98 protein-coding genes and 1 riboswitch (2 of these 99 only partly in view) are annotated in these 113,129 nt (G+C 71.9%); of the genes, 56 read left to right on the forward strand and 42 right to left on the reverse strand.

Annotation, left to right across the window (positions count from 1 at the left end; translation table 11 throughout):
* Positions 1–329, reverse strand: partial view of an ABC transporter substrate-binding protein gene (locus ACE101_RS08915; RefSeq protein WP_379128093.1) — the start only. Its footprint begins 739 nt before the window's first position; 329 of the gene's 1,068 nt are visible here — the first part of the coding sequence; it begins with the start codon at positions 327–329; the stop codon falls past the left edge of the window.
* A gap of 345 nt (positions 330–674) precedes the next feature.
* Between ACE101_RS08915 and ACE101_RS08920 the strand changes: the two genes are divergently transcribed.
* Entirely contained in the window at positions 675–1,250 is a 576-nt protein-coding gene (locus ACE101_RS08920) for a PadR family transcriptional regulator (RefSeq protein WP_379128096.1), read from the forward strand.
* A 31-nt stretch (positions 1,251–1,281) separates the two neighbouring features.
* Here ACE101_RS08920 and ACE101_RS08925 read toward each other — a convergent pair whose 3' ends face one another.
* A complete protein-coding gene (locus ACE101_RS08925; protein WP_379128098.1) occupies positions 1,282–1,752 on the reverse strand; it encodes a DUF3237 domain-containing protein in 471 nt (156 codons plus the stop codon).
* Between the two features lie 446 nt (positions 1,753–2,198).
* On the opposite strand from ACE101_RS08925, the gene ACE101_RS08930 reads away from it, so the two are divergent.
* Positions 2,199–3,263, forward strand: a complete 1,065-nt coding sequence (locus ACE101_RS08930; RefSeq protein WP_502361932.1) for an NAD(P)H-dependent flavin oxidoreductase — start codon at positions 2,199–2,201, stop codon at positions 3,261–3,263.
* Between the two features lie 124 nt (positions 3,264–3,387).
* Positions 3,388–4,404: an alpha/beta fold hydrolase gene (locus ACE101_RS08935; protein WP_379128104.1), complete on the forward strand. Its 1,017-nt coding sequence runs from the start codon at positions 3,388–3,390 to the stop codon at positions 4,402–4,404.
* Positions 4,405–4,599: 195 nt separating this feature from the next.
* Here ACE101_RS08935 and ACE101_RS08940 read toward each other — a convergent pair whose 3' ends face one another.
* Complete coding sequence (locus tag ACE101_RS08940; protein ID WP_379128107.1) at positions 4,600–5,607, reverse strand: inorganic phosphate transporter; 1,008 nt, start codon at positions 5,605–5,607, stop codon at positions 4,600–4,602.
* A gap of 8 nt (positions 5,608–5,615) precedes the next feature.
* A complete protein-coding gene (locus ACE101_RS08945; RefSeq protein ID WP_379128110.1) occupies positions 5,616–6,260 on the reverse strand; it encodes a DUF47 domain-containing protein in 645 nt (214 codons plus the stop codon).
* A 118-nt stretch (positions 6,261–6,378) separates the two neighbouring features.
* Between ACE101_RS08945 and ACE101_RS08950 the strand changes: the two genes are divergently transcribed.
* Complete coding sequence (locus ACE101_RS08950; protein ID WP_379128112.1) at positions 6,379–7,056, forward strand: MgtC/SapB family protein; 678 nt, start codon at positions 6,379–6,381, stop codon at positions 7,054–7,056.
* A 154-nt stretch (positions 7,057–7,210) separates the two neighbouring features.
* On the opposite strand, the gene ACE101_RS08955 is transcribed toward ACE101_RS08950, so the two are convergent.
* From ACE101_RS08955 to pdxR, 9 genes are all read right to left on the reverse strand, one after another.
* The gene (locus ACE101_RS08955; protein WP_379128115.1) at positions 7,211–8,449 is read right to left on the reverse strand and encodes an MFS transporter; all 1,239 of its coding nucleotides are present in this window, start codon (positions 8,447–8,449) and stop codon (positions 7,211–7,213) included.
* A gap of 131 nt (positions 8,450–8,580) precedes the next feature.
* Positions 8,581–9,507, reverse strand: coding sequence for a DMT family transporter (locus ACE101_RS08960; RefSeq protein WP_379128118.1), 927 nt, complete (start codon positions 9,505–9,507; stop codon positions 8,581–8,583).
* A gap of 138 nt (positions 9,508–9,645) precedes the next feature.
* Positions 9,646–9,927, reverse strand: coding sequence for a hypothetical protein (locus ACE101_RS08965; RefSeq protein ID WP_379128120.1), 282 nt, complete (start codon positions 9,925–9,927; stop codon positions 9,646–9,648).
* A 68-nt stretch (positions 9,928–9,995) separates the two neighbouring features.
* On the reverse strand, positions 9,996–11,879 hold the full coding sequence (locus ACE101_RS08970; RefSeq protein ID WP_379128122.1) for a CHASE2 domain-containing protein: 1,884 nt from the start codon (positions 11,877–11,879) through the stop codon (positions 9,996–9,998).
* A gap of 9 nt (positions 11,880–11,888) precedes the next feature.
* The gene (locus ACE101_RS08975) at positions 11,889–12,392 is read right to left on the reverse strand and encodes a FecR domain-containing protein (protein ID WP_379138564.1); all 504 of its coding nucleotides are present in this window, start codon (positions 12,390–12,392) and stop codon (positions 11,889–11,891) included.
* A 257-nt stretch (positions 12,393–12,649) separates the two neighbouring features.
* Positions 12,650–14,308 carry an FAD-dependent oxidoreductase gene (locus ACE101_RS08980; RefSeq protein WP_379128124.1) on the reverse strand — a complete coding sequence of 553 codons (1,659 nt, stop codon included), beginning with the start codon at positions 14,306–14,308 and terminating at the stop codon, positions 12,650–12,652.
* Between the two features lie 44 nt (positions 14,309–14,352).
* Positions 14,353–15,339: a cytochrome d ubiquinol oxidase subunit II gene (gene cydB, locus ACE101_RS08985; protein ID WP_379138567.1), complete on the reverse strand. Its 987-nt coding sequence runs from the start codon at positions 15,337–15,339 to the stop codon at positions 14,353–14,355.
* 2 nt (positions 15,340–15,341) lie between these two features.
* Positions 15,342–16,754, reverse strand: a complete 1,413-nt coding sequence (locus ACE101_RS08990) for a cytochrome ubiquinol oxidase subunit I (RefSeq protein ID WP_379128127.1) — start codon at positions 16,752–16,754, stop codon at positions 15,342–15,344.
* 296 nt (positions 16,755–17,050) lie between these two features.
* Complete coding sequence (pdxR, locus tag ACE101_RS08995) at positions 17,051–18,484, reverse strand: MocR-like pyridoxine biosynthesis transcription factor PdxR (RefSeq protein WP_379128129.1); 1,434 nt, start codon at positions 18,482–18,484, stop codon at positions 17,051–17,053.
* Positions 18,485–18,559: 75 nt separating this feature from the next.
* On the opposite strand from pdxR, the gene ACE101_RS09000 reads away from it, so the two are divergent.
* The 3 genes from ACE101_RS09000 (at position 18,560) to gabD (ending at position 22,514) form a co-directional block, all read left to right on the forward strand.
* A complete protein-coding gene (locus ACE101_RS09000; RefSeq protein ID WP_379128131.1) occupies positions 18,560–19,183 on the forward strand; it encodes an FMN-binding negative transcriptional regulator in 624 nt (207 codons plus the stop codon).
* 149 nt (positions 19,184–19,332) lie between these two features.
* On the forward strand, positions 19,333–21,036 hold the full coding sequence (locus ACE101_RS09005) for an acetolactate synthase large subunit (RefSeq protein WP_379128133.1): 1,704 nt from the start codon (positions 19,333–19,335) through the stop codon (positions 21,034–21,036).
* Positions 21,033–22,514, forward strand: coding sequence for an NADP-dependent succinate-semialdehyde dehydrogenase (gene gabD / locus ACE101_RS09010; RefSeq protein WP_379128136.1), 1,482 nt, complete (start codon positions 21,033–21,035; stop codon positions 22,512–22,514). The genes ACE101_RS09005 and gabD overlap by 4 nt, the downstream gene beginning before the upstream one ends.
* Positions 22,515–22,803: 289 nt before the next feature.
* Here the strand turns inward: gabD and ACE101_RS09015 are convergent, their stop codons facing one another.
* Entirely contained in the window at positions 22,804–23,760 is a 957-nt protein-coding gene (locus ACE101_RS09015; RefSeq protein WP_379128139.1) for a hydroxymethylglutaryl-CoA lyase, read from the reverse strand.
* A complete protein-coding gene (locus ACE101_RS09020) occupies positions 23,757–24,950 on the reverse strand; it encodes a CaiB/BaiF CoA transferase family protein (protein WP_379128142.1) in 1,194 nt (397 codons plus the stop codon). The genes ACE101_RS09015 and ACE101_RS09020 overlap by 4 nt, the downstream gene beginning before the upstream one ends.
* Before the next feature lie 410 nt (positions 24,951–25,360).
* Here ACE101_RS09020 and ACE101_RS09025 point away from each other — a divergent pair, with 410 nt between their 5' ends.
* The 4 genes from ACE101_RS09025 (at position 25,361) to ACE101_RS09040 (ending at position 31,930) form a co-directional block, all read left to right on the forward strand.
* Positions 25,361–25,621: a PepSY domain-containing protein gene (locus ACE101_RS09025; protein WP_379128145.1), complete on the forward strand. Its 261-nt coding sequence runs from the start codon at positions 25,361–25,363 to the stop codon at positions 25,619–25,621.
* Between the two features lie 85 nt (positions 25,622–25,706).
* On the forward strand, positions 25,707–29,048 hold the full coding sequence (locus tag ACE101_RS09030; protein ID WP_379128148.1) for a molybdopterin-dependent oxidoreductase: 3,342 nt from the start codon (positions 25,707–25,709) through the stop codon (positions 29,046–29,048).
* 197 nt (positions 29,049–29,245) lie between these two features.
* Complete coding sequence (gene solA, locus ACE101_RS09035; protein WP_379128151.1) at positions 29,246–30,427, forward strand: N-methyl-L-tryptophan oxidase; 1,182 nt, start codon at positions 29,246–29,248, stop codon at positions 30,425–30,427.
* A 336-nt stretch (positions 30,428–30,763) separates the two neighbouring features.
* The gene (locus tag ACE101_RS09040; RefSeq protein ID WP_379128154.1) at positions 30,764–31,930 is read left to right on the forward strand and encodes a GlxA family transcriptional regulator; all 1,167 of its coding nucleotides are present in this window, start codon (positions 30,764–30,766) and stop codon (positions 31,928–31,930) included.
* Positions 31,931–32,189: 259 nt separating this feature from the next.
* Here ACE101_RS09040 and ACE101_RS09045 read toward each other — a convergent pair whose 3' ends face one another.
* A complete protein-coding gene (locus tag ACE101_RS09045) occupies positions 32,190–32,783 on the reverse strand; it encodes a helix-turn-helix domain-containing protein (protein WP_379128156.1) in 594 nt (197 codons plus the stop codon).
* Between the two features lie 132 nt (positions 32,784–32,915).
* On the opposite strand from ACE101_RS09045, the gene ACE101_RS09050 reads away from it, so the two are divergent.
* From ACE101_RS09050 to ACE101_RS09090, 9 genes are read left to right on the forward strand one after another with little or no spacing between them, the layout of a single operon-like run.
* Entirely contained in the window at positions 32,916–34,934 is a 2,019-nt protein-coding gene (locus ACE101_RS09050) for a hydantoinase/oxoprolinase family protein (protein ID WP_379128160.1), read from the forward strand.
* A complete protein-coding gene (locus ACE101_RS09055) occupies positions 34,931–36,604 on the forward strand; it encodes a hydantoinase B/oxoprolinase family protein (protein WP_379128163.1) in 1,674 nt (557 codons plus the stop codon). The genes ACE101_RS09050 and ACE101_RS09055 overlap by 4 nt, the downstream gene beginning before the upstream one ends.
* A 10-nt stretch (positions 36,605–36,614) precedes the next feature.
* Positions 36,615–37,907, forward strand: a complete 1,293-nt coding sequence (locus ACE101_RS09060; protein WP_379128166.1) for an NAD(P)/FAD-dependent oxidoreductase — start codon at positions 36,615–36,617, stop codon at positions 37,905–37,907.
* Positions 37,904–39,061, forward strand: a complete 1,158-nt coding sequence (locus ACE101_RS09065) for an NADH:flavin oxidoreductase/NADH oxidase (RefSeq protein WP_379128168.1) — start codon at positions 37,904–37,906, stop codon at positions 39,059–39,061. The genes ACE101_RS09060 and ACE101_RS09065 overlap by 4 nt, the downstream gene beginning before the upstream one ends.
* Positions 39,061–40,275 carry an ABC transporter substrate-binding protein gene (locus ACE101_RS09070; RefSeq protein ID WP_379128170.1) on the forward strand — a complete coding sequence of 405 codons (1,215 nt, stop codon included), beginning with the start codon at positions 39,061–39,063 and terminating at the stop codon, positions 40,273–40,275. Before ACE101_RS09065 ends, ACE101_RS09070 begins: the two co-directional genes overlap by 1 nt.
* Before the next feature lie 35 nt (positions 40,276–40,310).
* Positions 40,311–41,174, forward strand: a complete 864-nt coding sequence (locus ACE101_RS09075) for a branched-chain amino acid ABC transporter permease (protein ID WP_379128173.1) — start codon at positions 40,311–40,313, stop codon at positions 41,172–41,174.
* The gene (locus ACE101_RS09080) at positions 41,174–42,127 is read left to right on the forward strand and encodes a branched-chain amino acid ABC transporter permease (RefSeq protein WP_379128175.1); all 954 of its coding nucleotides are present in this window, start codon (positions 41,174–41,176) and stop codon (positions 42,125–42,127) included. The genes ACE101_RS09075 and ACE101_RS09080 overlap by 1 nt, the downstream gene beginning before the upstream one ends.
* Complete coding sequence (locus ACE101_RS09085; RefSeq protein WP_379128177.1) at positions 42,120–42,872, forward strand: ABC transporter ATP-binding protein; 753 nt, start codon at positions 42,120–42,122, stop codon at positions 42,870–42,872. The genes ACE101_RS09080 and ACE101_RS09085 overlap by 8 nt, the downstream gene beginning before the upstream one ends.
* Positions 42,869–43,582 carry an ABC transporter ATP-binding protein gene (locus ACE101_RS09090; protein ID WP_379128179.1) on the forward strand — a complete coding sequence of 238 codons (714 nt, stop codon included), beginning with the start codon at positions 42,869–42,871 and terminating at the stop codon, positions 43,580–43,582. The genes ACE101_RS09085 and ACE101_RS09090 overlap by 4 nt, the downstream gene beginning before the upstream one ends.
* Before the next feature lie 27 nt (positions 43,583–43,609).
* Here ACE101_RS09090 and ACE101_RS09095 read toward each other — a convergent pair whose 3' ends face one another.
* Positions 43,610–44,506 (reverse strand): LysR family transcriptional regulator, encoded by an 897-nt coding sequence (locus ACE101_RS09095; protein WP_379128181.1) that lies wholly within the window; start codon positions 44,504–44,506, stop codon positions 43,610–43,612.
* 136 nt (positions 44,507–44,642) lie between these two features.
* On the opposite strand from ACE101_RS09095, the gene ACE101_RS09100 reads away from it, so the two are divergent.
* Positions 44,643–44,825 (forward strand): hypothetical protein, encoded by a 183-nt coding sequence (locus ACE101_RS09100; protein WP_379128183.1) that lies wholly within the window; start codon positions 44,643–44,645, stop codon positions 44,823–44,825.
* Positions 44,826–44,942: 117 nt separating this feature from the next.
* Complete coding sequence (locus ACE101_RS09105) at positions 44,943–45,542, forward strand: FMN-dependent NADH-azoreductase (protein WP_379128186.1); 600 nt, start codon at positions 44,943–44,945, stop codon at positions 45,540–45,542.
* Between the two features lie 331 nt (positions 45,543–45,873).
* Here the strand turns inward: ACE101_RS09105 and ACE101_RS09110 are convergent, their stop codons facing one another.
* From ACE101_RS09110 to ACE101_RS09135, 6 genes are read right to left on the reverse strand one after another with little or no spacing between them, the layout of a single operon-like run.
* Positions 45,874–46,641: an SDR family oxidoreductase gene (locus ACE101_RS09110; protein ID WP_379128189.1), complete on the reverse strand. Its 768-nt coding sequence runs from the start codon at positions 46,639–46,641 to the stop codon at positions 45,874–45,876.
* Positions 46,638–47,699 carry an ABC transporter substrate-binding protein gene (locus ACE101_RS09115; protein ID WP_379128191.1) on the reverse strand — a complete coding sequence of 354 codons (1,062 nt, stop codon included), beginning with the start codon at positions 47,697–47,699 and terminating at the stop codon, positions 46,638–46,640. Before ACE101_RS09115 ends, ACE101_RS09110 begins: the two co-directional genes overlap by 4 nt.
* Before the next feature lie 3 nt (positions 47,700–47,702).
* A complete protein-coding gene (locus ACE101_RS09120; protein ID WP_379128193.1) occupies positions 47,703–48,452 on the reverse strand; it encodes an ABC transporter permease in 750 nt (249 codons plus the stop codon).
* Positions 48,449–49,231 (reverse strand): ABC transporter ATP-binding protein, encoded by a 783-nt coding sequence (locus ACE101_RS09125; RefSeq protein ID WP_379128196.1) that lies wholly within the window; start codon positions 49,229–49,231, stop codon positions 48,449–48,451. Before ACE101_RS09125 ends, ACE101_RS09120 begins: the two co-directional genes overlap by 4 nt.
* Positions 49,221–50,669 carry an acyl-CoA reductase gene (locus tag ACE101_RS09130; RefSeq protein WP_379128199.1) on the reverse strand — a complete coding sequence of 483 codons (1,449 nt, stop codon included), beginning with the start codon at positions 50,667–50,669 and terminating at the stop codon, positions 49,221–49,223. The genes ACE101_RS09125 and ACE101_RS09130 overlap by 11 nt, the downstream gene beginning before the upstream one ends.
* Positions 50,670–50,673: 4 nt before the next feature.
* Positions 50,674–51,765: a LuxE/PaaK family acyltransferase gene (locus tag ACE101_RS09135; protein WP_379128202.1), complete on the reverse strand. Its 1,092-nt coding sequence runs from the start codon at positions 51,763–51,765 to the stop codon at positions 50,674–50,676.
* Between the two features lie 91 nt (positions 51,766–51,856).
* A riboswitch (TPP riboswitch) is annotated at positions 51,857–51,983 on the reverse strand.
* A gap of 250 nt (positions 51,984–52,233) precedes the next feature.
* Between ACE101_RS09135 and ACE101_RS09140 the strand changes: the two genes are divergently transcribed.
* Positions 52,234–53,427 (forward strand): MFS transporter, encoded by a 1,194-nt coding sequence (locus ACE101_RS09140; RefSeq protein WP_379128205.1) that lies wholly within the window; start codon positions 52,234–52,236, stop codon positions 53,425–53,427.
* Between the two features lie 152 nt (positions 53,428–53,579).
* Here the strand turns inward: ACE101_RS09140 and putA are convergent, their stop codons facing one another.
* Positions 53,580–57,251 (reverse strand): trifunctional transcriptional regulator/proline dehydrogenase/L-glutamate gamma-semialdehyde dehydrogenase, encoded by a 3,672-nt coding sequence (gene putA / locus ACE101_RS09145; RefSeq protein ID WP_379128207.1) that lies wholly within the window; start codon positions 57,249–57,251, stop codon positions 53,580–53,582.
* Between the two features lie 167 nt (positions 57,252–57,418).
* Between putA and ACE101_RS09150 the strand changes: the two genes are divergently transcribed.
* Positions 57,419–57,874, forward strand: a complete 456-nt coding sequence (locus ACE101_RS09150) for an Lrp/AsnC ligand binding domain-containing protein (protein ID WP_379128210.1) — start codon at positions 57,419–57,421, stop codon at positions 57,872–57,874.
* Positions 57,875–58,101: 227 nt separating this feature from the next.
* Entirely contained in the window at positions 58,102–59,124 is a 1,023-nt protein-coding gene (locus ACE101_RS09155; protein ID WP_379128213.1) for an ABC transporter substrate-binding protein, read from the forward strand.
* Between the two features lie 15 nt (positions 59,125–59,139).
* Here the strand turns inward: ACE101_RS09155 and ACE101_RS09160 are convergent, their stop codons facing one another.
* The 3 genes from ACE101_RS09160 to mtoX form a co-directional block, all read right to left on the reverse strand.
* Entirely contained in the window at positions 59,140–60,882 is a 1,743-nt protein-coding gene (locus ACE101_RS09160) for a cache domain-containing protein (protein WP_379138569.1), read from the reverse strand.
* A gap of 115 nt (positions 60,883–60,997) precedes the next feature.
* On the reverse strand, positions 60,998–61,672 hold the full coding sequence (locus ACE101_RS09165) for an SCO family protein (RefSeq protein WP_379128215.1): 675 nt from the start codon (positions 61,670–61,672) through the stop codon (positions 60,998–61,000).
* A 5-nt stretch (positions 61,673–61,677) separates the two neighbouring features.
* Positions 61,678–62,997, reverse strand: a complete 1,320-nt coding sequence (mtoX, locus tag ACE101_RS09170; protein ID WP_379128218.1) for a methanethiol oxidase — start codon at positions 62,995–62,997, stop codon at positions 61,678–61,680.
* Between the two features lie 255 nt (positions 62,998–63,252).
* Here mtoX and ACE101_RS09175 point away from each other — a divergent pair, with 255 nt between their 5' ends.
* Positions 63,253–64,395 (forward strand): ISAs1 family transposase, encoded by a 1,143-nt coding sequence (locus ACE101_RS09175; RefSeq protein WP_379128221.1) that lies wholly within the window; start codon positions 63,253–63,255, stop codon positions 64,393–64,395.
* Positions 64,396–64,575: 180 nt separating this feature from the next.
* Here the strand turns inward: ACE101_RS09175 and ACE101_RS09180 are convergent, their stop codons facing one another.
* The 3 genes from ACE101_RS09180 to ACE101_RS09190 all read right to left on the reverse strand — a co-directional run bounded on the left by ACE101_RS09180 (position 64,576) and on the right by ACE101_RS09190 (position 68,562).
* Positions 64,576–66,864 carry an FdhF/YdeP family oxidoreductase gene (locus ACE101_RS09180; RefSeq protein WP_379128223.1) on the reverse strand — a complete coding sequence of 763 codons (2,289 nt, stop codon included), beginning with the start codon at positions 66,862–66,864 and terminating at the stop codon, positions 64,576–64,578.
* Between the two features lie 32 nt (positions 66,865–66,896).
* Entirely contained in the window at positions 66,897–68,141 is a 1,245-nt protein-coding gene (locus ACE101_RS09185; RefSeq protein WP_379128225.1) for a cupin domain-containing protein, read from the reverse strand.
* Between the two features lie 91 nt (positions 68,142–68,232).
* Positions 68,233–68,562, reverse strand: a complete 330-nt coding sequence (locus ACE101_RS09190; protein WP_379128227.1) for a hypothetical protein — start codon at positions 68,560–68,562, stop codon at positions 68,233–68,235.
* A gap of 836 nt (positions 68,563–69,398) precedes the next feature.
* On the opposite strand from ACE101_RS09190, the gene ACE101_RS09195 reads away from it, so the two are divergent.
* The 4 genes from ACE101_RS09195 (at position 69,399) to ACE101_RS09210 (ending at position 72,027) form a co-directional block, all read left to right on the forward strand.
* Complete coding sequence (locus ACE101_RS09195; protein ID WP_379128230.1) at positions 69,399–69,698, forward strand: hypothetical protein; 300 nt, start codon at positions 69,399–69,401, stop codon at positions 69,696–69,698.
* Between the two features lie 113 nt (positions 69,699–69,811).
* The gene (locus ACE101_RS09200) at positions 69,812–70,852 is read left to right on the forward strand and encodes an FUSC family protein (RefSeq protein ID WP_379128233.1); all 1,041 of its coding nucleotides are present in this window, start codon (positions 69,812–69,814) and stop codon (positions 70,850–70,852) included.
* A complete protein-coding gene (locus tag ACE101_RS09205) occupies positions 70,849–71,061 on the forward strand; it encodes a DUF1656 domain-containing protein (protein WP_379128236.1) in 213 nt (70 codons plus the stop codon). Before ACE101_RS09200 ends, ACE101_RS09205 begins: the two co-directional genes overlap by 4 nt.
* A gap of 3 nt (positions 71,062–71,064) precedes the next feature.
* Complete coding sequence (locus ACE101_RS09210) at positions 71,065–72,027, forward strand: efflux RND transporter periplasmic adaptor subunit (protein ID WP_379128239.1); 963 nt, start codon at positions 71,065–71,067, stop codon at positions 72,025–72,027.
* A gap of 13 nt (positions 72,028–72,040) precedes the next feature.
* Here the strand turns inward: ACE101_RS09210 and ACE101_RS09215 are convergent, their stop codons facing one another.
* The 5 genes from ACE101_RS09215 to ACE101_RS09235 form a co-directional block, all read right to left on the reverse strand.
* Positions 72,041–72,844: a YoaK family protein gene (locus ACE101_RS09215; protein ID WP_379128241.1), complete on the reverse strand. Its 804-nt coding sequence runs from the start codon at positions 72,842–72,844 to the stop codon at positions 72,041–72,043.
* A 240-nt stretch (positions 72,845–73,084) separates the two neighbouring features.
* Complete coding sequence (locus ACE101_RS09220; protein ID WP_379128244.1) at positions 73,085–74,299, reverse strand: acyl-CoA dehydrogenase family protein; 1,215 nt, start codon at positions 74,297–74,299, stop codon at positions 73,085–73,087.
* Positions 74,300–74,371: 72 nt separating this feature from the next.
* Positions 74,372–75,703 carry an LLM class flavin-dependent oxidoreductase gene (locus ACE101_RS09225; protein ID WP_379128246.1) on the reverse strand — a complete coding sequence of 444 codons (1,332 nt, stop codon included), beginning with the start codon at positions 75,701–75,703 and terminating at the stop codon, positions 74,372–74,374.
* Between the two features lie 121 nt (positions 75,704–75,824).
* On the reverse strand, positions 75,825–76,292 hold the full coding sequence (locus ACE101_RS09230; RefSeq protein ID WP_379128249.1) for a DUF6691 family protein: 468 nt from the start codon (positions 76,290–76,292) through the stop codon (positions 75,825–75,827).
* The gene (locus ACE101_RS09235; protein WP_379128251.1) at positions 76,289–76,711 is read right to left on the reverse strand and encodes a YeeE/YedE family protein; all 423 of its coding nucleotides are present in this window, start codon (positions 76,709–76,711) and stop codon (positions 76,289–76,291) included. The genes ACE101_RS09230 and ACE101_RS09235 overlap by 4 nt, the downstream gene beginning before the upstream one ends.
* 374 nt (positions 76,712–77,085) lie before the next feature.
* Between ACE101_RS09235 and ACE101_RS09240 the strand changes: the two genes are divergently transcribed.
* The 4 genes from ACE101_RS09240 to ACE101_RS09255 all read left to right on the forward strand — a co-directional run bounded on the left by ACE101_RS09240 (position 77,086) and on the right by ACE101_RS09255 (position 81,523).
* Positions 77,086–77,259 carry a hypothetical protein gene (locus tag ACE101_RS09240; protein WP_379128254.1) on the forward strand — a complete coding sequence of 58 codons (174 nt, stop codon included), beginning with the start codon at positions 77,086–77,088 and terminating at the stop codon, positions 77,257–77,259.
* A gap of 3 nt (positions 77,260–77,262) precedes the next feature.
* The gene (gene cysE / locus ACE101_RS09245) at positions 77,263–78,105 is read left to right on the forward strand and encodes a serine O-acetyltransferase (RefSeq protein ID WP_379128257.1); all 843 of its coding nucleotides are present in this window, start codon (positions 77,263–77,265) and stop codon (positions 78,103–78,105) included.
* A gap of 402 nt (positions 78,106–78,507) precedes the next feature.
* Entirely contained in the window at positions 78,508–79,896 is a 1,389-nt protein-coding gene (locus tag ACE101_RS09250) for a family 2B encapsulin nanocompartment shell protein (RefSeq protein ID WP_379128260.1), read from the forward strand.
* On the forward strand, positions 79,883–81,523 hold the full coding sequence (locus ACE101_RS09255; RefSeq protein WP_379128263.1) for a SufS family cysteine desulfurase: 1,641 nt from the start codon (positions 79,883–79,885) through the stop codon (positions 81,521–81,523). Before ACE101_RS09250 ends, ACE101_RS09255 begins: the two co-directional genes overlap by 14 nt.
* Positions 81,524–81,576: 53 nt before the next feature.
* On the opposite strand, the gene metB is transcribed toward ACE101_RS09255, so the two are convergent.
* Complete coding sequence (gene metB, locus ACE101_RS09260) at positions 81,577–82,740, reverse strand: cystathionine gamma-synthase (RefSeq protein WP_379128265.1); 1,164 nt, start codon at positions 82,738–82,740, stop codon at positions 81,577–81,579.
* Positions 82,741–83,112: 372 nt separating this feature from the next.
* Between metB and ACE101_RS09265 the strand changes: the two genes are divergently transcribed.
* The 4 genes from ACE101_RS09265 (at position 83,113) to ACE101_RS09280 (ending at position 87,165) form a co-directional block, all read left to right on the forward strand.
* The gene (locus ACE101_RS09265; RefSeq protein WP_379128268.1) at positions 83,113–84,456 is read left to right on the forward strand and encodes an LLM class flavin-dependent oxidoreductase; all 1,344 of its coding nucleotides are present in this window, start codon (positions 83,113–83,115) and stop codon (positions 84,454–84,456) included.
* A 170-nt stretch (positions 84,457–84,626) separates the two neighbouring features.
* Complete coding sequence (locus ACE101_RS09270) at positions 84,627–85,667, forward strand: ABC transporter substrate-binding protein (RefSeq protein WP_379128271.1); 1,041 nt, start codon at positions 84,627–84,629, stop codon at positions 85,665–85,667.
* Positions 85,664–86,419 (forward strand): ABC transporter permease, encoded by a 756-nt coding sequence (locus tag ACE101_RS09275; RefSeq protein ID WP_379128273.1) that lies wholly within the window; start codon positions 85,664–85,666, stop codon positions 86,417–86,419. The genes ACE101_RS09270 and ACE101_RS09275 overlap by 4 nt, the downstream gene beginning before the upstream one ends.
* Complete coding sequence (locus ACE101_RS09280) at positions 86,407–87,165, forward strand: ABC transporter ATP-binding protein (protein ID WP_379128276.1); 759 nt, start codon at positions 86,407–86,409, stop codon at positions 87,163–87,165. Before ACE101_RS09275 ends, ACE101_RS09280 begins: the two co-directional genes overlap by 13 nt.
* Positions 87,166–87,172: 7 nt before the next feature.
* Here ACE101_RS09280 and ACE101_RS09285 read toward each other — a convergent pair whose 3' ends face one another.
* From ACE101_RS09285 to ACE101_RS09295, 3 genes are all read right to left on the reverse strand, one after another.
* A complete protein-coding gene (locus ACE101_RS09285; protein WP_379128279.1) occupies positions 87,173–88,915 on the reverse strand; it encodes a 2-hydroxyacyl-CoA lyase in 1,743 nt (580 codons plus the stop codon).
* A gap of 138 nt (positions 88,916–89,053) precedes the next feature.
* Positions 89,054–90,616 (reverse strand): class I adenylate-forming enzyme family protein, encoded by a 1,563-nt coding sequence (locus tag ACE101_RS09290; RefSeq protein WP_379128282.1) that lies wholly within the window; start codon positions 90,614–90,616, stop codon positions 89,054–89,056.
* A gap of 86 nt (positions 90,617–90,702) precedes the next feature.
* Positions 90,703–91,728: a TRAP transporter substrate-binding protein gene (locus ACE101_RS09295; RefSeq protein ID WP_379128285.1), complete on the reverse strand. Its 1,026-nt coding sequence runs from the start codon at positions 91,726–91,728 to the stop codon at positions 90,703–90,705.
* A gap of 249 nt (positions 91,729–91,977) precedes the next feature.
* On the opposite strand from ACE101_RS09295, the gene ACE101_RS09300 reads away from it, so the two are divergent.
* On the forward strand, positions 91,978–92,691 hold the full coding sequence (locus tag ACE101_RS09300; protein ID WP_379128288.1) for a GntR family transcriptional regulator: 714 nt from the start codon (positions 91,978–91,980) through the stop codon (positions 92,689–92,691).
* 151 nt (positions 92,692–92,842) lie between these two features.
* A complete protein-coding gene (locus ACE101_RS09305) occupies positions 92,843–93,280 on the forward strand; it encodes a Ros/MucR family transcriptional regulator (protein ID WP_379128290.1) in 438 nt (145 codons plus the stop codon).
* Positions 93,281–93,349: 69 nt separating this feature from the next.
* Here ACE101_RS09305 and ACE101_RS09310 read toward each other — a convergent pair whose 3' ends face one another.
* The gene (locus ACE101_RS09310) at positions 93,350–93,625 is read right to left on the reverse strand and encodes a hypothetical protein (protein ID WP_379128292.1); all 276 of its coding nucleotides are present in this window, start codon (positions 93,623–93,625) and stop codon (positions 93,350–93,352) included.
* A gap of 507 nt (positions 93,626–94,132) precedes the next feature.
* Between ACE101_RS09310 and ACE101_RS09315 the strand changes: the two genes are divergently transcribed.
* The 3 genes from ACE101_RS09315 (at position 94,133) to ACE101_RS09325 (ending at position 97,409) form a co-directional block, all read left to right on the forward strand.
* Positions 94,133–96,439, forward strand: coding sequence for an FdhF/YdeP family oxidoreductase (locus tag ACE101_RS09315; RefSeq protein WP_379128295.1), 2,307 nt, complete (start codon positions 94,133–94,135; stop codon positions 96,437–96,439).
* Positions 96,436–96,741, forward strand: a complete 306-nt coding sequence (locus ACE101_RS09320) for a hypothetical protein (RefSeq protein WP_379128298.1) — start codon at positions 96,436–96,438, stop codon at positions 96,739–96,741. The genes ACE101_RS09315 and ACE101_RS09320 overlap by 4 nt, the downstream gene beginning before the upstream one ends.
* 275 nt (positions 96,742–97,016) lie before the next feature.
* A complete protein-coding gene (locus ACE101_RS09325; RefSeq protein ID WP_379128301.1) occupies positions 97,017–97,409 on the forward strand; it encodes a DUF6894 family protein in 393 nt (130 codons plus the stop codon).
* Positions 97,410–97,537: 128 nt separating this feature from the next.
* On the opposite strand, the gene ACE101_RS09330 is transcribed toward ACE101_RS09325, so the two are convergent.
* Complete coding sequence (locus ACE101_RS09330; protein WP_379128304.1) at positions 97,538–100,732, reverse strand: efflux RND transporter permease subunit; 3,195 nt, start codon at positions 100,730–100,732, stop codon at positions 97,538–97,540.
* Between the two features lie 243 nt (positions 100,733–100,975).
* Positions 100,976–102,226 (reverse strand): efflux RND transporter periplasmic adaptor subunit, encoded by a 1,251-nt coding sequence (locus ACE101_RS09335; RefSeq protein ID WP_379128306.1) that lies wholly within the window; start codon positions 102,224–102,226, stop codon positions 100,976–100,978.
* Between the two features lie 88 nt (positions 102,227–102,314).
* Here ACE101_RS09335 and ACE101_RS09340 point away from each other — a divergent pair, with 88 nt between their 5' ends.
* The 13 genes from ACE101_RS09340 to ACE101_RS09400 form a co-directional block, all read left to right on the forward strand.
* The gene (locus ACE101_RS09340; RefSeq protein WP_379128308.1) at positions 102,315–102,932 is read left to right on the forward strand and encodes a TetR/AcrR family transcriptional regulator; all 618 of its coding nucleotides are present in this window, start codon (positions 102,315–102,317) and stop codon (positions 102,930–102,932) included.
* Between the two features lie 570 nt (positions 102,933–103,502).
* Positions 103,503–104,936 (forward strand): sensor histidine kinase, encoded by a 1,434-nt coding sequence (locus ACE101_RS09345; protein WP_379128311.1) that lies wholly within the window; start codon positions 103,503–103,505, stop codon positions 104,934–104,936.
* Between the two features lie 144 nt (positions 104,937–105,080).
* A complete protein-coding gene (locus tag ACE101_RS09350; RefSeq protein ID WP_379128314.1) occupies positions 105,081–106,139 on the forward strand; it encodes a catalase family peroxidase in 1,059 nt (352 codons plus the stop codon).
* A gap of 5 nt (positions 106,140–106,144) precedes the next feature.
* The gene (locus ACE101_RS09355; protein WP_379128317.1) at positions 106,145–106,705 is read left to right on the forward strand and encodes a cytochrome b; all 561 of its coding nucleotides are present in this window, start codon (positions 106,145–106,147) and stop codon (positions 106,703–106,705) included.
* 481 nt (positions 106,706–107,186) lie between these two features.
* The gene (locus ACE101_RS09360) at positions 107,187–107,696 is read left to right on the forward strand and encodes a helix-turn-helix transcriptional regulator (RefSeq protein ID WP_379128320.1); all 510 of its coding nucleotides are present in this window, start codon (positions 107,187–107,189) and stop codon (positions 107,694–107,696) included.
* Positions 107,697–107,790: 94 nt separating this feature from the next.
* Positions 107,791–107,985: a hypothetical protein gene (locus ACE101_RS09365; RefSeq protein WP_379128322.1), complete on the forward strand. Its 195-nt coding sequence runs from the start codon at positions 107,791–107,793 to the stop codon at positions 107,983–107,985.
* 32 nt (positions 107,986–108,017) lie between these two features.
* On the forward strand, positions 108,018–108,419 hold the full coding sequence (locus ACE101_RS09370) for a DUF4186 domain-containing protein (RefSeq protein WP_379128324.1): 402 nt from the start codon (positions 108,018–108,020) through the stop codon (positions 108,417–108,419).
* A gap of 63 nt (positions 108,420–108,482) precedes the next feature.
* On the forward strand, positions 108,483–108,887 hold the full coding sequence (locus tag ACE101_RS09375; protein WP_379128326.1) for a carboxymuconolactone decarboxylase family protein: 405 nt from the start codon (positions 108,483–108,485) through the stop codon (positions 108,885–108,887).
* 252 nt (positions 108,888–109,139) lie between these two features.
* Positions 109,140–109,697 carry a 2,4'-dihydroxyacetophenone dioxygenase family protein gene (locus ACE101_RS09380; RefSeq protein ID WP_379128329.1) on the forward strand — a complete coding sequence of 186 codons (558 nt, stop codon included), beginning with the start codon at positions 109,140–109,142 and terminating at the stop codon, positions 109,695–109,697.
* Positions 109,697–110,422, forward strand: coding sequence for an SDR family NAD(P)-dependent oxidoreductase (locus ACE101_RS09385; protein WP_379128332.1), 726 nt, complete (start codon positions 109,697–109,699; stop codon positions 110,420–110,422). The genes ACE101_RS09380 and ACE101_RS09385 overlap by 1 nt, the downstream gene beginning before the upstream one ends.
* Before the next feature lie 148 nt (positions 110,423–110,570).
* Positions 110,571–111,872, forward strand: a complete 1,302-nt coding sequence (locus ACE101_RS09390) for an MFS transporter (protein WP_379128335.1) — start codon at positions 110,571–110,573, stop codon at positions 111,870–111,872.
* Positions 111,869–112,606: an SDR family NAD(P)-dependent oxidoreductase gene (locus tag ACE101_RS09395; protein ID WP_379128338.1), complete on the forward strand. Its 738-nt coding sequence runs from the start codon at positions 111,869–111,871 to the stop codon at positions 112,604–112,606. The genes ACE101_RS09390 and ACE101_RS09395 overlap by 4 nt, the downstream gene beginning before the upstream one ends.
* Before the next feature lie 140 nt (positions 112,607–112,746).
* A protein-coding gene (locus tag ACE101_RS09400) for an IclR family transcriptional regulator (protein ID WP_379128341.1) crosses the window boundary here: on the forward strand, positions 112,747–113,129 show its 5' portion. Its footprint extends 412 nt past the window's final position; the window shows 383 of its 795 coding nt (coding positions 1–383); the start codon lies at positions 112,747–112,749; the stop codon falls past the right edge of the window.

Here is a 113,129-nt window from a genome sequence, read left to right on the forward strand (position 1 = left end):
TCGAGCGGCACCAGGGCGCCCGCCTCCTCCAGCATCAGGTTGCCGTCGTTGCCGGTGTCGATGCAGTCGATCTCGACCTGCCCGGCTTTGTACATGGCGAGCAGCTTGCCGAGCGTGCTCGGGACGGGGACGATCTCGATCCCGGTCTCCTTCAGGAACGGGTCGTAGACGGTCCGGCGCTTGATCTCGTCGAAGGCGCCGCCCGGAGTTCTCACGCGAAGCTGCGTGGCGCTCCGCGCCGGGTTCGTGATGACGGCCGGCGCCGCGAGGAACGCCGCGCCTCCGGCGACGAAACCGCGTCGCGTCGATGTCGTGAACAGCTTCGTCATCGCGGGCTCCGTCAGCAGGTGGTCGAAGCTTAACCGTTCCGGTTTCGGCTTGGCCAGTCGAAACGATGTGCATCCACGACATCATTTGCGGCGTCGTGCTTACGAGGCGGCTCTTCCTCCGGCCCTGATTGGTCGGAAGCCGGTGATACCGGCCGGCTCTCCAGTCTGCCCCGGGTGAAGGGCCGCCGATAGACGCTGAAACGCATCCCGATCACCCGCGGTGTTCATGCATCGTCATCGTGCATCGCCACCGGAAGCCGGGGCCCCGGACGTGCCGCCGCACGCGTGACGTCCGAATCGCGATATATCTTGATACCCGATATATCGTGACTTATATCCGACGGCATGACGCACAGAGACCACGGCAGGCCAGACGGCCTGCATGACCCGGCGGGCGCCGTCGAGCACCGCCACCCTCATCATCACGGCCGGCACCACCCCCACCGGCGCGGCCGGCCCGGCGGACGCCTGTTCGATTACGGCGAATTGCGCCTGCTGGTCCTCGCGATGATCGCCGAGCAGCCGCGCCACGGCTACGAGCTGATGCGGGCGCTCGATGAGCGGACGGGCGGCAGCTACAGCCCCAGCCCCGGGGTCATCTACCCGACCCTCGCGTGGCTGGACGACATGGGCTACGCCTCCGTCGAGACCGAAGGCGGCACCCGCAAGTCCTACCGCATCACGCCCGAAGGCGAAGCCTTCCAGGCCGCCAACCGCGCGGCGATCGACGACCTGTTCGCCCGCATCGACGCCACCGGCGGCGGGCGCCACGAGGGCGTCCCGGCCCCGGTGCTGCGCGGGATGGAGAACCTCAAGCTCGCGCTCCGCCTGCGCCTCCGGAACGGGCCGATCGACCGCACGACGGCCGAGACCATCGCCGCCGCGCTCGATGCCGCGGCCCAGGCCGTGGAGCGCAGTTGACGACCGCGACCTGAGGGCGCGCGAACCCGCCCTACAGGATCGCGTAGATGTCGTAGACCGGCCCGGTCGGCGGGCGCTGCCCCACGCCGACCGCGAGCAGGCGGTTGAGCCACGCGAACTCGGCCGCGCCGGTCTCGAACCGCACCGCCGTGCGGAAGTAATACGCCGCCGGGTCCACCGTCCCGCCCTGGGCGAGACGCTGCATCACCTCGGCCGAGCCGGCGCGCAGGCCGGTATACTGGCAGAAGATCAGCCCGCCCGCGCGCTCCCGCAATGTCAGGCGGACGTCGAGATGCGTCGTGCCGTCGGGCTCCACCCGCAGCCAGTCGCCCGCGCCGCCCCCGAGCACCTCGCCCCTCAGGCGCGGGCCCTCGAAGGTCCCGCCCGTGACGGGCACGATGCGCAGGGCGCCGCTGCGGGTCGGGCCGACCAGCTGCGGCTCGCCGACCGACAGGCTCAGGCGGAGCAGGAACTCGGTTCTCAGCGGAAGGGGCGCGTCCATGACGGATCTCCGGGCCGCCCGGCATCGCGCCGGACCGGAACCATAAAGGGGGCGCGAGCGTGCTCGCGACCAGGGGCGCCACGCTCGCGCCGATGTCGCTGCCGCCGAGGCCGCCTCTCCGCCGGCCTCGACAGCCCCGAGGACGAGGGGCGTCGCGGCCCAGCTCAGCGTTCCGCGCGTCGGTGGGCGAAGGCTTGCACCCGCACCGTCCCGGGTCGCCGGGTCGTCCCGCAGGGCATCGTCGGCCGGCTCCTTCTCCCGGCCCGCCAAGCGGGCCCGAGCCGCTCCGGATCGTCCATGGTAGAGGACGACGCACCGGCCCGGGAGTCCAGCCGCGCCACCCGCGCGGCCTTCATGCGCCGGGCGGAAGGCTGACTGCCGGGGAATGCGTCTTCGCGCGCGCCGCCCGGTGGCGTACCCGATGGGCACCGGCCGCCCGAGAGGACATGGTCATGACCGCTTCCACCGACACCCGCATCCTCGACCTGTTCGGCATCGACCTCCCGATCATCCAGGCGCCGATGGCGGGCGCCACCACGCCCGAGATGGTCGTCGCGGTGAGCGAGGCCGGGGGGCTCGGATCCCTGCCGGCGGCCCAGTACACCGCCGCGGAGTTCCGCGCGGCGGTCGAGACCGTGCGGGCCGGCACCGCCAAGCCTTTCAATCTCAACTTCTTCTGCCACGCCGTTCCGGCGCCCGACCCGGCGCGGCAGGCGGCATGGCTCGCCCGGCTCGCGCCCTATTACGAGGCGGCGGGCCTCGATCCGGCCGAGGCCGGCGCCGGCAGCGGCCGGGCGCCCTTCGACGACGCGTTCTGCCGGATCGTCGAGGAGGTCCGGCCCGCGGTGGTGAGCTTCCATTTCGGGCTGCCGGACGCGGCGCTCCTCGCCCGCGTGAAGGCGTGCGGCGCGCGCGTGATCTCGTCCGCGACCACCGTGGCGGAGGCGCGCTGGCTCGCCGAGCGGGGGGTGGACGCGGTCATCGCCATGGGCCTCGAAGCGGGGGGCCATCGCGGCAACTTCCTGACCCACGACATGGCGAGCCAAGTCGGCACGATGGCGCTGGTGCCGCAGGTGGTCGACGCGGTCGGCGTGCCGGTGATCGCGGCCGGCGGGATCGCCGACGCGCGGGGCGTGCGCGCGGCCTTCATGCTCGGCGCGGCGGCGGTGCAGGTCGGGACGGCCTACCTGTTCACGCCGGAGGCCGGGATCTCGTCCTTGCACCGCGCCGCCCTCGGCCGCGCGGCGGAGGAGGGCACCGCCCTCACCAATCTCTTCACGGGCCGTCCGGCCCGCGGCGTGATGAACCGCCTGATGCGCGAGGCGGGCCCCCTGTCGGACGCGGCCCCCGCCTTCCCGACGGCCGGCGGCGCCCTCGCGCCGCTGCGCCGGCACGCCGAGGGCCTGGGCCGCGACGACTTCACCAACCTGTGGTCGGGGCAGGCCGCCCCCCTCGCCGAGCCGATGGGGGCGGCGGACCTGACCCGCCGCCTCGCCCAGACCGCGGCCTGAAGGGGGCGCACCGTCCGGCCGCCCAGGGACGATCCGATCTTGCGAAAGCCTCATCGCCGATGGGCTCGCCGACCGGCGCGGTTCCGTGGGATGCTGGCTCGGCACCGCAGGGGAGGACGCCGCGATGGTCACGAGGCCGACGACATCCGCCCTCGCCGTCATCGGAGCGCTGGTCGCCTCCGCGGCCGCCGCGCAGCCGTCCCCGCCGCAGGCCGCCGGAACCGAGATGGGGCGGCGGATCGGGACGGAGACGGCAGCGATGGCGCAGGTTTCGTATCGGACCGTCGCGGTCGACGGCCTCACCGTCTTCTACCGCGAGGCCGGCCCGCGCGACGCGCCGATTCTCCTGCTCCTGCACGGGTTCCCGTCCTCGTCCCGCATGTACGAGCCCTTGCTGCGGCGGATGGCCAGGTCGCACCGGCTGATCGCGCCCGACTTCATCGGCTTCGGCCACAGCAGCGCCCCCGATCCCCGGTCCTTCGCCTACACCTTCGACCGGCTGGCCGAGGTGGTCGACGGCTTCACCGCCGCGCTCGGCCTGCGGCGCTACAGCCTCTATCTGCAGGATTACGGGGGACCGGTGGGCTTCCGGCTCGCGCTGGCCCACCCCGAGCGGGTGGAGGCCATCGTCGTGCAGAACGCCGTCGCCCACGAGGACGGCCTCGGCCCGCTCTGGGCGACGCGGCGCGCCTTCTGGGCGGACCGGGCGGCGCACGAGGCGGCGTTGCGGGAGAACTTCCTGTCGCTCGCGGCGACCCGGTTGCGGCACGTGGGGACCGATCCGGACACGGCCGCCTACGACCCCGACCTGTGGACGGACGAGTTCGCCTTTCTCAGCCGGCCCGGTCAGGGCGACATCCAGGCCGATCTGTTCTACGATTACCGGACCAACGTCGCGCGCTATCCGGTCTGGCAGGATTGGCTCCGCCGCCGCAAGCCGCCGCTCCTCGTGCTGTGGGGCCGCTACGATCCGTCGTTCCAGACCGCCGAAGCCGAGGCCTACCGCCGCGACCTACCTGACGCGGAGGTCCATATTCTCGATGCCGGCCACTTCGCGCTCGATGTCAGGGCGGACGAGATCGCAGCCCTCACCACGGCGTTCCTGTCACGCCATGCGGGCCCCGCGCCGCGGAGGGACTGATCCGCTCCGATCGATCATACGGTTTCCGGATGATCGCTTCGCGATGCGGAAACCGGCCTCGCTCAGGCGCCGCGCGGGCTCGTGATACGGTTTCCGAAAGTGATCTTCCGGAAACCGTATCACACCCCCCTTTCCCGGGGGAGCGTGATCGGAGTCCGCTGCGTTTCCCCGCCTCGGCACGCCCGCGGAACCGGCTCAGCGCAGCAGGGCGATGAGCGCGTAGGCGCCGGCGGCGATCGCGGCGGCCGCCGGCAGGGTGATCACCCACGCCACCACAATGTTGCCCGCCACGCCCCAGCGCACGGCGGAGGTGCGCCGGGCGGCGCCCACCCCGATGATCGCCCCGGTGATCGTGTGCGTGGTCGAGACCGGCACGCCGAGCCAGGTGGCGGCGAACAGCGTCAGGGCGCCGCCCGTCTCGGCGCAGAAGCCCTGCATCGGCGTCAGCCGCGTGATGCGCGAGCCCATCGTGTGCACGATGCGCCAGCCGCCGAGCAGCGTGCCCGCCGCCATCGCGGCCTGGCAGGCCAGCACCACCCAGAGCGGCACGTGGAAGTCGCCCCCGAGATGGCCCTGGCTGTAGAGGAGCACGGCGATGATCCCCATGGTCTTCTGGGCATCGTTGCCCCCGTGCCCGAGCGAGTAGAGCGAGGCGGACACGAATTGCAGCGTGCGGAAGGTGCTGTCGACCGCGAAGGGCGTCGCCCGCACGAACAGCCAGGACACGATCAGCACCAGCAGCAGGGCGAGGAAGAAGCCGAGGAGGGGCGAGAGCACGATGGCGGCGGCGGTCTTGCCGAGCCCGCCCCAGACCACCGCCTGCCAGCCCGCCTTGGCGAGACCCGCCCCGACGAGGCCGCCCACCAGCGCGTGCGAGCTGCTCGACGGCAGCCCCAGCATCCAAGTGAGCACGTTCCAGACGATCGCCCCCACCAGCGCCCCGAAGATCACCTGCGCGTCGACGAGGCTCGCGTCGATGATGCCGGTGCCGAGCGTCTGGGCCACGTGCAGGCCGAAGAACAGGAAGGCGATGAAGTTGAAGAACGCCGCCCAGAACACGGCGTATTGGGGCCGCAGCACCCGGGTCGAGACGATGGTGGCGATCGAGTTCGCCGCGTCGTGCAGGCCGTTGAGGAAATCGAACAGCAGCGCGACGGCGATGAGGCCGGCGAGGACCGGGAGCGCGAGGGCGGCGTCTGACATCTCCGCTCCTACACGTTCTCGATCATGATGCCGCTGATCTCGTTGGCGACATCCTCGAAGCGGTCGACCGCGTCCTCCAGATGGCCGAGGATCTCGCTGCCGATGATGTAGGCCATGGGATCGCTGCGCCCGTGCGTCTGGTAGAGGGCCTTGAGGCCCTGCTCGTGCAGCACGTCGGAGCGGCCCTCCACCCGCACCATCTGCTCGGTGAGGGCCGAGAGGCGGGCCGCGTGCGGACCCACCTTGTTGAGCAGCGGCACCGCCTCGGCCGTGAGCTGGGCGGCTTCGAGGATCGTGTCCCCCATGTCGCGCATGATCGGGTCGAAGGAGCGCAGCTCGAACAGGGCGATCGTCTTGGCCGTGCGGTGCATCTGGTCGATCGCATCGTCCATCGACTGGATCAGGTCCTTGATGTCGCTGCGGTCGAAGGGGGTGATGAAGCTGCGGCGCACCGCGAGCAGCACCTCGCGGGAGATCTCGTCGGCGTCGTGCTCCCGCTCGGCGATGATCTGGCAGTAATGGGGCACCGCCTCGCCCCCCTTGAGCAGTTCCTGCAAGGCCTCCGCGCCCGCCACCAGGGTATGGGAATGGCGCTCGAAGAGATCGAAGAAGCGATCTTCCCTCGGCATCAGGGCCCGGAACCAGTTCAACATCCTGTGACACGCCTCATCGGATCGCGCGTAGGCGATAGCATGAAAGCCGGCTAACTTCTCAAGCGGCGTCGCGTTCGCACCGGAATCGAATTGGCGGCCGCCCGCAGGAGGATGGCCCGTGCTGAGCAACGTCGAGATCATCGCCCGCCTCGCCCTCTCGGCCCTGCTGGGGAGTCTCGTCGGGCTGGAGCGGGAGCGCCTGTTGTGGGCGGCGGGCCTGCGCACGCACATGCTGGTCTGCGTCGGCGCCTGCCTGATCATGATCGTGTCGGCCTTTGGCTTCTCCGATATCCTCGGCGCCAAGAACGTGGTGCTGGATCCCTCGCGCGTCGCCGCCCAGGTCGTTTCCGGCATCGGATTCCTCGGTGCCGGCACGATCCTGCTCCGGGGAGAGGTGGTGCGGGGGCTCACCACCGCCGCGAGCCTGTGGGCGGTGGCCGCGGTCGGGCTGGCGATCGGGGGCGGCCTCTACGTGGCGGCGGTCGCCGCGACCCTGATCGTGCTCATCATCCTGGCCGGCGTGAAGCCGATCGAGGAGCATTACCGCGAGCGGATGCGGACGCGCCCGCTGCGGCTCGTCGCCCGCGCGGGCGAGATGTCGATCGACGTGCTTCAGGAGGTCTCGGGCGAGCGCTCGTCGCGCATCAAGCAGTTCGTGGTGCGCCAGTCCGGTTCGGACGGGCTGGACGAGGTGACGGTCACCTTCGTGCGCCTGTCCCAGCGCAGCGTCGAGGCGATCGCCGAGCGCCTGCGGCGCCATCCCGGGATCGTCAGCGTCGAGACCGATGCCGGCTGATGGGCCCTCCGCTCGGGCGAAGCCCCAATCCGCCATCCGGCGGCGATTGCGGCTTCGGCGATTGCGGCTTCGGCACGAGACCGCCCGCAACCTCATCCGACGACCCGCTCCAAGCAGACCTGCGGCGGCACGCCGCCGCTGACGCGAACCATGCTCAGGCGCCCGCTTGCCGCAGGGCGCGACGCGCGACCGCCAGCGATAGGAGGACGTTCAGCACGGCGATGCCGAGCATCAGGCCCAAGACGGCGTCGAGGCCGAGCCATTCCGTGATGGAGCCGCAGGCGAGGGGCGTCACCGCCTGCCCGAGGAGCGGCAGGCGCGCGAGGCGGCCCATCACGGTCGCGTAGTCGTGCCGGCCGTAGAGGGCGAGCGGCAGGGTTCCGCGGACGACGGTGCGCATCCCGTTGCCGGCGCCGTAGAGGACGATGGCGAGCCACGCGACGCCCGGCGCGAGCGCCAGGAGCAGGAGGCCGGCCGCGACGCTCCCGCTCGACACCAGGAGGGCCCAGATCGGATGGGCGTTGCGCCCGAAGGCGAGTTCGAGGATGCGGGCGCCGACCTGCGATGGACCGATCAGCGCGCTCAGCGCGACGGCCGTCGCCGCCGGCACGCCCTGCGCCTGGAGGAGCAGGAGCAGTTGCACGGAGACGGCCGTCATCAGGATCGCCGCCGTGGTGAAGGTGGCGGCGAGGAGCGGCTCGCCCGGCAGCCGGGCCCGCTCGGCCGGCCGGGCCGCACCGGCTCCCGCGGCGGGCGGCGGGACGATCGCCGCTCCGGCGGACCGGTCGTGGCGGGGCAGCGCCCAGGCGTAGAGCGGGGCCACGATTCCGGCCGACAGCGCCGCGTAGACGAGGCAGGTCCCGCGCCAGCCGACCTGATCCACGAGGACGCTCGTGGCCGGCCAGCACAGGGTGATGGCGAAGCCCGAGGCGATCGCGATCTGGGTCATCGCCCCGCGGGCGGCCGTCCCGTAGGCTTGGCCGATCGCCGCGAACAGCGGATCGTACAGCGCTCCGGCCATGCCGATGCCGATGACGACCCAAGCGAGGAGAAAGACGGGCAGGCTCGGCGACAGGGCCATCAGCACCTGGCCCGCCGCGATCACCAGGGAGCCGGCGACGAGGACGGACCGGCCGCCATGGCGCCGGATCATCCGGCCGATCCAGGGAGAGAGCAGGCCCGACACGAGGATCGCCAGCGACAGGGCCCCGACGACGACGCCCTGCGGCCAGCCCGTCGACCGGACGATCGGGCCGGCCACCACGGCGGTCAGGAAGAACGAGCCGCCCCACAGGACGATCTGCGTGAAGCCGAGCGCCGCGTTGCCGCCGATCGTGGGAATGCCGGAGCCTCCCGACGGGACCGTGCGGCGCTCGGGAGGAATTCGGGACAAGGCGTTGCTCCGCAGGTGGACGGCCGGCGCTCGCCGGCTCGCGGCCGGAATAGTCGGGCGCGTCCGGTTCCGGGAGCGACGCCGGCTCAAACCCGCCCTGCAGCCGACGCCGCCTCAGGGTTGCCGGCGCCTCAGGCCGCACCCGGCTCGCCCGGCCGGGCGGGGCGGCGCTCGTGGGAGAGCAGGGAGAGGCCCGAGGCCGCCACCACCGCGCCGCCGATCAGGGTCCAGCGGTCGGGCAGGTCGCCGAAGACGACGAATCCGAGGAGGATGGCCCAGAGCAGATGCGCATAGGCGAAGGGCGCCAGGGTCGAGGCCGGAGCACGCCGGTGGGCCAGGATCAACAGCCAGTGCCCGAAGGCGCCGAAGAAGCCGATCGTCCCGATTCCGAGCCACAGCCAGGGATCGGACGGCGTCTCCCAGACGAAGGGCAGGACCGGGAGCATCAGCAGGGAGCCGACAAGGCTGGTGTACAGCATCGTCGTCTCGGGCGGGTCGTGGCTGGCGAGGAGCCGCGTCACCGCGATGTAGAGGCCGTTGACGCAGGCCGTCACCACGGCGAGGCCGGCGGCCGGATGCATGCCGCCGAGGCCGGGACGGCTGACGATGAGGACGCCGCAGAACCCCACGAGCACCGCCGCCGCGCGGCGCCAGCCGACCGTCTCGCCGAGCAGGGGCCCGGCGATCAGCGCCACCACCAGCGGGGAGGCGAAGGTGATCGAGGTCACCTGCGCCAGCGGCAGGTAGCGCAGGGCGACGACGGTGCAGAGCGTCGCGATGACGAGGCAGAGCGAGCGCAGCACCTGGAGCAGCGGCCGGCGGGTCCGCAGCAGCCCGGCATCGGCCCGCGGCGCGAGCACGGCCGCGACCACGACGAGACTGCCGACATAGCGGATCGCCACGATCAGGGGCGGGTCCATCACGCGGTTGAGGAATTTGGCCGACGTGTCGATGCAGGCGAAGCCCGCGACGGCGCCGATCATCAAGGCAATCCCGATCAGCGTGTTCCGCTGGCCCGTCCCGCGCATCCCTGGCTCCCGGCTGCCGACGATGCGCATCTAAGCAGAATTGCGGGAGACGATACGGTTCGGCTTCCTGTTTCCCATCGGGTCCGCAGGCCGGACCGGTGATCGCTTCGGCGGCCGCTCCGACCGGTGAGGACCGGAGCGGCCGTCCAAGCGGGTTCGCGCAACCCGTCAGGGATAGTAGCAGAAGCGCGGATGGCCCCATCCGTAGCCGCACCAGTCGGGATACCCGCCGAAGCGGACGAACCGATGGTGGCCATGGTGGTGGAAGCCGCCGTGGAAACCGCCACGGTGGAACCCACCGCCATGGAAGCCGCCCCCGTGGAAGCCCCCGCCGTGGAAACCGCCTCCGCGGAATCCTCCCCCGCCGAAGCCGCGGGCTTCCGCGGAGCCGGCCAGCGAGACGATGGCGACGCCGGCGACGATGGCCGCACTGAGAACCGATCTGATCATTGCCTGCTCCTGTCTGTTCGAGGCAGGGTCAGGATGAAGGCTCGGGAGCGCGGCTTCTGTGATGCCCATCACACTCGGCCGGCCGTGGTCCGGGCCCAGCGATAGGCCACGGTGAGCGTCCGCGCCCGGCCCCGGATCGTCACCACGCGGCGTCCCTCGAAGCCGGCGGCGGCCACCGCCGGCTCGCCCGCCGCGCGGAGGAGATCCTCGCTGACGGTCAGCGCCGCGCCGAGCGTCTTGCCGACCTCCATCAGGCGGCTCGCGGTGTTCACGCTGTCGCCCGTGGCGGTGATGTGCTGGTGCTCCGCCGAGCCGAGGCGCGACACGACGATCTCCCCGTGATGCACGCCCACCCGCAGGTCGATCCCGTGCGCGCGCCCCGCCGATCCGGCGAGCCAGCTCCGGACGGCCGGGATGAGGGCGAGCGCCGCGGCGAGGGCGTGCCGCGCGTCGTCCGCTCCGGGTTCGGCCAGGCCGAACACGCACATCGCGCCGTCGCCCATGAAGCTCATGACGAGACCGTCGTGGCGGCCGATGCGGTCCTCGACGAGGGCGTGGAAGTCCTTGAGGAACGCCTGGGTCGCGCGCGCGCCGAGCCGCTCGCTCAGGCCGGTGAAGCCGGACAGGTCGAGGAACAGGATCGCCGCGTCCTGCACCAGCGGCTCGGCGAGGAACTGCGGCTCGTGCGCGATGCGCGCGGCCAGGCGCGGCGGGTGGAAGGCGCGCAGCGCCCGCTCCGCCCGGGCCAGGGCCCGCGCGTCGCGCCGGTCGAGGAGGAGCCGGCCGCCGAGGCCGAACGCGACGACCGGCGCCAGAGCCGCGAGCGGGAGGGCGGCCGCGAACCAGTAGCCGGCCGCGAAGGCCGCCGTGGTCGCCGCGAGCCAGCCCGCGGCCGCCAGGACGATCAGGCCCGCGGCGAGAGCGGGCGGCGTCAGCACCAGGAGCAGCAGGGCCGCGCCGAGGCCGAACCCGGCCACCACGCCCGCATCGAGACGCCGGACGGCAGCATCGCGCATGAGGCCGTCGCCGGCGGTGAGATGGGCGAGGCCGGTCGCGAGCACCTCGACCCCGGGCAGGATGGGATCGTACGGGGTGGCGAAGGTGTCCGCCGCCCCGGGCGCGGTGGCACCGACGAGGACGATGCACCCGCTCAGCGCCTGCGGGTCGGTCTCGTTCCGGAGCAGGGCGGCGGCGCTGACGGTGCGCAGGCTCCCGCGCGGGCCGTAGAAGCGCAGCGGCAGGCTGAAACCGAGATCGAGCCGTGAGGTCACCGTCCCGACCGTGAGGGTCTGCGCGTCGAGCACGGGCTCGCCCCCGGCGGCCCTGGCGGCGAGGCGCAGCACCAGGGCGGGCAGCAGCGTGCCGCCATCGGCGATCAGCAGGGGCAGGTGGCGCGGCGTGCCGTTGCGGTCGCTCGCGACGTTGACGAGGCCGAAGCCCGTGCCGGACCCGAAACGGTCGAGCGGCCGCAGCACGCGTTCGGCGACGGGGATGCCGGCCGGCCCCTCCCGTGCGGGCTCCTCGCGCGCGGCCTGGGACGGAACGCGCGCGAACACGGCCGCCCCCGCCAGCACCGTCCCGGTCTCGCGCAGGGCCGCTTCGAGCACGGCATCGGCCTCCTCCCGCCCCCGGTCGAGGAGGAGAACGTCGAGGCCGATCGCGCGCGGATGCTGCCCGGCGATCGCCCGCACGAGGCGCGCGAGCTCGGCGCGCGGCAGCGGATAGGTCCCGGCCTCGCGGATCGCCTCGTCGTCGAGCGCCACGACGACGACGTCCCGGGGCGCCGGCCGGGGCCCGACGAGCAGGAAGCGCGCGTCGAGGAGAGGGACCTCGAGGCGGTCGAACACGACCTCGCGGCCGTCGAGATGCCAGGCCGCCAGGAGACCGGACCAGAGGGCCGCCAGCCCCAGCAGCAGACCGGTATGGACCGCCCTCGCCGTGAGCGACGGCATCCGCACGCGTCAGCGGCCGAAGCGGGCCAGGAGCGCCGCCGCGCGGGCCGGCGCCCAGCGCACGACCCTGAGCGGCCCCGTGCCGCGCTTCACGTCGACGCCGTCGCCCTCCGCGAGCAGCACCGCCGGGCCGCCGGGCCGGCGCACCGCGACGCGTCCCCGCTCGACGAAGACGGAGGTCTGCCCGGCCGAGACATCGACCGCCCAGATCGTCCCGCGCACGGCGGCGATCGCGTGCGGCGTCAGAACCTGGAATCCGCCCTGGCCGGGCGGCAGCGCGATCAGCGCGCCCTTGGCCCTGAGCCTGGCGCCCTCGGGCCGCCCGTCCCGGTTGCGGTCGATCAGGCCGAGCGCGGTCCCCGGCTCGGTGCGGATCGTGAGCCCGCCGCCGCAGGTCAGCACCTGCCCGGGCGGGTCGGACCGGGCCTCGATCGTGCATCCGGCGGTCTGCGCCCCGGCCGGTGCCGCGAGGCCGGCCGTGAGCGCCGCGGCCAAGGCCAATCGGACGCGCATCGGCCGGCCGCGCGCCACGGCCCGCAGCACCCCGCGGCCGAGACCGGCGAAGACGGGATCGGCGGCCAAGAGCCTCGCGGGTTGCACGGGTTCGGACATCGCGGCACCTCCGGCCTCGGCGTAGGCATGCACCCGCAACGGCGTCTGTGATCCAGGACACATCCCGGGAGCGATCCTGCCGGGAGCGATCCTGCCGGGAGCGATCCTGCCCGCGACGATTACCGCTCCGTCCATCGCGCCGCGCCTCGCCGCTGCCCTCACGCGACGCCGGGATGCAGGAAGCCGTGGATCGCCTGGACGACCACCGAGCCTTCCCCGACGCCCGAGGCGACCCGCTTCACCGATCCGGCCCGCACGTCGCCCACCGCGTAGACGCCCGCCGTCGTGGTGGCGAAGGGCGACGAGAGGGCCTGCCCCGCCGCGTCGCGGCCCGTCGTCACGAAGCCCTTCGGGTCGAGCGGCAGGCAGCCGGACAGCCATTCCGTGTTCGGCGCCGCCCCGATCATCACGAACAGGGCGCCGATCTCCCGGGTCTCGGCCGTGCCGGTCCGGCCGTCGCGCCAGGAGACCGTGCGCAGGAAGGTGTCGCCGTCGAGCCCCGTCACCTCGGTGAAGGGATGCACGGTGATCCGCGCCGCCGTCGTGATCCGCTGCACGAGGTAGTCCGACATCGTGGCCGCCAAGCCCGGTCCGCGCACCAGGATGTGGACGTGGCGGGCCGTGGCGGAGAGGAACATCGCCGCCTGCCCGGCGGAATTGCCGCCGCCCACCACGACGACCTCCTGGCTCTCGCAGAGCTGCGCCTCCATGCCGGTGGCGGCGTAGTAGATGCCCTGGCCCTCGAACCGGTCGTAATGCGCGACGTCGAGCTTGCGGTAGCGCGCGCCCGTGGCCACCACCACGACGCGCGCCCGCACCGTGCGGCCGTCCTCCAGGGCGACGCCGAACGGCCGCTCCCGGCAATCGAGCCCGCAGGCCGCCCGGGAGATGGCCAGATGGGCGCCGAACTTCTGCGCCTGCGCCTGGGCGCGTCCGGCGAGCGCCTGACCCGAGATGCCGGTCGGGAAGCCGAGATAGTTCTCGATCTTGGAGGAGGTGCCGGCCTGGCCGCCGGGCGCCTCCTGCTCGACCACGATGGTGGAGAGCCCCTCGGAGGCGGCATAGACCGCGGCGGCGAGCCCCGCCGGCCCCGCCCCCACCACGGCGACGTCGAACACACGATCCGCATCCAGGGGCTCGGTGAGGCCGATGCGGTCCGCCAGCTCCCAGTTCGACGGGTTGCGCAGGATCACCGGACCCGGCGCGACCACCGCCGGCAGGTCGTCCGCGCCGAGGCCGAAGCGGCGCATCGTCTCGTCCGCGTCCGGATCGAGGTCGGTGTCGACGACCCGGTGCGGATAGGCGTTGCGGGTCATGAAGCGTTGCAGGCGCAGCGTGTCCGCGCCGTGGCTGCTCCCCACCAGCGTGACCCCGCCGTGCCTGTGGCGGAGAAAGCCCACGCGGCGCAGGATGAAGGCGCGCATGACGATCTCGGACAGGTCGGGCTCGGCGGCCAGCAGGCGGCGGAAATCGGCTCTCGCGATCCGGACCACCCGGGTGTCCCGGCAGGCCTGACTGCTCACCAGGGATTCGCGGCCGTTGAGGAAGTTGGTCTCGCCCGTGAACTGTCCGGCGCGGTGGACCGTGAAGACGTGGCGCTCGCCCTCCGGCCCCTCGTCGAAGGTCTCCACCTCGCCGTCGAGGACGACGAAGAAATCGGCGCCGCGGTCGCCCCGGCGGTAGAGGAACCGGCCGGCCGGGATGGTCTCCTCGGCTCCGTAGGCGCGGATGCGCGCGATCACCGCGGCGTCGAGGTGCGGGAAGGTCTGGGCTTCGCGCTGGTAGGGGTCGGTCGGGTCGAGGGCGGACGGGACCATGCACGGCTCCTCGGGACGGCGGTATGGCTCACGGTGCGGACGGCTCACGGATACTCGCCGTCCGCCCGCACCTTGCCGCGGAAGATGAAGTAGACCGCGCCCGTATAGGCGAGGGTGAGGGGCAGCACGAACACGCCCGCGCCCCAGAACAGGAAGCGCAGGGACGTCTCGGGAGCGGCGGCCGCCGCGATCGTGACCGTGAACGGCACGATGTAGGGCAGGAACGAGACCGCGAGCGTCGCGAAGGCCGCGGCGAAGATGGCCGCCCCGGCGGGAAACAGCAGCCGCTCGTCGCCGCGGCGCAGGCCCAGCGCCATCACCGCGAAGGCGAGGAGCCCGATCAGCGGAAACAGGACGAGGACCGGCCGCTCGACCCAGCGCCGGAGCACGGGCAGGTCGAGGATGGCCGCATGCGCGAAGACGGCGACGAGGAAGACGACCAGCGCCGCCATCAGTCCGGGCAGCACCCTCAGGCTGAAGCGGCGGATGTCGGGCGCCCCCTTGCCGGCGAGCCAGCAGGCGCCGATCAGCGCGTAGCCGATGCAGAGGCCGAAGCCGCACAGGAGCGCGAAGGGCGAGGCCCAGGCGAAGGGGCCGCCCGCATAGCGCCCGTTCTCGACCGCGAGCCCCTCGACGACGGCGCCGACCGCGGTGCCCTGGATGAAGCCGGCCGCGTAGGAACCCGCGACGAAGCCCGCGTCCCAGAGCGGCCGCAGCCGTCCACCCTTGTCGCGGAACTCGAACGCCACCCCGCGCAGGATCAGGCCGGCCAGCATCACGAGGAGCGGCAGGTAGAAGGCCGAGAGCAGGAGCGCGTAGACGAGGGGGAAGGCCCCGAACAGGATCGCGGCGGCGACCACGAGCCAGGTCTCGTTGCCGTCCCAGACCGGGGCGATCGCCGCCAGCATCTGCCGCCGGCCGGCCTCGCCCGGCGCGAAGGGGAACAGCATGCCGACCCCGAGGTCGAAGCCGTCGAGCAGGACGTAGAGGAGGATCGCGAGGGCGAGCGCCCCGGCCCAGAAATCCACCAGGGTCATTCGCCGGCCTCCAGGGTTGCGGGCGCGCCGGGGCTCGATCCGGAGAGGGACAGCGGGCGCTTCGGGTTGGTGGCGTGGCCCGCCGGATCGGGGGCCGGGTTCGGCCCGGCCCGGAGCTGGCGGTAGATGTAGAAGGTGCCGAAGCTGAAGATCAGCGCGTAGACGGCCGCGAACACCGCGAGGCTGGTGGCGACCTGGGGCGAGGTCAGCAGGGGCGTGACCGCATCGGCGGTGCGCAGCTGCCCGTAGACCACCCAGGGCTGCCGGCCCACCTCCGCGGTGAACCAGCCGGTGAGGGTGGCGACGAAGCCGAGCGGGAAGGACAGGAACGTCGCCCACAGGAACAGGCGGGCCTGTCCGAGGCGCGCGCCCAGGCTCAGCCACGCGCCGGCCCAGGCGATCCCCAGCATCAGGAGGCCGCAGCCGACCATCACCCGGAAGGCGAGGAACGGGATGAGGACCGGCGGGCGCTGATCGGGCGGGAAGCTCTTGAGGCCGACCTCCTTCGAGGTCAGGCTCATCGAGCCGATGAGGCTGCCGAGATAGGGGATCGCCACCGCGAATCGGTTCGCCTCCGCGGCCTCGTCCGGCCACGCGATCAGGATCTCGGAGGCCGGCTGCTCGTCCTCCCAGCGCCCCTCGATGGCGGCGAACTTCGCCGGCTGCTTGTCGTGGACGTAGTCGCCGACGAGGTGGCCGAAGCCGATCTGGAGCGGCACCAGGATCGCGGCGAGGCGCAGCGCCATGGCGAGCATCACCCGGCCCTCGTCGGCGCCGTTTCCGCGCAGCATGTACCACGCCCCGGTGGCCGCGACGCAGAAGGCGGAGGTGACGTAGGCGGCGAGGATCATGTGCGGGAAGCGCACCCACACGACCTCGTTCATCACGATGGCCCACCAATCCACCGGGACGAAGACGCCGTCCTCACCCATCGCGAAGCCGGTCGGCCACTGCATCCAGGTGTTGTTGACCAGGATCCAGAACGCCGAGAGGCTGGTGCCGAGCGTCACCATCAGGCAGGCGACGAAGTACACGGCGCGCGGGACCCGGTCGCGGCCGAACATCAGCACGCCGAAGAAGGCCGCTTCGAGGGCGAAGGCCGTGAAGCTCTCGTAGCCGAGGAGCGGGCCCTGGATCGGCCCGGTGCGGCGCGACAGCTCGCTCCAGTTGGTGCCGAACTGAAACGCCATCACGATCCCCGAGACCACCCCGAGGCCGAAGGCGACCGCGAAGATCCTGAGCCAGAAATCGGACAGGCGGCGGTAGATGGGCCGGCCGGTGACCAGCCCGCAGCCCTCCAGGAAGGTGAGCCACGCCGCCAGGCCGATCGTGAAGGCCGGGAAGATGATGTGGAACGAGATCGTGAAGGCGAACTGGATGCGCGACAGCATCAGCGGCGAGACGTCCATGGCCCGGCCTTTCGCTGGAAGAGGGGAGGGGCGGCGTCCCGCCGGTTCGTCATCGCGCCGCGGCGGACCGGGCCGTCATGCGCCGCCCCATCCGCCGGAGCCTTGAGGCGGATCGCGCGGTTTTGATGATCGCGCCGGCCCGGTTTCCTGTCGGCATCGTCTCGCTCCCGCTCAGCATCGGGTCCGCCGGATGGCAGCCGGACCGGATCTACGTCACGGGCGGGCGAGGGACTTGAAGGATCGCGCCGGGACTTGGACGAATCCTCGGCCGTGGCTCCGGCAGGGGGCTCGCGCGGTCAGGGAGCGGGGAACCCTGCGAGCATCTGCCCGAGAACCTGGACGCCCCTCCGGATGGCGCCGGCGTCGAGGCCCGCATAGCCGAGCACCAGGCCGGCCATCGGCGGGCGGGGGCCGGCCGGGTCGTAGAGCGGCGCGATCGGGTAGGTTCCGACGCCCGCCGCCCGGGCGGCGGCGATGACGGCGCCCTCCCGGCCGGCCGCCACGCGGTCGAGCCACGCGACGAGATGCAGGCCCGCCTCGGCCCCCGCGACCGTGACCGCGCCGGCGCAATCCGCCGCGAGCGCCGCCAGCAGCGCCGCGCGGCGCTCGCCGTTCCGCCGCCGCGTGGTGCGGACGTGCCTTTCGTAGGCGCCGCTCGCCAGGAGATCGGCCAGGGCCTCCTGCTCCGGCAGGGAGGTGTGACGGTCGGTCAGGCGCTTCGCCTCGGCGAAGGGCCGGCAGAAGGCCTCCGGGACCACGAGGTAGCCGAGCCGCAGGGTCGGCGAGAGGGTCTTCGAGACCGTGCCGACATAGATCACCTGCTCCGGCCCGAGGGTCTGGAGCGGCGGGATCGGCGCGATGTCGTAGCGGTACTCGCCATCGTAATCGTCCTCGATCACGGTGGCGCCGGTCCGCGCCGCCCAGGCGAGGAGCGCCCGGCGCCGCGACGCCGACAGGACGCTCCCGAGCGGGAACTGATGCGAGGGCGTGACGTAGGCGAGCCGCGCATCGGGCAGGGCATCCACCCGCATCCCCTCGCCGTCGACCGGCGTGGGGACGGCCTCGCCGCCCGCCGCCAGCAAGGCGCGCCGCGCCAGGGCGTAGCCGGGATTCTCGATGACGAAGCGGTCGCCGGGATCGAGGAGCAGCCGCGCGCACAGGTCGAGCCCCTGCTGCGAGCCGTTCACGACGACGATCTGGTCCGGGCCGCAGCGGATGCCGCGCGCCCGCCACAGGTAGCCCTGGAGGGCGAGGCGCAGCGCCGAGGCGCCCTGCGGCTCGCCGTAGCGCAGCCGCCCCGACCGCCGCAGGCTCGCCGCCCCGATCGCCCGGCGCCACGCGAGCGCGGGGAAATCCGCCGCACTGAGATCGCCGTAGCGGAAATCAGCGATCCGGCCCGGCTCCTCGCCCGTGCCGGCGGGCAGGTCGAGGATGCGCCGGCCGAAGGCCGAGAGGCGGGGCGGGGCCGCCGCCGCGGCGGGCGCCTGCGGCGCCGGGTCCCGGATGCCCGCGGCGACGATCGCGCGCGCGCCCTGGTGCGTCTCCAGGTAGCCCTCGGCGATGAGCTGCCCGTAGGCGGCTGTCACGGTGGTGCGCGACACGCCCCATTCCGCCGCGAGGGCCCGCGTCGAGGGCAGGCGGTCGCCCGGCCCGTAGGCGCCGTCGTGGATCTGCGCCTTGATCGACGCCACGATGCGCCGCGTGATCCCCTCCTGCGCCAACTGGTCCATCGCGATCGCCCGGAACTGGTCATTCCCGCAGGGCCAGAGTGCGGGCATCGATGGCGGCGCACAAGGAGAGACGCCGTGTACACGCCGCCCGCCTTCAAGGACGAGGACACCGCCCGCATCCGCGCGACGATGCGCGAGGCGCGGCTGGCGACCCTCGTCACCGCGACGCAGGACGGCCCCTTCGCCACCCCGCTCCCCCTGTTCCTCGACGAGAGCGAGGGCGAGCACGGCGTCCTCTACGGGCACCTCGCCAAGGCGAACCCGCACTGGCGCGCCGCGCCCTTCGGCGAGAGCCTCGCCATCTTCATGGGGCCCGACGCCTACGTGACGCCGAGCTGGTACGCGACCAAGGCGGAGACCGGGAAGGTCGTGCCGACCTGGAACTACGTCGCCGTGCACGCCCACGGGCCGGTCGAGTTCTTCCACGACGCCGACCGGCTCCTCGAGGTGGTCACGCGGCTGACGGACCGGCACGAGCGGCCGCGAGCGGCCCCCTGGGCGGTGAGCGACGCACCACCCGACTTCGTCGCGGCGCAGCTGCGCGGCATCGTCGGCCTGCGCCTGCCGATCACCCGCCTCGACGCCAAGCGGAAGATGAGCCAGAATCGGACCCTGACCGACCGTCAGGGCGTCGCCGCCGGCCTGTCGCGGAGCGAGCGCGCCACGGACCGCACCGTGGCCACCCTCATCCCGGAATAGGGCGGAGCGCCTCGACATCGCGGATCCGGCCCCTAGAAATGATCATCCGAGCGCCTGAGCAACAGGCCCGGCCGGTCCGGCGACACGGCGAGCCTCCCGATGGGCTGCCCCTGCCTTCGCTTCCGGCGCGACACGGGGAGGATGGTCTCATGCAGAAGGGATCCGACCTTCTGGTCCAGGCGCTCGAGAACGAAGGCGTCGAGCGGATCTTCGGCATCCCGGGCGAGGAGAATCTCGACGTCGTCGAGAGCCTGCGCACCTCCCGCATCGAACTCGTGCTCACGCGCCACGAGCAGGCCGCCGCCTTCATGGCCGCCACCCACGGGCGCCTCACCGGCCGGCCGGGCGTCTGCCTCTCCACCCTCGGGCCCGGCGCCCTCAACTTCACCACCGGGGCGGCCTACGCCCATCTCGGCGCCATGCCGATGCTGATGATCACCGGCCAGAAGCCGATCCTCAGCGCCCGCCAAGCCCGGTTCCAGATCGTCGACATCATCGGGACGATGCGCCCGCTCACCAAGATGACCCGCCAGATCGTCTCGGCGGCCTCGATCCCGACGCTGGTGCGCGACGCCTTCCGGGTCGCCACCGAGGAACGTCCCGGCCCGGTCCATCTCGAACTGCCCGAGGACATCGCGGCCGAGATGGCCGACGTCGCCCTGGTGCCCTCGCACCCGATCGATCGGCCGGTGGCCGCCCCCGCCGCCATCGAGCGCGCCGCCGCGCTGATCCTGGCCGCGAAGCGCCCGCTGATCATGATCGGCGCGGCGGGCAACCGGCCGCGGCTGGTCGAGCCGCTCTCCGCCTTCGTGCGGCGGACCCGAATCCCGTTCTTCAACACGCAGATGGGCAAGGGCGCGGTCACGGGCGGCTCGAAATTCTATCTCGGCACCGCCGCCCTGTCCGAGCGCGACTACGTCCATCAGGCGATCGACAAGGCGGACCTGATCATCTCGATCGGCCACGACACGGTGGAGAAGCCCCCCTTCCTGATGGGACAGGTCGCGGGCGGCCCCAAGGTCATCCACATCGGCTACGTGTCGGCGAGCGTCGAGCAGGTCTTCCACCCGGATGCCGAGGTGGTGGGGGATATCGGCGCCACCGTGACGGCACTCGCCGACCGCCTCGGCGGCCGGCTCGATCCCGATCCCGGCCTGCTCGACCTGCGCCGCACGATCCTGGAGCACGTCAACGCGCGGTCCGACGCGGAGACCTTCCCGGTGACGCCGCAGCGCCTCGTCGCCGACGTGCGGGCGGTGATGCCGGAGGACGGCATCGTCTGCCTCGACAACGGCATGTACAAGATCTGGTTCGCCCGCAACTACCGCACGCATGTGGCGAACACGCTGCTGCTCGACAACGCGCTCGCGACGATGGGCGCGGGCCTGCCCTCCGCCATGACGGCCAAGCTGCTCAACCCCGGCCGGCGCGTGCTGGCGGTGTGCGGCGACGGCGGCTTCATGATGAACTCGCAGGAGCTGGAGACCGCGGTCCGGCTCGGCCTCGATCTCGTGGTGGTGATCCTGGAGGATTCGGCCTACGGCATGATCCGCTGGAAGCAGGCGGTGGACGCCTTCCCGGATTACGGTATGACCTTTGGTAACCCGGATTTCGTCGCCTATGCCAAGTCCTACGGCGCCAGCGGGCACCGGATCGGCGCGGTGGCGGATCTGGTCCCGACCCTGGAAGCCGCCTTCGCGGCGGGCGGGGTCCATCTGGTGGCCGTCCCGATCGACTATTCCGAGAACACCCGCGTCCTCATCGAAGAGCTTCAGCACGGGATCGGCGGTCCCGAGCCCACCGAACAGCCCGCGTCCCTGGCGCGGCGCGACAGCCCTGGAGACATCCCATGACCGTGATGACCGTTGAGGATCGCTCGCTCTCCCTGCGCCGGACCGATCTCCTGCGCCAGCAGGCCTATATCGACGGGGCCTTCGTGGATGCCGATGGCGGCGGGACCATCGCGGTCGACAACCCGGCGACGGGCCGCACCCTCGGCACGGTCCCGAAGATGGGCGCCGCCGAGACCGAGCGCGCCATCGCGGCCGCCGAGGCGGCGCTCCCCGGCTGGCGGGCGCGCACCGCGAAGGAGCGCGCCGGCATCCTGCGCCGCTGGTTCACCCTGATCATGGAGAACCAGGAGGATCTCGCGGCGATCATGACCGCCGAGCAGGGCAAGCCGCTCGCCGAGAGCCGCGGCGAGATCGCCTATGCGGCCTCCTTCATCGAGTGGTTCGGCGAGGAGGCCAAGCGCGTCTACGGCGACGTGATCCCCGGCCACGGCCCCGACAAGCGCATCGTCGTCCTCAAGCAGCCGATCGGCGTCTGCGCGGCGATCACGCCCTGGAACTTCCCGGCCGCGATGATCACCCGCAAGGCGGGCCCGGCCCTCGCCGCCGGCTGCACCATGGTGCTCAAGCCCGCGAGCCAGACGCCGTTCTCGGCGCTCGCGCTCTGCGTGCTCGCCGAGGAGGCCGGGATCCCGAAGGGCGTGCTCTCCTGCGTCACCGGCTCGGCCCAGGCGATCGGCGGGGCGATGACCGGCAGCCCGATCGTGCGCAAGCTCTCCTTCACGGGCTCGACCGAGATCGGCCGCGAACTGCTCGCGCAATGCGCCCGGACCGTCAAGAAGACCTCGATGGAACTCGGCGGGAACGCGCCCTTCATCGTCTTCGACGACGCGGACCTCGATCTGGCGGTGAAGGGCGCGATCGCCTCGAAATACCGCAACGCCGGCCAGACCTGCGTCTGCGCCAACCGCATCCTGGTGCAGGACGGGGTCTACGACGCCTTCGCGGAGCGCCTCGCCCGGGCCGTGCAGGCCATGGCGGTGGGCGACGGCTTCGCGGAGGGCACGGTGATCGGCCCGCTGATCGACGCCAAGGCGGTGGCCAAGGTCGAGGAGCACGTCTCCGACGCGGTCGAGAACGGCGCGCGCATCGTCACGGGCGGGCGGCGTCACGCCCTCGGCGGCCACTTCTACGAGCCGACGGTGCTCGCCGACACGACGCCGGCCATGAAGATCTTCCGGGAGGAGACGTTCGGGCCGGTGGCGCCGCTGTTCCGCTTCAAGACCGAGGCGGAGGCGGTGGCGCTCGCCAACGACACCGAGTTCGGGCTGGCCTCCTACTTCTACGGGCGCGACATCGGGCGCGTGTGGCGGGTGGCCGAGGCGCTCGAATACGGCATCGTCGGCATCAACGAGGGGATCATCTCGACCGAGGTGGCGCCCTTCGGCGGCATCAAGGAGAGCGGGCTCGGCCGGGAGGGCTCCCTCTACGGCATCGATGATTATCTGGAGATCAAATATCTCTGCATGGGCGGCATCTGAGCGCTCGCCCTGGCGCGGATCTCCCTCGGCATCATTCGCCGAAAGGGTCACCGGTTCGGCGGCGAATATGATGTGATACGGTTTCCGGACGATCACTTTCGGAAACCGTATCACGAGCCCGCGCGGCGCCTGAGCGAGGCCGGTTTCCGCATCGCGAAGCGATCATCCGGAAACCGTATGAAACCAAGGATCCAAGCAGAATCGCCATGCAATTCTGCTTGGAAGATCCGGATGTGCCCCGCGTCGATCGCTGACGATCCGCGGCCGGGGGGGCGGGTTGCGGGCGCGCTCAGGCCGCCCGGGGCGGGGCGTGCAGCTGGCAGGGCCGCCCGGCCTTCGCGACCTGCCCGGGCACGTCGTGGCCGATGAGGGCCGGCAGGCCGCGCGAGAGGCCGATCAGGGCGTCGAGGTCGAGCCCCGTCCCGATCCCCATCTCGTGGCACATGTTGACCAAGTCCTCGGTGCAGATGTTGCCCGTCGCGCCGGGGGCGAAGGGGCAGCCGCCGAGGCCGCCGAGGGCGGCGTCGAAGCGCAGGGCGCCCGCGTCGCGGGCCGCGAGCACGTTGGCGAGGCCGAGGCCGCGGGTGTTGTGGAAGTGCAGGGTCAGCCGCCCGGCCGGCACGCGGGCGAGGGCCCGCGTCACCAGGGCATGGACCTGGCGCGGATTGGCCATCCCGGTCGTGTCGGCGAGGGTGACGCCCTCGATGCCGAGGGCGAGGTAGCGCTCCACGAGGGCGAGGACGCGCTCGGGGGCCTGGGCGCCCTCGAAGGGGCAGCCGAAGGCCGTCGCCACGGTGGCGTTGAGGCTCGCCCGGGTGCCGCGCGCGGCCTCGACGATCCGGGCGAAGCCGTCGAGCGAGGCGTCGCAGGTCTGGCCCATATTGGCGCGGTTGTGCGTCTCGCTCACCGACATGACGAGGTTGAGCTCGTCCGCCTCGGCGGCGAGCGCCCGCTCGGCCCCCTTCAGGTTGGGCACCAGCGCCACGTAGACCGTGCCGGGCCGCCGGGTGATCCGCGCCAGCACCTCGGCCGCGTCGCGCAGGGCCGGCACCGCCTTCGGCGAGACGAAGGAGGTCGCCTCGATGCGGGTGAACCCGGCCCGCGCGAGGGCGTCGATCAGCGCGACCTTGTCGGCGGTCTCGATGAAGCGGGGTTCGATCTGGAAGCCGTCGCGCGGAGCGACCTCCTGGACGATCAGCCGGTCGGGGACGCTCATGGTGGGCGCGCTCATGGTAGGCGTGCTCATGCCACCGCTCCCGCCTTGCGCAGGGCGGCGATCGCCGCGGCGTCGAATCCGAGGTCTTCGAGCACCGCATCGGTGTGTGCGCCGAGCGCCGGCCCGGACCAGCGCACCTCCCCGGGCGTCTCCGAGAGCTTCGGCACGATGCCCGGCATCTTCACCGGCGTGCCGTCCGGCAGGTCGGCGGTGAGGATCATGTCGCGGGCCGCGTAGTGCGGATCGGCCACGATGTCGGCGACCGAGTAGATGCGCCCGGCTGGCACCTCGGCGGCGTCGAGCACCGCCAGGACCTCCGCGACGCTCCGGCCCCGCGACCAGTCCGCGATCACCGCGTCGAGCATGGCGGCCCTGGCGCTGCGGCCCTCGTTGGTGCGCAGGTCCGGATCGGCGGCGAGGTCGGGCCGGCCGATCGCGGTCATCAGGCGGCGGAAGATCGGGTCGCTGTTGCCGGCGATGACGACGTAGCCGCCGTCGCCGGTCGGATAGGTGTTCGACGGCGTGATGCCGGGGAGCGCGCCGCCGGTGCGCGTGCGGACCTCGCCCAGGAGGTCGTATTCCGGCACGAGGCTCTCCATCACGTTGAACACGCTCTCGACCAGCGAGACGTCGACCACCTGGCCGCGGCCCTGGCCGGTCTTCACCCGCAGCACCGCCATCAGGGCGCCGATGACGCCGTGCAGCGAGGCGAGCGTGTCGCCGATGCTGACGCCGACGCGGGCGGGCGGGTGGTCGGGATCGCCCGTCGTGTAGCGGATGCCGCCCATCGCCTCGCCGATCGCGCCGAAGCCCGGCCGGTCGCGGTAGGGGCCGGTCTGGCCGTAGCCCGAGATGCGGACCATCACGAGGTTCGGGTTGACCGCCGAGAGCTGCTCCCAGCCGAGGCCGAGCTTCTCCAGCCCGCCCGGCCGGAAGTTCTCGATCACCACGTCGGCGCTCGCGGCGAGCGCCTTCACGATGGCCGCGCCGTCCGGGCTCTTCAGGTTGACGGCGATCGACTTCTTGTTGCGGGATTGCAGGTACCACCAGAGCGAGGTGCCCTTGTGGAGCTTGCGCCACTTGCGCAGCGGGTCGCCGTCCTCGGGCGTCTCGACCTTGATCACCTCCGCGCCGAACTCCGCCATCATCCGCGCGGCGAAGGGGGCGGCGATCAGCTGGCCGAGTTCGAGCACACGGATTCCGTCCAGCGGCCCGGGCATGAGCGTCTCCTCGTATTACGTGGTTGATCGTTCCATACACGAGGACGCCGGAGCCGATCCAACCGTCTTTCGATCAGCACCCTTCGCGAGAGGAGAACGCTTCATACGGTTTCCGGATGATCGCTTCGCGATGCGGAAACCGGCCTCGCTCAGGCGCCGCGCGGGCTCCTGATACGGTTTCCGAAGGTGATCTTCCGGAAACCGTATCACTCCCCCTGCGCGAGATGGTCACGAACAGGCGCAGCGTCGTCAGGTCGAGCCGGCGCAGAAGATTCGGTGAGAGCATCGCCTGTCCGAAGGCCCGGCCCCGCGCGAGCGCGTCCTCTGGACCCGCGCCCGGCGCGACACAAGTATGAGCCGGCTAATCATGCGTGGTCCGCAACACAGGCTCGCGGCCGGAGGAGATCCCCATGCGACGCGTCCTCATCCCCCTCGTCCTCGCCGCGGCCGGCCCGTTCGTCGGCGTCGCGCTCGCGGATACGCCCCTCCCGCCCGAGCAGCACGCCAAGGTCGAGGCCCTGCTCCGGCAGCAGGGCTTCACGACCTGGAAGGAGATCGAGCTCGACGACGGCATGATCGAGGTCGAGGATGCGGTCGATGCCAGCGGAAAGAAGGTCGACCTGAAGCTCGATCCCGCGACCCTCGAGATCAAGAGCCGCAAGACCGATTAGCCTCCGGCTCCGTGAGGGCCGCACGGCGCCCGGCCTGCATCCTTCGCCGAAGGATGCAGAAACAGGAAGCTGAGCAGGATGGCCCATGCAATTCTGCTTGGGCGAGGTCGCAATGCCATCAATCGAGAAGCCCGGCTTCTGCACGCTCTGCCGGTCGCGCTGCGGGACGATCTCCGTCATCGAGAACGACCGGCTGGTGTCCGTGCGTCCGAACCCCGCGCATCCGACCGGCCGGGCGATGTGCCCGAAGGGGCGCGCCGCGCCGGAGATCGCCCATTCGGCCCGCCGCCTGACGACGCCCCTGCGCCGGAGCACCCCCAAGGGGGCCGAGGATCCCGGCTTCGTGCCGATCTCCTGGGACGAGGCGCTCGCCGAGATCGCCGACAAGCTCGGCCGCTACCGGGCCGAGACCGGACCGGAATCGGTCGCCTTCGCCGTGACCTCGGGTGCGTCCTCCTCGATCTCCGACAGCGTGGACTGGATCCAGCGCCTCATCCGCGGATTCGGCAGTCCGAACACCGTCTACTCGACCGAGATCTGCAACTGGCACAAGGACTACGCCCACGTCTTCACCTTCGGCTGCGCGCTGCCGATGGCGGATTACCGCAATGCCGACCTGATCCTGCTGTGGGGCCACAACCCTGCCAATGTCTGGCTCGCCCAGGCCGAGGCGATCGGGGCGGCGCGGGCCCGCGGCGCGCGGCTCGCCGTGATCGATCCCCGGCGCGCGGGCTCGGCCCGCGACGCGGATCTCTGGCTGCGCATCCGCCCGGGCACGGATGCGGCGCTGGCCCTCGGCCTCGCCCGCTGGCTCATCGCCGAATCCGCCTACGACGCCGACTTCGTGCGGCACTGGACCAACGCGGCCTACCTGGTGCGCGACGATACCGGCCTGTTCCTGCGCCCCGGCGACCTCGGGGCGGAAGGCGAGGGCTTCCTCGTCCGGGATGCGCGCACGGGGCAGGCCGTCCCGGCGGCGACCGGGCTCGCCGGGGCCCTGCTCGAAGGCCGCGTCACGGTGGCCGGGCGCGACGGCCCGATCGCCTGCCGGACCGCCTTCGACCATTACGCCGAGGCGGCGCGGCCCTACGATCCGGCCACCGTCGCGCACATCACCGGCATTCCGGCCGCCGAGGTCGAGCACCTCGCCCGCGCGATCGCGACGGCCAAGTCCGTCTGCTACCACGGCTGGACGGGCATCGGGCAGCACACGAACGCGGCGCAGACCGAGCGGGCGATCGCCACGCTCTACGCCCTCACCGGCCATTTCGACGCCCCCGGCGGCAATGTCCGCATGCCGGCCCTGCCGGTGCCCGCCCTGCACGCGATCACGATGATCCCGCCCGAGACGCGCGCGCGGGCGCTGGGCCTCGCCGAGCGCCCGATCGGCCCGCCGGCCGAGGGCTGGATCACCTCCACCGACTTCTACGATGCGGCGCTCACCGGCCGTCCCTACCGGGTGCGGGCCCTCGTCGCCTTCGGCTCGAACCTGCTCGTCTCGCATCCGGCGCCGGAGCGCGGCCGCGCGGCCCTGCAGGCGCTCGACTTCCAGGTCCATTGCGACCTGTTCCTCAACCCGACGGCGGAGATGGCGGACATCGTCCTGCCGGTCTGCGGCCCCTGGGAGCACGAGGCGCTCCGGATCGGATTCGACGTCTCCCCGGAGGCGCAGGAACTGGTCCAGCTGCGCCCGCCGATGATCCCGCGCCGGGGCGAGGCGCGCTCGGACCTCTGGATCGTCTTCCAGCTCGCCCGCCGCCTCGGCCTCGGCGATCTGTTCTTCGACAGCGACATCGAGAAGGGCTTCTCGCATCTGCTCGCCCCGCTCGGCCTCGATCTCGCGACCCTGCGGGCCCATCCCGAGGGCGTGCGCGTGGCCCTCGCCCACGCGCACCACAAGTATCGCCGGACGGGTTTCGCCACGCAGACCGGCAAGGCGGAACTCTATTCCGAGCTGCTCCACCGCCACGGCTACCCGCCGGTGCCGCGCCACGCGCCGCCGGCAGACGCGCCGGGCCCGTCCTTCCCGCTGACCCTGTTCTCGGCGAATAACGGCTATTTCTGCCACAGCCAGCATCGCGGCATCACCCAGCTGCGCCGCCGCCGCGAGGAGCCGCTGGCGGAGATCCATCCCGCGCTCGCGCGCCGCAAGGGCATCGCCGCGGGGGATTGGATGCTCATCCGCACCCGCCACGGGCGGATCCGCATGCGCGCCGCACTGAACGAGGCGCTCGCCGAGGACGTGGTCGCCAGCGATTACGGCTGGTGGCAGCCCGCCCCGGATCTCGGCCTGCCGGGCTACCGTCCGGGGCCCGGCGCGGCGATCGGCTCGGGCTTCAACGCCATCATCGCCGAGCGTGAGCGGGACCCGCTGAGCGGCTCGCTCGCCCTGCGCTCCTCCGCCTGCGACGTGGAGCGGCTGGGCGCGGCCGGCTGGGAGGGCTGGCGCTCCTTCGTCGTGACCGAGCGGCGGGAGGAGGGGAGGGAGGCCGTCGCGCTCACCCTCGCGCCCGAGGACGGCGCGCCGCTGCCGGCCTTCCGGCCGGGCCAGTCGATCGGCCTGCGCCTGGGGGACGCGGTGCGCTCCTACTCCCTGACCGGTCCCGCCACGGCGGCGGACACCTACCGGATCGCCGTCCGGACGATCGCGGGCGGCCGCGTCTCCGGCGCGGTGCGGCGCGAGCTGGTGCCCGGCGCGGTCGTCGCGCTCCAGGCGCCGCGGGGCCGTTTCGTCCTGCCGCTCCGCAACGAGTTCCCGGTGGTGCTGATCGCCGGCGGCATCGGGATCACGCCCTTCCTCTCCTATCTCGAGACGCTGGAGGGCCGCCCCGGCGAGCCGGAGGTCACGCTCCATCACGGCTGCCGCGACGGCGACCACCAGCCCTTCCGGGAGATGCTGGAGCGGCTGCGCCGGCGCCTGCCGAACCTGACCGTGGTGACGCATCTGAGCCGGCCCGGGCCCGGCGACCGCTTCGACCGGCGCGGCCGGTTCGGCATCGCGGATCTCGCGCCGGACCTGGTGGCGCGCCGCGCCCGGTTCTACCTGTGCGCCGGCGAGGCGATGATGGCGGAGGTGACGGCCGCCCTGCGCGCGGCGGGCGTGCCGCCCTTCGAGATCTTCACCGAGCGCTTCCGCTCGCCCCCGCCGCCGATGGCGGACGACCTCGCCCCCCGCCGGGTGGTCTTCGCCCGCTCGGGCCGGACGCTCACCTGGCGGCCCGGCGGGGACCCGCCCGGGATCCTCGCCGCCGCCGAGCGGGCGGGCGTGCCGCTCCCGAGCGGCTGCCGGGTCGGCCAGTGCGAGAGCTGCGCCGTTCCCGTGAAGGCGGGGCTGGTCCGCCATCTCGTTGCTTGCGACGACCTCGACGAGGGGCAGTGCCTCACCTGCCAGGCGGTCCCGCTGACCGATCTCGTCCTCGACGCCTGAGCGGGAGGAGGTTCCTGCTCCTCCGGTCGGGCAGACCCCGATAGGATGCCGGCACGGTCCGCATCGCGGCGGAGCGCATTCCGCGCGGGTGGCCCGTCCGGCCTCCCGAAGCGTCGCATGCGTCCAAGCCAATCCCTGGATTTTCGCGGCATGAGGGCGCAGACGCTCAAGCGCCACCCAGGATCAGCAGGCCCGTCATGCCGACCGCTCCGCATTCCGCCGCCGCCACCGCCCGCTACGACGTCATCGTGGTCGGGGTCGGGGGGATGGGCAGCGCCGCCCTCTGGCAGCTCGCGCGCCGGGGCCAGCGCGTGCTCGGCCTGGAACGCTACGACATTCCGCACGCCATGGGCTCGTCCCACGGGATCAGCCGGATCATCCGGCTGCCCTACTACGAGGATCCCGCCTACGTGCCGCTGCTGCGCCGGGCCTACGCCCTGTGGCGCGAGATCGAGGCCGCGAGCGGCGACGAGATCCTCGTCATCACCGGTTCGATCGATGCCAGCCCGGAGGACGACGAGGTGTTCCAGGGGGCGCTCGCCTCCGCGCGGCTGCACGACCTGCCGCACGAGGTGCTGAGCGCCGCGGAGGTGAACGCGCGCTTCCCCGCCTACCGGCTCCCGCAGAAGATCCGGGCGGTCTACCAGCCCCAGGGCGGGCTCGTGGCGAGCGAGCGGGCGATCGTCGCCCATGTGCGCGCCGCGCAGGCGCACGGCGCCGAGGTCCACGCCCGCGAGCGCGTCCTCGACTGGCAGGTCGCCTCGGACCGCGGCGGGGTCGTGGTGACGACCGACCGCGGGCGCTACGAGGCCGAGCGGCTGGTCCTGACGGCCGGCGCCTGGGCGAGCGATCTCGCCGCGCCCCTCGCCGGGCTCGCGGTGCCGGAGCGCCAAGTGCTGGCCTGGCTCCAGCCGCAGCAGCCGGAGTGGTTCACGCCGGTCCGCTTCCCGGTGTTCAACCTTCAGGTCGCGGAGGGCCGCTACTACGGGCTGCCCGTCTACGAGGTGCCGGGCTTCAAGTTCGGCCGCTACCACCACCAGGGCGAGACGGGCGCCCCGGACGCCCTGCGGCGCGAGCCCGACGCCGCCGACGAGCGCCTGCTGCGCGACTTCGCCGAGCGCTACTTCCCGGCGGGGAGCGGCCCCACCATGGCGCTGCGGGACTGCATGTTCACCAACACGCCCGACGAGCACTTCATCCTGGACCATCACCCCGAGCACCCGCAGGTGGTCCTGGCGTCGCCCTGCTCGGGCCACGGCTACAAGTTCTGCTCGGTGATCGGCGAGATCCTGGCCGATCTCGCCACCGGCGACGGCACCACCCGGCACGAGATCGGCTTCCTGCGCCTCGACCGGCCCGCCCTGCGGCCGCAGGGGTGAGCGCCGCGGCGACCAGCGCCGGCAGGCCGGCTCCGCCTTGCGCGATCCGGCCGACTCACCTGACGGAACTCGCCGGCCTGCCGCGGCATCCGGACCATCGGGATCCCTTCGATCATCTGCCGATCGCGCAGGCGATCGCGGAGGGCGCGACCCTCGCGTCCGAGGATCGGCAGGCCTCCCGTCATCCGGTGCCGCTCGTCGCCTGCGCGGATCCACCGGGACCCATTCCGCCGCCGTGACGGGCGCCCCCGCCGCGGCGCGGTCCTCGACAGAACCGATCCGCTGCCTGCACTCTACCCGCCCTGGCTCCCCTGACCGGCGGCACGCGCTCGATCCATGGCCTCCTCCGCCCCTCCCGCCGGACAAGCCCGGCCCTTCGGCCGCAAGCTCTCCGTCGGCTTCGTCCTTCTGCCGCGCTTCACCCTGGTGGCGTTCGCGTCCTTGGTCGACATCCTGCGGCTCGCCGCCGACGAGGGGGACCGCAGCCGTCCGGAGCGCTGCTCCTGGAGCGTGCTCGCCCCCGATCTCGCCCCGGTGACGGCGAGTTGCGGCATTCAGGTGGTGCCCTGGGAGACCTATTCCGATCCGGCCCGCTTCGATTACGTCGTGGTGGTCGGCGGCCTCCTCGGGCGCGCGCCCACCGATCCGCGCATCCTCGCCTTCCTGCGCGAAGCCCATGCGGCGGGCGGGCGTCTCGTCGGGATCTGCACCGGCGGCATCGCGCTGGCGGAGGCCGGGCTGATGCGCGGCCGGCGCTGCTGCGTGAGCTGGTACCACTTCACCGACCTGATCGAGCGCTGCGAGGACGTGGTGCCGGTGGCCGACCAGCTCTTCGTGGAGGACGGTCCCTTCATCACCTGCGCGGGCGGGCTCGCCAGTCTCGATCTCGGCGCCTGGCTGATCGACCGGCATCTCGGCCCCGGCCATGCGCAGAAGAGCCTGCACATCATGGTGACCGACCGCGCCCGCCCCGCCGCCGGCGCCCAGCCGCAGCCGCCGAGCGCCGGCATGGTCGAGGACAACCGCGTGCGGCGGGCCATGCTGCTGATCGAGCAGAATCTCAGCACGCCGCAACGGGTCGAGACGATCGCCCGGACCGTCGGCCTGTCGAAGCGGCAGCTCGAACGCATGTTCCGCACGCTCGTCGGCAAGAGCGTGCAGGAATATTCGCGCGATCGGCGCACGCTCTACGGGTTGTGGCAGCTCGCGCACTCGTCGCGGACGATCACCGAGGTGGCGACCGAGAGCGGGTTCGCGGACATCTCGCACTTCAACCGGATCTTTCGGCGGGCCTTCGGGTGCTCGCCCTCGGCGATGCGGCGCAGCGGCAGCCGGGAGATCGCCGCGGCGCTGAGCGCCTGGGAGAGCCGCTGCGCCATCCGCCCGGGAACGCTCGCGGCGCTCTCCGAGCGGCACCGGACGCCGCCAGCGGGTCCCGACGACCGCGCCGCCCTCGCGACGGACGCGTTCCTGCGTCGGGAGCGGCGCCCCTACGCGTCGTGACGATCATTCGCCGAAGCGGGCCCGCTTCGGCGCGGAACATGATGCGCGAACGAGAAGACAAGCGGACTCATACGGTTTCCGGATGATCGCTTCGCGATGCGGAAACCGGCCTCGCTCAGGCGCCGCGCGGGCTCGTGATCCGGTTTCCGAAAGTGATCGTCCGGAAACCGTATCACACCCTCCCATCCTCGACCTCAGGATGAGGCCGGGGGCAGGACCGATCGCTGCGATCGATGACGGTGAAGAGCCGACGCATCGCCTAATACACGGCCGGGGACACGACCCAGAAGAAGTCGACCGCCTCGTCGCCGACGCACCAGTAGCGATGGGGCGTCGTCGCCTCGAAGGCGAAGGAATCGCCCGCGTGGATCAGGTGCACCACGCCGGCCAGATCGAGCGCGAGCGTGCCGGACAGCACGGTGCCGCATTTCGCCCCGGCCTCGTTGCGCGTGGACTCGCCCGAACCGCCGCCGGGCCTGATCACCATCCGCATCATCTGGATACCCGAGACCGCATCGGGCGACATCAGCTCCTTGCGCAGCCCCTTCGGGCCGAGGTCCAGCGTGCGGCGGGCGCCGGCGCGCACCACCACATCGTCGTGCTCGGAGGCCGGGACGTCGAACAGCCAGCCCACCGGCATGTCGAGCGCCGCGCAGACCTGGCGGAGCGAGCGCAGCGACGGCGCCGTGAGGCCGCGCTCGATCTGGCTGAGAAGCCCGACCGAGATCTCCGCCCGCTCCGCCACCTGTTGCAGCGAGAGCCCCTTGATCATCCGGCGCTGGCGCAGCTTGCGGCCGGTGCCGTCGCTGCGGTCCATCGCGATATCCGGGATCGCGTCGCGGTCCCCTGCCATTCTCGTGCTCCTGACATGCCCCGCCGGGCGGCAGTTTCCGCACTTCGGGTGAAATTTCCGGCAAATTTTTTCAACCCCATTGCAATCCTAGCGGGGCCCTGCTTTCATGTCCACGAGGACGGAGATCGCAGCATGCGGGTCGGGATCGAAGTCGGGGGAACGTTCACGGACCTCGTCGCCGTGGACGGCGCGCGGGTCGAGGTCGTGAAGGTGCCGAGCACGCCGGCGAGCCCGGACGAGGGCGCCTTCGCATCGCTCGCGGCGGCGGGAATCGATCCGGCCGCGGTCACCGACCTCGTGCACGGCTCGACGGTCGCCACCAATGCCATCCTGGAGCGCAAGGGCGCCGCGGTCGCCTTCGTGACCACGCGCGGCTTCCGGGACGTCCTGTTCTTCCAGCGCCACGGCCGCCGCAACATCTACGACCTGCGCTACGCCAAGCCGGCGCCGCCCCTGCGGCGGAAGGATTGCTTCGAGGTCACCGAGCGCCTCGATGCGTCGGGCGCCGTGGTGACGCCTCTCGACGAGGCCGAGATCCTGGCCTCCCTCGTCCCCGCGCTGGCGGCGGGCGGCTACGGGGCGGTGGCGATCTGCCTCCTCTCGGCCTACGCGGCGCCGGTGCACGAGGCGCGGCTGCGCGATCTCCTCGCCGAGCGGCTGCCGGGCGTGCGGATCGCCTGCTCGCACGAGATCGCCCGCGAGTTCCGCGAGTTCGAGCGCGCCTCGACCACGGTGCTGTCGGCCTATGTCCAGCCGGTGATCGACGGCTATCTCGACCGCTTCGAGGCGACGCTGGCGGCGGCCGGGTTCAAGGGCGGGTTCAGCGTCATGCAGTCGAACGGCGGGCGCCTGCCCGCCGCCGCGATGCGCCGCAACTCCATCACCGCCCTGTTCAGCGGCCCGGCGGCCGGGGTCGTCGGCGCGATCCGGCAGGCGGGGCGGTCGGGCCGCAAGAACCTGATCACCTTCGACATGGGCGGCACCTCCACCGACGTCTGCCTCGTCGTGGACGGCGAGCCCTCGGTCTCCCCCGAGACGGAGGTCGACGGGCTGCCGATCCGCACCCCCGTCCTCGACATCGTGACGGTGGGGGCGGGGGGCGGCTCCCTCGTCTGGATCGACGACGGCGGCATGCTCCGGGTCGGGCCCCGCAGCGCGGGCGCGGTGCCGGGGCCGGCCTGCTACGGCCGCGGCGGCACCGAGCCGACCGTGACCGACGCGCATCTGGTGCGGGGCACCATCCGGCCGGACGCCTTCCTCGGCGGCACCATGCGGCTCGATCCCGACGCGGCGCACCGGGCCTTCGAGCCGATCGCCGGCCGCCTCGGCCTGTCGATCCGGGACGCGGCCGCGGCCACGATCCGGCTCGCCGTCGCCAACATCGTGCGGGCGATCCAGCTCGTCTCGACCCAGCGCGGGCACGACCCGCGCCACTACGCCCTGCTGCCCTTCGGCGGGGCGGGCCCGCTCCTCGCGGCCGAGATCGCCGAGGAACTCGGCATCACCGAGGTGCTGGTGCCGCCCAATCCCGGGGTGGTCTCGGCCCTCGGCCTCCTCTCGGCCGATTACGTCAAGGTCTCGGGGCTGACCCGCCGCATGGGCCTGTCCGCGGAGGCGCCCAGGGTGCTCGCCGAGGAATTCGCGCGCTTCCGCGCCGATGCGGAGAGCGAGTTCCGCGCGCTGGGCCTCACCGGCCCCCTCGATTTCGACCTCACCGCCGACATGCGCTTCGTGGGGCAGGCCTTCGAGATCCCGGTCGCGGTCGATCCGGCCCGCCTGTCCGGCCTCGGCGCCGGCGATCTGGCCCGGGATTTCGACGCCGCGCACCGCCGCATCTACTTCCACGGCGGCGAGCCGGGGCGGGCGGTCGAGATCGTGGGCCTGCGCTTCGGCGTGCGCCGCCGCCTCGACGCCCTGCCGGAGAACCGCGAGCGCCCGGCCCGCGCCGCCGCCCGGGATTCCATCACGGTGTGGACGCCCGCCGGCTCCGTCTCGGCCAAGCTCGTCGATGCCTCCGCGATCGCGCCCGGCCGCACCGTGGAGGGCAGCGCCCTGGTCGAGGGCTACAGCTCCACCCTGTGGCTGCCCCCGTCCTGGCGGGCGGCGCGCGACGACGCCGGCAACCTCCTCATGACCCGGATCCCCGCATGAGCGCCTCGTCCCTCGATCCCGTCGACTACGCCGTCATCAGCCAGTCGATCGTCTCGGCCGCGCGCGAGATGGGCGCCAAGCTGGTGCGCTCCGCCTATTCCACCGTGCTGCGCGAGGCGCAGGACGGCTCGGCCGCCCTGCTCGACGCGGACGGCAACACCATCGCCCAGGCCGAGCTGATCCCCATGCAGCTCGGCACGATCGGCCACGTCATCCAGCCGGCGCTCGCCCTCTACCCGAAGGAGACCCTCGTCGAGGGCGACTTCTTCGTGATGAACGACCCCTATTCGGGTGGCCAGCACCTGCAGGACGTGTTCTTCTTCCACCCGATCTTCTTCCGGGGCGAGGTGCTGGGCTTCTCGGCCTCGGTGGCGCACCATCTCGACATCTCGGGGGGCGATCCCGGCCTGAACACCGCGGCAACCGACGTCTACTCGGAAGGGTTGATCATCCCGCCGGTGAAGCTCAACATGGCGCGCGACTGGCACGGCGGCGCCTTCCAGCGGATCCTGCGCGCCAACGTGCGGGTGCCCCACCAGACCATGGGGGATTTCGACGCCCAGATCGCCGCGAACGCGATCGGCGCGGCGCGGCTCACCGAACTCGCCGAGCGCTACGGCGTCGCGACGCTGCGGGCCGTGATGGCGGCCCTGCTCGACTATTCCGAGACGCGCATGCGGGCGGCGATCCGCACGGTGCCGGACGGCGTCTATCACGGCGAGGACGCGGTCGACGACGACGGCATCTCGGACGCGCCGCTCCCCGTGAGGGCCACCGTGACCGTCCGGGGCGACAGCATCGCCATCGACTTCACCGGAACGGCGCCGCAGGTGCGGCGCAACCTCAACGTCCCGTTCGCCGCCACCGTCTCGGCCAGCCTGTCCTGCGTGAAGGGCGTGCTGACGAGCCCCGACATCCCGTTCAACGCGGGTTCCGCCCGCCCGGTCACGGTCACGGCCCCGAAGGGCAGCATCCTCAACCCCCACCACCCCGCCCCGGTGCGCGCCCGCATGGAGGCGAGCTTCCGGGCCTGGAACGCCGTCATGAAGGCGCTGGCCCAGGCGGTCCCCGACAAGGTCATCGCCTGCGGCTTCGACACCACCACGGTCGGGGTGCTCTCGCATCTCGGCGACAGGGGCTGGTCAGTCTATCTCGAGATCTTCGGGGGCGGCTACGGGGCCGCGGTCGATGCGGATGGCTGCGACGCCGTCGATTCCCCCCTCTCGAACTGCACCAACACGCCGGTCGAGGCCCTCGATCAGGATTTCCCCTTCTTCCGGGTGGTGGAATATGCCCTGCGGCAGGACAGCTGCGGCAGCGGTGCGCACCGGGGCGGGCTCGGCTTCCAGCGCCGCTACGAGATCCTGCGGGAGGGCGTGCGGCTCTCCCTCTACAGCGACCGCTTCAGGCGGGCCCCCGACGGGCTGTTCGGCGGCGGCCCGGGCACGACCGGCTTCTGCGAGGTGCGCCGCGGCGGCGAGGTCATCGCGCTTCCCTCGAAGACCGCCCTCGACCTCCTGCCCGGCGACGTCGTGACGATCGCGGTCGGCGGGGGCGGGGGCTACGGCGACCCGGCCCGGCGCCCGGCGGCGCGCATCCGGCAGGACGAGGAGGACGGCATCATCTCGGCGGCCCGGGCCGCCGCGTGGTCCGCCGCTCCGGCCGCGTAGGGGACGCGCCATGGGTTCCTCCGCCGACAGCCATCGCCGTTCGCTCTGGTCGGCCACGGCCGGCGAGGCGCCCCTCGATGCCGCCCCCCTGGCCGGGGAGGCCCGGATCGACCTCGCGGTGATCGGCGGCGGGATCACCGGCTGCACGGCGGCGCTCACCGCCGCCGAGGCGGGCGCCTCGGTGATCCTCCTGGAAGGGCGCACGATCGGCTGGGGCGCCTCGGGCCGCAACGGCGGGCAGGTCATCCCCGGCCTGAAATACGACCCCTCCGAGATGCGCGCCAAGTACGGCGAGGAGGCCGGGCGCCGCCTGACCGCGGCGGCGGGGGCCGCGGCCGGCACGGTCTTCGACCGGATCGCCAAGCACGCCATCGCCTGCGACGCGAAGCGCGAGGGCTGGATCCAGGCCGCCCACGCGGCGCCGGCGCTCGCCCGCGTGCACCAGCGCGCGCAGGATTGGGAGGCCGAGGGCGCGCCCGTCGAACGCCTCGACGCCGCCGGGGTCGCGCGGCTGACCGGCGCGCGCGGCTATGTCGGCGGCTGGATCGACCGGCGCGCCGGCACGCTCCAGCCCCTGGCCTATACCCGCGGCCTCGCCCGCGCGGCGCGGGAGGCGGGGGCCGCCCTGCACGAGACCACCCCGGTCGAGCGCCTGGAGCCGGACGGCGGGGGCTGGCGGATCGCCACTCCCGGCGGCACCGTCCACGCCCGCCGGGTGATCGTCGGGACGGACGCCTATTCGACGCCCCTCGTCCCCGGCTTCACGGAGGCGATGCTGCTCGTCCAGAGCGTCCAGATCGCCACGGAGCCGCTGCCCGAGCGGATCCTCGCCCGCCTGCTGCCGGAGGGGCGCTGCTGCTCCGAGACGCGGCGCCTCGCCTTCTATTTCCGCCGCTCGCCGGACGGCCGGCTGCTGTTCGGCGGGCGCGGGGCGATCGGCGACGCCGAGAACCCGGTCTTCCGGCGGGCCCTCGTCGCGGCGATGCACCGGATCTTCCCGGACACCGCCGGGGTGCCGGTCGCGGCGAGCTGGTCCGGGCAGGTCGGCCTGACCCTCGACGGGCTGCCGCGGGTGCAGGAGCCGGCGCCCAATCTCCATCTGGGCTACGGCTACAACGGCCGCGGCGTCGCGATGGCGACCGTGATGGGCGGCTGGCTCGCCCGCAAGGCCCTGCACGGGGAGGCGCCGCCGCTCCCCGCCACGCCCCTGAATCCCATCCGCTGGCATCGCCTGCGCCGTCCGGCCCTCTCGGCCGGGATCGCCTGGGCATGGCTGCGCGACCGTGTAGGCTTGGCCGGATGACACAGCCGCATCTCTTCGCCCCGCTGACGCTGCGCGGGGTCACGCTCCCGAACCGGATCGTGGTCTCGCCGATGCAGCAATACATGGCGGAGGATGACGGCCGGCCGGCCGCCTTCCACCGCCAGCATTACGGCCGCCTCGCCCTCGGCGGCGCGGGCCTGCTCATCACGGAAGCGCTCGCCGTCCAGCCCGAGGGCCGGGTGACCCGCCACGATCTCGGCCTGTGGTCGGACGATCAGGTGCCGCCGCTCGCGGAAGTGGTCGAGGAGATCGCGCGCTTCGGCGCCGTGCCGGGCACGCAGCTGATCCATGCCGGCCGCAAGGGGAGCGTGTCGCGCCCCTGGGAGGGCTATGCGCCCCTGAACGATGCGGGGGGCGACCGGCCCTGGACGACGCTGGCGGCGAGCGCGCTGCCCGCCAATCCGGGCTGGCACGTGCCGGAGGCGCTCGATGCGGACGGCATCGCCCGCCTGCTGGAGGATTACGCCGCCGCCGCCCGGCGCGCCGCCGCGGCGGGGTTCCAGGTCCTCAACATCCATGCGGCGCACGGCTACCTGCTGCACAGCTTCCTCTCGCCCCTCGCCAATCACCGCACCGACGCCTGGGGCGGCGATTTCGAGGGCCGCATCCGCCTGCCGATGCAGGTGGTGGAGGCGGTGCGCTCCGCCTGGCCCGCGGACAAGCCGCTCATGGTCCGGCTCTCCTGCGTGGACGACCAGCCGGGCGGCTGGACGCTCGACGATTCCGTCGCCCTCGCCCGCCGGCTCGGCCAAGCGGGGGTGGACGTGGTCGATTGCTCCTCGGGCGGCCTCGGCGAACGCACGACGACCCGGATGGTCCGCCGTCCCGAAGGCTACCAAGTGCCTTACGCCGAGCGGATCCGGGCGGAGAGCGGCGTTCCCACCATGGCGGTCGGCCTGATCACGACGCCGGCCTTCGCGGACGAGGTGGTGCGCGCGGGCCGCGCCGACCTCGTGGCCATCGGCCGGGAGGCCCTGCACGATCCGCACTGGCCGCTGCGGGCCGCCCGCGCGCTCGGGGCGGACGACCGCTTCGGGCGCTGGCCGCCGTCCTGGGGCTGGTGGCTCGACAAGCGCGACCGGGCCGCCAGGGCCGGCGCGGCATCGGATTCGACTGGAGGAGGGCAAGGCTGATGGTGAACCGCAGACAGATCCTGACCGGCTTGGCCGCGGCGCCCCTCTCGCTCGCCGCACCCGGCATCATCCGCCGCGCCAACGCCCAGAGCGTCCTCGACGTGGCCGCCGTCTATTCCCTGTCCGGCACCTTCGCCAATGTCGGCGCGTCGCTGAACGACGGCTCGAAATGGGCCTTCGAGCAGTACGGCACGGCGGCCGGCAACAAGCTGAACTACCTCCTGCTCGACGACCGGGGCGACGCCGCCGAGGCGGTGCGCAAGGTGCAGGACGCCATGACCCAGCGGAGCGTGCGGCACGTCATCGGCTGCACCAACTCGGCCATCGCGCTCGCCGTGCAGAAGGAGGTCTACAACCGCAAGGGCATCTACGTGAACGAGGCCGGCGCGGACGAGGCGACCGGCAAGGATTGCAACAAGTCGAGCTTCCGCTGGCCCGTCGCCTCCTACAGCGCCGTCAACGCCACCGTGCGGCCGCTCATCGAGCAGTTCCCCAAGGCGAAGCGCTGGTACACCATCACCGGCCAATACGTGTTCGGCGACAGCCTGCTCTCCAACTGCAAGGACGTCTTCAAGGAGAAGGGCATCGAGCACGTCGGGAACAGCTACCACTCGCTGTCGGACCGCGAATATTCCGGCTACATCGCCAACGCCCTGGCGGCGAACCCGGACGTGCTGGCGATCTGCAACTTCGGCAACCAGACCGTCGACGTGGTGCGCCAAGCGATCAGCTACGGCATGAAGCGCAACACCAAGATCCTGGCGGTGTGGTCGACCGGGCTCGACCAGTTCCAGGCGCTCGGCCCCGAGAATTGCGAGGGCGTGTATTTCGGCGCCAATTTCTGGCACGGGGTCGATACCCCGGGCGGCCGGCGCGTGGCCGAGATCGTCAAGAAGAAGACCGGCGACGTGCCGAACTACCTGCATGCCTGCGGCTACGCCGTCTCCCAGGTGCTGATCGAGGGCATCACCAAGGCGAACTCGACCGACGTGCCGGCGATCATCAAGGCCCTGGAGGGGCTGAGCTACGAGGGGCCGACCGGGACCGAGACGATCCGGGCCGAGGACCATCAGGTCATCAAGGATTACTACCTGATGCTCGGCAAGCCCAAGAGCGCCATGAAGGACAAGAACGACCTCATCGACATCGTCGCGGCGACCAAGGCCTTCCTGCCGCCGGAGAAGACCGGCTGCAAGATGGCCGCCTCGCTCTGACCGCATCCTCTCAAGACGGCGAGACGCATTCCGGCATGTCGGCCCAGCTGCTCCTGTTCCAGGTCCTGAACGGGACCGGCATCGGCATGATCTACTTCCTGCTGTCGGTCGGCCTGACGCTGATCTTCGGCCTGCTGCGCTTCGTGAACTTCGCCCACGGCGCCTTCTACCTCGCGGCCGCGTACATCGCCTACGCGGTCGTGCTCTGGACCGGCACCTTCTGGTGGGCGCTGCTGATCGGCCCGGTCCTCGTCGCCGGCCTCGCCCTCGTCGTGGAGCGGACCCTTCTGCGGCACACCTACGCGCTGCCGCACGAATCCCAGATCCTCATCACCTTCGCGGTGGCGCTGATCATCCAGGAGGGGGTCATCCTGCTGTTCTCGCCGCTCGGCCACAACGTGCCGGTGCCCCCGGCGCTGAGCGGCATCGTGTTCCTCGGGCCCTACGTCTATCCGGCCTACCGCCTCGCGGTGGTGGGCGCGGCGATCCTCGTCGCCCTGGTGCTCTGGGTCGCCATCGAGCGCACCCGGCTCGGCTCGATCCTGCGGGCCGGCTCGGAGAGCGCCGAGATGGTCGGGCTTCTCGGCATCAACGTCGACCGGGTCTTCATGGCGACCTTCGCGCTCGGCGCGGCGCTCGCCGGCCTCGCGGGCGTGCTCGCGGCGCCCTTGCGCGGCGTCGAGCCCTTCATGAGCGCGGAGGCGCTCGGCATCGCCTTCGTGGTCGTGGTGGTGGGCGGCCTCGGCACGCTCTCGGGCGCGCTGGTGGGCGGCCTGCTGATCGGCCTCATCCAGTCGCTGATGAGCACGCTCTGGCCGGAGGGGGCGCAGCTCATGATCTACGCCGCCATGGCGCTCGTCATCCTCCTGCGGCCGACCGGCCTGCTCGGACGCATCTGATGCGCAGCCTGCCCCGCTTCCCCGATCTCGCGAGCGCCGTCGTCCTCGCCGGGCTTCTCCTGCTGCCCTTCGTGGTGCCGGTGACGCTCGCGGCGCAGATCGCGATCTTCGCCACCGGCACCCTGTCGGTGACGCTGCTCCTCGGCTCGGTCGGCCTCCTGTCCTTCGGCCAGGGCCTCTATCTGGGGCTCGGCGCCTATGTGGGCGGTCTGCTCCTGCGCGACGCCGGGTTCGGGCTGGTGCCCTCCCTCGCCCTCGCGACGCTCGCGGGGGCCGGGCTCGCCGGGCTTCTCGGCAGCGTGATCGTGCGGCGCCACGGCGTCTACTTCGTGATGCTCACCCTGGCCTTCGCGCAGATGGGGCATTTCGCGACCCTGGCCTTCAAGGACATCACCGGCGGCGAGAACGGGCTCTCCGGCCTGCCGCGCCAGTTCAGCCTGCTCGGCCTGCCGATCGAGGGGCCGCTCTCCCTCTACGGCCTCGCCGCGGGGGCCTTCCTCGTCGTCTTCCTCCTGGTCCAGCGCCTGATCGCCTCCCCGTTCGGGAGCGTGCTCGCGGCCATCCGCGAGAACGAGCCGCGCTGCGCGGTGCTCGGCTATCCGGTCGCCCGCTACAAGACCGCGGCGGTGGCGCTCGCCGGGGGGATCGCGGGGCTCGCGGGCGCCCTCCACGTCGTCTTCCTCGGCTTCGTGCCCCCGAGCGACAGCGACCTTGAGATGAGCCAGCGGCTTCTCGTGATGGCGCTGATCGGGGGCGTCGGCTCCCCGGGCGGGGCGCTCGCGGGCGCGGCCTTCTACATGATCGCCGCGGAGGCGCTCTCGGAGATCTGGCCGCGCTGGATGGCGCTGATCGCGCTCCTGCTCATCGGCCTCGTCCTGTTCCTGCCGGGCGGCCTGTGGAGCCTCGGGCAGCGCCTCGCGGCCCTGCGCGACCGGGAGGCCGCCCGTGGCTGAGCCGATCCTGGTCGCCGAGGCGATCGACGTCCGCTTCGGCGACTTCCAGGCCCTGTCGGGCTTCTCCCTGTCGGTGCAGCCGGGCACGATCCACGCGCTGATCGGCCCGAACGGCGCCGGCAAGACCACCCTGTTCAACGCCCTCACCGGCGTGCGCCGCCCGAGCGGCGGGCGCATCGTGTTCGACGGCCACACCGTGACGCGCGCGCCGGTCCACCGGCGCATCCATTACGGCATGAGCCGCTCCTTCCAGGTGACGGCCCTGTTCGCGGGGCTCACCGTCGCCGAGAACCTGCGCCTCGCGGTGCAGGCCCGCGAGGCGCGCGAGGGCTGGGTGTTCTGGCGCAGCCCGGGCCGGCGCGCCGACATCCGCGCGGAGGTCGAGGGCCTGCTCGCGCGGATCGGCCTCGCCGACCGCGCCGAGGAGCGGGCCGGCGGCCTCTCCCACGGCGCCCAGCGCTCGCTGGAGATCGGCATGGCGCTCGCCGGACGGCCCAAGCTGATCTTCCTCGACGAACCGCTCGCCGGCATGGGCATCGACGACGTCCACCGCACCAAGGAGCTGATCGTCTCCTTGCGCGAGCGCATGGCGGTGCTGCTCATCGAGCACAACATGAGCGTGGTGCTCGACATCTCCGACCGGGTCACCGTGATGGCCCGCGGCCGCAAGATCGCCGAGGACGGCCCGGCCGGGATCCGCCTCCATCCGGAGGTGCGCGCCGCCTATCTCGGGAGCACCGCATGAGCGCCGTCCCGATGCTCGCCGTGACGCGGCTCCAGGGCTGGTACGGCAAGAGCCACATCCTGCAGGGCATCGACCTCACGGTCGGCGACGGGGAACTCGTCGCCCTGCTCGGCCGCAACGGCGTCGGCAAGACCACCACCATGCGCGCCGTCGCGGGCATCCTCGGACGGGCGGAGGGCGAGGTGCGGCTCGCCGGCGCGCCGATCCTGGGCCTGCCCTCCCACGCCATCGCCCGCCGGGGCCTGTCGCTGGTGCCGGAGCACCGGGGCATCTTCGGCACGCTCACCGTCGAGGAGAACCTCACCCTCGCGGCGCGGCGCGGCTCGCCCTGGCCGGTCGAGCGGATCTGGACGCTGTTTCCGTCCCTCGCCGCCCGCCGCCGGACCGCGGGGGGCAAGCTCTCGGGGGGCGAGCAGCAGATGCTGGCGATCGGCCGGGCGCTGGTCACCGGACCGACGCTGCTCCTCCTCGACGAGCCGACCGAGGGGCTCGCGCCGGTGATCGTCGATCAGCTGGTGGAGATCCTGCGGGGGCTGAAGGCGACCGGGCTGTCGATCCTCCTGGTGGAGCAGAGCCTCGCCGTCTGCACCGCCGTCGCCGACCGCCTCGCCATCCTCGATTCCGGCCGCATCGTCTGGACCGGGGACGCCGCCGCCCTGGCCGCCGCGGAGGACGTGCGCGCGCGCCACCTGACGCTGGAACACGCCTGACGCCGCCGTCAGCCGCCGGCGACCCGCTCACGCGCCCGGGCATTTCCCCTTGGTCTTGTGGTGGAGCATGTCGACGAAGGCCGTGACCTTGCGCGGACGAAAGCGGCCGGCGGGATAGACGATGTAGACCCCGCCGCGCGGGAGGCTCCAGTCGGGCAGGAGATGGACGAGCCGGCCGGCGGCGAGATCGCCCGCGATCAGGAAGTCGGGCAGGACGCAGAACCCGCCGCCCGCGCGGGCCGCGGCCAGGGCGGCCGGGGTCGTGTTGGCGCTGATCGTCGGCGTCGCGCTCACCGCGACCGTCTCCCCCTCGCCGCGCGTGAAGTGCAGGGAGGAGGATTCCCGCAGGGCCGTGTTGGCCACGAACGGCCATGACGACAGGTCGTCCGGACGCGCGGCCGCCAAGCGCCCGGCCAGGGGGGCCGCCGCGACCGGCAGTTGCCGGAACGATCCGATCTTGCGCGCCAGGGCGCTCGAATCGTCGAGCCAGCCGACGCGGATCGACAGGTCGACCTGGTTCTCGATCAGGTCGAGCTTGGCGTCGGCGACGATCAACTCCACCCGGCAGGCCGGATAGCGGGCCGTGAAGGCGGCCGCGAGCGGCGCGATGACCTCGGCGCCGAAATCGTTCGGCGCGGTGATCCGCAGGAGCCCGCGCGGCTCGCTGCTCGATTGGGAGAGCTCGCCGAAGGCGGCCTCCGCCTCCCGCAGGATCAGCGTGCAGCGGGCATGGAGCGCGTGGCCGGCCTCCGTCGGCTGGACGCGCCGCGTGGTGCGAATCAGCAGGGCCGATCCGGTCTCCGCCTCCAGCCGCGCGACCTGCTGGCTGACCACGGTCTTGGTGACGCCCAGCCGCTCCGCCGCGCGGGTGAACGAGCCGGCGTCCACGACCGCCGCGAAATAGGCGAGGCGATTCAGATTCACGTCCAAGGAGTAGTCCTGCCGATTGTCAGCCTGCGGCGCACAGTCTGTCCGGATCCGTCGGATTTTCCAACCATCGCGAGACGCTTATCGTCAGGCTGACACGACGTCGGGCCGACATCCGGCGCAGCGAGCCTCCATGTCCCACGTGACGTACCTCTTCGATCCCCTCTGCGGGTGGCGCTACGGCGCCGCCCCAGCGCTCGCCGCGCTCCGGGCCGCGCCCGGCAGCGTCGGAGAGGGGGAGGAGCGCAGCCCCCTGCGCGCCGACGCGGTGTTCCGCGGCCTGCCCCCATTGCTCGCCACCCTCGGGCCGGACTGAGGCGGCCGTCGCGCGCCACGCCTCCCGACCCTCCCAGCCGATCGCGCGGATCCTCCGCGCGGATCGAGGCCGCACGCCTGCCTCGGCGCGGCCCGCCTTCACCGCAGGACAATCACCATGAAGATCCTTCAGATCAATTCCAGCGCGCGCGCCAGCGCGTCCGCCTCCACCAGGCTGGCCGATTCCATCGTGGCGCAGCTCGGAACGGCGCATCCCGCCGCGCAGGTCGAGGTGCTGAACCTCGCCACGCATCCGGTCGCGCCGCTCGACGAGGTGGCGGTGGAAGCCCGCTTCACCCCGCCCGACGCGCGCAGCCCGGAGCAGGCCGCCCGGGCCGCCCAGGACGACGGCCTCGTCGCCCAGCTCCTCGCCGCGGACGTCATCGTCGTCGGCGCGCCGATGTACAACTTCAACATCCCGGCACAGCTCAAGAACTGGATCGACGCGGTCACCCGGCCGGGCGCGACCTTCCGCTACACCGAGACCGGACCGGTCGGCCTGGTCGAGGGCAAGACGGTCTACGTCGCGCTGACCCGCGGCGGGTTCTACCGCGACACGCCGACCGATACGCCGGCGCAGTACCTCAAGTTCATGTTCGGATTCCTCGGCATCACGGACGTGCGCTTCGTCTATGCCGAAGGCATGGGGCGCGGTCCCGAGATGGTCGAGCAGGCCTTCCGCGACGCGGGCGAGCAGATCGCCCGGCTCGTCGCCTAAGCCCCTTCATCGCCGGGTCTCCCGGTCGATGGCGGCGTGAAGGCCTGATCGACCGGTCCGGCGACACCGATGCAGGAACAGGCGCCGAGCCGGACTTGCCTGATGCAGTCCGGTCCGGAGCCTGTTCGGCTCGATCCTCACGATCGGCTGAGGATTGGTACACCACCCGCAATCTCACCTTGAGGTGCGAGGGTGGGAGAGACCGCAGGATCGATCAAGCCGGCTCTCATACGGTTTCCGGATGATCGCTTCGCGATGCGGAAACCGGCCTCGCTCAGGCGCCGCGCGGGCTCGTGATACGGTTTCCGAAAGTGATCTTCCGGAAACCGTATCAGGTCATCACAAGCCCGCCATCGACGTGCAGCACTTGGCCGGTGACGAAGCGGCTCCAGTCGCTGGCGAGGAAGAGCACTGGGCCGGCCACGTCGTCGGGCGTCGCGAGGCGCCGCAGCGGCGTCTGCGCGACGAGCATCTCGCGCACCTCCTCCTTGGTCGAGAGGCTGCTTTCCGTCGGATGGACGAGGCCGGGGGCGACGCAGTTGACCCGGATGCCGAGCGGACCGAGTTCCGCCGCGAGATTGCGGCTGAACCCGACGAGGGCCGACTTCGCGGTGGTGTAGTCGTGATAGGGAATGCTCGGCCGCGTGACGAGATCGCTCGCGAGATTGACGATGCTCGCGCCGCTGCGCCGCGTGAGCAGCGGCAGGTGCGCCTGAACCACCGTGTAGGCCGCCTTCACCGCGCCCTCGAACTGCTGCTGGTAGGCGGACCACGGCGTCTGCGGGAAGCGGGCGCGCCGGTCGGGATCGAAGCGGTAGGGCGCGAAGGCGTTGTTGACGACGGCGTCGAGCCGTCCGACCTCCTGCCCGATCCGCTCCGCCATCGCCGCCACCGCCGCGGGGGCGGTCACGTCCGCCGCGATGGCGAGCGCCGCGCCGCCGCGGGCGTGGCACGCCTCCGCCACCGCGGCCGCGGCGGCGGCGTTCTCGCGGTAATTGACGATCACGGTGCCGCCCTCGGCTGCGAAGGCGGTGGCGATGGCCGCGCCGATGCCGCGGCTGGCGCCGGTGACGAGGATGGCCCGGTCGCGGAATCTCATGGAGTGCCGTCCTTGGGGGTGCCGTCCGCGGGGGTGCCTTCCTTGGGCGGGATCAGGTCGGTCCGGACCACCTGCCCCATGTCGAGGGGGCGGCGGATCAGCCCGAGGCTCAGGAAGGTGTCCGCCCCCTTCTGCATCACGTCGGGGTCGAACTGCCCGAGGCCGTCACGCTCCGTCGTCGGCGAGACGCTGGAGCGGTTGCGTAGCCGGATGACCGCGAGGTTGACCGCCTCGTCGCGCCCGTTGATCGCCCGCGTCACGGCGAGGCGGGCCGCCTCGGCCGGGTTCGCGATCATCCAGGCGGCCGAGTCGCGATAGGCGGCGAGGAAGCGCTTCAGGAGCGGCTTCCTCGCCTCGTAGGCGGCCTGCGTGACCACGAAGATGTCGCTCGGCAGGTTGAGATGGTCGCGGACCTCGATCACCTCGACCTCGCCGAGCCCCCTGGCCCGGCCGACGAGGAGGCCCGTATCGGTCGCCGCGGTGGCGTCGACCTGGCCCTGGATCAGCGGCGCGAAGTTCAGGAGGCCGGTGACCTCGATCGTCAGGTCCGTCTCGCGCAGGCCGACCTGGTGCAGCAGCAGCGCCAGGTTCTGGCGCGTGCCGCTCGACAGGCTGTAGACGCCGACCCGCTTGCCCTTGAGATCGGCGGCGGTGCGGATGCCGCGGCCCTTCGGCGCCACGACGTTGAACACGTTCTGCGGGTAGATGTTGTAGATCGCGACCAGCTTCTCGCCCCTGTCGAGGGCGAGGTAGAACGAGGCCGGATCGGTGAAGGCGATGTCGGCCTGCCCCGCGAGCAGGGTCTGGATCGCCGAGCCGCCCCCCGTCCCCGGCACGTAGTCGAGGGCGATCCCCCTCGCCTTGAACAGCCCGTGATCCGGCTCCGCCAGGAGATTGGTGATCTCGCTGATTGGCTGGCTCCAGCCGGCCACCGTGACCCTGTCGGGAGGCCTGACGGGGTCCTGGGCGGCGGCCGGACGGCTCGCCAGCCAGGGCAGAACCAGGAACGACAGCGCAAGGAACAAGGCCGGGAGCGGTGGGCGGTGCCGGGGAGCCATGGTCTAGCCTTTCGAGTAGCGCCGCAGGACGAGCCGCTCCAGTCCGCGCACGGCTTCGTAGACGATCATGCCGAGGAGCGTGATCACGGCGAAGAGCGCGAAGATCAGGCTCGAATCCATCACGCTCTGGGCGGCGATGATCGAGGCGCCGAGCCCGATCCGCCCGCCGACGAACTCGCCGACCACCGCGCCGACGAGGGCGAGCACGATCGCGACGCGCAAACCCGCCATGATGACGGGCAGGGCCGAGGGCAGCTTGAGGCGCAGCAGGGTCTGGAGGCGGCTCGCCCCCAGCATGCGGAACAGGTCGCGCCGGGCCGGCTCGACCTCGCCGAGGCCGGTCAGGGTGTTTTCGAGCAGCGGGAAGAAGCAGATCAGCGCCGTGATCACGACGGTCGGCGTCAGCCCGAAGCCGAACCAGATGATCAGCAGCGGGCCGAGGGCGAGCTTGGGCACGAGCTGGCTCGCCAGCACGTAGGGGCGCAGCACCCGGTTCAGCCAGGGGATCTCCGCGAGCAGGATGCCCGCGCCGAGCCCGACCGCCGCGCCGATGATAAGGCCGAGCCCCATCTCGGTCATCGTGACGGCGAGGTGGGGCCAGAGCCGGCCGCTCGCGATCTCCCCCCACAGCGTCGCGGCGACGGCGGAGGGCGGCGGCAGGATCAGCGCCGGTACCCGGGCCGCCCGGCACCACGCCTCCCAGCCGGCGAGGAGGGCGAGGAAGAGGAGGCCGGAGATCAGCCGCGGCCTCATGCGGCCCGTCCCTCGGGCGCGGCCCGGCCATCCATGGCGTCGCGCAGGGCCCGGCAGGCCGCTCCGAAGGCGGGGTCGTAGCGGATGGAGCGCGGCCGGGGGCGGGGCAGGGCGATGGGCGCCGCGTGGATGAGGCGGCCCGCCGCCATCACGGCGACCCGGTCGCCGAGATAGACCGCCTCGGCGATGTCGTGGGTGACGAACAGGGCCGCGGTCCCGCGCAAGGAGCAGAGCCGCAGCAGGTCGTCCTGCAGGTCCTCGCGGGTGAGCGCGTCGAGGGCCGCGAAGGGCTCGTCGAGGAGCAGCAGGTCCGGCTCGCCGATCAGCGCCCGGGCGACCGCGACGCGGCTCTGCTGCCCGCCGGACAGGGCGGCCGGCCGGCGGTCCGCGCAATCGGCAAGCCCCATCAGGCCGAGGAGATCGCGGGCGGCGGCGCGGTCGGTCCGGCTCGGGCGGCGCTTCAGGGAGAGCGGCAGCAGCACGTTGTCGAGGGCGCTCAGCCAGTCGAGCAGGGTCGGCGCCTGGAACACGAAGCCGGCGCGCGCGGCCGGGCCGCGCAGCACCTCGCCGCCGAGGCGGACCTCGCCCTCGCTCGGGAGCAAAAGCCCGGCGGCGAGCTTGAGCAGCGTGGTCTTGCCGCAGCCGCTGCGGCCGAGGAGGCAGTGGATCGCCCCGCGCGGGATCGTCCAGTCGACCCCATCGACGATCGCGGGCGCCGCCGGATCGTAGCGGTAGCGCACCCGCGCCAGGGTGACGAAGCCGGACGGGTCAGTCGACATAGGGCGCGAACCCTTCCGCCGCGGCCTCGGCGCCCTGCTCGATCTCGGTCAGGGTGACGAGATCGAGCAGGCTGAAACGGCCGTCATGGTGCCAGCCGGCCTCGGGCGCGGTCATCCGGCCGAGCGCCGTGATCCGGGTGACGCCGACCTCGCCGAGGCGGGCGGCGAGCCGGAAGAGGTTGTCCGGCGAGGCCGCGATCCCGGCGGTCTGCAGGAAGACGCGATGGGGCGCGACGAGCGCCGGGATCGCATCGAGGCTGTCGACGGGGACGAGCGTGATCGTGCGGTTGAGGCCCGTGGGGCTCAGCGCCTCGGCCGCCCCGGCATGGACGACGCTCCAGGGATCGGCCGGATCGCCGAGGATCTCGGCCGTCCCGCCGAGGGAGCGCATCTCCTGCGCGCCCCGCCACGCGGCGACGGCGGCGGCCTCGGCGGGGGAGAGCGAGCGCCGCGGATGGCGGCTCGCCAGCGCGGCGAGTTCGTGGGCGAGGTGGCGGGCGAACTCGCCCGGCGTGACCGGGCCGCCGCGCTCGACGAACAGCATCTGCGGCGAGTAGCAGCCCTGCTGCTCGTAGCGCGCGATGTCGTGGGCGGCGAGCCGGGCGAGCGCGACGGCGCGGCGGCTGTCCAGGGCCTCCCGGGCGACGATGCCGAAGCCGATCCGGTGGCCGTAGGGCAGGAAGCGGGTGGTGACCGGCAGCTTCGCCCGCAGGGCGGCGAGGGTCGGGTTGCCGCCATAGGCGAGGACCGTGTCGGCCTCGCGCAGGAAGGCGGCCTCGCAGCCCTCCGACCCGCCCTTCCACCACACCGCGGCGAGGCACTCGGCGAGGTCGGGATCGCTCTCGGCGATCAGGCCCGCGAACCACCCGGCCGTCAGCGGCTCGGCCGAGGGAAGCTTGCCGACCGTGCCGGCCTTGACGAGGAGCCCGCAGACGAGGCTCCAGAGCGACAGGGCGGGCACGTTGCCGGCCCAGACATGCAGCAGCAGGTCCGGCCCGTGGGCCCGGACGAAGCCGCCCTTGGCCGCCGGCTGGAAGCCGTCGAGCATTCCGGGATTGGCGAAATCCTCGGCGAGGAAGCGCAGGAGCTGCGGCCGCCGGAAGGTCTTGAGGAGGCTGGTGAGGCCGAGGCGGACCGTCTCGCGGTCGTAGCCGGTGACGACGGGCAGGAGCGCCTCGGCCTTGCGGCGCAGCGGGTGCTGCCGGTCGAGCAGGCAGGCGGTCGCCCGGTCGATGGCCGCCACGATGCGGGCGACCTCCATCCGCTTGAGCGAGGCCCGCGCCCGCGTGCGGATCCGGTCGCAGAGTGCCCGCGCCTGCGCGTCGCTCAATTCCGGCAGCGCGACTTCGACGCTCTCGCCCCAGGCCGCGAAGCGGGTGGGGCGCCAGCCGATCTCGTCCCTGGCGAAGCCCGGCAGGTAGCCGGCGAACTCGGCCACGCCTCTAGCCCTGCGCCGCCGCGAGGAACTCGGCCACGGCCAACGAGCAGCCTTTCGAGGCCTCGCCGTCGACCCGGCCGAGCAGGCGGAAGCCCCCCGGCGCGATCTCCCCCGCATCCTCGGTCAGGATCGCCGAGACGGCGTTGAAATGGGCGAGGTCGTGATGGACGAGGACGCCCCGCTCGCCCTCCGGCAGGTCCGCCCCGGTGAGGGGATCGACCACGCGGCTGCGGATCCAGTGCGGACCGGATTTGAGCGAGGGGCAGGTCGCGTTGCCGTCGTCGTAGAACTGCGTGCTGAGTTCCGTCATGCCGTACATGTTGAGGCAGGCGGCGCGGGGCACGCCGAACCCCGCCGACAGCGCGTCGTAGAACTCGTCCGGATCGAGTTCGCGCGACTGCCCCTTGAAGCCGCCGGTATCGAGGATGAAGCTGCCCTCCGGCAGGGCGAAGCGGCGGCCGCGCGCCGCGAGCGCGTCGAGCACGGGCACGAAGGCGTAGCTCGCGCCGAGCAGGGCGTAGGGCTCGGCCTCCGCCTCGGCCCGGGCCAGCGCGGCGAGGAGGGCGTCGCGGTCGAGCCCCGCCGCGCCGACGAGGACCGCGCTCTCCGGCGTGCCGAACTCCCGCCGGGCCAGGGTCAGGTAGCGGGCCAGCGACGAGTTCGGGAGCGCCGCCTCGTCGGGGAACAGGATGCCCATGCGGATCCGCCCGCGCCCGCGCATGACGCGCCGCCGGAAGGTGTCCAGCATCGAGCGGTCCCAGACGGCCAGGGTCGGGTGGTAGCTGCGGCCGCGGCCGGCCTGGGTCGTGCCGCTCGTCATGAAGACGCGCTCGGCCGCCTCCGGCGGGCAGCAGCTCAGCGTCAGGTCCTTGAAGGCCTTGATCGGGACCGGCGGGATGTCGCGCCAGCGCCGCACCGTGAGCGGCGTGCGGCCGCGCCGGAGGGCGAAGCGCCGGTAGGGCTCGTTGTGGCGGAACTGGTAGCCGAAGAGCCGCAGCGCCATCGCCTCGAACTCGGCCTCGCTCGCGCCGGGCTGCCCGAGGAAGGCCATCAGGGCGTCGATGATCTCGGCTTGCGCCATCTCGGCTTGCGCCATGTCAGCCACCTCTCGCGTCCGCCTCGCCGGGGCAGGCGGGCGGCCGATCCCGATGGGCACCATGCGCGGAGGACGGATTCGCGGCTCCGGGAGGCCACCAGTCCCGCATCCCTACGCCGGCATGATCCGGATCAGGTTCATCGGGTCACCACGTTGCCCGGACCGGATCCGGGCGGGTGGTATCTCAGCCTCCTCGCGAGGCTCCCCTGGGAATGCGGGGGTGTGACGGGCGCGCCGGGCGGTGTCAAGCCGGGTCCGGGCGCGGCGGAGGGCGATCGCCCTGCGAACCCGGCCCTGGTTGCGCGCGACGGCGGCATCGAGACCGGCTATGCTGGCCCTGCCACGTCGGCCCAAAATCGGAATCCCATCGGCTTGACCGCGTGCGAAGGTCGGCTCGGGATGGAAAGCGGCCTCCCGCGGCACGACTGAATCGGGCTCCTCCACACTCCTGCGTCCGTCGATCCCCGAATGCCGTTCCACTCGCCGACAATCCGTGCGGTCGCCGCTCTGTCGGTGACGCAGATCATCGGCTGGGGCGCCACGTTCTGGCTGCCCGCGGTCATCGGACCTGCCGTCGCCGGCGAGCTGAACTTGGCCCTGCCCATGGTCATGGCAGGACCGACGGTGATGCTCGTCGTCATGGCCATGGTGTCCTGGCCGATGAGCATCATCTTCGAGCGCCACGGGACGCGCCCGGTCATGGTGGTGGGATCGGTCCTGGGCGGAGCCGGCCTTCTGGCGATGAGCGTGGCCGATGGCATGGCGTCCTATCTCCTGTCGTGGACCATCCTCGGCCTCGCCGGTGCCGGCATGCTGACGACACCCGCGCAGATCGCGGTGACCGAGATCGCCGGCGGCAAGGCGCGCCAGGCGCTCGGCGTGTTGGTTCTCGCCGGCGGGCTGACGTCGACCATCGTCTGGCCGCTGACGGGCCTCCTGCAAGCCCGCTGGGGCTGGCGCACAACGACACTGATCTATGCCGTCCTGATGCTGCTCGTCTGCATGCCGCTTCACTGGGCGACGCTCGCCCGCCGGGCGGCTGAAAAAGCCACCGCGACGACGACAGCCGAGCCTGTTCTCATCGACCGGCCACGCTTCGCGCTGCTTGCCATGAGCTTCGCCGCGAACGGGTTCTTCACCTGGGGCTTCGCCCTGACCATCATCATCCTGTTCGAGACGGCGGGCCTCGACCACGCCAGTGCCCTGACGGCCGCGGCCTTCATTGGCATCGCTCAATGGGCAGGACGCATGGTCGACCTGGTCGGGAGCCGGCGCTGGTCGGGCTTCGTCCCAGGGCTGGCGGCCTCGGCCCTGTTTCCGCTGAGCTTCATCGTTCTTCTGCTGACCGACACCTTCGTCGGCGCGATGCTGTTCGCGACGCTGTACGGTGTCGCCAACGGCGTCACCGCCGTCACGCGCGCCACGCTGCCGCTGGAGGTTTTTCCCGCCGGAGCTTATGCCCGCGCCTCGGCACGGCTTGCGGTGCCGCTCAATCTCTCGTTCGCCGTCGCACCGCCGGTCTTCGCCGCCCTCATGACCTCCGCCGGTCCGCACTCGGTTCTATGGCTGGCCTTCGCGATCTCGATCTTTGCATTCTGCGCCCTTCTCAGCCTTCTGTTGCTGCATCGCAGAATGATCCCAAGTCATACGGTTTCCGGATGATCGCTTCGCGATGCGGAAACCGGCCTCGCTCGGCGCCGCGCGGGCTCGTGATACGGTTTCCGGATGATCGCTCGGCGATGGCTGCGCAGTCGCGTCGCGATGCGGAAACCGTACGAGAACCCGCCGCCCTGCGGCGGCGGGTGCCGGGGCGGTCAGCCGATCGACATCAGGCTCGCATTCCCGCCGGCGGCCGCCGTGTTGGTCGAGATCGAGCACTCCTCCAGGAGCCTGTTGAGGTCGTAGTCGTCGCCGCTCTCGCGGGCAGCCGCGGTGGTGGCCTGGACGGGCACGATGGGGCCCTCCCGCGCCGCGACCGCCCGGGTGATCCGGAGCAGGCCGTCGCGCTCACCCTCGAACAGCACCGCCCGCAGGTCCGGCGCCGCCCGCCAGTCGGGCACGATCTCGACGCGCGGACGCACCTCCTTGGGCAGGCCGTCGAGCACCGCGCGCACCGGGCTGCCCGCGTCGAGGACGGCGACGTTCCCGGTCGCCAGGATCGCCCCCACCTGAACCAGCAGGCCCTCCGCCGTCTCGGCCAGGGCGGCCACGCGCCCCCGGGGCCGGAGGGCGTAGACGTTCCGCTCCCCCACCGGCCCGGGCAACGCGATGCGGGCGCCCAGCGACGAACGCGAGACCTGCCCGACGATCCGCTCCGCCGGCTCGCCGAAGCCCCGCGCGCGCAGCCAGTCGGCATAGGTCCGCGCCACCGCCAGGGCGGTGGGCGCCGCATCGAGGCCGGGCAGGGCCGTCTGCGGCGGGATGCGCATCAGGCGGCCGAGATAGAGCGGGCCGCCGGCCTTCGGACCCGTGCCCGAGAGCCCCGAGCCGCCGAAGGGCTGGACCCCGACCACCGCCCCGATGATGTTGCGGTTGACGTAGACGTTGCCGGCCTCGACCCGGTTGACGACGCGGGAGATGGTCTCGTCGATCCGGGTGTGGAGCCCGAAGGTCAGCCCGTAGCCGGTCGCGTTGATGTCGTCGATCAGCCGGTCGAGGCCGGCGCGCGGGAAGCGCAGGACGTGGAGGACGGGGCCGAACACCTCCTGCTCGACATCGGCGATCCGCCCGATCTCGATGATCGTCGGCGCGACGAAGGTCCCGTGCGCCGTCTCCGGTCCGAGCGGCAGCCGGACGACCCGGTGGCCGCGGGCCTCCATCGCGGCGACGTGGCGCTCGATCCCGTCCCTGGCCTCGGCGGTGATGACGGGCCCGACATCGACCGACAGGTCGCCGGGATTGCCGACCGAGAGTTCGTCCATCGCCCCGCGCAGCATCGTCAGGATGCGGTCGGCGACCTCCTCCTGCAGGCAGAGGATGCGCAGGGCCGAGCAGCGCTGGCCGGCGCTGTCGAAGGCCGAGGCGATCACGTCCCCCACCACCTGCTCGGCCAGGGCGGAGGAATCCACCACGAGGGCGTTCTGCCCGCCGGTCTCGGCGATGAAGGGGACCGGCTGGCCCGAGGCGGTCAGCCGGTCGGCGAGCTGGCGCTGGATCAGCCGGGCGACCGCGGTCGAGCCCGTGAACATCACGCCCATCACGCGGGGATCCGCCACCAGGGCGGCACCGACAGCGCCCGCCCCGGGCACGAGCTGCAGGACGTCGCCGGGGATGCCGGCCTCGTGCAGGAGGCGCACCGCCTCGGCGGCGATCAGCGGCGTCTCCTCCGCGGGCTTGGCGAGGACCGCGTTGCCGGCCGCCAGCGCCGCGGCGACCTGCCCGGTGAAGATCGCCAGCGGGAAGTTCCAGGGCGAGATGCAGACGACCGGACCCAGGGCCGGGAGCCGGTCGGATCCCGCGATTCGCACGACCTCGGCCGCGTAGTAGCGCAGGAAATCGACCGCCTCGCGGACCTCCGCCACCGCGTTCGGGACGGACTTGCCGGCCTCCCGCACGATGAGGCCGATCAGGACGCCCATGCGCGCTTCCATCAGCTCCGCCGCGCGGCGGAGCGCGGCCGCGCGCTCGCCGGCCGGCATGCCCGCCCACCCGGCCGCGGCCCGCGCCGCGGCATCGAGGGCCCCGGCGATCTCGGCCTCGCTCGCCTCCCGCCAGCGGCCGACGACGTCGCGGCGGTCGGCGGGGTTGCGGATCTCGCTCAGGGGCGCCGAGGCCGCGGCCCGCGCCGGCAGGGCCTGCCACTCCTGCGCGGCGCTCCGCCGCAGGTCGCCCGCCAGGGCGGCGAGCCGCTCCTCGTTCGACAGGTCGAGGCCGGCGGAGTTCTCCCGCTCCGGGCCGAGGAGGCGGCGCGGCAGCGCGATCCGCTCGTGGGGCTCGCCCGCGGGGTTCGTGGCGCGCACGAGGGCGACCGGATCGGCGATCAGGTCGGCCACCGGCACCGCCGCGTCGGCGATGCGGTTGACGAACGAGGAATTGGCCCCGTTCTCCAGGAGCCTGCGCACGAGATAGGCGAGCAGCGTCTCGTGGGTGCCGACCGGCGCGTAGATCCGGCAGGGCCGGTTCAGCTTGTCCGGGCCCACCACCTCCTCGTAGAGCGGCTCGCCCATGCCGTGCAGGCACTGGAACTCGTACTGGCCGCGATAGAAGTTCGGGCCCGCCATCGTCATGATCGCGGCGAGCGTCTGCGCGTTGTGGGTCGCGAATTGCGGGAAGACCGCATCCGGCGCCGCCAGGAGCTTGCGCGCGCAGGCGAGGTAGGACACGTCCGTGTGGACCTTGCGGGTGAAGACCGGGAAATCCTCCAGGCCGTCGGTCTGGGCCCGCTTGATCTCGGAATCCCAGTAGGCGCCCTTGACCAGCCGCACCATGATCCGCCGGTTCGCCCGGCGCGCGAGGTCGACGAGCCAGTCGATCACGAACGGGCAGCGCTTGCCGTAGGCCTGGATCACGAAGCCGATGCCGTTCCAGCCCGACAGGTCCGGGTCGAGGGCCAGGGCCTCCAGGAGATCGAGGGAGATCTCCAGCCGGTCGGCCTCCTCGGCGTCGATGTTCAGGCCGATGTCGTAGCCCTTCGCGAGCCGGGCGAGGCCCTTCACCCGGGGCAGCAGCTCGCTCATCACGCGCCCGATCTTGGCGCGGCTGTAGCGCGGGTGCAGGGCGGACAGCTTGATGGAGATCCCCGGCCCCTCGTAGATGCCGCGCCCCTGCGCCGCCCGGCCGATGGCGTGGATCGCGCCCTCGTAATCGGCGAGGTAGCGGGCGGCATCCGCCGCCGTCGTCGCCGCCTCGCCGAGCATGTCGTAGGAGTAGCGGAACCCCTTGGCCTCCATCCGCCGGCTGTTCGCCAGCGCCTCGGCGATGGTCTGGCCGGTGACGAACTGCTCGCCCATCATCCGCATGGCGAGATCGGTGCCCCGGCGGATCAGGGGCTCGCCGCCCCGGGCGATGAGGCGGGCGAGGGAGGCCGACAGGCTCGATTCGCTCGTGGTGGCGGTGAGCTTGCCGGTGACGACGAGGCCCCAGGTCGCCGCGTTGACGAACAGGGACGGGGACTGGCCGACATGGCTCTTCCAGTCGCCGTTCGCGATCTTGTCGCGGATCAGGGCGTCGCGGGTGGCGTCGTCGGGGATGCGCAGCAGCGCCTCGGCGAGGCACATCAGCGCCACGCCCTCCTGGCTGGAGAGGGCGTATTCGTGGATCAGGCCCTCCACGCCGCCGGAGCGCTGCTTGTCCCGCAGCGCCCGCACCAGCCGCTCCGCCGTGCCGGCGACCGCCCGTGCCTGCGCCTCCGGCAGGGCGGCGAGGGGCAGGAGGGCGCGCACGCATTCGCCCTCGGGACGGCGATAGGCGGCGGTCACCGCCTCCCGCAGCGGGGCTTGGTTGCGCGTCCCTGCGATGAAGCTCTCGAAAACGTCGGGGCGGTCCACGGCACTCTCTCGCGCATCGGTGACGGTCAGCGATCGCGGGCCGCGCCGACGCACGCGGATCCCGGTTCGCCCTGACGCTAGACCGGAGGGTGGCGCGCAAAAAGACTGGAAAAATCCAGGATCATGGCGGAAAACACGGCAATGATGGCATTCCGAAGGGATTTCCGGTGCTCGACGCGAAGGACCGTCATATTCTCCGCATCCTCCAGCAGGAGGGGCGCATCGCGACGGTCGAGCTGGCGGAGCGGTGCGGCCTGTCGCCGACCGCGACCAGCGAGCGGTTCAAGCGGCTCCTGCGCGAGGGCTACGTCACCGGGTTCGGGGCGCGGGTCGATCCGCACAAGCTGGAGCGCGGCCTCCTGATCTTCGTCGAGGTCTCGCTCGACAAGACGACGCCGGACGTGTTCGACCGCTTCGCCGAGGCGGTCCGGCGCGTTCCCGACATCCTCGAATGCCACATGGTGGCGGGCGGGTTCGACTATCTCGTCAAGGCACGGGTCCTCGACATGCCGGCCTACCGGCGCTTCCTCGGCGACATCCTGCTGACGCTGCCGGGCGTCGCCGAGACGCGCACCTATCCGGTGATGGAGGAGGTCAAGGCCGAGGCGGCGCTGCCGGTCTGAGCTTCGTCGACGGGGCTCGGCGACAGTATTCATCCAACACTCCGTCCCGCCTTCGCCCTCGGGATGAGGGCGGGAGAGGCCGACATACCAGTCAACCGCACTCCGGAATCGCGGCGCGATTTCCGCGCCGGCGCCCGGCAGCAGGAGATCCGCCGCCAAGCCTGTTCCGTGACACGCAGAACTGGTAGACTGCGCCTCCGCGATCGCGCCTCTTCGGGTGTTCCGCGATGCCGTCGCACAGACCGTTCGATCGAAGGCCGGCATTCGTCCCGCGGCGGCGCGAGGTGCTCGGCTGGCTCGGGGGCCTCGTGGCCGCGACGCGGCCGGCCCGGGCGCTCGATCCGTCCGTGCCGGTCATCGGCTATCTCGGCCTCGAATCCCCCGAGGCCTATGCGAGCCGCCTCGTCGCCTTCCGCGAGGGCCTGGCCGAGGCGGGATACGACGAGGGCCGGAACGTCGCGCTCGAATTCCGCTGGGCCGAGGGGCAGTACGACCGGCTGCCGGAACTCGCCGAGGACCTGCTCCGGCACCGAATCGCCGTGCTGGCGGCGCCGGGCGGCGCGCCGGTCGCGCTCGCCGCCAAGGCGGCCACCGCGACCGTCCCGATCATCTTCGAGATGGGCGGCGATCCGGTGGCGCTCGGCGTCGTCGACGACCTCGCGCGGCCCCGCGGGAACATCACGGGCGTGTCGAGCCTGAGCGTGGAGGTGTCCCGCAAGCGGCTCGAATTCATGCACGAGGTGGTGCCGGCCGCCTCGCCCCTGACCGTGATCGTCAACCCGACCAGCCCGACCGCGCAGTCGCAGCTGGCCTCCCTGCGCGGCGCGGCCGAGACGCTCGGCGTCGGGCTCCACGTCGTGCCCGTCAGCCGCGAGCAGGACTTCGATCCGCTCTTCGCCGGCGGGACCGGCCGGCGGATCGGCGGAATGGTCTTCACCTCCGATCCCTACTTCGCCAACCGCAGCCGGCGGCTCGCCGCCCTGGCCCTCGCCCATGCGGTGCCGGCCATCACGCAGTCGCGGGACTTCGCCCTCGCGGGCGGGCTGATGAGCTACGGCGGCGACTTCACGCAGTCGCACCGGCAGGCCGGCCTCTATGCCGGGCGGATCCTCAAGGGCGAGCGGCCCTCCGAGCTTCCGGTCCAGCTCGTCACCAAGGTCGAGCTGTTCGTCAACCTGAAGACGGCGCGGACGCTCGGCCTGACCGTGCCGGAGGCGCTTCTCAGCGGCGCCGACACGGTGATCGAATGAGGCCGGCGGGCCGCCTCACGGCGCCGCGGGCGCGCCGCAGGCGACGCAGAAGACCGGCACCGCGGCGGGCAGCCCCTTCAGCGATCGCGCGCCGAGCGAGGTGACGGCCGTGCCGCCGGGGACGGCCTCGGCCAGGACGGCGTCGATCAGGATCTGCCGGTCCTCGGCGGCGGAGCAGAGCCGGGCGGCGAGGTTCACGACGGGACCGATCGCCGTGTAGTCGCAGCGGCTCGCATAGCCGATGCGCCCGACGGTCGCCGGGCCCATCGCGGCGCCGACGCCGAACCCGATCGTGTATCCGCGGGCGCGCCACGTCGCGATGAGCGACTGGACGAGGGCCTGCATGTCGACGGCGAGCGCGACGGCGGCGCGGGCGGGGTCCGGGCAGCGCATGGGGGCGTTGACGAGGACCATGAGGCCGTCGCCGGAAAACGAGATCAGGGTGGCGCCGTGGGCGGTGATGACCCGGCCGAGCCCCTCGAAATACTCCGACAGGACCTCCATCACCGCCTCGGGGGGCGTGCCGGCCGAGAAGGCGGTGAAGCCGCGCAGATCGCCGAAGATCACCGCGACCTCGACGCGCCGCCCGTCGAGGACCCCGTCGTCCCCGCTGCTGTCGACGAGTTCGGCGACCTGGGGGGCGAGGAAGCGCCGGAGGCGGGCGATCCGCTCCTGGCGCTCCTGGGAGAGGGCGAGTTCGCCCGCCATGGCGTTGAACTGCGCGGCGAGCCGGCCGAGTTCGTCGGCCGAGTCGATCGCGATCCGGTGGTCGAAATGCCCTGCGCCGATCTGCCGGGTGCCCTGTTCGAGCAGGCGGATCGGACCGGTCATCCGCCGGGCGAGCCAGAAGGCGAGGAGGGCGGCGAACAGGGCGCCGAGGAACAGGAAGACGCCGGTGCGGACGAGCGACCGGATGATCGGCCCGAACGCCTCCAGGAGCGGCTGCATCACCACCACCGTCCAGTCGACGCCCGGGACGGCCGCCATCGCGGCGATCACCCGCTGGCCCGAGGCGTCCCGGCCCGTCGCGGTGCCGCCGGAGGTGCGGATCTCGTCGCGCAACGTCGCGAGAGAGCGGGCCGCCGCATCGGTGGTGCCCCGCAGCACCAGGCTGATATCCGGGTGCGCGATGAGCCGGCCCGGCCCGTCGAGCACGAAGGCCTGCCCGGTCCGGCCGACGCGGATGGACGCGATCACGTCCCAGATCAGCTTGAGGTTGATCTCCGCGATGGCGATGCCGGCCGAGGGGCGGTTGCCCGCGACCGCGATGGTCATGAAGGGCTCGGAGCCCCGGTGCGAGGTCACCGGCCCGTACCAGACGCGGGCGGCCCTGGCGCCCGCGACGGCGGGATCGCCCGACCAGTCGGTGCCGCTGCCCGCGCGGTTGAGGCTGACGCGCGAGACGTGCAGCCGCTCCTTGCCGTCCCCGTCGACCAGGGTGAGATGCGCGACGGCGGGCACCTGCCGCAGCAGGCGCTGGGCGTCGAGCCTCTGGCGGTCCTCCGTGGCCGCCGTCCAGGGCAGCTGGACCATCCAGCCGAGCTGCGCGCGGATGGTGTCGATGAAGGCCTGGATGCGGAACGCCGCGGCCCGCGCCTCCAGCCCGAGATGCTCGTGCAGCTGCTCGCGCTGGTCGCGGTAGCTGAACCACGCCTCCAGGCCGCCGTTGGAGAACAGGGGGATCGCCACGGCCGAGAACAGGACGATGAAGTACTTCGTGAAGAGCGAGCGGCGCGGCCGGACCCAGGATCGGATCATCGCCGAACGGACGGCCGAGTGGATCTTGGCCGTGTGGATCTTGGCCGAGTGAATCATGGCCGAGCGAATCATGGCCTGCCCATCACCGGCTGGGTGTTCGCCTCCACGGGTGCGCTCAGCGCTCCTCCGTGCCGGCCGCCTCCAGGAGCAGCGTCCGGACGTCGTTGATCACCAGCGCGGGCTCGAAGAAGTCGAGGCTGTAGATGTTGCGGATGCGCCCGTCGCGATCGATCAGGAAGGCGCGGAAGACGTGGTTCAGCGGTCCGCCCGCAGCGCCCGGCCGGGCGTCGACGCGCTGGCCGTAGGCCGCGAGGATCGGCGCCAGCGCGTTCCGGTCGGGCGCCGTGAGGAAGCGCCACGCGGGGGCGCCGGGATCGGACGAGCGCCACGTCGCGGCGTAATCCCGCATCACCGCGGGCGTGTCGTGCTCGGGGTCGAAGCTCAGCGTGACGAGATGCAGGCGGCGCGAGAGCGGCGCGTCCTTCGCCGCGAGATCCTGCAGGCGGGCCATGTCGGCGCTGGCCACCGGGCAGACGTCGCCGCAGCGGGTGTAGATCAGCGCGAGCACGGTCAGCCGGCCGAGCAGCGCGTCGCGCCGCAGATCCTGCGGCCGGCCGGTCTCGTCGAGCACGGCCCCACCCGCGGCCGGCTTGATCGGCGGCAGGCGGTAGCTGCCCGGCGCCGCGATCGGAAAGGCGGGGCCGCCCGCCGCCGGGGGCGGATGCGCCTCGTGGGCGAGGGCGGCGGTGGCGGCGAGCGCCGCGGCCGCGGAGAGGAGCGCCCGCCGCATGGCGCTCAGTTCGTGAAGAGCGAGGCCGCGCCGAACGCCATCATGTGGGGGCGCCCGAGCCGCTCGGCCGTGAAGTCGATGGCGAAGCGCGGCGCCAGCGCCCGGCCGTCCCAGGTATAGGCCTTGAGGAACTGCTCGTTGTCCGCGCCGGCCTTGTCCCAGTTCGCCAGGAGCGAGCTGGTGTAGTAGATCCGCTTCCCGTCCCAGCTCTGCGAGACCATGTTGAGCTGCGCGCCGATCTTCTTCTCGTAGATCTGCTTCGGCCGATGGGGGTCCGAGACGTCGAAGACGCGCGTGGTGCCGTCCATGAAGGTGTCGACGAACAAGGTCCGGTCGTCCGCCGAGAGGCTGATGTCGACCGGCACCGGCAGCGCCGCGGGATCGCCGATATCCGCCACCGCGCTCGCCTGCCACGCGCCGTTCGCGTCCTCGTGGACGAGCCAGATCTTCGCGGTGAGGGCGGTGGTGGTGAAGGCGTAGGAATGGTGCGGCCCCCAGGCCCAGCGGATCTCCAGGGGCACGCCGGGGACGTGCAGCACGGTGCGGGGCTGGCGGGCGTGGAAATCCCACAGCACCATGGTTTCGCCGAAGCGCTTCATCGCCTCGCCGTCCTTCATCAGCGCGCCGAGGGGCCGCATGTAGTTCTCGAGGCCGGTGAAGGACGAGGTCAGCATCACGTTGCGGCGCGGCAGCACGCGGGCGTCGTAGCCGTAGCCGTCCGCCTTCGCCTCGATCCGGGCGCCGTTCGGGGCCGCGTCCGTGGGCAGCCAGTGCGTCGCGATGTAGTCGCCGTCGTTGGAATACTCGACGAGGGCCGCCCGCCCGGTGCCGTCCTTGTTCGACAGGCTCGGGATCAGCATGCGGCCCGGCAGCGCGTAGGCGCCGTGCGGGCCGGCCGCGCCGCCGCTCTTCTGGATGAAGTCGTCGATGACCTTGACGAGCCGCGGCTGCGCGGGATCGGTCGCGACGTCGAAGATGAAGATCCGGCTGTCCGACAGGCCCGCCGCCCAGAACTGCCGCCGGTCGTCGGTGAAGCCCCCGTGATGGGCCTCGTGCCGGCCGCCCACCGAGGCCGCATGGATCGGCTTGCCGAAGGTCGCGGAGCCTTCGCGCGCGTCGACGGTGACGAGCTTGTCCGACCCGTCGCCCAGCCCCTCTACGCCGAGGGTCCAGACGTAGACGAAGTCCTCGATGCCGGTGATCTTGGCCATGTAGGGCGACTGGCAGGTCTCGTCGGCGCGCGCCGCCCCCGCCGTGAGGAGCGCCGCGACGCCGCAGGACAAAGCTGCGAGCCGACCGGACGCCTTGGCGCGGATCTCTGTCATGGACGTCTCCTCCCGCCCTCGGACGGTCGCCCGGCCGATGTGTCCCGGCTCGGACGGATCGCTCTCGGCCGGTCTCGCGCGTTCGGAAGCGGCGTCGCGGCGAGCCGAGGCGGTTCATGCTTCGCCTATTCGGCCAGGGTGTCAATCGGCCGCGCCGGTTCTCGCAGGGCAATCGCTTCAGCCTTGGAGTGGGTTTGGGCTGCGCGACGAGGAGGATCGTGATTCATCGGGGGCCTGGCGTTCTGCGAGGCTCCCATGCCGTCATCGCTTTCGATCCTCGCCCACTTCTCAGCCCTGGAGGATCCGCGCCAGCACTGGCGGGTGATCTACCCGCTCCCTGAGATCCTGCTGCTGGTGCTGTGCGCCACGCTGTGCGGCATGGACGACTTCGTCGAGATCCGGCTGTGGGGCGAGCAGCGCCTCGACTTCCTGCGCCGCTTCCTGCCCTACGCGCGCGGCCTGCCTGCCCACGATACCCTCAACGACGTCGTCAACGCGCTCGACGCCAACCTCTTCAAGGACTGCTTCACGGCCTGGGTCGCGAGCCTGCGCGAGGCCGAACCCGACCTCATCGCCATCGACGGCAAGACCTCCCGGCGCTGCCACGCCAAGACCAAAGGCCGGGCTGCCCTGCACACCGTCTCGGCCTGGGCCGCTCGCCAGCGCCTCGTGCTCGGCCAGGAGGCCGTCGCCGACAAGAACAACGAGATCACCGCCATCCCATGCCTTCTGGAACGGCTCGAACTCCGGGGCGCCCTCGTCACCATCGATGCGATGGGCACCCAGACCGCCATCGCCGAGACCATCGTGAACCGAGGCGGCGACTATCTGCTGGCGCTCAAGGCCAACCGCCCCGCCACCCACCACGACGTCGTGCGCTTCTTTGCCGATCCAGGCGACGGAATCGCGGACACCCACGAGATCCTCGACAACGACCATGGCCGCCTCGAACGCCGCCGTGCCAGCGTGTGCCATGACGTCAGCTGGCTCACCTCGGATCGCCGCTACCCCGATGAGCCACACATGCCCCACTTGGCGATGATCGGCATGATCGAGACAAGGGTCGAACGCGCCGGCAAGATCGAACGCGAGCAACGCTACTATCTCTCCTCGGCCAAGCTCGACGCCAAGACCTTTGCAGCCGCCGTGCGCGCGCACTGGCAGATCGAGAACCGTCTGCACTGGGTGCTCGACGTCGTCTTCCACGACGACCTCGTGCGGCTGCGGACCGGATCGGGCCCGCAGAACATGGCGGTGGTGCGCCACATGGCCGTCAACCTCGTGCGTGAACCCCACGATCGCCACAGCCTCAAGACCCGCAGAAAGCTCGCCAATCTCAACCCCGACTACCTCGAAGCCCTCCTCCGACGCACACCCGCAAACCCATCAAAAAGCTGAAGCGATTCCCCTGCCGGTTCTCGTCACATGAGACGCAGGTCCGGGATCGTACCAACGGGGTGCGATGCCGGTGGATATCCACCACCTCTTTCCCGTGCGGCTGGAACGCCGTGGAAGGAGATCCGCGACAGGGGCGGTTCGATCGACCGGTCGCGAGCGGGATAACCTTTCGATCGAACCCTAATCCTGCTGGTTCGTCCGGATGAGACGCACCGGGATGCTCTTCGAGGACGGCGTCCCGCTCTGCGGATCGCGGGCGTAGAGCGGCACGAGCGGGTTCGTCTCCGGGTAATAGGCGGCGCAGCAGCCGTCCGGGACCCGGTAGGGCACCACCTTCAGCCCCCCGACCCGGCGCGTCACCCCGTCCGTCGAGACCGTCTCCAGGGCGACGCTCTCGCCGATGCCGAGCCCGCGCCGCTTCATCTCCTCGGGGCTGAGGAACACCACCATGCGCTGGTTGAACACGCCGCGATAGCGGTCGGAGAGCGAATAGAGCGTGGTGTTGTACTGGTCGTGGCTGCGCAGGGTGGTCAGCCGCAACACCTCCGCATCGTCGCCCGGCGCGCCCTCGCCGAGCCCCGGATAGACCGAGAACTGCGCCTTGCCGCTCGGCGTCGCCCAGATGCGCTCCCGGGCGAGCGAGGTCAGGTGGAACCCGCCCGGCACCCGGATGCGGGCGTTGTAGCCCTGGAAGATCGGGAAGACCCGCTCGATCGCCGCGCGGATGCGGTCGTAATCGGCGATCATCTCCGCCCACGGAATCGAAGGGGTCTCTCCCAGGGTGGCCCGGGCGAGCCCGGCGATGATCGCGGGCTCGCTCAGGAGATGCGGCGAGGCGGGGTCGTTGCGGCCCGCCGAGGCGTGCACCATCGACATCGAATCCTCGACCGTGATGGATTGCGGACCGCCCGCCTGCACGTCGCTCTCGGAGCGGGCGAGGCACGGCAGGATGAAGGCCTCGCGCCCATGCACGAGGTGGCCGCGGTTGAGCTTGGTCGAGATCTGCACGGTGAGATCGAGCCGGCGCAAAGCCGCCTGGGTGACGGCGGTGTCCGGGGTCGCGGCGGCGAAGTTGCCGCCGAGCCCGATGAAGACGCGCGCCTCTCCGGCGATCATCGCCTCGATCGCCCGCACCACGTCGTGCCCGTGGGCCCGCGGCGGCGCGAAGCCGAAGACGTCGCGCAGGCGGTCGAGGAAGGCCGGATCGGGCTTCTCGGTGATGCCGACGGTGCGGTCGCCCTGGACGTTCGAGTGGCCGCGCACCGGGCAGACGCCCGCCCCCGGCCGGCCGACATTGCCGCGCAGGAGAGCGAGATCGGTGAGCAGGCGGACGGTCTCGGTGCCCCGGCTGTGCTGCGTCAAACCCATCCCGTAGACCAGGATGGCGGCCTTCGCCTCGCGGTAGAGGCGCGCGGCCTCTTCGATCGTGCCGCGCGGCAGGCCCGAGACGCGCGCGATGTCCGGCCAGGCGGTGGCGCGGATATCCGCCGCCAGGGCATCGAAGCCGATCGTGTGGCCGCGGATGAAGTCCCAGTCGAGGACGGGCGCCGCATCGGCCGCCCGCGCGGCGGCATCGGCCTCCAGGCAGCTCTTGATCATCCCCTTGAGCACGGCGGCATCGCCCCCGACCCGGACCTGGAGATAGAGCGAGGAGATCGGCGTCGCGGTGAGGGTCGCCATCTCCACCGGGTTCTGCGGCGCCTGGAAGCGCTCCAGCGCCCGCTCGCGCAGCGGGTTGACGCTCACGATCGCGGCGCCGCGCCGGGCGGCGGCGCGCAGGGAAGTCAGCATGCGCGGGCTGTTCGTGCCCGGGTTCTGGCCGAACAGGAAGATCGCGTCCGCGTGGTCGAAATCCTCCAACAGCACCGTGGCCTTGCCGACGCCGAGGCTCTGCGGCAGGCCGACGCTCGTCGCCTCGTGGCACATGTTGGAACAATCGGGGAAGTTGTTGGTGCCGTAGGCGCGCGCGAAGAGCTGGTAGAGGAAGGCGGCCTCGTTCGAGGCCCGGCCCGAGGTGTAGAACTCGACCCGGTTCGGATCGTCCTGGGCGCGCAGGATCGCGCCGATCCGCCCGAAGGCCTCCTCCCAGCTCACCGGGACGTACCGGTCCGAGGCGGGCTCGTAGGCCATCGGGTGGGTGAGCCGGCCCAGCATCTCCAGATCGTAATCGGCCCAGGTCGCGAGTTCCGCGACCGTGTGGGCGGCCAGGACCTCGGGCGTGCAGCGCTTCTCCGTCGCCTCCCAGGCCATCGCCTTGGCGCCGTTCTCGCAGAACTCGAAGGCGCTGGTGTGGTCCGGATCGGGCCATGCGCAGCCCGGGCAGTCGAAGCCCGCCGGCTGGTTCATGCGCAGCAGGGTCGCGCTGCCGCGGGCGAGGATGCCTTGTTCGGCGAGCGCCTTGGCGGTCGCCGCGAGGGCACCCCAGCCGCCCGCCGGCTGGGTGTAGGAGCTGACACGGGGCTTCGCCATGGCCTCGGGATTCCTTCTCGCGGGAGCCGGGATCAGGCCGGGACGAGGCCGGGCCGGTTGTGGGGGAAGCGGGCGAGCACGGCGGGATCGATGTTGAGGTGCTGCGCCACCAGGGCCGGCGGCGTGCGCGCCAGCCAGTCGGACAGGCTGATCTCCTGGTACTCGGCGGTCCGGAACACCGCGAGGAAGATCAGGTCCGTCGTGCCGGTGTTCTTGACGTAATGGCCGTTGCTCTTCTTGACGTAGCCGAGGTCGCCGGCGCGGAAATCGGCGGTCTGGGCCCGCGGCCCGGCCCCGAACACCGTCATGCGGCCCTCGCCCTGGATGTAGTATTGCCACTCGTCGGCATTCGGGTGCCAGTGCATCTCCCGCATCGCGCCCGGCCGGATCACCTCGATGGCGGCCGCGATGGTCTTCGAGGCCTTGAAGGTCCGGCTGTCGGCCATCTGCAGGCGCCCGGAGCGGTTCTCCCGCACGGGCGTGGTCGTCGCGAGCGAGAAGGTGACGGGCTCCGCCGGGGCGCCGGCCGCGGCGATCCGGGCCTGGTCCTCGGCGAGCGGGCCCGGCTCGCGGCCCTGGAAGATCCAGAGATCGTCGAGCGGGATCGACCGGAAGGTGTCCGCCGGGACGCCGAAATTGAGGGCGAGATCCTCCGGCGGCGTGTGCGCGAGCCAGTCGGTGACGAGGAGCGTGCCGAATTCCGACTGGCTGCCGTCGTCGAACACGATCAGGAACTCGCATCCCTCCGGGCCCAGGCCCTGCAGCGAGTGCGGCATGCCGGCCGGGAAATACCAGAGGTCGCCCTTGGCGACGTCCTGCACCGAGGCGTGGCCCTCGGCATCCAGATAGGTGATGCGGCAGCGCCCGTTGGTCATGTAGGCCCACTCGGCCGCGAGGTGCCAGTGCATCTCCCGGACGCCGCCCGCGTCGAGCCGCATGTTCACGCCCGACACCGCGGTCGAGATCGGGAAATCGGCCTGCGTGACCTGGCGGGCCCAGCCGCCGGCCTGGATGCGCCGGTGCGCCGTGTTGAAGGACGACCAGAAGGTCTGCATGTCGCCGACATCGGTCGCGGGCGGATTCTGCGCCGAGGGGAACTGCCCGGCGAGGGGCGGGCTCTGCGGGCCGGGATCGCGCACAGCCTCGGGGCTCGCATTGATCGCGCCCTGGGGCGGGCGGTCGGGATTGCCGAACCCGGCCGCGCGGCCGGGCGTGGCGGCCGCGATGCTCCCGGTGGCGGCGAGGGCGAGGAGGCTGCGGCGGGAGAAGGCGTCCATCGGTGCGATCCTTCCGGAATGAGCGCGCAGGGGCGCAGAAATCCCCGCGGGCCGGTGGACCGGCCCGCGGTGTCGGAAACCGCTCGCCGGATCACTCCGGGATCAGCGCGTCCGCCGGGCCGCCCGCGTGGCTGCCGGAATAGCGGTAGGCGGGATCGACGACCCGGCGCAGGGTCGGCGCCGACGTGCCGTCCGGGATCAGCGCATCCGCCGGGCCCCCGGCATGGCTGCCCGCATATTCGTAGGGGCCAGTCACGGCACGGTGCGTGATCGGGCGCGGGGTGCCGTCGGGGATGAGCGCGTCGGCGGGTCCGCCCGCATGGCTGCCGGAATAGCGGTAGGGATTCGGGGCGTCCTGGGCCAGCGCCGCACCGGTCGACACCGCGAACACCAGGATCGGAAGCATATGCCGCATCATCATGGCCGGTTCCTCATCGTCGAGTGAGATCCAAGATCTCCGTCCGGAGATGTCATCGTTATAAGTTCTCGATCGAATGCCGGCATTCACGCCTAGATCTGCTTGGCGCATGACAAGAGATGGCGCGATCATACGCGGGTATGAGGTGCGTGCCGGCAGCGCTGGCCGGAACGCAGCGGGAAGCGCCCGGCACGACTTGGCGACCGGCTTCGGCGCCCCCCCGACGTCAGCCGGGCGCAGGGGACCGCAGGGGCCCCGTTCGTTGCAGCGCACAGGGCCGCCATGCGGCGTGGACCGGCACAGCGAGGCGGCGCACGGCGCGGGCAGCGGAGAAGAAGCAACCAAGAGCCGGTGCCGATCCATGATCGTGTGTTCGGATGGGCAGCCTCGATCAGGATCTCATTCCACGGCGCCGGATCGACTGTCGAGCCACGCGACCGTGACGATGCCGGCGCCGGAGAATCCCCTGGATATTCATGCCGCCGCAGAGAATATTCGGCATGTGACGAATTCACGACGGGGATGATGAAGGCCGGCACGATGCCGCAGCGGAATGGGCCGCGCGGCAACATCTCGAAAACTGTTCAACCCGCCGCACCATCTTCCATGAAGAAATGAGGAATTATCATATGCTTTGCAGCCTTCGTGCTGGCAGCGTTGCCATCGACGCCGTGATGGACCGTAATCCTCGGACGAGCGAGGCTTCGATGATCAGATATGGCTCAGGAAAGGATTGTGCATTGCAGCAAATCCAGGCTGATCACGACCTCATCTGCCGAGCGGGTGGTATCCGCGGCTGAAAAGAGAGGAAAAATGGAGCAAGGGGGCCAGCTGAGCACTTGGAACTGACCCTGAAGGATCGTAGATACGATCCGTCAACGGAACCGGGCCTCGGGATGCTGTACGTCTGTGTCGCCACTCTGGGATGTGCTGCGGGGCTGAGCGTCCGCTGGCCGGGCCTTGTGGTCCTCGCCGGCATTCTCGCACTGGCGACATGCCTCGCGGGGGCTCTCTACGCGCAGTCGCTCTCCGTCACGCTGATGAAATTCGCCGTCATGGCGGGAGCGCTGAACGCCGGTTACTCCGTTCCACTCGTCGTCTCGGCCCTCCTGAGCTGGCAGCGCGTACCGCGCCACTGACATCGGCGTGCGCATCCGCCGAGGCGCGCGGCCGGCCGTCCTATGCTACGGTCCGCGGGAGATGACGGTCGGACAGCGCAACGAAGCCCGCGCGGCGCGGCGGGAGCCCTGAGGTGGGGTGGGTCTCATCCCTTCCGGCGCGGATCGGGACGACGGGCGTCCCGTTCGGCCTGCGTACCGTGCTCGCCGCCCTGATCGCCCTGTGGCTCGCGATGTGGCTCGAACTCGACACCCCGCGCTGGGCCGCCTGGACCGTCATGTCGCTGGCGCTGCCGACGCGCGGGCAGGTGGGCCTCAAGGGGCTGTGGCGGGTCGCCGGGACCGTGCTCGGGCTCGTCGCCGCCATCGTCGCGGTGGCGCTGTTCGCGCAATCCCCGATCCTGATGGGAATCTTCATCGCGGGCTGGTGCGGGCTCAACTCGTATGTGGGCGGCCGGCTGCCCGGCCTCGCCTCCTACGGCGCGGGGCTGTCGAGCCTGACGGCGGCCCTGGTGGTGGTCCTGAGCGCGACCGTGCCGCTCTCGGTCTTCGAGATCGCGCTCGCGCGCGGCGTCGAGATCATCCTCGGGGTCGCCTGCGCCTATGCGGCGAGCGCCCTCGCGGAGGCCATGCAGGGCCCGCGTCCCGGGCCGGCCTTTCCGCCCGGCCCCGTGCCGGGGCATCCCGTGATCGTCGCCAACGCCATCCGGGCCTTCCTGGTGGTGGGCGCCGGCTGGGCGCTGTGGGTCGCCACCGCGTGGCCCTCGGGCGGGATCTTCGTCACCTTCGCGGGCGTCACCGCGGTGATCTTCTCGACCATGCCCGACGCGGATCGCCGCGCCCGGGCCTATCTCGGGGGCGTCGTCATCGGGCAGGTGATCGGGCTCATCGTGCGCTACAGCCTCCTCACCGCGCCCTCCGCGTTCGGGCTCCTCGCCGTCGTGCTGTTTCCGTTCCTGTTCATCGGGGCGGTCGGGATGACGGATCCGCGCACGACCGGCCCCGCCCTCGGCTACAATCTCGCCTTCCTCACCGCCGTGGATCCGCTCAACCCGATGCAGTACGACCTCGCGGCCTCCCTGAACGAAGCCGCCGCCATCCTCGGGGGCATCGCCTTCGGGACGGCCGCCTACGATCTGGTCCTGCCCGACCGCGTGTGGAGGCTGGCGCGATGATTCTCCCGCTGCGCGAGATCGACCTCATGGGAGTGTTCGTGTCGCCCTTCGCGCTCTGCCTGCCGGCCGCCGCCGCGGGCACCTGGGCGGCGCTCGCCGCATTGCGGCGGGTCCGGCCGACCCGGGCGTCGGTGCCGGGCGCGGTCCTGGAACTGGCGCTGTTCACCTCGCTCCTGTCCGGCCTCGTCCTCCTCCTGGGGCGGCTCTGAGCCATGGTGAAGAACGAGTCGTCCGGTGCGGCGGGCAGCCCGGGCGCGGTGCCGCCGACGACGCCCTCCCAGCCGGTGCCGGCGGTCCCCTCCGCCTTCGGGCTGTTCGTGATCGCGGCGGTGCTCGCCGCCTCCGGCTTCCTGGCCTGGGCGGCCTGGGACTATTATTTCGGCACGCCCTGGACGCGGGACGGCACCGTGCGCGTCTACACGGCGCAGGTCGCCCCCGAGGTCTCGGGCCGGGTCACGGCGGTCCGGGTCGCCGACAACCAGTTCGTGCGCAAGGGCGACGTGCTGTTCCAGATCGACGACCGGGACTACCGGATCGCGGTGAAGCGCGCCGAGGCCGCCCTCGCGCAGGCGCGGGCCCAGGCGCAGAACAGCCGCGCCGAGGCGGACCGCCGCAACCAGCTGAGCGACCTCGCGGTGAGCGCGGAGGCCCGCCAGACCTACGAGAGCGCCGCGGATGCCGCCCAGGCCGCTGCCGAGGCCGCCTCGGCCAATCTCGACAACGCCAAGCTCAACCTGGAGCGGGTCGAGATCCGCTCGCCCGTGAACGGCTACGTCAGCAACCTGCTCCTGCAGGCCGGGACCTACGCCACGGCCGGCCAGGCCGCGATGACCCTCGTCGATACGGACAGCTTCTGGGTGGCGGGCTATTTCGAGGAGACGCATCTGCGGGCGATCCAGGTCGGCGCCCCCGCCCGCATCGTCCTCATGGGCTACACCGACCGTCCGATCGCCGGACGTGTGGACAGCCTCGCGCGCGGCATCATGGACCCGAACGCCGCCCCCGGCGTCGCCGGGCTGCCCAACGTCAATCCGGTCTTCACCTGGGTGCGCCTCGCCCAGCGCATCCCGGTCCGGATCCGGATCGAGCGCCTGCCGGACGGCGTGCATCTGGCGGCCGGGATGACGGCCACGATCCAGGTTCTCGACCAAGCCGGGACGGCCCCGACCCCATAGCCGGCCTCCCGGCTCACGGTCGCGGCCCGGCGGGCCCGAGGATCGCCGACGCCCCGGCCGCGACCGCCACCGCGCTCACGCAGGCGGCCGGCACGATCAGGGCGTGAACCGTCACCGTCGCGTAGGCGGCGGCCCCGGCGACCGCCCCGCTCACGAGGGCGAGCCAGGCGGCGGCCTCGCGCCACCAGCCCAGGGCCGGGCCGGTCCCGGTCAGCGCCCGGGCGAGACCCTGGCCGAGGCTGAACAGGGTCCCGGTGACGAAGGTGGTGCCGCCGCGGAAGCCCTGCACGGCGGCGATCGCCGCGTTCTGCGCGCCCATCGCGAGCGCCATCAGCAGGGCGCTGAGGTCGAGCGCCGGCGTGGCGAGCCCGATGGCGAGGGCGCCGAGGAGGAGAAGGGCCTCGAAGGCGAGCACCACCCCCGTCCGCCACCGGGACGGCGCCACGATCGACAGGAGCGTGCCGAGGGTCGCGCCGGCGAGAAACAGGCCGATCAGGCCCGCCGGCATCAGCGCCTGCCCGAAGGAGGCCTGACCGAGGGAGACCTGACCAAGGGAGACCTGACCAAGGGAGGCTTGGCCCAGCGCGACGCCGAGCTGCGTGGTGTTGCCGCTCATGAAGGACGGGTAGAGCCCGCCGAGCCACGTGAAGCCGAGCCCGTCGACGTAGCCCGCCAGCGCCGTGAGGAGGAGGCCGGCGGATTGCGCCCCGCCGGACGGACCCCGCAGGGCGCCGAGGAGGGCGGCCACGAGGCCGGCGAAGGCGGCCGCGAGGCCCGCAGCGAGGAGAAGGCCGGCGGTCTCATGGCAAGGTCCCATCGCAGGGTCGGGCGCGCTCCGGGGCGGACGCGGCGGATGATGGACCATGCGGACGCCCGCGGCGAGCGCCCGGCGGCGCATGGCGCCCCAACGCCGGCTTTCGTCCCGGCGCGGGATCGGCCGATCGGCCAGGTCTCATACGGTTTCCGGATGATCGCTTCGCGATGCGGAAACCGGCCTCGCTCAGGCGCCGCGCGGGCTCGTGATACGGTTTCCGAAAGTGATCTTCCGGAAACCGTATCAGAAGAAGCCGAGGCCGGGCAGCTCGGTGCCGTGCAGCTCGAAGGCACCCACCGCCAGCGCCTTGTAGCTCGCCGGGTTGTGCGAGGAGAGGGTGCGGGCGTTGCGCCAGTGCCGGTCGAGATTCTGCCGCAGCGTCGCGGCCGAGGCGCCGCCGACATCGAACAAGGCGGTCGCCGAGCGCAGCACGAACTCGTCCACCACCACCTTCGTCTTCGCGGCGGCGACCGAGGCGTCGTGGGAGAGGCGCGTCAGCCGGTCGTCGCCCTCCCGCTCCGCACGGGCGCGCGCCACCCGGTCGAGGCTGTCCCCCACCGCCAGGAGGGCGAGTTCGGCGACGTGCGCCTCGCTCGCGATCCGCCCGACGAGCTGCTGCAGGATCGGGTCCTCCGCTGGGACGGGAGAGGGCGCGAAGTAGAAGTTGCGCGTGCGGGACAACAGCAGGGCCTTGGCGTCCCGCAGCACGGCCCGCAGCACGCCGACATTCGCCGCCGTGACGATGGTCTGCGCGATGGTGCTGGCGAAGGCCATGATATAGGGCGCCGGATCGCGGATGATCTCGTCGGCCTCGACGCGCACCTCGTGGAAGTTCGTCGTGCCGGTGCCGGTGACGCGCTGGCCGATGCCGTCCCAATCGTCGAGGCGCTCGACGCCCGCGCGGTCGGTCGGGATGATCAGCGAGACGTCCTCTCCCTCGGGAGAGATCGCGCGCACCAGCGTCCAGTCCGCGTAGAGGGTGCCGGTGCTGTAGAACTTGGTGCCGTTGAGGCGGAAGCCGTCCCCGTCCAGGCGCAGCACGGTCTTGAGGTCGCCGCGCCCGCCCGTCTGCTTGCGGTCGAGCTCGGTGGTGGCGAGCCCGATCAGGCCGCCCTCGGCGACGGAGCGGCGCCACTTCGGGTTGTAGCCGGGCTCCCGGCCGGTGACGAAGCGTTCCGTCACGAAGAGGTGGTTGCGGAAGATGTGGGCGACGCTGGAATCGGCCTCGGCGAGGCGGACGACCGCCCCCAGCACCTCACGCCAGGAGGCGCCGGCGCCGCCATCCTCCACCGGCAGGCGCAAGGCGCCGAACCGCGCCGCACGCAGCTTGGCGAGCAGCTCCCACGGGTGCTCGCGGCGGCTGTCGCGGGCGGAGGCGCCGGCGGCGATCTCGGCGAAGAGCGCTTCGAGCTCGCGCGGCCGGGCGGCCTCCGGCAGCGACAGGGCGATCTCGGACATGGAAGGACGGGCTCCTTGGGTGTTCCCGGGACGAGGCGGCGCTCTCCCGGACGGGTGGACAAGCGGCCGTGGTCAGGCGCTGCGCCGCGCGGCCTCGGCGTAGCGGCTCGCGGGCCGCGGCAGGCCGAAACGCTCGCGAAGGGTGGTCTCGCGGTACTCCGTCCGGAAGATTCCGCGCCTCTGCAGGATCGGCACGACGTGATCGACGAAGGCTTCGAGGCCGTCCGGCAGCACGTCCGGCATCAGGTTGAAGCCGTCCGCCGCGCCGTTGCGGAACCACGCTTCGATGTCCGCCGCGACGGCCTCGGGCGTGCCGGCGATGACGCGGTGGCCGATGCCGCCGCCGAGCTTGTGGATCAGCTGGCGGACGGTGAGGCCGCCCTGGCGCGCGAAGGTGAGCGTGGCGCGCGCGAAGGTCGTGCTGCCGTTCTGCGGAATGGGCAGGTCGGGGAAGGGAGCGTCGAGGTCGAGATGCTCCAGGTTCTGCCCGAAGGTCTGCCCCAGCCGCGTGACCGCGTAGTCGAGGGGGATCAGGGCGGCGAGGTCCTCCTCGCGGCGGCGCACCTCCGCCTCGGTCGAGCCGAGGATCGTCGCCAGCCCCGGCAGGGCGACGATCGAGCGGGGATCGCGGCCCTGCGCGGCCGTGCGCCGCCGCAGGTCGCCGATATAGGCCCGCGACAAATCCTGATCCTCGCCGACGCTGAAGACGGCGTCCGCGTAGCGCGCGGCGAAGTCGCGCCCGTCCTCGGAGCCGCCGGCCTGGACCACGATCGGCCGCCCCTGTGGCGAGCGGGGCAGGCTGAGCGGCCCCGCGACCCGGAAGAACGCGCCGGCATGGTCGATGCGGTGGATCTTCGCCTTGTCGAGCAGCCGCCCGCTCGCCTTGTCGCCCAGATAGGCGTCGTCCTCCCAGCTGTCCCAGAGCTTGAGCAGGACCTCGGCGAACTCGCTCCCCCGCGCGTAGCGCCGGCCGTGCTCCATCAGCTCCTGGCCGAAATTGGCGGAAGCCGCGCCGCTCGCGGTGGTCACGAGGTTGACGCCCACGCGTCCGCCGCTGAGCAGGTCGAGGGAGGCGAAGCGCCGGGCGATGTTGTAGGGCTCGTTGTAGGTCGTGGAGACCGTCGCGATCAGCCCGAGATGGTGGGTCGCCCCCGCCACCGCCGCCAGCGTGATGCTCGGCTCCAGCCCGTTGAAGCTGCGCTGCTCGGCCTTGTCCTCCAGCACCGGGACGTCGGCCAGGAAGATCGCGTCGAGCTTGCCGCGCTCGGCGATCCGGGCCGTGCGGACGTAGTGGCCTGGATCGAAGCTTGCCCGCGGGTCGGATTGCGGGGCGCGCCACGCGGAGACGTAGAAGCCGCCGTGGAGGATGTTGACGTTGAGGTGGAGCTGTCTGGGCTGTGTCATCGCTGTCTCCGACCGGAGGCTATGGGACGGGGCTTGATAGTCAAGTAAATATATAGACTATTATTTCACGACGCGGCGGAAGATTGTTTTCCCGCGCGGCCCCGCGGCGATGAGGTGCTTTTCAAGTGGCCCGGGTGGGTGCGGCCGGGCCCTCCGGCGCCGGATCCCGGGCCGGCCGCAGGAGCGCCTGCGCGCCCATGCCGGCGAGCATGGCGAGCACGAAGACCACGACCGGCACGGCCCCGGTGGAGAGCGCCGCCACGGCCGGCCCCGGGCAGAACCCCGCCAGTCCCCAGCCGATCCCGAACAGGGCCGCCCCGCCGAGAAGCCGCGCATCGATCCGCCGCTGGGTGGGCAGGGCGAAGCGCTCGTCGAGCAGGGGCCGGTCCATGCGGCGGCGGATCACCTGCCCGAGGGCCGCCACCGCGACGGCGCCGGCCAGCACCGCCATCAGGCTCGGATCCCAGGCGCCGGTCACGTCGAGAAAGCCCCGCACCCGCACCGGATCGAGCATCCCGGACAGCGACAAGCCGAGCCCGAACACCACGCCGGCGGCCAGGGCCGCGCCCGCCCGCAGCCACGCCCTCACGCGCCGAGCCCCCGCATCAGCGCCACCGTCGCCATGCCGCTCGCCAGGAAGGTGAGCACGGCGGCGATCGAGCGCGGCGACAGCCGGGACAGGCCCGCCACCCCGTGCCCGCTGGTGCAGCCGGACCCGAGCCGCGTGCCGAATCCGACGAGGAGGCCCGCCGCGGCGAGGAGCGGCAGGGAGGCCTCGATCCGCATCACCGGCCACGCGCCCGTGATGCCGGCGAAGAGCGGCGGCCCGAGCATCAGGCCGGCGACGAAGGCGGCGTTGGCGAGGCGCCGTTCGCCCCGCTCGGCGGCGAGCCCGGCGACGAGGCCGCTGATGCCGGCGATGCGGCCGTTCACGAGAAGGAACATCGTCACCGAAAGGCCGATCAGAAGCCCCCCGGCGAGGGCCCCCGGCAAGGAACTCGTCTGCACCGCATCCTCCGCTCCGCGCGCCCCGCGGCGCGGCTCGACCCTAGGGCATCCGCAGCCGGCAGGCCAAGTCGTTTCTCGGCCCTTCCCTCGATCGGCGCGCCACCCGCCACATCTCTCTTGTAAATCTCACGTCACCCCACCATACTCACGCGATGAAACGGGGCGCGTGAGAGGTTTATTCTTCATATCCACTCCGGATAAGAAGCGTTCATCTCTCGATCGACCTCCAGGGAGAAGGTTCTGTCGGAGCGGCCCGCGAGCGGGCCGGTCTGGGAACCTTGGAGGAGCGCGGTTCCGCGGCATGGACGCCGCCCCGTCCGGGGCGGCGTCCGCGTCTGTCCTCGGAGGCACCCATGGTTCCAGGAGATCAGGTCGTGTTCGCGAGACTCGACGTCGCCGAGGCCCTCGGCATCTGGCGTCACGCCACCGGCGAGGTGGTGGGCATTGAGGAGGTGTCGGACGGGCTCTTCGCCCTCGACGTGCAGTTCGACGGGCACGAATTGCTGCGCGGCTACGTCTCGGCCCTGTTCCGGCGCGTCGCGCACTGAACCATGGGCGCGTCTCCGTCCCCGACCGCGCCGCCCCTGCGCGAGACGAGCCGCAGCAGCGCGGTCGCCGAGGTCTGGCGCGATCTGCGCGCCGAGGCGGAGGCCGCCCTCATCGAGGAGCCGCTCTACGCGGGCATCCTGCAGGCGACGATCCTCGACCAGCCGAGCCTCGTCCACGCCTTCGCCTACCGGGTCGCCCACCGGCTCGGGGACGGCGACCTCGCGCGGCTCGCCATGCGGGACCTCTGCCTCTCGGCCTTCGAGGCCGACCCGCAGGCCGGCGCCCACGCGGTGCGCGACCTCGTCGCCATCCGCGAGCGCGACCCGACCTGCCGCCGCTACCTCGATCCGTTTCTGTTCTACAAGGGCCTCGCCGCCCTCGAAGCCTACCGGGTCGCCCACTGGCTCTGGCACCAGGGCCGGGCCACGCTCAGCCTTCACGTGCAGAGCCGGATGTCGGAGGTGTTCGGGGCCGACATCCACCCGGCCGCCCGGATCGGCTCGGGCGTGTTCATCGATCACGCCACCGGCGTCGTCATCGGCGAGACCGCGGTGATCGCCGACGACGTCTCGATCCTCCAGTCGGTCACGCTGGGCGGCAACGGCAAGGACACCGGCGACCGCCATCCCAAGATCAGCCGCGGCGTGCTGCTCAGCGTCGGCGCCAAGGTGCTCGGCAACATCCGGGTCGGGGAAGGCGCCAAGGTGGCGGCCGCGGCTGTGGTGCTGCACGACGTCCCGCCCCACACGACGGTGGCGGGCGTGCCCGCCCGGGTGATCAGCCGCACGCCCCGGGGCGAGGATCCGGCCCTGAGCATGGACCAGTTCTTCGGCGACGGCATCTGAGCGCGCCGCGCTCCCGCGCGGCCCGGATCCCGGCCCGAGAAAAAGCCACTCCCGGCAAATCCTGCTCCCCTCGCCGCGGCGGGCATGCACGCGGAAAATATCGTTCTCCATGAGCCAGAAATGAGAGACATATCTTCCCCGATATCGGCGATAGAGGGTGAGAACATGTTGCCTGCGCCCACAAATAAGGAAGATACTTCCATTGACGCCGGCCGCAACGCAGCGTTAGACGGAATCCGCGCCACAGCATCGGCAAGTCGTCCGCTGAAGCGCACCACGTCTTTGGTTCATATTGACGACGTGTTTTCGAACAGAAGCTAGAATGCCACTACGGAAGACTTGGGGCCGATTCGCTCGTCCTCGCCGTGCATCCGTCCCCTCTCTTGAAGGAGTCTCCCGGCCATGAGTGGTCCAGGTCTGAGCGTGAGCGCCGCCGCGGCACGCAATCTCGCGACCGCCACCGTCACGGCGGTCCAGAACAGCGCCAACACCCCGCGCTTCCTTCTGCGCCTCCTGCCCTTCGTGAACGTGTCGGGCGGCGTCTACCGGGTGAACCGGCGCGCCGTCGTGCTCGCCAAGCCCGGCCGGGTCGACCTGACGAGCGAGGGCGGGGCGCGCGGCGTCCACTCCGGTTCCCTGCGCGCGGTCCCGCTGTTCAGCCGGCTCGGCGATGCCGAACTCGCCGCGCTCGCCGGACGCTTCCGCGAGAGCCAGCACAAGGCCGGCGACGTCATCCTGGAGGAGGGCGCGGCCCGCGGCCTCACCATCGTGGCGGACGGCACCGTCGAGCTGACCCTCTCGGGCCCCTTCAAGGGCCGCCTGCGCCAGGGGCTGGCGACCCGGGGCGACTTCCTCGGCGACGAGGGCCTGACCGGCGGCGCCGCCCCGGCCCCCGCCGTCAAGGCGCTCTCCAGCGTCACCCTCCTCACCCTCGATCCGGCGGCGCTGGAGGACGAGGGCATCCGCACCCGCATCGCCCAGGCCGCCGAGGAGCGGGCCGGCCTCAAGGACCGCACCAACGCCTACGGCGAGCAGGGCATCGACCTCCTCTCGGTCCATGCCGGGGCGCCGCGCCTGCCGACCACCTTCGTCGCCTACGAGGAGGAGGCGCGCGAGTACCAGCTCTCGACCATCCAGACGATCCTCAACACCCACACCCGGGTCACCGACCTCTACTCCAACGAGATCGACCAGCTCCGCGAGCAGATCCGCCTCACGGTCGATGCCGTGAAGGAACGCGAGGAGTGGGAGCTGCTCAACAATTCCGGCTTCGGCCTCCTCAACGAGGTGGCGCCGCGCCAGCGCATCCCGACCCGCGGCGGCCCGCCGACCCCGGACGACCTCGACGAGCTCCTCACCCTGGTCTGGAAGAAGCCCGCCTTCTTCGTCGCGCATCCGCGCACCATCGCGGCCTTCGGCCGGGAGGCGACGCGCCGCGGCGTGCCGCCGGTGGTCATCCACCTGTTCGGCGCCCCGTTCATCACCTGGCGCGGGGTACCGCTGGTTCCCAGCGACAAGCTGCCGATCGACACCGACCCGGTCACGGGCGCGCAGACCACCTCGATCCTGCTGCTGCGCGTCGGCGAGGGCGAGCAGGGCGTGGTCGGGCTGCAGAAGTCGGGGGTGACCGGCGAGATCGAGCCGGGCCTGTCGGTGCGCTACATGGGCACCAACGACCACTCGATCGCCTCGCATCTCGTGACGCGCTACTTCTCGGCCGCCGTGCTGGTCGAGGACGCGATCGCCCGCCTCGATAACGTGCTGCTCGGCCACTACCATGACTACGCCTGAGGCCGGCTTCCACCAGAGCCCGGTCTCGCCCGCGGCGCTCCCCGGCGAGGCGGCGCATGCCGACCTCGTCGCGCGGCTCGCCCGCGAGATCTACGGGCAGGGGCAGGCGTTGAGCCGGCCCCTCACCCCGGCGCTGCCGGGACCCGCCCCGCATCCGAGCGTCGCGCCGCCGGCCCCGCCGCTGCCCGGTCTCGACGGCGCCGCGCTCGCCGCCCTGATCCCGGGCGGCCCCGATCTCCTGCGCACCATCGCGCAGGACCACCCGCGGGCCGCCGCCTTCGCGCAGGCGCTCGCCCCCGGCCTGGTGCCGGCGGCCCCCGCCGCGCCGGCCCCAGCCGGCGCGGCACCTGAGACACCGGACTACTACTTCCTGCCCCCTGACCCCCGCGGCGCCCCGGCGCTGCCGGTCGCCACGGCCTTCGACGTCGAGCGGGTGCGGAAGGACTTCCCGGCCCTGCACCAGAGCGTGAACGGCCACCGGCTGGTCTGGCTCGACAACGCGGCGACGACGCACAAGCCGCAGAGCGTCATCGACGCGACGAGCCGCTTCTACGCGCACGACAATTCGAACATCCACCGGGCCGCCCACACCCTGGCGGCCCGGGCGACCGACGCCTTCGAGGGCGGCCGCGAGGCGGTGCGGCGCTTCCTCAACGCCCGCTCCACCGACGAGATCGTCTTCCTGCGCGGCACCACCGAGGCCATCAACCTCGTGGCGAACAGCTTCGGCCGGGCGAATCTCGGGCCGGGCGACGAGATCATCGTCTCGACGATCGAGCACCACGCCAACATCGTGCCCTGGCAGATGGTGACGCAGGCGACCGGCGCGACCCTGCGGGTGATCCCGGTCAACGACCGGGGCGAGCTGATGCTCGATCAGTTCGCCGCCCTGCTCTCGGGGCGGACCAAGATCGTCTCGGTGACGCAGGTCGCCAACGCCCTCGGCACGGTGAACCCGATCCCCGAGATCATCGGGCTCTCCCACGCCTACGGGGTGCCGGTGCTGGTGGATGCGGCGCAATCCTCGCCGCACATGCCGCTCGACGTGCAGGCCCTCGATGCGGACTTCCTGGTCTTCTCCGGCCACAAGGTGTTCGGGCCGACCGGGATCGGCGCGCTCTACGGCAAGAAGCACCTGCTCGAGGCGATGCCGCCCTGGCAGGGCGGCGGCCACATGATCGAGGACGTGACCTTCGCGCGCACGGTCTACCGGGGCGTGCCGGAGAAGTTCGAGGCGGGCACCCCGGACATCGCCGGGGCGGTGGGGCTCGGGGCCGCCCTCGACTACCTGCAGGGCGTCGGCCTGCCGGCGATCGCGGCCTACGAGCACGACCTCCTCGACTACGCGCAAGGGGGCCTCGCCGAGATCAGGGGCCTGCGGCTCCTCGGCACGGCGCGCCACAAGGCGAGCGTGATGTCCTTCGTGATCGAGGGGCAGGAGAACGCGGCGGTCGCCCAGCACCTCGACCGGCACGGGATCGCGGTGCGGGCGGGCCATCACTGCGCCCTGCCGGCGCTGCGGCGCTTCGGGGTGAGCGAGTCGGTGCGCGCCTCGCTCGCCTTCTACAACACGCGGGAGGATGTCGACGTCTTCCTGCACGCGCTGCGGACCCTGCCGCGGCGCTGAGGACGGCGCAGCCGAGCGGAACGGCCTCGGGCGGTTCCGCTCGGCTTCCCGCGTCAGCGGTGCGGGGCGGCGTCGAGGGCTTGCGCGAGGTCGGCCAGCAGGTCGCCCTCGGCTTCGAGCCCGACCGAGAGCCGCAGCAGGCCGTCGCCGACGCCCGCGATCCGGCGCGCCTCGGGATCCATGGCCGCATGCGTCATGCTCACCGGGTGCGCGATCAGGCTCTCGACCCCGCCGAGCGATTCGGCGAGGGTGAAGATCCGGAGCCGCTCGACCGCCGCGCGGACGGCCTCGCGCCCGCCCGCGAGCTCGACGCTCAGCATCGCGCCGAAGCCGCTCTGCTGGGCCTTGGCGATCGCGTGGCCCGGATGATCGGGAAGGCCCGGATAATGGACGCGGGCCACCGCCGGATGCGCGGCCAGGAAGGCCGCGATGGCGGCCGCGTTCTGCTGCTGGCGCTCCAGCCGCGCGAACAGCGTGCGGATGCCGCGCAGGGTCAGGTAGGCGTCGAAGGGCGAGCCCGTGACGCCGATCGTGTTCGCCCAGGCCGCCAGCTCCTCGCCGAGGACGGCCTCGGCGGCCACCACGGCGCCGCCGATGACGTCCGAATGGCCGTTGAGGAACTTCGTGGTGGAATGCACGACGAGGTCGGCCCCCAGCGCGATCGGCTGCTGCAGGGCCGGGGACAGGAAGGTGTTGTCGACCACGAAGAGGGCGCCCGCCGCCTTGGCGAGGGCGGCCGTGCGCCGGACGTCCACGATCCGCATCAGCGGGTTGCTCGGCGTCTCGGTGAGGACGATGCGGGGCCGCTCCGCCAGGGCCTCCGCCAGGGCGGCCTCGTCGGTCTGGTCCAAGAAGGCGACGCGGTAATGGCCCCGGGCCGCGCGCATGGAGAGCAGCCGGTGCGTGCCCCCGTAACAATCGTGCGGGGCCACCAGCAGGTCGCCGGGCCTGAGGGGCGAGAGGGCGAGATCGAGGGCGGCCATGCCGCTCGCCACCACGACGGCGCGGGCGCCGCCTTCGAGCTTGGCGATGGTGTCGGCGAGCTGGTCGCGGGTCGGGTTGCCGAGCCGGGCGTAATCGTAGTCCCGCGCCTTCTCGAACCCCGCGAAGGTGTAGGTCGTCGAGAGATAGAGCGGCGGGTTGACGGCGCCGAAGGCCGTGTCGGTCCCGATGCCGTTCGCAGCCGCGATCGTTTGTGCCGCCTTGCGATGTGCCACGACCGACCCCTTCCTCGCCCGAGCGCCGCGACCAGCCGCGGCCCACTCCCCGGACGCTTCGTTCCGTATACAGGACTCGTTCTATAGACAGAACGAGGCGAACTGACAACGGAACGATCCCGCTCCCCGTGCGGACCGCCGGAGCGGGGCACAGCCCTGCGGCCCGCGCAGGGGACCAACGCGCGGGGGAGGTTGGCGGACATCCGGCGGTGAACTTAGATGGCCCGGATCGGGCAACCGCGCGGGCATCGATCCTGCCGAGAAGCCGGCTTCCGTGTCATCGCCGCCGAGCCGGCGACCATCGCGGCGGATGATGCGCGACAGGCGCGGGTCCTGGTCACGGACGCGCATCCACGACGGAAAGGGACCACCATGGCGCAGCCCCGCAGGCTTCACCTCGGCGCCTTCATGCGGCCGGTCGGCATCCACACCGCGTGGTGGCGCTACCCGGGCGGCTACCCGGATGCCAACTTCAACTTCGCCCACCTCGCCCGCTTCGCGCAGACCTTGGAGGCGGCGAAGTTCGACGCCTTCTTCATGGCCGACCACCTCGCGGTCCTGAACATGCCGATCGAGGCGCTCAAGCGCTCCGCCACCGTCACCTCCTTCGACCCGCTCACGCTGCTGCCGGCCCTCGCGGTGGTGACGCAGCGCATCGGGCTCATCGCCACCGCCTCCACCACCTACGACCAGCCCTTCCACATCGCCCGCAAGTTCGCCTCCCTCGATCACCTGAGCGGCGGCCGGGCCGGCTGGAACGTGGTCACCACCTCGAACCCGGACGCCGCCCGGAACTTCGGCCTGGAGCATCACCCCGAGCACGCCGACCGCTACGACCGCGCGCACGAATTCGTCTCGGTGGTGAAGGGCCTGTGGGATTCCTTCGCGGACGACGCCTTCCTGCGCGACACCGAGACGGGCGTCTTCTTCGATCCCGACAAGATGCACGTCCTCGATCACAAGGGGCCGCATCTCTCGGTGCGCGGTCCCCTCAACGTCGCCCGTCCGGTCCAGGGCTGGCCGGTGATCGTGCAGGCGGGGGCCTCGGGGGCCGGGCGGCAGCTCGCGGCCGAGACCGCCGAGGTGATCTTCGGCGCCGCGTCGAGCCTGGAGGACGGGCGCCGCTTCGCCGAGGACGTGCGCGGCCGGATGGCGGCGGTCGGACGCGATCCCGCTCACCTGAAGATCCTGCCCGCCTGCTTCGTCGTGGTGGGCGACACCGACGAGGAGGCGCGCGAGAAGCGGGCGCGGCTCGACGGCCTGGTGCACGAGGCGAGTGCCATCGCGGCGCTCTCGATCGCGCTCGGCGTCGATGCGGGCGCCTTCGACCCGGACGGCCCCCTGCCCGAGATCCCGGAGACCAACCAATCGAAGACCGGGCGGGAACGGGCGATCGCGCTGGCGCGCCGCGAGGGGCTGACCGTCCGCCAGCTCGCGCAGCGGCTCGGCGGCTATGCGGGCCTCGCCATGGTCGGCACGCCGCGGCGCATCGCCGACGAGATGCAGGCCTGGCTGGAGGCCGGCGCGAGCGACGGCTTCAACATCATGGTCTCGGACGTGCCGCAGGGGCTGGAGGATTTCACCGGCAAGGTCGTCCCGGAACTTCAGCGCCGGGGCCTGTTCCGCACCGAGTACGAGGGCACGACGCTGCGCGAGCATCTCGGCCTGCCGCGCCCGGAGAACCGCTTCTTCGCCGGGCCGGCCGCCCGGGCGTGAGGCGGGTGCGGGCAGCCGAGGAACGATCTTCCTCCGTATCGCGGATGATTGGAAAAATCTTCCGTGATACGGCGATTGCAAGCGACGATCATCTTCTTGCGGCCGAGTTCTTGCGCATTTGCGAAAGGATGTTCTAAGGCGGCGGCGTTCTCTCATCCCGGCGGCCCGCCATGACCTTCACACGACGCACTCTCCTTGGGGCAGGCCCGATCCTCGGAGCCGGCGCGGCTTTCGGCCTCGCGGCGGGAGCCCGGGCGCAGGGCCGCGCGGCGCCGTTGCGGGTCGGGGTGATCCCGATCCTCGCCGCCGCCCCGATCTTCGTCGCCGAGCGGGAGGGCTGGCTCAAGGAGGCGGGGCTCAGCCTCGCCGTGACCACCTTCGAATCCGGCCCCAACATGATCCAGGCCCTGGCCTCGGGCACCCTCGACGTCTACGTGGCGGGCGTGGCGCCGCTCGGCGTCGCCCGGGCGCGCGGCATCGACGTCAAGGTCGTGACCGCGACGGCGGTCGAGGAGAACGTCTTCGTCGCCGGCCCGAAGCTCGCCGGCCATTTCAAGCCCGGAATCGCGCCGGCCGAGGCGTTCCGCCGTTTCCGGGCGGCGGCCGGCGCGCCCGCCCGGCTCGCCACCCAGCCCCTCGGCTCGGTGCCCAACACCACGCTCCAGCACTGGCTCTGGGAGGTGGCGAAGGCCGACCCGAAGGACGTCAGCATCGTGTCGATGGGGATCGACGCCACCCAGCAGGCGGTCCTGGCGGGCGCCGTCGAGGGCGGCACCCTGCGCGAGCCGGCGGTCTCGATCGTCACGGGACGCAACCCGGCGATCCGCCTCGTCGGCCTCGGCGGCGAGATGTTCCCCGACCAGCCCGGCACCGTCGTCGCCCTGACGCGCGCGCTCCTCGACCGGGAGCCCGAGACCGCGCAGGCGGTGGTGTCCGGGATCGTGCGGGCCGTCGACCTGCTCGGGCGCGACCCGGACCGCGTCGCGCCCACCGTCGAGGCCTCCCTCGGCAAGGGGCTCGTCGACCTCGCCACGATCCGCCGGGCGCTCGGCTCGCCGGCCACCCGGTTCTCCGCCGATCCGCGCGCCATCGTGGAGGCCACCGCCGCCATGCAGCGCTATCAGGTGAGGATCGGCGCCCTCGACCGCGAGGTGCCCCTCGACGGCCTGTTCGAGCCGCGCCTCTACGAGCGCGCGGTGGCGGGCCGGTGAGGCCCCGCCGCGGCGCCGCGCTGCTCCCCCTCGTCGGGCTCGCCGCCTTCTTCGCGCTCTGGGAGGCGGTGCCGCGGGCGGGGCTGGTCAACCCGGCCTTCCTGCCCCCGCCCTCGGTCCTGCCGGAGGCGTTCCTGCGGGAACTGCGCTCCGGCCAGTGGCTCGCCGCGATCGGCGGCAGCCTCGGCCATTACGCGGCCGGCCTCGTCATCGGGGTCGGCCTCGGCATCGCGGCCGGCACCCTCACGGGCCTGTTCCGGACGGCCGAGGCCTTGAGCGCCTGGGTGGTGCGGGTGCTGCGCCCGGTGCCCGGCCTCGCCTGGGTGCCCTTCGCCATCATCTGGTTCGGGGTCAGCCCGGCCGCCGCCCTGTTCATCATCGCGGTCGGGGTGTTCTGGATCGTCTACTTCGCGAGCCACGGGGCGATCCGCGGCGTCGACCGCGACCTCGTCGAGGTGGCGGAGGCCTTCGGCTTCCGCTCCGCACCGGAGCGCCTCCTCAAGGTGGTCTGGCCCGCCGCGACCCCGGGCATCCTGGTCGGCGTGCGCACCGCCCTCGGGCAGGCCTGGATGGCGGTGGTGGCGGCCGAGATCTTCGGCGTCCCCGGCCTCGGCCAGCGGATGATGCAGGCCTCGACCCTGCTCGCGACCGACATCGTGGTCGTCTACATGCTCACCATGGCCCTGCTCTACGGCCTGCTCGACGCCGCCTTCACCGCCCTCCAGCGCCGGATGCTCAGATGGCGGGCCTGATCGGCATCCAGGGCCTCGCCCTGACCTTCGCCCGCGACGGCACCCGCACGACGGTGCTCGAAGGCCTCGACCTCGACATCGCGCCCGGCGAGTTCCTGGCTATCGTGGGCGCCTCCGGGGTCGGCAAGTCGACGCTCCTGCGGGTGATCGCCGACCTCGTGCGCCCGAGCGCGGGCATCGTGACGGTGAGCCCGCCGGCGCCGGGCCGCCGGGCGGTCGCCCTGGTGTTCCAGGATGCCCGCCTGCTGCCCTGGCGGCGGATCCTCGACAACGTCGCCTTCGGGCTGGAGAAGCTGCGGATTCCCCGCGCCGAGCGGCGGCGCCGGGCCGCGGAGGCGCTCGCCCGGGTCGGCCTCGCCGACCTCGCCGGCCGCTGGCCGTTCCAGCTCTCCGGCGGCCAGCGCCAACGCGTCGCGCTCGCCCGGGCGCTCGCCGTCGAGCCGCACGTGCTCCTGATGGACGAGCCGTTCTCGGCCCTCGACGCCCTGACCCGCGAGACCCTGCAGGACGAACTCGCCCGCCTCTGCCGCGCCTCCGGCCAGACCGTGCTGTTCGTCACCCACGACATCGAGGAGGCGGTCTACCTCGCCGACCGGGTCGTGGTGCTGGCGGGGGCGCCGGGCCGGATCGTGGCCGCGCACGCCGTGACGGCGCCGCAGCCGCGCGACCGTGCGGCGCCGGACCTGCAGGAGACGGCGCAGCGGATCCGCCGGGACCTGATGGCGCCGGAGCGCGTCCCGGCCTGAGCGGCCATCAGTCCAGCTCGCCCCGCCGCCGCTTCTCGGCGTCGTCCCAGGCCGTCAGAGGCTGGTAGTCGGGGACGAAGCCGAGACCCTTGCGGGCATCGGAGGAGACGGCGGTCTGCGAGGTCGCGACGTCGATGAGGGCCGGCGCGTTCGCGAACGCCCGCTCCAGGGCGGCCGGCAGGTCCTCGGGGCGCTCGACCCGCTCGCCATGGGCGCCGAGCGCCCGCGCCATGCCCGCATAGTCGGAATCGGCCAGCAGCGTTCCGACGACCCGGCCGCCGTAATTGGTCTCCTGATCGTAGCGCTCGATGTTCCAGGCGGCGTTGTTCGAGACCACGATCACCGGCTTCGCCCCGTGACGGACCGCGGTGTCGATCTCCATGGCATTGATGCCGAACGCCCCGTCGCCGGTGACGCAGATGACCTGCCGCTCCGGATAGGCGAGGGAGGCCGCGATGGCGAAGGGCACGCCGACGCCGAGGCAGCCGAAGGCGCCCGCATCCATGTAGGTGCGCGCCTCCAGCCCGATCCGGGCGAAGCTGAGGAGGTCGCCGCCATCGGCCACCGCGACGTAGTCCGGATCGGCCACCTGACGGATGGCCTCGAAGATCGCGTTCGGGTGGACGCGCCCGTCCGAGCCGACCAGGGTCTTGGATCCGCCGCCCCGCATCCGCTCGCGGTGGCGCCGGCGCAGGCCGTCGGCCCAGGCGCGGTCGAGGGCGGGCTCGCGGTTGCCCGCCGCCGCCACGATGGCGGCGAGGGCGAGGGCGGGGGTGGCCAGGAGTTCCGGCTCGCCGCGCCGGTTGTCGACGAGTTCGCCCGCCGTGTCGGCGATGCGCACGAACCGCGCCTGCGGAAACACCGCGGGCGAGCCGTAGCCGAGCTGGTAGTCGAGCTTGCGCCCGATCACCAGCACGACGTCGGCCTCGCTCATGGCGGCGGCGCGCATGGCGCCCACCGTCGCCGGATGATCGGCCGGCACGAGGCCGCGGCTCTCCTGGGTGTCGAGATGGACCGCGCCGAGCGCGTCGAGCAGCCGGACCAGCGCGGCGCCCGCCGGCCGCGCGCCGCGGCCGGTGATCACGAGGGGGCGCTTGGCGGACCAGAGGATGTCGGCGGCCGCCGCCACGGCTTCCGGGTCCGGCGGCAGGAGGCGGGGCGGCTTGGGGCGCATCCAGTCGTCCAGCACGAGCCCGGACGGCACGTGCGCCCGCAGCACGTCGGTGGGGATCTCCACATAGACCGGCCCCGGCTCGCCGAGATCGCCCATGGCGCGGCTCACGGCCTCGTCGAGTTCCCGGATCACCTGCTCGGCCACGCGCGCCGTGCGCGACTGCCGGGTGACCGGCCGCAGGATCTCGACATGGGGAATGTCCTGCAGCGGCCCGAGATTGGCCTGCGGGCGCGAGGTGCAGCCCCCGATCAGCAGGACCGGCACCCGCGCCAGCGAGGCGTTGGCGATGCCGGTGACGCAGTTGGTGACCCCGGGCCCGGCGGTGGCCATGGCGACGCCGAGTTCCCCGGTCAGCTCCGCATGGGCGTGGGCCATGTGCACGGCCGCGCCCTCGTCGCGCACGTCGACGATGCGGATGCCGAGGCGGGCGGCGTGGTCCCAGATCGGCTGGATGTGCCCGCCCTGCAAGCCGAAGATCCGCGCGACGCCGCGCGCCTTCAGGAACCGGGCGATCCAGGCCGCGCAGGATTGATCGTCCGCATTGAGGTCCATGACCGGCTGTGCCGACTGGCTCATCTCGTCCCTCCCTAAGCAGGTTCCGCAACAATGGTCGCCGGTTTTGCGACAAGACCTGCGACGCATCAGGAATCGAAGCGGACGAAGCGTTGGCGCGCCAACGCAAGTCTGCTGCGCGTTGGAGCGGCGGCGCGGGGCTCAGGCGCCCTCGCCGACGAGCCGCTCCTTGAGCTTGCGATGCAGGGTCTTGCCGGTCGCGGTGCGCGGCATGTCGGCGTCGGCGAGGAACGAGACCGAGCGGGGGCGCTTGTGGCCGGCGAGCCGCTCCCGGGTCCATTCGAGGATCTGCGCCGCGTCCGCCGTCGCGCCCTCGCGCAGCACGATGACGGCGTGGACGCGCTCGCCCCAGGTCTCGTCGGGCAGGCCCACCACCGCGACGTCGTGCACGGCCGGGTGGCCGCCGAGCAGGGCCTCGACCTCGGAGGGATAGACGTTCTCGCCCCCCGAGATGATCATGTTGCTCTTGCGGTCGACGAGGTGGATGTAGCCGTCCGGGTCGCGGCGGGCCATGTCGCCCACCGTGCAATAGGCGCCGCGGAAGGCCTCGCTGGTCTTGCCCGGCAGCTTCCAGTAGCCGTCGAAGAGGTAGGGGTTGCTGGCGTAGAGTTCGCCCGCCTCGCCGTCCGGCACCTCGTTCCCGTCCGCGTCGAGGAGCCGGATCGGGGCGGAGCCGACGCATTCGCGCCCGACCGAGCCGAGCTTGGTGAACTGCTCGTCGGGATGCAGCATGGTCACCCAGCCGGTCTCGGTGGAGCCGTAGAGTTCGAACAGGCCCGAACTCGGGAACATCTCCATCACCGCCCGCTTGGTGTCGGGCCGCGCGGGCGCCGAGGAGATCATCAGGCGGGTGACGCGGCTCAGATCCTGCTGCCGGCGGATGGCGGCGGGCAGGCCGAGCATCATGGCGTAGTGCGTCGGCACCAGGGAGGTGAAGCTGGCGCCGCTCTGCGCCAGCACCCGCACGCAATGCTCCGGGTCGAAGCTCTTGCGCGAGTACACGCTCGTCACGCCGCCGCAATAGCTGAACGCGCCGAAGAAGTAGAGCGAGTTCGCGTGGCACAGCGGCATGACGAGGAGCGCCGAATCGTGACGGTGGATGCCGAGTTCGATCTCGGTGACGAGCGCCAGCATCGCGGCCCCGCGATGGCTGCGGATCGCGCCCTTCGGGCGGCCGGTCGTGCCCGAGGTGTACATCAGCATCCAGGGATCGGCGGGATCGACCGCCGTACCGGGCTCGGCCTCGCTCGCGCCCGCGATCAGATCCTCGTAGGCCGGGCAGCCGGCCGGGCCGGGCGCGGCGCCGAACCAGACCAGCCGCGCGGGGGACAGGGGGAGATCGGCGCCGATCTCCTCGACGGTCCCGGCGAGCTGATCCTGCACGATGAGGGCCGAGACCTCGGCATCCTCCAGGATGTAGCGGACCTCGGCGCCGACGAGCCGGAAGTTGACCGGCACCACGACGAGGCCCGCTTTGGCCGCCGCCGCGTAGATCTCCAGCCATTCGACGCAGTTATAGGCGAGCACGGCGACCCGGTCGCCCTTGGCGAGGCCCAGGCCGAGAAGCCCGTTGGCGAGGCGGCAGGCGCGGGCGTTCCACTGGCGGAAGGTCATCGCGCGCTCAAGGTCGCGCGCGCCGATCCGGTCGGGCTGCAGGCGCGCCTGGACGGCGAGCATTTGCCCGTGCGTGAGCACATCTCTCATCGGTCGCTCCTGATGGATCCGTCGCGTCGGCGATGCGGGCGGCCGCACGGGCCGCCTTGGCCGCACGGGCCGCCTTGGCCGCGCCGTCAGCCGATGTCGCCGGCGTATTTCTGCACGAGCGCCCAGGCCTCGGCGCCGAACTTCTCGCGCCACTGGGTGTAGAACTTCGTCCTGCGCAGGGCCGCCTGGAAGGCGCCCGGATCCACGCCGTTGAAGACGAGGCCCTTGGCTTCCAGCTCCTTCCGGAGGTCGATATTGGCCCTGGCGATGTCCCCGCGCTCCTTGAGCGCCGCGGCGTTGAGGTGCTTGGTCATGATCTGCTGCACGTCGGCCGGGATGCTGCGCCAGACCCGCCCGTTCGCCATCATCCAGAAGCCGTCCCAGGCATGGTTGGTGAGGGAGCAGTATCGCTGGACCTCGTAGAACTTGGCGAAGTTGATCAGGGCGAGCGGGTTCTCCTGGCCGTCCGCGATCTTGGTCTGGAGCGAGGAATAGGCCTCGCTGAGCGGGATGCTCACCGGCGCCGCGCCGAGGGCTGCGAACATCGACACCCAGAGCGGCACCACCGGCACGCGGATCTTGAAGCCCTTGAGATCGGCCGGCGTCTGGATCGGCTTGGTGCTGGTCGTGATCTGGCGGAAGCCGTTGTCCCAGGTCGCCTCGAACGGCACGAGATTCGTCTTCTCGATGGCCCGCCGGATGTAGCCGCCGACGTCGCCGTCCATGGCGGCCCAGACCGTGTCGTAGCTCGGGAAGGCGAAGCCCAGCCCGGTGAGGGAGGTCGCCGGCACCAGGGTCGAGACCACGGTGCCCGGGAAGGTCGCCAGTTCGAGGGCGCCCGAGCGGATCTGGGACAGCATGTCCGAATCGCTGCCGAGCTGGTTCGACGGGAACAGCGCGATCTCGACCGCCCCGTTCGTCTCCTGTGCGATCGCCGCGATCGCCTCCTTGAGGCGGACATTGACCGGGTGCGGCACCGGAAGGTCGGTGCCGAGCTTGAAGCTGAGCTTCTGCCCCTGCGCCAAGGCCGGGCGCGGCAGCCCGCCGCATGCCGTGGCGGCCGCCGCGCCGAGACCCGACGCCAGCAGGCGCCGCCGAGTGAGCCCCGTCATCGTTTCTCTCCCTCGCGTTGAATTCCGCGCCGCCGGCCCGGTTGTCCGGGTCCTGGCTCTTTGAATTCGGAATTCGAATTTGGAATTCGCTATTGCACGAAAGGCCGCTTTGCGCAACACGCGGTCCATGGTTTGTCGCGAAGGGGTTCCGGCCATGGCCGGTCCGTTACCGCAGCGCCTTCGAACGGCCTCCGGCGCTCATGCGCCGGACGCCTTGCCGGCGACGCATCGCCGGCAAGGCGCGATGGCATGATGGAGAGTCGCACGCCGATGACGCGCCACCGGCTCGTGGAGCAGGTCTACGACGCGATCTTCAACGAGATCACCGAGGGACGCTTGGCGCCGAACGCGCGGCTGATCCAGGACGAGCTCGCGGAGGCCTACGGCGTCTCGCGCCAGCCGGTGCAGCAGGCGCTGCTGCTGCTGCGCAACCACGGCATCGTGCGCGACGCGCCGCGCCGCGGGCTGGTGGTGGCGCCGCTCGAAGCCGGCTTCGTGCACAACCTCTACGAGGTGCGCGGCGTGCTGGAGGGGCTGACGAGCCGTCTCGCGGCGGAGCGCGGCGCGGCGCGCGCGGCGCGCGAGGGGCCGGCCCTGATCGCGGCGGGCCGCGCGGCCGTCGAGAGCGGCACGGTCTCGCAGCTCATCGCGGCGGACATCGCCTTCCACCGCTTCCTCGGCGAGATCTCGGGCAACCCGATCATCGTCGAGACGGTCGCCCCGCACTTCAACCACCTCCAGCGGATCATGGGCGAGGTGCTGCGCGAGGACGAGGCAATGCCCCACCGCATCTGGGAGGAGCACGCCGCCATCCTGGAGGCCATCACGGCGGGGGACGGGGCGCGGGCCGACCGGCTCTCGCAGGAGCACATCGCCCGGGCCGCCACGGTGTTCGTCGCGCGCCTCCAGGCGCAGGAGGATGCCTCGGCCGCGGAGAGCCGCCGCCGCCGGGTCCATCGCTGAGCCGGGCCCGCAGCGCCCGCCATTCCCGGAGACGATGCCAGGGCCGCCTCAATTCACCCGGGGGCCGGCCGTCCCGGGCCCCGAATCTCTGCTTGTCTTTTCTCCGGCATCACACCTAAGAGTTGTATCTGGGTGCAATCTGGAGCCTTCGATGAGCGACAAGGAAAGAGTCCCCTCCAACGGGATCGCGCTGGCTGCGGAGATCGTCTCGGCCTATGTCTCGCGCAACAACGTTCCGCCGGGTGAGCTGCCGGCCCTGATCCGAAGCGTGCACGACCAGATCGAGAAGCTCGGCCGGCCGGTCGAGCCGGAAGCTCCGAAGTTCACGCCTCCGCTTCCGCTCCGGAAGACGATCACGCCCGACTACATCGTCAGCCTGGAGGACGGGCGTCACTATAGGTCGCTGAAGCGGCATCTCGCCAAGCACGACCTGACGCCCGAGCAGTACCGCCAGAAATGGGGCCTGCCGCCGGATTATCCGATGATCGCGGCGAACTACGCGGCCATGCGCTCCGAACTCGCCAAGGCGAGCGGATTGGGCCGGTCGCGGCCCCCTGCCGCCTCGTCCCGCAGGGCCGCCGCGAAGTAGGATTCCTGCCGGCATGCAGGACCGCCGGCCCGGGATTGCCCGGCCGGCGACGTGGCGCTCGGCGCCGGGTCAGGCTGCGGCGAACCGATCGAGCCGGACCTGCTCGCTGACCCAGGCCACAGCCTCGTCCTGAGAGGTGAACACCGAGCCCTTGCTCCAATCCTGGCACGGGCCGAAACCGGCCTCCAGAAACCATTTCCCTTGCAGATCGCGGTCGTTGTCCTCGCTCTCGTCGAGCTGCACCAGGACCGCGACGAGTTTCCCTCCGACGAAAACGAGCGATCCGGGCTCTCCGCCCGCCCCGGTATTGACGAACACAGGCTGGCATTGTGCTTCAAGTGTCATCGTCACAGCCGAATCGATTTCTGGTATACCAATTTCGGTTAATTACCGCGTCACGACGCGACAAGTAAAACTTTGGTCCGATGCCAAAGAATGGCCAAGGCGGCGGCAGAGACTGACCGGTCGGCGTCCCGCGGCACCCGGGCGGGGGGAAATCACGGATCGGCGCACCTCTTGCACCGCCGCCCCTTGCACGGAGCACCGCCGGGCCGGGCCAGAAATCGCGGCCCCTGCGGCAATGCAAGTGCACCAAAGTATCCCATCCCGCGCAGGATAATTCTAAATTAACGCACCACGGTTGCGTTCAATGCATACCTCTCTCGCATATTCGTCCTCATCCCTTCGCATTTGCGAGATGCTATATCGATCGGCGTCGGACCACGCGGATCATGGGCGCCCTTGGACGCCGAGATCCGGCAGTCCGGATGTTTCCTCGATGCCGGCCGCGCGCCCGGATTGCCGGGCGGCGCGGCAGGCTTTCTCCAGCACGTCGGATCCCGAAGTCTCGCGATGGACAGCACCGTTCCGTCTCCCAAGCGCTCGTCCGCAGCCGGCGGCTGGGGCGCGTTGAAGAGCTGCGGCAAGCACCTGCTCGGCAGCCGCGCGCCCCTCTCCGGCGCCCGCGCCATGCTCAGCGCCAACCAGCCCGACGGTTTCGACTGTCCCGGTTGCGCCTGGGGCGACCCGGCCCACGGCTCCTCGTTCGAGTTCTGCGAGAACGGCGTCAAGGCGGTGGCCTGGGAGGCGACCGACAAGCGCGCCACCCCGCGCTTCTTCGCCAAGCACACGGTGAGCGCCCTGCGCGGCTGGACCGACTACGCCCTGGAGAGCGAGGGCCGCCTCACGCATCCGATGCGCTACGACGCCGCGAGCGACACCTATCGCCCGGTCGCCTGGGAGGAGGCCTTCGCGGAGATCGGCGCGGCCCTGCGGGCGCTGCCCACGCCGGATGCCGCCGAGTTCTACACCTCGGGCCGGGCCTCGAACGAGGCCGCCTTCCTCTACCAGCTCTTCGCGCGGGCCTACGGCACCAACAACTTCCCCGATTGTTCCAACATGTGCCACGAGGCGAGCGGCATCGCGCTCACCGAGGCGATCGGGATCGGCAAGGGCACGGTGCTGTTGGAGGATTTCGAGAAGGCGGACGCGATCTTCGTCGTCGGCCAGAATCCCGGCACCAACCATCCGCGCATGCTGGGCGACCTGCGCCGGGCCGCCGAGCGCGGCGCCCGCGTCGTGGTGCTCAACCCCGTGCGCGAGCGCGGCCTGGAGCGCTTCGCCGACCCGCAGAACAGCGTCGAGATGCTGCGCGGCGCGAGCCGTCCGATCGCCAGCCACTACTACCAGCCGCGCCTCGGCGGCGACATGGCCGCCTTCCGCGGGATCGCCAAGGCGGTGTTCGCCCGCGACGAGTCCGAGCGCGCCGCCGGCCGGCCCTCGCTCCTCGACCGCGCCTTCCTGGCCCGCCACGCCTCCGGCTTCGAGGCCTACCGCGCGGCGGTCGACGCCACCGCCTGGGAGGCGATCCTCGACCAGTCCGGCCTCACCCGCGCCCAGATCGAGGAGGCGGCCGAGGTCTATCTCGGGGCGGACCGGGTCATCGCGACCTGGGCGATGGGCGTCACCCAGCACCGGCACTCGGTCGCCACGATCCGCGAGATCGCCAACGTGCTGCTCCTGCGCGGCCATGTCGGCCGGCCCGGCGCGGGCCTGTGCCCGGTGCGCGGCCACTCGAACGTGCAGGGCGACCGCACGGTCGGCATCACCGAGAAGCCGCCGGCGGCGCTCCTCGACGCGCTGGAGCGCGAGTTCGGCGTCGTGGTGCCGCGCCGGCACGGCCACAACGTGCTCGCGGCGATCGGCGCGATGCTCGACGGCTCGGCCAAGGCCTTCATCGGGCTCGGCGGCAACTTCGCCCGCGCCACGCCCGACAGCGCGCTCGTCGCCAAGGCGCTCGCGTCCTGCGACCTCACCGTCCAGATCGCCACGAAGCTCAACCACTCGCACCTGCTGCCGGGCCGCGTCGCCTACCTGCTGCCCTGCCTCGGGCGCACGGAGATCGACCGCAACCCGCAGGGCAAGATCCAGATCGTGACCGTCGAGGATTCGATGAGCATGGTCCACGGCTCGGGCGGCATCAACAAGCCGGCCTCGCCGCATCTGCGCTCGGAGGTCGCGATCATCGCCGGCATGGCCGCCGCGACGGTCGGCTCGGAGACGATCGACTGGGCGTGGCTCGCCGCGGATTACGACCGCATCCGCGACCGGATCGCGGCGACGATCCCCGGCTTCGCGGATTTCAACCTCCGCGTGCGCCGCCCGCGCGGCTTCCAGCTGCGCAATCTCGCCGCCGAGCGCGTGTTCGAGACGCGCTCCGGCAAGGCCGACTTCGCCGCGGGCCCGCTCCCGCTGGCGACCGAGCATCAGCGCGCGGCCGTGAGCGAGGACACCTTCGTCCTCCAGACCTTCCGCAGCCACGACCAGTACAACACCACGATCTACGGCCTCGACGACCGTTACCGCGGCGTCTACGGCGAGCGTCGCGTGGTCTTCGCCCATCCGGACGACCTCGCGGCCTTGCGGGCGCGGGCCGGCGACCGGGTCGATCTCGTCGGCGTGCACGAGGACGGGATCGCGCGCATCGCCGAGGATTTCCGGCTCGTGCCCTTCGACATGCCGCGCGGCTGTCTCGCGGGCTACTACCCCGAACTCAACGTGCTGGTGCCGCTGTCGAGCTTCGGCGAGCGCTCCGACACGCCGACCTCGAAATCGGTGCTGGTGCGGGTGCGGGCCCGCGCGCGGGCGGAGGCGGCGTGAGCGAGCCTCCGGCCGATGCCGAGACCTTCCTCGCCGCGACCGACACGGTCGCGGCGATGCGCTCCGACCTGAGCCTGCTGGAGGCGGGCATCCTCGCCGGGCTGCACCTGCGCTTGGCCGAGGACAGCCGCAGCTTCGCGCGCATCTTCGGCCTCGAGCACGCCCTGGTCCTGCGCGCCGTCGAGACCCTCTCCGGGCACGGGCTCGTCGCGGCGACCGAGCGCAACCCGCGCACCCAGCGCACCCGCTACGCGGCCAGCCCCGAGGGCGCGGCCTTGCTGCGGTCCATCCTCAGCTCGTGAGGGGACGCGCCTCCCCGCGTCGAGGCGGCATCCCCGTCCACGCACGAGGCAGCAGCGGGCCTCCCCGCGGAAGCGCCCCCTGTGCTGCGATCCAAGGTTAAGAAGCCGGCCAGATCGACTCTGCCGCAGGCGTCGTTCGGCCCTGCCCAGACACTTCGGCAATCCGCCGGTCCATACATTTGACCGCACATCGGGTATGCATCTGCGCTACCATATGGGCAGACCGGCGGCGTTCCGTCCGGCTACGATCCTCTACGGTCACCGGGAGACAGGACGTGCCGCTCTTCTACTTCCACCTGAAGAACGGAGATGCCATCGATCGTGATGAGGTGGGGACCGAGTGCCCGAGCCTGGAGGCTGCCTATCTGGAAGCCTGTCGCGCCCTCGTGGGCATGGCCATCGACATGATCCGCGCGCGCGAGGACCCGATGCGACTGGGCTTCGAGATCACCGACGCGCGGGGTCAGGCCTTGATGGAGGTGCCGCTCAGCGATGCGCTGAAACGGGGACGCAGGCCGTGCCGGCCTCCCTCGCCGGCTGCGGCGCTGGGGATGCGGGCTCAAGGGGACCGGACGGCCCGCCTGATCGGCGAGCTCACGCGACAGCAGGCCGTCCTGCAGGGCACGCTCGCCGAAACGCAGCGGCTCCTGGCCCAGATGCGCCGCTGAACCGTCTCCGCGTCCGGCTCTCCCTTCCGAGAGCCGCGCCCTCCTCGGCCCGGGATCTCTCCGACGGCTCGCAGGCCAAGAGCGCGGACCATGGGCGCGGACCACGGGCGCGGACGCAAGCTGCCGCTTCAGTGGACCGCCTCCGCGCGCGGGGCGTGGGCGGCGGGCGGCGTCCCGCCGTGGTGCCGCAGGGGCCGGTTGCCGGTGAGCTGGCGCAGCAGCACGTAGAAGACGGGCGTCAGGAACAGGCCGAACGCCGTCACCCCGATCATCCCGGAGAAGACGGCCACGCCCATCGCCCGCCGCATCTCCGACCCGGCGCCGGTCGCGGTCACGAGCGGCAGGACGCCCATGATGAATGCCATCGAGGTCATCAGGATCGGGCGCAGCCGCAGCCGGCTCGCCTCGATCGCCGCCGCGAGCGGCCGGCGGCCGGCGAATTCCAGCTCGCGGGCGAATTCGACGATCAGGATGGCGTTCTTGGCCGACAGCCCCACCAGGACGATCAGGCCGATCTGCGTGAAGACGTTGTTGTCGCCGGCCGAGAGCCAGACGCCGGTCATGGCGGCGAGGAGCCCCATCGGCACGATCAGCAGGATCGCCAGCGGCAGGGTCAGGCTCTCGTACTGGGCGGCGAGCACGAGGAAGACGAGCAGGATCGCCAGCGGGAAGACCCAGACGCCCGAATTGCCGGCGATGAACTCCTGATAGGTGAGGTCGGTCCACTCGAAGGCGAAGCCCTTCGGCAGCGTCTCGGCGGCGATGCGGGTGGCGGCCGCCTGGGCTTGGCCCGACGAGAAGCCGGGCGCGGCGCCCGCGTTGATGTCGGCCGACAGGAACCCGTTGTAGCGCATCGCCCGCTCGGGCCCGGAGGTCTGCCGGACGCGCAGCAGCGCCGCGAGCGGCACCATCTCCCCCGAGGCGGCCCGGACCTTGAGGAGCCCGACATCGTCCGCCCGGGCGCGGAAGGGGGCGTCGGCCTGGACCCGGACCGAGTAGGTGCGCCCGAACTTGTTGAAATCGTTGACGTAGAGCGAACCGAGATAGATCTGCAGCGTGTCGAACACGTCCGTCACCGGGATCCCGAGCTGGCGGGCCTTGGTCCGGTCGAGGTCGGCGAAGAGCTGCGGCACGTTCATCTGGAAGCTCGAGAACAGGCCGGCCAGTTCCGGCGCCTGCGCGGCCTTCGCCAGGAAGGCCTTGGTCGCCTCGTTCAGGGCCTCGTAGCCGAGGCCCGCCCGGTCCTCGATCTGGAGCTTGAACCCGCCGATCGTGCCGAGGCCGTTGACCGGCGGCGGCGGGAACATGGCGATGAAGGCGTCCTGGATCCCGGCATATTTCCGGTTCAGGGATTGGGCGATCGCCGCCCCGCTCAGGGCGGGGTCCCGGCGCTCCGCGAACGGCTTCAGGGTGGAGAAGACGATCCCCGCATTCGAGCTGTTGGTGAAGCCGTTGATCGAGAGGCCCGGGAAGGCGACGGCGCTCTCGACGCCGGGCTCCTTCAGGGCGATCTCGCTCATGCGGCGGATCACCTCCTCGGTCCGGTCGAGGGTGGCCCCGTCGGGAAGCTGGGCGAAGCCGACCAGATACTGCTTGTCCTGGCCCGGCACGAAGCCGCCCGGCACCTGCCGGAACAGCACCACGGTCAGGCCGACGAGGACGAGGTAGAGCCCCATCATCGCGGATTTGCGCGAGACGACCCTTCCGACGCCGTGTCCGTAGCCGGCGGAGGCCCGCCCGAAGGCCCGGTTGAAGCGGCGGAAGAACCAGCCGAGCAGCGTGTCGAGGGCGCGGGTCAGCCGGTCCGGCGGGGCGTCGTGCCCGCGCAGGAGGAGGGCCGAGAGGGCCGGCGAGAGGGTGAGGGAATTGACCGCCGAGATCACCGTCGAGATCGCGATCGTCAGGGCGAACTGCTTGTAGAACTGGCCCGTCAGGCCGCTGATGAAGGCGAGGGGCACGAACACCGCGACGAGGACGAGGGCGATCGCGATGATCGGGCCCGACACCTCGCGCATGGCCTGGTAGCTCGCCTCCCGCGGCGACAGCCCGGCCTCGATGTTGCGCTCCACGTTCTCCACCACCACGATGGCGTCGTCGACCACGATGCCGATGGCGAGCACGAGGCCGAACAGGCTCAGCGCGTTGATGGAGAACCCGAAGACGTGCATCACCGCGAAGGTGCCGACGATCGAGACCGGCACGGCGAGCAGCGGGATGATCGAGGCGCGCCACGTCTGCAGGAACAGGATCACGACCAGCACCACGAGGGCGACCGCTTCGAGGAGCGTGTGGATCACCGCCTCGATCGAGGCGCGCACGAACTGCGTCGGGTCGTAGACGATCTGGTAATCGATGCCGTCCGGCATGGTCGCCTTGATCTCGGCCATGGTCCGGCGGACCTCGTCCGAGATCTGGATGGCGTTCGAGCCCGGCGACTGGGAGATCGGGATCGCGACCGCCGACTTGTTGTCGAGGAGCGAGCGCAGGGCGTAGTCGGACGCCCCGAGCTCGATGCGGGCGATGTCGCGCAGCCGCGTGATCGCGCCGTCCGCGCCGGTCTTGACGACGATGTCGCCGAACTGCTCCTCGCTGGTGAGGCGTCCCTCGGCGTTGAGCGAGAGCTGGAGGTCGAGGCCCGGCACCGCCGGCGAGGCGCCGACGACGCCCGCCGCCGCCTCGACGTTCTGGGCCTGGATCTCGCGGACGACATCCCCGGCCGAGAGGCCGTGCTCGGCCACCTTCTGCGGGTCGAGCCAGATCCGCATCGCGTAGTCGCCCGAGCCGAAGAGCTGCACCTGCCCCACGCCGTCGAGGCGCGCGAGGCGGTCCTTGACGTTGAGCACCGCGTAGTTGCGCAGGTAGGTCATGTCGTAGCGGCCGTTCGGCGAGACGAGGTGCACGACCATGGTCAGGTCGGGCGAACTCTTCACCGTGACGATGCCGAGCTGGCGCACCACCGCGGGCAGGCGCGGCTCGGCCTGCGAGACGCGGTTCTGGACCAGCTGCTGGGCCTTGTCGGGATCGGTGCCGAGCCGGAAGGTGACGGTCAGCGTCATGATGCCGTCCGTCGTCGCCTGGCTCGACATGTAGAGCATGCCCTCGACGCCGTTGATCTGCTCCTCGATCGGCGTCGCCACGGTCTCGGCGATGACCTTCGGATTGGCGCCCGGATAGGTGGCCCGCACCACGACGGACGGGGGCACGACGTCCGGATACTCGGAGATCGGCATCGCGAAGAGCGCGATGAGGCCCCCGAGGAAGACGAGCACCGAGAGCACGCCCGCGAAGATCGGGCGGTCGATGAAGAACTTGGAGAGGTTCATGCCGCCCTCCTGGGCGAGCCGGATCGCGGCCGCGCGGGAGCGCGGCGGGAGAATCGGGCCGGCGGGATGCCGGCGGGTCGGGACCGGTTGGCTCTGGCTCCGCCGGGATCCGGGCTGCTTGCCTGTTCACCCCCCTTTGCCGGATCGCCCGCCGCTCTCGCTTCAGGCGTCCGGGAAAGGGGGCGATGACTTGAGTGGTCCTGCGTTCGATCGATCCGGCAGCGGATGGCCGGAGCGTCGGACTCAGCGCTGCGCGAGCCGGCCCGCGGCGGCCGGGCCACCGGGCCGCGCACCCATGGCGACCGTCTCGGCCCGCACCAGGGCGCCGGGGCGGACGCGCTGGAGGCCGTTCACCACGATCCGGTCCCCGCTCGTCAGGCCCGTTTCCACCACGCGCAGGCCGTCCACGGCTCGGCCGAGGGTGACGGCGCGGTACTCCGCCCGGTTGTCGGCACCGACGGCGAGGACGAACTTCTTGTCCTGGTCGGTGCCGATGGCGCGCTCGTCCACGAGCAGCAGCCGGCCGGGCTTCGCTTGGCCGAGCCGCATGCGCGCGAACTGGCCGGGGATGAGGCGCCCGTCGCGATTCTCGAACACGGCCCGGACCCGGACCGTCCCGCTGCGGGCATCGACCTTGTTGTCGATGAACTGGAGATGGCCCGCGGACCGCGCTCCCTCCGCCGTCGTCATCTCGACCGGGATGCGGTCGAGCCGCCCGCGGGCGCCCGAGGGCTCGGCGATCGAGGCGAGGGCGCGCAGCACGATCCCCTCGTCCGCGTCGAAGCTGGCATAGATCGGATCGACCGACACCAGCGTCGTCAGGACCGGCGCGCCCGCGCCCACCGCCACGAGGTTGCCCACCGTGACCTCCCGGCGCCCGACCCGCCCGCCGACCGCCGCGCGCACCTGCGTGTAGCCGAGGTTCAGCCGCGCGGCCTCCAGCGCCGCCTTGGTGGCGTCGAGGGTCGCCTTGGCCTCCTTGTAGGCGTTCGAGCGGGAATCGAGGTCGCGCGCGGTGACGATGCGCTGGTCCCAGAGGCGCTGGCCGCGGTCGAGATCGCTCGCGGTCAGGGCGAGGCGCGCCTCGGCCCCCGTGACCTGCGCCTCGAGGCGCTGGGCCTCCGCCGCGTAGGGCGCGGGATCGATCGTCACCAGGACGTCTCCGGCCTTGACCAGTTCCCCTTCGGCGAAGTGGATCGCCTGGATCGCGCCGCCGACCCGGGCGCGCACCTCCACGCGCTCGATCGCCTCCAGCCGGCCGGAGAACTCGTCCCACAGGACGACCTCGCGCGGCTCCACCGTCGCGACCGACACCGGCACGGCCTCCTCGGACGCGGCCGCCGCGGCCGGTCCCGCCTGGACGAAAGCGCGCGGCAGGACCGCGGAGGCCGCTCCCGCCAGGAGGCCGGCCGCCAGGGCGATTCCGGATGCCCGCCGCAGCAGGAAGCGGGTAAGGGAGGCGTCACGCTCTGGGCTCACGGCCAGCTCCGACATCTGTATGGTTCGCTACAGATGTCGGAGTGGACGCCGCGCGTCAAGAGACTTATCTATTGCTCGATACAAAAGTGGGAGCCCGCAGGCAATGGCGATGGGTCGGCCTCGGTCCTTCGACAGGGACAAGGCCTTGGACGAGGCGATGGAGGTGTTCTGGCGCCACGGCTACGACGGCGCCACGCTCGCCGAGCTGACCAAGGCGATGGGCATCAAGCCGCCGAGCCTCTATGCCGCCTTCGGCAGCAAGGAGGGGCTTCTGAAGGCCGCCCTCGACCGCTACGCGCAGAAGCGCTCGCAGCACATGGGTTACGTGCTCAGCGGCCGGACGGCGCGCGAGGTCGCGGAGCGGATGCTGCTCAGCATCGTGGAGAGCCACACGGATCCGGCCAATCCGCCCGGCTGCCTCCTGGTCCAGGGGGGACTCGCCTGCGGCGCGGGCTCCGAGAACATCCCGTTCGAGCTGGCCGCGCGCCGCGCGCAGACCGAGGCCGAACTCCGCGACCGCTTCGTCCAGGCCAGGGAGGAGGGCGACCTGCCGGCGAGCGCCGATCCGGCGGCGCTGGCGCGCTTCCTGTCGAGCGTCATCGCGGGGATGGGCGTGATGGCGTCGTCCGGCTCGGACCGCGAGGCCCTGCGCGAGGTGGCGCAGGTCGCGCTCCAAGCCTTCCCGGAGCCTCCCGGCCGCGTCCCGCCGGCCGTGTCCTGACGGCGGAGCGGCGAGGCCGACCGGCCTCGGGCGCGATGAGCGAGACGGTCCCGTCATGGTCGGCAGCTTCCAGGGATGGCGAGGTTGTCCAAGCGGACGGTCCCGGGCCGTCCTATCCTCGGAATCGTCGGGCTGGGCATCGCCCCCTCACCAGTCCGGCACGCGGGCCGGATCGTCGCCTGAGCGCGCTCGGTCCGGCCCGCATGGCCGTCTCGGCAGAGCGGCCTGACCTCCGCCGCGCCGGCCACGCACGGGTCGTGCCCGCATCGCGTGCGATTCCGCAGGTTGGAGCAAAAGGATAGCAGGACCGGACAAGCCGCCGGCCGGGCGATACGCTATGCCGCGAGCGATTCGGGTCCGTGGAGAGGCAGGACGACCATGCCGGTGGCCGGCGTCACGTGTTCCGGTTCAGCGTCTCCGGGAAGCGATGGGGTAGCGGCATCCGGGACGGCGAGCGCGGCGCCTCTCCGGCGGATCGGCGCGCGGGCGGGGCCGCCCCGGCCCCGGGGGCCCGTCCTCGCCGCGGCGGGCCTGGCGGCCGCGATCTTCGCGCTCGACAGCTTCACCCCCATGACCATCGCGATCGCGGTGATGTACGGGCTGGTCGTGCTCATCGCCGCTCCGGCCCTCACCCGGCGCGGCGTGCTGCGGACGGCCGGCGCCTGCGCGGCGCTGACGGTCGTGGCCTACCTGATCACGCATGGGGGCGAGGCGCCGGGCATGGCGCTGCTCCGGTGCGGCGTCAGCCTGGCCGCCCTCGGCCTGACGACGCTGCTGGTACACCGCATGAAGGCGGCCCTCGACGCGGTCGCCCGCAGCGAGCGGCGCTACCGCGCGATCTTCGAATCCACCGAGGCGGCCCTCTGGGAGGAGGATTACACCGGGGTCGCCGCCGCCCTGGCGGAGGCGGGCTGCCGGAGCGCGCGCGACGTCGAGCAACTGGCCGCCCGGGAGCCGGACACGGTCCTGCGCATGATGCGCCGCATCCGGACGCTCGACGTCAACGAGACGGCGGTGCGGCTCGTGGGCGCGCGCGACAAGGCGCAGCTGCGGGCCGATCTCGGCGCCATCTTCGGCCCCGAAGCCCTGCCCCTTGTGACGGGGCTGCTCGGGGCCATCCTGGCGCGCCGGCCGTCCTTCCAGGGCGAGGCCGAGCTGCGCCGATTCGACGGCGCGCGGCGGATCGTGCTCGTGAACGCCCGCTTCGGCCTGGACGGCGAGGCCGGCCGCGTGGTCGTCTCGGCGGTGGACGTCACGGAGCGCGCGCGCACCGAGGAGGCCCTGAGCCAAGCCCGGACCGAGCTCGCCCATGTCAGCCGCGTGAGCATGCTCGGCGAACTGGCGGCCTCTCTCGCGCACGAGGTCAACCAGCCTCTGGCGGCGGTCGTCACCAACGGGGAAGCCTGCCTGCGCTGGCTGGCGCGGCCCCAGCCCGATCTCGACGAGGCGCGCACCTGCGTCGCGAACGCCGTCCGGGCGGGCCGGCGGGCCGCCGATGTCGTGCAGCGGCTGAGGGCGATGATCCGGAACGGCGAGACCGAATCCGTGGTCCTCGACATCAACCAGGTGGCCCGCGAGAGCGTGGCCCTGCTGGAGCCGGAGATGAAGGGCCAGGGCGTCGCCCTCGCGCTCGACCTCGCGCCGGGGCGGCTCGCGGTGATGGGCGACCGCATCCAGTTGCAGCAGGTCCTCGTCAACCTGCTGCTCAACGCCCTGCAGGCGATGCACGCGACCGCGCCGAAGGCCGTGCGCGTCGAGAGCCGGGGCGAGGCCGGCGGCGGCCTGATCTGCGTGCGCGATTGCGGGCCGGGCCTCGACGAGACGGCGATGGCGCGCCTGTTCACGCCGTTCTTCACGACGAAGCGGACCGGCCTCGGGGTGGGCTTGTCGATCTGCCGCTCCCTCGTGAGCGCGCATGGCGGGCGGATCTGGGCGGACAGCACGCCGGGGGAGGGCGCGGCCTTCTTCGTCTGGCTGCCCGGAGAGGGCGCGGACCCGGCCTGACCGCGGGATCTCGCCGCGGGTACGGCGGGATGCTTCCGGGCAAGCGGATTTCGTGACAGCCGCCGCCGCCGATCGCCGGTATCGGAGGGTGGACCGCAGCACGGCCCGCGCGAGCGCGGGCCGTGCACCTCGGGAGGAGCCCGGATGCGTGAGAGCCTGACCTCGTCCCTGCGTGCGAATATCGGATCCTGTGCCGTCATCGGGGCCGTGGTGACGGCGCTCGCCGGCGCCTTCGCCGCGACGGCGGGGTGGCTGTCCCCCGGCCGGCTCACGCCGACGAAGATCGTCGATGCGCTGGCGCCCGCGGGCGGTCCCGCGCTCGGACACCGCCGCAACCACGCCAAGGGCATCTGCTTCACGGGCGTCTTCGAATCGAACGGCCGGGGAGCCGCCTATTCGCGGGCCACCGTCTTCGCCCCGGGCGCCTTCGCGGCCCTCGGCCGCTTCAATCTCGGCACCGCCGACCCGAACGCGCCCGACGCGACCGTCCGCGTGCGCGGGCTCGGCCTCCAGATCACGGCGGCGGACGGCGCGGTCTGGCGCAGCGCGATGATCGACCCGCCGTTCTTCCCGGTCTCGACCCCGCAGGCCTTCTACGACCTGCTCCTGGCCTCCCGCAGCAAGGACCCGGAGGCCATGAAGGCCTTCGCCGCCGCTCATCCGGAATTCAAGACCTTCGGAGCCTGGGCGGCGAGCGCGCCCTGGACCGCGAGCTACGCGGAGGAGCGCTACAACGGCCTCAACGCATTCCTGTTCGTCGATGCGTCGGGGGCCGAGCGCCCGGTCCGGTGGTCGTTCGTGCCTCAGGCCCCGGTGGTGCCGATCAGCAGCCAGGACCTCGCCAAGCTCGGCCCCGACCATCTCGAGCGGGAGATCGCCGAACGGGTCGCCCGGGCGCCGCAGCGTTGGACCGCGCAGGTGACGCTGGCCGAGCCGGGCGACGCCACCGCGGATCCGAGCCAAGCCTGGCCCGCGACGCGCACCACCGTCGAGATCGGCACCCTGGTCGTGCAGGCGATCGAGGCCGAGGCCGACGGCCCGTGCCGCGAGATCAATTTCGATCCGACCGTGCTGCCGGACGGCATCCGCGTCTCCGACGATCCGTTCCCGGCCGCGCGCTCCGCCGCCTACGCCCGGTCGTACGACCTGCGCACCGCCGAGGCGAAGCACTATCCCGCCCGCGCGGCTTCCAAGGGGGAGTGACGCCGATGAGCAGCCCGTCCCGGACCTTCACGGCGTTGCAGCGCGCCCTCCATTGGCTGATGGCGGCCGGCATCATCGCGATGCTGTTCATCGGCGTCGGCATGGTCTCCACTATCGGGCCGGCCTACCCGTCGCTGATCACGACGCACAAGACGCTCGGCCTCGCGATCCTGCTCCTCGCCCTGATCCGTCTCGGGATCCGGCTGCGCTCCGGCGCGCCGCCGCTTCCGGCGGATCTCCCGGCCCCGATGAGGCTGGCGGCCGCGGGCTCGCATTACGCGCTCTACGCGCTGATGATCGGGCTTCCGCTGATCGGCTGGGGAATGCTGTCGGCCAGCGCCTATCCGGTCGTCCTGTTCGGCTCCATCCGGCTGCCCGCGATCCTGCCGCAGAGCGACGCGGTGCGGACCGTCCTGTGGTACGCGCACGTCACCCTCGCCTTCGCGTTCTTCGGCCTGATCCTGCTCCACCTGGCCGCGGCGCTGTTCCACGGGCTGGTGCGGCGGGACGGCGTCCTGGCGAGCATGGCGCCGGTCTTCGGCCGCCGCACCACGCCGCGGAGCTGATGAGCGCGGCGGGACAGACGGCGCTGACGCGGCCGCCCCGGTGATCACCGCCGGTCGTCGGAGAGGCCCGGCTGTTGAACGCCCGATCCCTGCCCGCCCCTTTCCGGGCCCGTTCGGGCCTGCACGACCGGAACGTAAGGGGACCCGGGAAGGGGTGGAGCGGTGATCGCCGGCAGAACCTCACCATGAGGAGAATGATACGGTTTCCGGAAGATCACTTTCGGAAACCGTATCACGCGCCCGCGCGGCGCCTGAGCGAGGCCGGTTTCCGCATCGCGAAGCGATCATCCGGAAACCGTATGACGGCCTCAAGGTCGCGCCCGGGAGCCGGGGCCGGCCGCCGGATCATACCTCGGTATAGGGTTACCAGCCCGAACGGTTGGCGCCGCTCAATCTAAGCACGATGTCACCGCCGCGCTCCTTCAGCAAATCTCCCCGTGGATCTTGCAACCCCTGCGGATGATCGGGAACGGAGGCGAGGATGAGCATCGGCCAAAGCCGCCACGAGATTTCATCGACGGCCGCGCCCGGCGGCCTGATTGCCGCCCTCCTGCTCGAAGCCCGGGAGACGCTCGAGATCGACCGCGCGGCGGCGCGGCGCCTCGCCCTGCAGGCCGTCGCGATGCTCGACGGCGCCACCGCGAGCGCGCCGACCGGCGGCCTGGCGCCGTGGCAGATGCGGCGGGTGGATGCCCATATCGCGGAGAACATCGGCCGGACCATCGCGCTCGGCCATCTCGCCGCCTGCGCGAAGCTCAGCGCGAGCCATTTCGGCCGGGCGTTCAAGACGAGCTTCGGCGAGACGCCGCACGCCTACATCCTGCGCAAGCGGATCGAGCGCGCCCGCCGGCTGATGCTGGAGACCGCCGCACCCCTCGCCGCCATCGCGCTCGATTGCGGCATGGCGGACCAGAGCCATTTCAGCCGCGTCTTCCGGCAGTTCACCGGCATGAGCCCGCATGCGTGGCGCCGCTCCATGATGCCGGCCTGACCGGCTCCGGCACGCATCGGGACGCCCACCGCCGGCACGCCGTCAACCCTCCCTTCACCAGCCGCGGATAGCCTCGGATCCGAGGTGAGAGGCCATGGTGGACGTCGTCCGGATCATCGGCGCAGCAGCGATCCTGATCGGCCTGAGCTGCGTCGCGCCCGCCGTGTCGAATCGCGGCATCCAGCCCTATGATGCGGTGGACAAGCCGCGGGACGCCGCGGCGACGGCCGCGGCCTGCCCCCGCATGCCGGCCGTGCTGCCGGGCGCCGGGCGCCCGCGCTGCGAGTAGCGGAGCCGCGGCGGCGGCGAGAGGACGGTCCGATGAGGGCGCTCGACGACGTGTTCGCGCGGCTCCCGCGATCGGCGTTCCGGCGGCGGTTCGCGCTCGGGCCCTCGGAGCGCGCCTCCCTCGGCGAGAAGGGGTGGCCGGTCGTCCTGGCCCATGCCCGGGACCTCGTGGCCCGGCGCCTCGCCCCGGCCCTGCCGGCCCATGACGGCAAGCAGACGCCGCTTCGCGGCCATCCGGTCTTCGTGGCCCAGCACGCCACCGCGACCTGCTGCCGGGGCTGCCTCGCCAAGTGGCACGGCATCCCCGCGGGCCGGGCGCTGAGCGCGGCCGAGCAGGATCACGTCGTCGCGGCGATCGCCCGCTGGCTCCGGCCGCAGGTGCCGGAGGGCGCACGGCCCGCACCGCCGCGCCAGCTTTCCCTGTTCGAGCCGTAGGATGCGCCACCCGCCCATCGCCGGTCCGACACTCGATGATCCACCGATCAGGAGACCGCGCGCATGGCGACCGTGAAACTCTGGAACGATGCCGAGGCCGAGGCCGATCCCCGCGTCAAAGCCGTGTTCGCCGAGATCCGGGCGACGCGGAAATCCGATTTCATCAACAATTTCTGGCGCGGTCTCGCCAACCAGCCGGCCGTTCTGGAGCGGACCTGGGCGAGCCTGAAGCAGGTGATGGCCGCCGACGGCGCCCTCGACCCGCTGACCAAGGAGCTGATCTACATCGCCGTCTCGACGGCGAATGGTTGCAGCTACTGCATCCACTCGCACACCGCCGCGGCCCGGGCCAAGGGCATGAGCGACGCTCAGCACGGCGAGCTGCTCGCCGTGATCGGCATGGCCGCCGAGACCAACGCCCTCGTCACCGCGCTGCAGATCCCGGTGGATCCGGAATTCCAGATCTGACGGCGGCCGCACGCGGGCGGCAGGCCGTGCCGCGGCGTGACCGCCTGGATCGCCATGGACAGCGGGCCGAGGACGTCGATCCCCGGCAGGTCCCCGCATGCGCCGATCTGCCCCGCGATCGACCTCGCCGCATCGGCGGGATCTCCCGACAGGCCGCGAACGACCGCGCCGAACCGGTTTGACAGATCGCCCCCTCTTCGCAATTATCCACATTGCGAACGAAATGTCCATAATATGGACGGGAGGAGATCCATGAGCGAGACCAAGCCGGCGTCCGATCCGGCCGCGGGGCTCGATGCGGCGACGCTCAAGCGCATGCCCTATCAGTTCGGCCAGCCGAAGGAGACGCTGCCCGACCTCGTGGTCGCGCCGGCGATCCCGCAGGACGACCGCATCTGGGTGCCGCAGGCCGAGAACGTCTGGTTCCGCCCGCTCTGCCTCAACCGCTCCTCCGGCTACTGGATGAACCTGCTGAAGGTCCGCAAATCCGGCATCCTCAGCCGGCACCGCCATCCCGGCCCGGTCCACGCCTTCGTGCTGAAGGGGAGCTGGCGCTACCTGGAGCACGACTGGATCGCCACGGAGGGCTCCTACGCCTTCGAGCCGCCGGGAGAGACCCACACCCTCGTGGTGGACGAGGGCGTCGAGGAGATGATCACGTATTTCCAAGTCAACGGCTGCATGTACTACGTCGATCCGTGGGGCCGTCACACCGGCTACGAGGACGTCTTCACCAAGATCGACATGTGCCGGGCGCATTACGAGGCGGTCGGCCTCGGCGCCGACTACGCCGATCAGTTCATCCGCTGATGGGCGCGGCGCAGTTCGATCTCGCGGGCCGGGTCGCGATCGTGACCGGCGGCGCGCGGGGCATCGGGGCGGCGATCGCGGCGGCGCTCGGCCGCTGCGGGGCTGCCGTCGCGGTCTGGGACCGCGATCCGCTGCCCGGGGACGCGCATGGCCTCGCGGTGGACGTGACGCAGCCGGATTCGATCGCCGCCGCCCTGGCGGAGACGCGGGCACGGTACGGCCGGGTCGACATCCTGGTGAACAATGCCGGCTATGCGGGGCTCACCACCCCGGTCTCGCTCTATCCGCCGGACGAGTGGCGCCGCATCCTGGAGGTGAACCTCACCGCCACCTTCCTGGTCTGCCAGGCCGTGGTGCCGGCGCTGGTCGAGAACGGCTGGGGCCGCATCGTCAACGTGGCCTCGCTCGCCGGCAAGGAGGGCACGCCCGATGCCAGCGCCTACAGCGCCGCGAAGGCCGGGGTGCTGGCCCTCACCAAGTCGCTCGGCAAGGAGCTGGCGCAGACCGGCGTCCTCGTCAACGCCATCGCTCCGGCGGCGGTGCGGACCTCGCTCCTCGACCAGATGAGCCCCGAGCACGTCCGCACGATGATCGGCAAGAGCCCGATGGGCCGGCTCGGCGAGCCGGCGGAGGTGGCGGAGCTGGCCCTGTTCCTCGCCTCCGAGAGTTGCAGCTTCAGCACCGGCGCGGTCTTCGACCTGTCCGGCGGGCGGGCGACCTACTGATACGGTTTCCGGACGATCACTTTCGGAAACCGTATCACGAGCCCGCGCGGCGCCTGAGCGAGGCCGGTTTCCGCATCGCGAAGCGATCAACCGGAAACCGTATGAGACGATCCAGACCAACGAACATCCCAGGGAGGACGGAATCGGCATGTCGGCCGGAAAGTCACCGCGGCTTCGCCGCATCCAGTGGGTCGCCGTCGCGTTCCTGACGGCGGCCGGCATCATCAACTACGTCGACCGCTCCGCCCTCTCGATCGCCAACACGGCGATCCGGGAGGAGATGAGCCTGAGCCCGGCGCAGATGGGCTGGCTCCTGTCGGCCTTCTCGCTCGCCTACGCCTTCTCGCAGCTGCCGGTGGGCGCGCTCCTCGACCGGTTCGGCTCGCGCATCATGCTCGGCGCCGGCATGTTCTTCTGGTCGCTGGCGCAGCTGGTCTCCGGCTTCGTCACCAGCTTCCAGCAATTCGTCGTGGCGCGCGCGGTGCTCGGCCTCGGCGAGGCGCCGCAATTCCCGGCCGGCGCCAAGACGGTGAGCGAGTGGTTCAGCGTGCGCGAGCGCGGCACCCCGACCGGCATCTTCGTCGCCTCGTCCTGCATCGGCCCCTGCATCGCCCCGCCGCTGCTGACCGCGCTGATGCTGCTCTTCGGCTGGCGCTGGATGTTCGTCCTCACGGGGCTCGCCGGCATCATCGTCGCGGTGGGCTGGTACCTCGTCTACCGCAACCGCGGCGAGGTCGCCCTCGATCCGGCCGAGATCGCCCATCTCGACGAGGGCGCGACGCCCGGCGACACCCGCAGCATGACCTTCGCGGAGTGGCGCGGCCTGTTCGCCCACGCCACGACCTGGGGCATGATCCTGGGTTTCATGGGCGTCATCTACATGGTCTGGCTCTACCTGACCTGGCTGCCCTCCTATCTGGAGCACGAGCGGGGCCTGAGCGTCGCCCGCACCGGCTGGGTGGTGGCGATCCCCTACATCTTCGGCACGCTCGGCATGCTCTGCGCCGGCCAGGTCGCCGACCGGCTGCTCGCCCGCGGCCTCAGCATCGTCAACAGCCGCAAGTGGCCGGTCTGCATCGGCCTGCTCGGCGGCGCCGCCTTCACGGTGCCGGCGGCCTACACGCCGAGCGTCACGCTGGCGGTGGTCTACATCTGCCTCGCGATGTTCTTCATCAACCTCGCCAGCGCCGCGGCCTGGACCATGGTCAGCGTCGCGGTGCCCAAGCGTCAGGTGGCCTCCCTCGGCAGCATCCAGAACTTCGGCGGCTACTTCGCCGGTTCCTTCGCCCCGGTGATCACCGGCTACATCGTCGAGGCCACCGGCTCCTACGTCAACGCGCTGCTCGCCGCCGCCCTGGTCGCGGTGGTGGCCGCCGCCGCCTACCTGCTCCTCGTGCGCAAGCCCCTGGAGGGGAGCGAGACCCTGTCGCTGAAGGAGCGCCTGGCATGACCCGCGACCTCACCTTCGCCCCCGACCTCCTCGCGGGCCGGACGGCGATCGTCACCGGCGGCACCACCGGCATCGGCGCCGGCGTCGCCGAGGCGCTCGCCCGCCTCGGCGCCCGGGTGGTGGCGGCCGGCCTCGGGGCGGAGGCCGTGCGCGTCCCCGCGGGGCTCGCCATCGCTCCCCGCGAACTCGACGTGACCGACGCGGCCGGCGTCGCGGACCTGGTCGAATCCTGCGAGCGGATCGACATCGTGGTGAACTGCGCCGGCGTCATCCGGCGCGTGGAGGAGCACCAGCTCGACGTGTTCGAGCGGGTGCTGGCGATCAACCTGACCGGCACGATGCGGGTCTGCACGGCGGCGCGCCCCAAGCTCGCGGCGAGCGGCGGCGCGATCGTCAACACGGCCTCGATGCTGTCCTTCTTCGGCGGCAGCCTCGTGCCCGCCTACACGGCGAGCAAGGGCGGCGTCGCCCAGCTCACCAAGTCGCTGGCGCTCGCCTACGCGCCCGACGGCATCCGGGTGAACGCCGTGGCGCCGGGCTGGATCGCCACGCCGCTGACCCAGGCCCTCCAGGACGATCCGGCCCGCGCGCAGCCGATCCTGGCGCGCACCCCGCTCGGCCGCTGGGGCACGCCGGACGACGTGGCGCAGGCGGTGACCTTCCTCGTGAGCCCGGCGGCGAGCTTCATGACGGGGGTGATCCTGCCGGTCGATGGCGGCTACCTCATTGCCTAAGCGGAGTTGGCCTAAGCGGAGTTGGCCTAAGCGGAGTTGCGTCGGCAGGCCAACGCGACTCCGCTTAGGTTCTTGGTGTGCCGCAGGTTCTTGCCGCAAAACCGGTGGCCACTTTTGCGAAACCTGCTTAGAACCCGGGGATGCTCTCCGGGACGCCCGACGACACAGGCATCCGGCCCGAGGTTCCGGGCACGGCGGCCTTCACCAAGTTCATGCGGGTGCTCCAGGCGGTGGCCGACCGGCCGGACGACGCGACGGTGGCGCGGCTCTGCCGCAGCACGGGGCTGCCGCGCCCGACCGTGCACCGCATCGCCGCCGCCCTGGTGGCGGAGGGGATGCTGTCGGAGGGGGAGGGGGGACGGCTGCATCTCGGCCCGCGGCTGATCAGCCTCGCCTTCCGCTCCTGGGACGGTTCGATCCTGCGGCAGGTGGCGCAGGAGCATCTCCTGCGCCTGCGCGACCGTCTCGACGAGACCGTGCATCTCGCGGTGCACGACCGCGGCGAGATGGTCTACATCGACAA

This window comes from Methylobacterium carpenticola, from assembly GCF_042748905.1.
Taxonomy (GTDB): Bacteria; Pseudomonadota; Alphaproteobacteria; order Rhizobiales; family Beijerinckiaceae; genus Methylobacterium; species Methylobacterium carpenticola.

Excerpts from the sequence above, each read along its gene's own strand:
- ACE101_RS09175 (WP_379128221.1), top strand. The coding sequence starts at position 63,253 with ATGCCGTCATCGCTTTCGATCCTCGCCCACTTCTCAGCCCTGGAGGAT.
- ACE101_RS09375 (WP_379128326.1), top strand. The coding sequence starts at position 108,483 with ATGGCGACCGTGAAACTCTGGAACGATGCCGAGGCCGAGGCCGATCCC.
- ACE101_RS08935 (WP_379128104.1), top strand. The coding sequence starts at position 3,388 with ATGGTCACGAGGCCGACGACATCCGCCCTCGCCGTCATCGGAGCGCTG.
- ACE101_RS09015 (WP_379128139.1), bottom strand. The coding sequence starts at position 23,760 with ATGAGCACGCCTACCATGAGCGCGCCCACCATGAGCGTCCCCGACCGG.
- ACE101_RS08980 (WP_379128124.1), bottom strand. The coding sequence starts at position 14,308 with ATGGTCCCGTCCGCCCTCGACCCGACCGACCCCTACCAGCGCGAAGCC.
- ACE101_RS08945 (WP_379128110.1), bottom strand. The coding sequence starts at position 6,260 with ATGTTGAACTGGTTCCGGGCCCTGATGCCGAGGGAAGATCGCTTCTTC.
- ACE101_RS09070 (WP_379128170.1), top strand. The coding sequence starts at position 39,061 with ATGGTGAACCGCAGACAGATCCTGACCGGCTTGGCCGCGGCGCCCCTC.
- ACE101_RS09155 (WP_379128213.1), top strand. The coding sequence starts at position 58,102 with ATGCCGTCGCACAGACCGTTCGATCGAAGGCCGGCATTCGTCCCGCGG.
- ACE101_RS09395 (WP_379128338.1), top strand. The coding sequence starts at position 111,869 with ATGACCCGCGACCTCACCTTCGCCCCCGACCTCCTCGCGGGCCGGACG.
- ACE101_RS08930 (WP_502361932.1), top strand. The coding sequence starts at position 2,199 with ATGGTCATGACCGCTTCCACCGACACCCGCATCCTCGACCTGTTCGGC.
- ACE101_RS09140 (WP_379128205.1), top strand. The coding sequence starts at position 52,234 with ATGCCGTTCCACTCGCCGACAATCCGTGCGGTCGCCGCTCTGTCGGTG.
- ACE101_RS09225 (WP_379128246.1), bottom strand. The coding sequence starts at position 75,703 with ATGACACAGCCCAGACAGCTCCACCTCAACGTCAACATCCTCCACGGC.
- ACE101_RS09165 (WP_379128215.1), bottom strand. The coding sequence starts at position 61,672 with ATGCGGCGGGCGCTCCTCTCCGCGGCCGCGGCGCTCGCCGCCACCGCC.
- ACE101_RS09045 (WP_379128156.1), bottom strand. The coding sequence starts at position 32,783 with ATGGCAGGGGACCGCGACGCGATCCCGGATATCGCGATGGACCGCAGC.
- ACE101_RS08975 (WP_379138564.1), bottom strand. The coding sequence starts at position 12,392 with ATGCGCGTCCGATTGGCCTTGGCCGCGGCGCTCACGGCCGGCCTCGCG.
- ACE101_RS09020 (WP_379128142.1), bottom strand. The coding sequence starts at position 24,950 with ATGCCCGGGCCGCTGGACGGAATCCGTGTGCTCGAACTCGGCCAGCTG.
- ACE101_RS09305 (WP_379128290.1), top strand. The coding sequence starts at position 92,843 with ATGAGCGACAAGGAAAGAGTCCCCTCCAACGGGATCGCGCTGGCTGCG.
- ACE101_RS09055 (WP_379128163.1), top strand. The coding sequence starts at position 34,931 with ATGAGCGCCTCGTCCCTCGATCCCGTCGACTACGCCGTCATCAGCCAG.
- ACE101_RS08940 (WP_379128107.1), bottom strand. The coding sequence starts at position 5,607 with ATGTCAGACGCCGCCCTCGCGCTCCCGGTCCTCGCCGGCCTCATCGCC.
- ACE101_RS09040 (WP_379128154.1), top strand. The coding sequence starts at position 30,764 with ATGGCCTCCTCCGCCCCTCCCGCCGGACAAGCCCGGCCCTTCGGCCGC.
- ACE101_RS09315 (WP_379128295.1), top strand. The coding sequence starts at position 94,133 with ATGGACAGCACCGTTCCGTCTCCCAAGCGCTCGTCCGCAGCCGGCGGC.
- ACE101_RS09330 (WP_379128304.1), bottom strand. The coding sequence starts at position 100,732 with ATGAACCTCTCCAAGTTCTTCATCGACCGCCCGATCTTCGCGGGCGTG.
- ACE101_RS09060 (WP_379128166.1), top strand. The coding sequence starts at position 36,615 with ATGGGTTCCTCCGCCGACAGCCATCGCCGTTCGCTCTGGTCGGCCACG.
- ACE101_RS08970 (WP_379128122.1), bottom strand. The coding sequence starts at position 11,879 with ATGCCGTCGCTCACGGCGAGGGCGGTCCATACCGGTCTGCTGCTGGGG.
- ACE101_RS09005 (WP_379128133.1), top strand. The coding sequence starts at position 19,333 with ATGCAGAAGGGATCCGACCTTCTGGTCCAGGCGCTCGAGAACGAAGGC.
- ACE101_RS09255 (WP_379128263.1), top strand. The coding sequence starts at position 79,883 with ATGACTACGCCTGAGGCCGGCTTCCACCAGAGCCCGGTCTCGCCCGCG.
- ACE101_RS09135 (WP_379128202.1), bottom strand. The coding sequence starts at position 51,765 with ATGGCGCAAGCCGAGATGGCGCAAGCCGAGATCATCGACGCCCTGATG.
- ACE101_RS09030 (WP_379128148.1), top strand. The coding sequence starts at position 25,707 with ATGCAATTCTGCTTGGGCGAGGTCGCAATGCCATCAATCGAGAAGCCC.
- ACE101_RS09380 (WP_379128329.1), top strand. The coding sequence starts at position 109,140 with ATGAGCGAGACCAAGCCGGCGTCCGATCCGGCCGCGGGGCTCGATGCG.
- cysE (WP_379128257.1), top strand. The coding sequence starts at position 77,263 with ATGGGCGCGTCTCCGTCCCCGACCGCGCCGCCCCTGCGCGAGACGAGC.
- ACE101_RS08990 (WP_379128127.1), bottom strand. The coding sequence starts at position 16,754 with ATGGACGTCTCGCCGCTGATGCTGTCGCGCATCCAGTTCGCCTTCACG.
- ACE101_RS09105 (WP_379128186.1), top strand. The coding sequence starts at position 44,943 with ATGAAGATCCTTCAGATCAATTCCAGCGCGCGCGCCAGCGCGTCCGCC.
- ACE101_RS09335 (WP_379128306.1), bottom strand. The coding sequence starts at position 102,226 with ATGTCGGAGCTGGCCGTGAGCCCAGAGCGTGACGCCTCCCTTACCCGC.
- ACE101_RS09250 (WP_379128260.1), top strand. The coding sequence starts at position 78,508 with ATGAGTGGTCCAGGTCTGAGCGTGAGCGCCGCCGCGGCACGCAATCTC.
- ACE101_RS09300 (WP_379128288.1), top strand. The coding sequence starts at position 91,978 with ATGATGGAGAGTCGCACGCCGATGACGCGCCACCGGCTCGTGGAGCAG.
- ACE101_RS09185 (WP_379128225.1), bottom strand. The coding sequence starts at position 68,141 with ATGGACGCCTTCTCCCGCCGCAGCCTCCTCGCCCTCGCCGCCACCGGG.
- ACE101_RS09160 (WP_379138569.1), bottom strand. The coding sequence starts at position 60,882 with ATGATCCGATCCTGGGTCCGGCCGCGCCGCTCGCTCTTCACGAAGTAC.
- ACE101_RS09050 (WP_379128160.1), top strand. The coding sequence starts at position 32,916 with ATGCGGGTCGGGATCGAAGTCGGGGGAACGTTCACGGACCTCGTCGCC.
- ACE101_RS09180 (WP_379128223.1), bottom strand. The coding sequence starts at position 66,864 with ATGGCGAAGCCCCGTGTCAGCTCCTACACCCAGCCGGCGGGCGGCTGG.
- solA (WP_379128151.1), top strand. The coding sequence starts at position 29,246 with ATGCCGACCGCTCCGCATTCCGCCGCCGCCACCGCCCGCTACGACGTC.
- ACE101_RS09360 (WP_379128320.1), top strand. The coding sequence starts at position 107,187 with ATGAGCATCGGCCAAAGCCGCCACGAGATTTCATCGACGGCCGCGCCC.
- ACE101_RS09090 (WP_379128179.1), top strand. The coding sequence starts at position 42,869 with ATGAGCGCCGTCCCGATGCTCGCCGTGACGCGGCTCCAGGGCTGGTAC.
- ACE101_RS09205 (WP_379128236.1), top strand. The coding sequence starts at position 70,849 with ATGATTCTCCCGCTGCGCGAGATCGACCTCATGGGAGTGTTCGTGTCG.
- ACE101_RS08925 (WP_379128098.1), bottom strand. The coding sequence starts at position 1,752 with ATGGACGCGCCCCTTCCGCTGAGAACCGAGTTCCTGCTCCGCCTGAGC.
- ACE101_RS09025 (WP_379128145.1), top strand. The coding sequence starts at position 25,361 with ATGCGACGCGTCCTCATCCCCCTCGTCCTCGCCGCGGCCGGCCCGTTC.
- ACE101_RS09390 (WP_379128335.1), top strand. The coding sequence starts at position 110,571 with ATGTCGGCCGGAAAGTCACCGCGGCTTCGCCGCATCCAGTGGGTCGCC.
- ACE101_RS09280 (WP_379128276.1), top strand. The coding sequence starts at position 86,407 with ATGGCGGGCCTGATCGGCATCCAGGGCCTCGCCCTGACCTTCGCCCGC.
- ACE101_RS09345 (WP_379128311.1), top strand. The coding sequence starts at position 103,503 with ATGACCATCGCGATCGCGGTGATGTACGGGCTGGTCGTGCTCATCGCC.
- pdxR (WP_379128129.1), bottom strand. The coding sequence starts at position 18,484 with ATGGACCAGTTGGCGCAGGAGGGGATCACGCGGCGCATCGTGGCGTCG.
- ACE101_RS09100 (WP_379128183.1), top strand. The coding sequence starts at position 44,643 with ATGTCCCACGTGACGTACCTCTTCGATCCCCTCTGCGGGTGGCGCTAC.
- ACE101_RS09080 (WP_379128175.1), top strand. The coding sequence starts at position 41,174 with ATGCGCAGCCTGCCCCGCTTCCCCGATCTCGCGAGCGCCGTCGTCCTC.
- ACE101_RS09190 (WP_379128227.1), bottom strand. The coding sequence starts at position 68,562 with ATGATGATGCGGCATATGCTTCCGATCCTGGTGTTCGCGGTGTCGACC.
- gabD (WP_379128136.1), top strand. The coding sequence starts at position 21,033 with ATGACCGTGATGACCGTTGAGGATCGCTCGCTCTCCCTGCGCCGGACC.
- ACE101_RS09265 (WP_379128268.1), top strand. The coding sequence starts at position 83,113 with ATGGCGCAGCCCCGCAGGCTTCACCTCGGCGCCTTCATGCGGCCGGTC.
- ACE101_RS09220 (WP_379128244.1), bottom strand. The coding sequence starts at position 74,299 with ATGTCCGAGATCGCCCTGTCGCTGCCGGAGGCCGCCCGGCCGCGCGAG.
- mtoX (WP_379128218.1), bottom strand. The coding sequence starts at position 62,997 with ATGACAGAGATCCGCGCCAAGGCGTCCGGTCGGCTCGCAGCTTTGTCC.
- ACE101_RS09340 (WP_379128308.1), top strand. The coding sequence starts at position 102,315 with ATGGCGATGGGTCGGCCTCGGTCCTTCGACAGGGACAAGGCCTTGGAC.
- ACE101_RS09310 (WP_379128292.1), bottom strand. The coding sequence starts at position 93,625 with ATGACACTTGAAGCACAATGCCAGCCTGTGTTCGTCAATACCGGGGCG.
- ACE101_RS09065 (WP_379128168.1), top strand. The coding sequence starts at position 37,904 with ATGACACAGCCGCATCTCTTCGCCCCGCTGACGCTGCGCGGGGTCACG.
- ACE101_RS09215 (WP_379128241.1), bottom strand. The coding sequence starts at position 72,844 with ATGGGACCTTGCCATGAGACCGCCGGCCTTCTCCTCGCTGCGGGCCTC.
- ACE101_RS08965 (WP_379128120.1), bottom strand. The coding sequence starts at position 9,927 with ATGATCAGATCGGTTCTCAGTGCGGCCATCGTCGCCGGCGTCGCCATC.
- ACE101_RS09285 (WP_379128279.1), bottom strand. The coding sequence starts at position 88,915 with ATGAGCCAGTCGGCACAGCCGGTCATGGACCTCAATGCGGACGATCAA.
- ACE101_RS09270 (WP_379128271.1), top strand. The coding sequence starts at position 84,627 with ATGACCTTCACACGACGCACTCTCCTTGGGGCAGGCCCGATCCTCGGA.
- ACE101_RS09110 (WP_379128189.1), bottom strand. The coding sequence starts at position 46,641 with ATGAGATTCCGCGACCGGGCCATCCTCGTCACCGGCGCCAGCCGCGGC.
- ACE101_RS09120 (WP_379128193.1), bottom strand. The coding sequence starts at position 48,452 with ATGAGGCCGCGGCTGATCTCCGGCCTCCTCTTCCTCGCCCTCCTCGCC.
- ACE101_RS09210 (WP_379128239.1), top strand. The coding sequence starts at position 71,065 with ATGGTGAAGAACGAGTCGTCCGGTGCGGCGGGCAGCCCGGGCGCGGTG.
- ACE101_RS09365 (WP_379128322.1), top strand. The coding sequence starts at position 107,791 with ATGGTGGACGTCGTCCGGATCATCGGCGCAGCAGCGATCCTGATCGGC.
- ACE101_RS09370 (WP_379128324.1), top strand. The coding sequence starts at position 108,018 with ATGAGGGCGCTCGACGACGTGTTCGCGCGGCTCCCGCGATCGGCGTTC.
- ACE101_RS09295 (WP_379128285.1), bottom strand. The coding sequence starts at position 91,728 with ATGACGGGGCTCACTCGGCGGCGCCTGCTGGCGTCGGGTCTCGGCGCG.
- ACE101_RS09355 (WP_379128317.1), top strand. The coding sequence starts at position 106,145 with ATGAGCAGCCCGTCCCGGACCTTCACGGCGTTGCAGCGCGCCCTCCAT.
- ACE101_RS09350 (WP_379128314.1), top strand. The coding sequence starts at position 105,081 with ATGCGTGAGAGCCTGACCTCGTCCCTGCGTGCGAATATCGGATCCTGT.
- ACE101_RS08960 (WP_379128118.1), bottom strand. The coding sequence starts at position 9,507 with ATGCGCATCGTCGGCAGCCGGGAGCCAGGGATGCGCGGGACGGGCCAG.
- ACE101_RS09125 (WP_379128196.1), bottom strand. The coding sequence starts at position 49,231 with ATGTCGACTGACCCGTCCGGCTTCGTCACCCTGGCGCGGGTGCGCTAC.
- ACE101_RS09115 (WP_379128191.1), bottom strand. The coding sequence starts at position 47,699 with ATGGCTCCCCGGCACCGCCCACCGCTCCCGGCCTTGTTCCTTGCGCTG.
- ACE101_RS09290 (WP_379128282.1), bottom strand. The coding sequence starts at position 90,616 with ATGAGAGATGTGCTCACGCACGGGCAAATGCTCGCCGTCCAGGCGCGC.
- ACE101_RS08920 (WP_379128096.1), top strand. The coding sequence starts at position 675 with ATGACGCACAGAGACCACGGCAGGCCAGACGGCCTGCATGACCCGGCG.
- ACE101_RS09075 (WP_379128173.1), top strand. The coding sequence starts at position 40,311 with ATGTCGGCCCAGCTGCTCCTGTTCCAGGTCCTGAACGGGACCGGCATC.
- ACE101_RS09385 (WP_379128332.1), top strand. The coding sequence starts at position 109,697 with ATGGGCGCGGCGCAGTTCGATCTCGCGGGCCGGGTCGCGATCGTGACC.